Source organism: Rhodococcus sp. C26F, from assembly GCF_053345925.1.
In genome coordinates this window covers 1-87,650 of record NZ_JBKFBA010000021.1, presented here as the reverse complement: position 1 = coordinate 87,650, position 87,650 = coordinate 1, and the positions used below count along the sequence as shown (strand labels likewise).

The window sequence follows — 87,650 nt, the reverse complement described above, 5'->3', positions numbered from 1 at the left end:
CCCCGGTTCGGCGCGTTTCTCTACTTCTCGAAGACGATGTCCTCGATGAGCGTGTGCTGCTCGACCGCGGAAGGTGCCTGCATGCCCGGGGCCTGATCGTCCGAGTGCGACGCCTTGAACGAATCCGAACGCAGCCACGCGAGGAAGTCGTCCTTGGAGTCGAACTCCATGGTGGACACGTAGGGCAGGCCGTCGGCTGCGGGACGCATCAACGTCGTGCGGTTGAGGCCCGGCACTCCGTCGAGCGTCGAACGCATGCTCTCGACGAAGACCTTTTCGAATGCCTCGGTGGTATCGGCAGGAACGTCGATGCGGTTGGTGATGACGTACACGGTGACCCTTTCTGAGAAAGCGTGGCGGACCCGGGAGCCCTCAGGAATTATAACGACACCCTGTCGATAACCTGGTGTCCGTGCCCGCTCACGATGCGCGGATCGGTGAAGCCACCCCGATCGACATCTCCCAGAACTGCGCGTAGCGGCCGCCGCGACGAACCAGCTCATCATGGGTTCCCTGCTCGACGATCCGACCCCGGTCCAGGAACACGATCCGGTCGGCGTCGCGGACGGTGTGCAACCGGTGCGCGACCATGAGCACCGTCGGTCCCGCCGTGAGCCGCTCCAGGCCGGCGCGGACGACCGCCTCGTTCTCCGGGTCCAGAGCGGACGTCGTCTCGTCCAGCAGGACGATCGGCGCGTCCTTCAGCAGTGCTCGCGCGATCGACACCCGCTGTCGTTCCCCGCCGGACAACATCGCGCCGCCTTCACCGACCCGCGACGACCAGCCGTCGGATAGGCGTTCGATCGTTCATCGCCGGGTTGGAGGAACCGCGCAGCGCCGCAGGGGAGTGACGACGGTTCGGCTCATCCGGAGGGCAGGTTGCGTTCGCGTGCCTCGGCGGTCTCGCGTGGATCGGTGATGCTGCGCGTCGTGCCCTCGGGCACCTCCGTGTGCGATTCGACCGTGTAGAACCGCACCTCGTGACCGTCGGGATCGTGGAGCAGCGGAAGGATCCATCCGATCGACGCGAAGTGGACACCTCCGTGCTGCTCCCCGAGTTCGTCCAGATGCCGGGCAAGGTCCTCCATCGCTGCCTTGTCGGGAACCCCGATGGAGAAGTAGTCGAATCCTGCTGCAGCCTTGGCTTTCTCCGGGTCGAGCCGCAGGGCCGGCATCGGCCCGCCGTCGGGATGTCGAAGCCCGAGGCCGACGAGTTCATCGCTCTCACGGAACTCGACTATCGGCTCGTATCCCAATCTGACCTGGTACCACTCCGTCGATCTGGCCAGATCGGATACCGGGAGCTTCACGTGGTGCACCCCTGCGAGCCTCGGAATCATGACGCCCCCTCACCGGGATGGACGGCTGTCAGTCCATGGCACTCCCCGCGAGCGGGGACGCCAAGAGGCATGTGCAGTGGTGTGTCGGATGCCGAAGCGTCCCGCCGCTCGGTTCGCGCGCCGAACCGGGGTTCGCTACCGCAACACGCGGGGCGAGCCCCCGTTCACCGCGTCAGCTTCGTGACGCGACTGTCCTCAGCGCTGCACGACGTCGATCGTTCCCTTGCACACCGCATTCTGGGTATCGACGAACCACCGGTCTGCAGCGTGACGGTGGTCGAACGGCTCAGGCGCCCGGGCGACTCGCGACCACAACCTCCTCGGTTGTGGGATTGCTGATCGTCGGATCCGGGCTCCAGCCGAGGATCGGCGGCACGAAGACGCACTCCAGCGGCCCTGCCGAACCCGGATCGAGCGCGTCGAGGACGAACCATGCCGCGTTCGGATCATTGACGATGCCGGCATGTTCGACGAAGTCGTTCGCGCAGTGGTCCTGCAGCACGATGTTCGTCGCGTTGGGCGCCTCGCGGTAGCCACTGGTGTACGGGAGGACAATCTCCTCGTAGCGGGTCATGATGTTCGTGTACGTCACCTCGTCGGCGTAGACGCCGGCCTCCTGGATTGTGTGGATCCAGTCCGATCCGGCAAGAACCTGCGGGCACGCACCGCATCCGAGGAAGTGGACGAGATTTTCCACGTCCTGCCGCACACCGACGTGCTCGAACAGTTCGAACGACGCCGCGAGCAGGAAGGCGTGGCTGCCCTCGTAGACGGGTCCGAGCGAGACGTAGTCGTCGACCTTCTCGTTGCCGCCGAGGAACTTCACGTACCAGACGGGCATCAAGGTGCCCTGCGAATGTCCGACGAGGTCGACCTTCTCCGCGCCGGTCGCGGCGAGGACCTCGTCGACGAACTCCGAGAGTTGCTGTGCGCTGTCCTCCATCGGCAGCAGTCCACCGACGGAATTCAACGGCCAGGGGAGGTCGGCGTGGTTGCCGTAAGTGAGAGCGAAGACGCAGTAACCCTCGTTGGCGAGGAGAGGCCCGAGATACGACCAGTTGTTGTGCCGGTTGAGCACCGTGCCGTGGACGAGCACGACCGGATCCGGGTGTTCCTGCGACGGCACGCAGTCCCAGTCGTTCGTACCGAGCGCGTTACCGTTCGGGTCGCCGAACTCGTGGGCGAACCCGTCCAGGAACGTCTTTCCGACGGGTAGGGGAGGAGCGGGCTCCTCCGCGACTGCCGTTCCTGCCCCGACCACAGCGAAGGCGACCGCGAGTACCGCGGCGACCCATGAGCGTATGTGCATTCCCATCCCCCCGAAGTATGTGGATGGGCAAGGAAGTTAACAGAAATTCTTCCCCCAGGGGGAGTGCGGTTCCCGCAGGCGTCAGCCCTCGGTGTCTTCTGGGGAGCGCGCGGACTCCACTGCAGCAGTCATGGAGCCGAGGAACTCCCGCACGACCTCCAGTTGCGACTCGGAGAAGGGTTCGAGCGCGGCGGATGCCCGGGCGAAGAGCGGACCGAAGAAATCCCATCCGAGTTTCTCGGCCGCCGGGGTTACGCGCAGGATCACGCGCCGCCGGTCGTCGCTGTCGCGATCTCGCCGCACGTGACCGGCCCGTTCGAGCCTGTCGACGAGTGCGGTGATCGATGCGGTGTTGAGCCGCAGGTGCTCGGCGAGCCAGCTGGGTGTCGCGATCTCCCCGGCCCGTTCCCGGTCGAGAAGTCCGATCAGCGCTCGCAGATCGGTGGGATGCAGCGCGTGTTTCTGTGCGAATTCGGCGCCGAGCAGATCGAGTTGCACGGTGAGCGCGCGCAACCGGTGGATCATGTCGAGTCTGTCGTCGTCCGTCATGTCACCTCCGCCTCTCGACAGATTCTACTCGCCCACCTAATATCTCGATCATCTAGATATTAGACGGTGGAGGTTCCGATGCTCCGGTCACCACGCACATCGTTCGCAGAATCCGACGAGGGGCGCGCCTTCTACGCCGCGTACGACGCGCTCCTCGCGAAATGGCCACGCGGGACCGTGATCCACGATCTCGACTCCCGCTTCGGCACCACCCGCGTCGCCGAGTACGGACCACCCGACGCACCGCCGGTCCTGCTGCTCCCGGGTGCCGGCGCCACGTCGATGGTCTGGTTCGCCACCGCCGCGGCGCTGGGGGAGACCCACCGCGTGCTGGCCGTCGACATCATCGGCGACGTCGGACGCAGCGTCGCCGGTGGTGATCCTGTACGCAGCGTCGACGATCTGCTCGAATGGCTCGGCTCCGTCGCCGATGCTCTCGGGGTGACGCGGTGCGCACTCGTCGGTCACTCGTACGGCGCGATGACCGCACTCGCGGCAGCCGTGCGGACTCCCGAACGGGTCGGCCGGCTCGTGCTGCTCGACCCCAACTCGTGCTTTGCCGGGATGCGGCCCGCATATCTCCTGCGGGCACTTCCTGTTCTCGTCCGGCCCACCGCCGCCCGCGAACGGGCATTCCTCGAGTGGGAAACCCGAGGGGCACACCTCGATCCCGACTGGGTCACCCTGATGGCGCTCGGCGCGGCACACTTCCCGACCGCGAAGACGATCGTGCCCCGGCGTCCGTCGTTCGAAGAGTTGGGACGGTGCACAGCCGACACCACGGTGGTGCTCGCGCCGGTCGGGCGAGTCCACGACCCCGACAAGGTGGCCCGCGCAGCGCGGAAGGCGCTGCCGTCCTGTCGAGTCGTCACTCTCACCACCGGTACCCACCACACTCTGCCGATGTACCCGAGCGACGAGGTCGACGCAGTGCTGCGGGATGCACTGGGTGCCGGTGCGCCCGTCGAACTGGATTGTGACCCAGATCACCCGTGAATGTTCGATTGTTCGTTTCCGCAGGTCACCGCGCAGTAACGAGGTGTTCGCCGCAGGTTCGGGGTCTCGATGTGATCCAGAAGCCATGGAGTCGTAGAAACACACTCGCTACCGTTGATGGCGATCGAGTGCCCGAAACGGGCGAATGGAAGTGAGAGATCATGGGCAGTTCTCCAGCCCCTGAGCGAATAGCCGAATATCCCAGACCTTCGCACACCCTCCTTCATCTCACCGATACACACCTCGTCGGTGGAGACGAACTCCTCTACGGCACCGTCGACGCCGACACCCGCCTCGGGCTGATTCTCGAGGACATCCGTGCGTCGCAGGTCCGTCCCGATGCCCTGGTGTTCACCGGCGACCTCGCCGACCGCGGCCAGCCCGACGCCTACCGCAAGCTCCGCGGTCTCGTCGAACCGCTGGCAGCAGCGCTCGGTGCCGACATCGTCTGGGCCATGGGTAATCACGACGACCGCGCGACCTTCCGTGAGGAACTCCTCGACGAAGATCCCGTGGGTGCACCCATCGACGAAGTCCACATGGTCGGCGGACTGCGGATCATCACGCTCGACACCTCGGTTCCGGGCCATCACCACGGCGAGGTCTCCGCCGAGCAGCTCGCCTGGCTGGCCGACGAACTCTCGACACCCGTCCCGTTCGGTACCGTTCTCGCACTGCATCATCCACCCGTGCCGAGCGTGTTCGACATGGCCGTCCTCGTCGAACTGCGCGACCAAGCGGGCCTCGCCGAAGTACTGCGTGGCACCGATGTGCGCGCCATCCTCGGCGGTCACCTGCACTACTCGACCTCGGCCACGTTCGCCGGCATCCCGGTCTCGGTCGCCTCGTCGACCTGCTACACCCAGGACCTGAACGTCCCGGTCGGCTCGCAGCGCGGACACGACGGCGCGCAGGGCTTCAACCTCGTGCACGTCTATCCCGACACGATCGTGCACTCCGTGGTGCCCAGCGGAAGCTACGCCACCGCCGGGCAACCCCACACGGCCGACGACGCGGCGCGGCGCCTGGCCGAAGCCGGCATTCGCATCCCCGAGAACCCCGACCTCACCGTTCGCGTCTAGCCGACGTCCGGTCCGCCCGGGTAGTCGGTCTCCCAGGGCGCAGGAATCGGGTAGTACCGCTCCAGGAACTGCGTGACCTTCGCGGTGCGCAGCTCCAGGTCTACCTCGGGCGTGCTGCCGTCGTTCAGGCAGAACAGGTCGAGATTGCGGCGCGCCAGGATCGTGTCCAGATGTCGCAGACCGGACTTCACGGTGGTGTCGACGTACTCCACCTTCGCCGTGGTCTGCTGCACCGCGCGGCCGGTCAGCAGCGTGTAGTAGTGGTAGAAGGAGTTCGTCACCGAGATGTTGTCGGCCGCCCGGAACGGGCTCGCCGCCGTCGCAGCGAACTCGTCCGCGAACTCGCGCTCCATCTCCGCCATGATCGACCTGCGCAACGGGACCGGTGTGTGCTCGAGGTGCCGAGTGATGGTGACCCCGAAGCGATCCTGCAGGAGCTTGCGGTTCATTCGGGCGGAGTTCTCGAATCCGCTGCGTGACGCGTTGTTTCGTCCGAGGCCGATCCGCACGTCACACTCGATGAACTTGCCGACGCCCCCGCCGGAGAAGAACAGGCTCGGGCTCACCCGGCGACCGAAGAACATGTCGTCGTTCGAGTACAGGAAGTGCTCGGACAGTCCCGGGATGTGATGCAGCTGCGACTCGACCGCCATCGAGTTGTAGGTGGGCAGCGCCGACGGATCGGTGAAGAACTCCTCGCTCCGCACGAAGGTCACGCGCGGATCGTCGGCGAGCCACGCCGGTCGCGGCGAGTCGGTGGCGACGAAGATCCGCCGCACCCACGGCGCGTACATGTGGACCGAACGCAGGGCGTACTTCAGTTCGTTGATCTGCCGATAGCGCGCCGGCGAGTCGTCACCTTCGCCGACGACATAGTTCTGCATCAGCTTCGCGCGCTTGGCCTGGAACGACTTCGACGACCCGTCGACCCACGAGAACACGAGGTCGATCTCGAACGGGATGTCGCCGGGATGGCGGTCGAACATGCCTTCGATCGTGGGCCACAACTGTCCGTACCGCTCGACCGTCGTCCGGCGCATCTCGTCGCGCAGGGCGATCGTGCGGGTGAGAGCGTTCGGACGAGGCATGATCACCTCGTCGTCGGTGTAGGTCCACAGCTCGATGTCCACACCGTTCGAGGCGCCGTACCGCAACCCGCTGGTCAGCTCGACCCGCGGGCGGAACAGCCGGAACACCCGGTCCTTCCTGTCGCGCGAGAGCCGACCGTCCGCCACCGGGACGGGACGCCGCTTCGAACCGACGGCCTTCGAGTAGAAGGGCTCGTCGGCACACCCCTCGACGAGAGCGGCGCGCAGCCGCTTCCGGTCGGCGCGGTCGATCGCGAGGATCGGACGGTCGCTGTCGTCGCGCACGAGCAGGTAGTCGATGTGCGCCCGGTCGAGCACGCGGCGCAGGAACAGCACGTCCTCGATCCGAGCCTCGTCGGGCGTGGTGGTGGTGATCGGGATGGCGTAGCGATCCTCGAACCACACCACTTCCTCGTGCCTCGCGGGGCCGCGGACGGTGGCGCGGCCGAGCGGCGGAGCGTCTCCGACCTGCTGGGAAACGGAGACGTAGGGAGCGTTGTGGGGGGCCGGCGTGTGCGTCGGAATCTCCTTTCACGAGTCGGGACAGGAATGGCCCATTTTAACGCCGATCTGAGCTAAGTTCCCGCGTCGGCGATGTGACGATCCGGTGAAGCCCGCCGCGGGCGGCTCTCGAAGCGGCGAAACCGCGCGGTGTAGCCTGTCCGCAGGACTCGACACGGGGTGCCGGAAACGGCTGAGAAAACACCCGTCGAACCTGATCTCGATAATGCGAGCGAAGGGATGCCGAGCCGGCGACAGGCCACAGGTCTGTCGCCCTCACGCACCCTTCCCCACACAGGGAAGGCACAGAAGATGTCATTGCAGAACCAGGTCGTCCTCGTCACCGGCGCCGGTCGCGGACTCGGCCACTCCATCGCACAGGCGTTCGCCGACGAAGGAGCCGCCGTCGTCCTCGACTACCGGCGCAGCGGCGAGAGCGCCCACGAACTGGCCGACAAGATCGGACCCGAACGAGCGGTCGCGCTTCAGGCCGACGTCACCGACCGCGCCGACGTCGAGTCGCTGTTCACCCGGGCCCGCGAGCACTTCGGACGACCCGTCACCACCGTCGTCAACAACGCCCTGCCCGACTTCTCGTTCAACGGCGACGCCCGGCCCAAGGCCGACGAGATCGGATACGACCGGTTCGGCGCCCAGTTCGACGGCGTCATCGGCGGCGCGGTCAACGTCATCCAGGCAGCGCTGCCGGGCATGCGGGAAGCCGGCGGCGGCAGCATCGTCAACATCGGTACCAACCTGTTCCAGCACCCCGTCGTCCCGTACCACGACTACACCGCCGCGAAGGCCGCGCTCCTGTCGCTGACCCGCACCTTCGCCGCCGACCTCGGCCCCGACGGGATCCGCGTCAACATGGTCTCCGGTGGTCTGCTGCGCACGACCGACGCCTCGTCGGCGACCCCCGAAGCGGTGTTCGATCTCATCGCGTCGTCGACGCCGCTGCGGAAGGTCACCACGCCCGAGGACTTCGCGGCCGCGGTGCTGTTCTTCGCCTCCGACTGGTCGCGGGCCGTCACCGGACAGAACCTGGTGGTCGACGGGGGACTGGTGATGAACTGATGGCCGGACCACGCACTCTCCACCTCAACGCCTTCCTCTACGGCGTCGGGCACCACTCGTCGGCGTGGCGGCATCCCGACTCCGCGGCCGAACGCATCGGCGACATCACGTATTTCGAGGAACTCGCCCGCACCGCCGAACGGGGTTGCCTCGACGCGGTGTTCTTCGCCGACGGTCACAGCGTCAACCCGAAGTACACGGCGGGCACCACGTGGTTCCTCGAACCGCTCACCGCGCTGTCGGCGATGGCGCGCGCGACCGAGCACATCGGTCTCGTCACCACCGTCTCCGCGAGTTTCTTCACGCCCTTCCACGCCGCGCGGATGCTCGCCTCGCTCGACCACATCAGCGGGGGACGGGCGGGTGCGAACATCGTCACCTCGATGTTCGACGAGGAAGCGCGGAACCACGGATTCGACTCCCTGCCGCCGCACGCCGAACGGTACGCGCGGGCCGAGGAATTCATCGAGGTGCTCTGTGCGCTGTGGGATTCCTGGGACGACGGCGGTGTCCTCGTCGACCGGTCGGGTGGCAGGTTCCTCGACTCCGACGCGATCCGTCCGATCCATCACCGAGGCAAGCACTTCCGCGTCGACGGTCCGTTGACCGTGCCCCGGTGCCCGCAGGGGCGTCCGGTGCTGTTCCAGGCGGGAGCGTCGGAGACCGGACGCAACCTGGCGGCCCGCCACGCCGAGGCCGTCTACTCCGTCGCGTGGGACATGACCGCCGCGCTCGAGTACGCCACCGACCTGCGCGCGCGGATCGCCGCGGCCGACAGGGATGCCGGTACGGTCGCCATCCTGCCCGGACTCGTCACCTACGTCGGCCGCACCGAGGAGGAGGCGTGGGCGAAGAAGGCGGAACTCGATGCGCTCCTCGACGTCGATGCCGCCATCACCCAGCTCGGCGTCTTCACCGGTCAGGACTACACCGGCCACGACCTCGACGCGCCGGTCGCCGACCTGCCACCCATCGAGGAGTTCAGCGGGCCGCAGGGTCGCTACGCGACGGTGCAGCGCATCATCGAGACCCGCCGTCCCACCCTGCGCGAACTGCTCGGCTACCTCGCCGCGGGTGGTGGTCACGCGACGATGATCGGTACTCCCGAGACCGTCGCCGACAGCATCGAGGAATGGTTCACCGCGGGCGCCTGCGACGGCTTCAACCTGATGTGTCCCGCCTATCCGGATTCGCTCGACGACTTCGTCGAGCTCGTCGTCCCGGAACTGCAGCGTCGTGGCCTGTTCCGGACCGAATATCCCGGCTCGACCCTGCGCGACTTGCTCGGTCTGAAGGCGCTGTAGCGGAGAAGAGCGCGAATCGGTCATCGGAGCGGGTTGTAGCGCGCGCCGATGACCGTTTCGCGCTCCTGAGCGGCCCGACGCGCCTGCCACCGGCGGGCCGGTACGATCAGCCTCCCGGCGCCGGCGCGGGAGTGCTTTCCTCCGCTCCGGGAGCGCGTGCCGGATCGCCCGGCGGTTGATAGCTCGAGCCGTAGAAGATCGGCAGGATGCCCTTGACGAGGGTCAGCGCCGAACCTTCACCCGACGGCACCGTCGACAGGTTCGTGGCGATGACGATCGTCAGGTCGGTCTTCGGGTCGTGTCCCATGAAGGTCATGAAGCCGGGAAGCTGACCGTCGTGCCCGAGCAGGGGACCGAACTGCGCCATGCCGAGTCCGTATCCGGCGGTTCCCCCGCCCACCGACTGCACGCTGTCGAGCCGGGTCTTCTGCATCTGCTCATCGAGCAGACCGCCGCCGACCAGTGCCTTCACATAGGTGGTCATGTCGTCGACGGTGGAGATCGCAGCGCCCGCGGTCCACGTCCACGACGGGTTGTCGTCTGTCACGTCGTTCGGCTTCAACGTTCCTGCGACCGCGGCGGCCTGCTCGTCCTCCGGCAGCGCGAAGGTGTCGATTGTGGAGACGTTGGTGCCGAACATGTAGCCCTGCGGATGCGGATCGGGAATGGAGGAATCATCGTTCGCCGGGAACGAGGTGTCCGCCAATCCGAGCGGGACGAAGATGCGCTCGTCGAACGCCTCCGCGATCCGCATGCCCGTCAGTTCTTCCACGACGAGCCCGAGCAGCACCGTATTCGTGTTGCTGTATTCGAACTGTTCCCCGGGCGGGAAGTTCACGGGCTGGGCGAACGCGATCGCGAGCAACTCCTCCGGCGTCCACGCCTTCTCGGGTTCGCGGTCCAGGGTCGCGTTGAACTCTGGGTCGAAGCTGTAGCTGTACAGGCCGCTCCGCATGTCGGCGAGCTGCGCAATGGTGATCGTGTCGCCGTTCGGGACACCCTCGACGTACTTCGATATCGGGTCGTCGAGCGACAGGCGACCTTCCTCGACCAACTGCAGGACGGCGGTGACCGTCATCGTCTTCGTGTTGCTGCCGATGCGGAAATGGTCGTCGGCGGAGATCGGGTCGTCGGCATCGATGGTGGAGGTGCCGAACGTGCCGGTCCAATCACCGCGGTCGGGGGAGCTGATCTGGACCACCGCGCCGGGAATGGCGTTGTCGCGCATCAACTGCTCGACGGTCGATTCCAGCTCGGCCACGTACTCGGGCTGAGCTTGATCGGAAGAGGTCGGCGACGGTGTGGATTCGGGCTCGGTGGTATCGGAACTGCACGCCGAAGCGGTCAGTACGGCCACCGTCAGGAGCGACGCTGCGAGTGTCTTCATCAATCGTCTGCTTTCGGGATCGGTGGTCCCCGAAAGAACAGGGGACTCTGTGATGGTGTCACGAATTCGGACATTTCCCGCTGTCGAGGTGAATTTTTCACCCCTTCCGAACGATTCCGATCGCAGTGTCCCCCGTGTCATCCTGGATCGGGGCCGATTTCGTGTTCGGAGGTCGAATCATGAAGGCACTGGTGTTCCACGGACCGGGGAAGCGATCGTGGGAGGACGTTCCCGACGCGACGATCCAGGACAGTACCGATGCCGTGGTGCGGGTCGACGCGGTCACCATCTGCGGCACCGACCTGCACATCCTCGGAGGTGACGTACCCGAGGTGACCGACGGACGGATCCTCGGTCACGAGGCCGTCGGAACGGTGGTCGAAGTGGGCGACGGAGTGCAGACACTCGCGCCCGGCGACCGCGTGCTCGTCTCGTGTGTCACCGCGTGCGGCACGTGCCGGTTCTGCCGCGAGAGCCGCTACGGGCAATGCCTCGGAGGAGGCGGCTGGATCCTCGGGCACCTGATCGACGGCACCCAGGCCGAACTGGTCCGAGTTCCGTACGCCGATAATTCGACCCATCGGATTCCCGACGGCGTGAGCGACGAACAGATGCTCATGCTCGCCGACATCCTGCCCACCTCCTACGAGGTCGGTGTTCTCAACGGCCGTCTCCGACCGGCGGACGTCGTCGTCATCATCGGAGCCGGTCCTATCGGGCTCGCCGCCATCCTCGCCGCACGACTGTTCAGTCCGAGCCGCATCGTCGCCGTCGACCTCGCCGACAGCCGCCTCGAAGCGGCGAAGGAATTCGGGGCGAACGTCGTGGTCAACAGCGGTCGCGACGACGTGGCGGAGGTCGTCCGCGATCTCACCGGAGGTCTCGGCGCCGACGTCACGATGGAGGCCGTCGGCTATCCGGAGACGTTCGAGCAGGCGGTCGCGCTCGCTCGCCCGTGCGGGCACGTCGCCAACATCGGTGTGCACGGCAAGCCCGCGACGCTGCACCTCGAGGACATCTGGATCAAGAACCTGACGATCACCACGGGCCTCGTCGACACCTATTCGACGCCCACCCTCATCGGTCTCGTGAGCAGCGGTCAGCTCGACACGTCACCGATGATCACGCACCGGTTCGCGCTCGACGAATTCGAACAGGCCTACGACGTGTTCTCCCGCGCCGGCGAAACCGGTGCGTTGAAGGTGCTCCTCACCGCCGGTTCGTGACCGGCCCTGCCCTCACTCCTGCTGGTTGACCACATCGAGAAGCTGCTGGATCTGCTCCGGCTCGACCCTCGGAGCGAATCCGGCGAGGCGACCGAGCGGCATCGACGCCGCCATCTTCAGGACGCTCTCGTCGATCCCGACGTCGCCACCCATCGAACCGAACGCCTGCAGGACGATCTCGGCCGCCTCGGGGTTCTGGAACAGTTCTCCGAGAGACGATTCCATCGTCAGCGGAATCCGCACCGCGTCGCCCTTCACGTCGACGGTGAGCGCCTGCCGGATGTCGCGACTCGATGCGCCGATCTCGATGCTGTACGTGCCGCCTTCGACCACCCAGGAATCGACTCGGGTGTCCCAGTACGCGAGGTCGTCGCGTCGCACATGCACGGCGACCCGCTGCGATTCGCCGGGATCCAGACGAACCTTGGTGAATCCCTTCAGCTCTCGCGGCGCCCGCGCGACCGAGGAGTCGGGCACACCGACGTAGACCTGCACGACCTCGGCACCCGCACGCTCGCCGGTGTTGGTGACGGTGACGTGCACCGTGAGATCGCCGTCGGATTCCACTGCGGCATCGGCGTATTCGAAGGTCGTGTACGACAGGCCGTGGCCGAACGGGAACGAGACATCGAGGCGACGCGCGTCGTACGAGCGGTATCCGACGAACAGTCCTTCGCCGTACCGTACGTGGCCGTGCTCGCCCGGGAAGTTCGTGTGTGCCGGGGTGTCCTCGAGACGGATCGGGACGGTCTCCGCGAGGCGCCCACTCGGATTCACCTGCCCGTAGAGGACGTCGGCGACGGCACCGCCACCGGCCTGCCCGAGCAACCACCCTTCGACGATCGCAGGAACACGATGGGCGAAGCCGCTCAACCGCACGACACCACCGTTCGACAACACGACGACGACGTTCGGATTCGCCAGCAGTACCGCGTCGAGCAGCGCGATCTGACTGTGCGGGAGTTCGAGATCGTCGCGGTCGAAGCCCTCGGATTCGAGTTCGGCGGGCACACCCAGGAAGACGACCGCGATCTCCGCCTTTCCGGCGAGCGCGACCGCTTCCTCGACGGGTTCGGCCGAGTCCGATCCGTCGAGTGCATATCCGGCAGCGAAGGGCACGTCGCGACCGGACAGTGAGCGCATCTCGTCGAGCGCGTTGTCGAGGCGCGTCGGTTCGATGCGGGACGAACCGGCGCCCTGGTAGCGCGGAGTGCGGGCGAGTTCGCCGATCACCGCGACATTCGCATCGGCGGCGAGGGGGAGCAGGTCGTTCTCGTTGCGGAGCAGGACGATGCTCTGGTCGGCCACCTCGCGGGCGAGGGCGTGGTGGGCATCGGCGTCGAAGGTCGCCTCGGGATCGGCCGCAGCGACGGCCTTCTGCACCAGTTCGATCACTCGTGAAGCCGCCTGGTCGAGCACCGACTCGTCGACCGTGCCCGCCCGGACGGCCGCGACGATCTCGGCATCCGTACGACCTCCCGTCGACGGCATCTCGAGATCCAGACCGGCGACGAGGGACGCCACACGGTCGTCGACGGCACCCCAATCGCTCACGACCAGACCCTCGAAACCCCACTCGTCGCGCAGGACGTCGGTGAGCAGCCACGGGTTCCGGGAGGAGAACACGCCGTTGATGCGGTTGTACGAGCACATCACCGTCCACGGCTGCGCGTCGCGCACGACCCGCTCGAAGGCGCGCAGGTAGATCTCCCGCAACGGCCGCGGGTCGATATCGGCGGAGACCCGCATCCGGTCGGTCTCCTGATTGTTCGCCGCGAAGTGCTTGAGCGACGCACCGACGCCCTGCGACTGCAGGCCGCGCACGAGCGCGGCGCCCAGGACACCGGAGATCAGCGGGTCCTCCGACAGGTACTCGAAGTTCCGCCCGCACAGCGGGGAGCGCTTGATGTTGATGCCGGGCCCGAGCAGTACGGCGACCTGCAGCGCCTTGGCTTCCGCGCCCAGTGCTGCGCCGACCCGTTCGACCAGCTCCGGATCGAAGGAGCACCCCAGCGCGACGGCGGGCGGGAAGCAGGTCGCGGGGGTGGACGAGTTCAAGCCGAGATGATCGCCCGCCGCGGTCTGCTTGCGTACGCCGTGTGGCCCGTCGGTGAGCATGATCGAGGGAATGTCCGCGCGCGGAACGGATTCGGTGTGCCAGAAGTCGAGGCCGCTCATGAGCGACGCCTTCTCCTCGACGGTCAGTTGCGCCACGGTCTCGAAGGGTGCGCGGGGGGCCGGTTCGGTCATGAGGTTCCTATTCCGAGTGCGGTCGGGTCCACCGTGGTCGAGCCTCGGCGATGTCCGATCTTGCCACCGAAGGAGCGTGCAAGTTCCTCCATCACGTGTGGCCACGGGATCCGCTCCTGCTCGAGGCGGAGTCCTTCCTCGCGCAGCCGCGTGAAGACCTCGGCTTCCGACGGCGTCAGTCGTGCCGGTACGTGCGAGCTGGGGGACGGTTCGGGTACCGCGAGAGCGGTCCAGGCTTCCAGGGTGTGGAGATCCATGAGGAAACTGCGCACGTCAGGTAGGTGCGCGCGGAAGCGGTCGAGAATCGCGAAGCCGTGCGTGTCGAGATCACCCCAGTAGACGACATCCGAGTCGGCGAGCCAGGGTATTGCGGTCAGTTCGTGCACTGCGTAGCCGCTGCCGTGTACGGCAACTGTGCCCGGCAGATCCGGCAGCGCATGGAGACCCTCCTTGTTCTCGAGAACCAGTATGCGTTCAGTGCGGAGCGGCAACGCGGCGAGCTCGTCCAGCGGCGCCGCGAAATGCTTCGGCATCGAGGGGAGCACTGTGCGATCGCATACAGCAACGTGGCACAGCCGCGGCACCGAACGAACACCGAGGTCGCGGCGTCCGATGGCGCCTTCCAGAAGCAACTCGACCAGTCCGCGATGTCGCGAAATCCACTTGGTATCGACACCGGGTACCGGCAGCTGCCGAATGAACAGCCCCGAAGCCGGGTGGTCTGCCAGCCATCGGACCACGCTGACGAGTCGTGTGAAGTCCGCTTCGTCGAACTGGAGCCACCGTGAAAGGCTCGACGCGATCGCGCTGGGAAGCGCGGCAGTGCCAGGTGACAGGGCCTCGACCAACTGCATCCGCCTCGCGGTGAGAGTGTGCCACTCGGACGTGTGGCCTGCTGCGGCAGCAATCTCACCGGGGCCTGTGAACACGATCCGCACAGGCACATCCTGCGTTCCGAAACTGGGCCAACGACGCGACTCCCAGTGCACCCGACCGATCCCACGCCGCGTCTGCCAGACGCGAACCCATGCGATTACGGCGTCGGGGTCTTCGGCGACCTGTCGTTCAGTGGGAGGGTGCAACGCGATCGACAATGAATCCCACTCGGCCGCAACAGGGTCGGCCACCCATTTACTGCGACGACTACGGTAGGCCGTTGCTGCCCTGGTAGCCACAGTGGACGGTGGCACGCACACCGTGCTCATCCGCGGGAATCCTTCTCGTTACTGCGGATCGGAAGCAAGGCCAAGTGCGAGTACTTCTTGTCCGTGATACTGACGGCTGCGACGCCGTCGATGTAATCATCGAGAGTCTGCAACAACTTCAGTGGCGTGGCGAGCACCATATGGAAACCGAATCGGGTGAACACGTCGAGTGCTCGTCGCGTGTACGCGGGATCTGCGCGGTCGAACGCCTCGTCTAGAATGACGGTGCCGTAGCGGGGCAGATCCTCACCGGAAGCCGCGAGCTGATAACGCAGGGCCGCGGCAAGGCAGAAGAACACCAGCTTCTGGGCTTGTCCCCCGGACAAGCCGGAACTCGAATCGTGGAAGTTCACGTCGGCGCCCTCCGAATCGACCTCCACTCCGACGAAACCGACGTGCATCCGGGTGTCGAGCATCAACTGCCGCCAGCGTCGATCGGCAGGCTCGCCGGAATCGAGACGTTCGAGTATCGCTTCCATCTGCCCGAATCGCTGCTCGGCTGCCGTTCGATCTTCTTCTGAGAACGAACCACTGACGATCCGTTGCAAGTCCGCCAGAAAGTCGGAAGTGGCAGGAGAACGTCGATCCTTCACATCGATTCGCAGAACTCGATCGGTGTCGAAAGGGGACCGCCGGAGCGACTCGTTCACCGGTTCGATGCGCGAACGGATCTCCCCCGGTGCTCTGCGGATCGCACGGGCGAGCTCGCCGATATTTCGGGTCGACTGCTCGTTGAGCAGTCGGAAGAACTCGTCCTCATGAGCCGGCAGGTTGTCGTTGCGTAACTGAGCGAGAACGGTGAGAGCATCGTCGACGTACTCGGCATCGGAGCGCATCTCGGCGCGGCGTGACTCCCATTCCGCGAGATAGGCGGTGAGGATCGCGGTGATGCGCCGTTCCGCATCCGTGATTCGGGTGAGTACCTCGCGGAGCTCGTTCGTGATCGAGCGGCCGACGGTGTGCAGGAGGCGGTCGATGTTCTCGACCGTGAGGCGGCGTGCAGCAGCATCGAATCGGGCGCGGATGCGCGCGCCGGCCTCTTCGGGAACAGAGAAATCGGCGTGTTCCTCCGCCTCCACGAGTCGTGTCTGCATCTGCAACAGGTCGTCTCGGTGGCGTTCGAGCCCGGCCGTGGCGGCCGCATGTGCTGTACGAGCGGCCTTCTCCTCGCTCTCCGCGCGAGCAAGCTCCGTGGTCAGCGAAGCGTACTCGGTATTGCGCTGCATCCACCCCTCGATCCGCTCGGCGATGGAGTCCACCATCGCCTCGGCCGCGATGACATCGATCTCTGCCCACGTGGTTTCACGGATGGTTTCCGCCGCACGGCGACGATGCTGGATCGTAGCCTCTGCCTGCTCGAGCAGCTCCTGACGGTGCTGCAGGCCGGCGATCTCGGATTCGACCCGGGTGATACGGCGTCGCAGATCGGAGAGCTTGGCTTCGTTGTCGAAACCGAGCACCCACCGACTGCGGTCGCCGATGCGGTGTCGGTCGTCCTTCTCGTATCGGTCGCCGCCGTGTCGGACTTGACCGGCGAGAGTCACACCGCGTGGCACACTGCGCAATTCGTCGTAGGTTGCTACGCATGCGTAGTCGAACCGCTCGGCGAGATGGTGCCGGAGCCATTCCACGAGCGGCCCCGGACGCACCTCGAGCTTTCGGACCAGCGAATCCTCGCGGGTGGCCGGCGTGGCGGGTCGGCCGGACAGGGTACGTACCCGCCGGTACACCAGCCGTGCACCGAGATGTTCTTCGTCCACCGCTGCTGCGACACGCGAATAATGCTCGTCGGGAACCAACAGGGTGCGGGCGAACCCGCCGAGAACGCGCTCGATGGGGCCCGTCCAGTCGGAGTACTCGGATCGCACCTCGATGAGTTCGCCGGCGAAGTGCAGTACATCCTCGCTGAGGCCGGTCGCGGCGCACACCAGTTCGCGTACCCGTAGCAGGGCGGGATCGAGGTTGGAGCGCCTGGCGGCGAGCATCTCCCGATCGGCAAGGAGTTGCCTGTGGTCCGAGCGTAGTGAGCCGAGTGTCCGCACCACCCCGTACACGTCGTCCCTGCGTGTACCCGCTGTCGCGTCGAGCTCTCTCAGTTCGGTTTCGATCTGTGCCTGGAGATGCACGAAATCTTCGGCGGAAGCCGGTGTCTGCGCGTCCCATGATTCGAGTAGCGTATCGAATTTGCTCCGTGACTGGATGATTCGATTCAGGTCGGCTTCTGTTGCGTCGCGCTGCAGCCGCAGAGTGGACAACCGGCCACCATCTGCGGTTTCGAGTCGCACTCGGAGATCGAGGGTACGTTCGGCGGCGCGGTCGGCTTCGGCAGCGGTCTTGTCGACAGCGGTCTGCAACAGGCCGGTCTGTGCTCGGGCTTCGTCGACCTTATCCCGCAGCAGATCGATCGTGATCTTCGCGTGAACCGCGTCGAGGTGGTCGTTCTCCTCCTGCAGTTCGCACTGTTGCCGCAGACCCCGGCACCGAGCGTCGGCGAGTCCGACGAGTGGGTCGAGGGTCTCGACCTGTCGCCGCGCGTCGACAACGATGCGATGCGCCTCGCGTAGATCGCGGAACTGTGTGGTGGCGCGATCGGCCATCGCGAATGTATCGGGCTCGTCGAGCATGTAGTCGCGGAGCAACTGATCGAGACTGCTCAGACTCTTTGCCGACAGTGTGCGATGCAACAGCCGTTGTGCTCCTTCCGACGAGATCCCGAGCTTTGCGCGGAATGCGCGAGCGAACGGTGCGTAGCCGGGATTGACGGTGGCATCGGGCCAGCGCTTGCGGATACCGCGAGTGTCGATCCCACGAGCGGCGAACGGTTCGAGATCGGTCAGATCGAGATCGGAATCGAGGATCAGGTGCAGATGGGAGACGTCGCTGTTGGCGTTGGCCGCACGCCTCAGATGCATGAGTTTGACGAGCGTGACGGGCGCGGCACCATCACCTATGCCATAGGTCAATGCGACCCCGCTCCACGTGGCGCCGGTGCGCAGATAGGAAGCAGTCAACGAGTCGGTGTCGGCATCGGCCTCACGCCGCCACGCTCCACGGATATAGCTCACGAAATTGCGGCCGGATCCACTGACGGATTCCTGAGCGGCCGCATTGAACCGGACGCTGCCGCCCGGCATGAGCACCGTGGAGATCGCATCGATGAGAGTGGACTTTCCGGACCCCGACGCGCCTGTGATCAGGAATCCCTTGCGCGCAATCGGAATGTCGTGGTGACCGTGGAAGGTTCCCCAATGACCACCTGCACGCGGGCGAGTCGGAACTGGGACGGGTGGACCGGGGCGACCGTCACGGCTGATCCTCGGCGACGATGCGGCGGAACTCCGCTTCTACCGCCGCGACCTGATCGGCGTCGAACAATTGCCGCAACACCGGCGAGACCTCCATCCGCCCCTCCGTGGACGTCGGCGCAAGTAGGCTGTACTTCTTCATCTTCTCCCACGAAGAATTCACTCTGCGCCGGAAACCGGCCGGATCCGTGCTGGTGGCCGCTCGGTACATCTCCAACTGCCCGATCACCTCGTCGAAATCGACGATCACTCGCTCACCAGGTTGAGCTCGAAGAAGCAGTTGTCGCAACGACAACAGCATCACAGTGTCCATGAACGTCAGCCGTTCGGTGCGCAACACTGCAGGTGTCCGGTGCTCTCCGGTCTCCGCGGGACGCGTGAACGCCAATTGTTCGTCTTCATCGACGACGAGATCGAGGAAGACGTCGGCCAAACGCGAACGCAACACCCGTTCGTCGCGGATCACCGTCCGCCACACCTCCGGGTGCTTGCTCGCGGTGATGAGCGGCCCCTTGAGAAGCTGGACCAGTGCGCGGCGGGTGTCGAGTTCGAGCTCGCCGGTGTCGCCGGAATACAGCCCGGCCGTCGAATCGGTCATCACGTGTCCCGTCGTCGGTCGGCGAATGCCGGATCGGTGGGGTCGAACAGGTGACGACGTACCGTAGCCACCCGTTCGGAGCCGGAAGGGGAGCTCCAGCGGATCTCCTCCGTACCCGGCATGCGGCTTCCGTGCTCGACGGCGAGAACCAGCAAACCGACGGCGGTCGCCAAACCTTGTGTGGCCGGATACTCACGCAGCACGTCCCCGATCGTCGCGCTGCCGTGTGTGCGGAGGGTGGCCGCGACATTGTCGAACAGCTCGTCCATGTCGATCTCCGATTCCCGGACGATACGCCGCAGATCGGCGAGATCCAGCGCACCTGCCGGCTGTGAGACCACCGGTTCGGCCACCAGATCGTCGGCAGGATTGTGCAACTGCAGGGCTGCGACGGAATCGATGCTCATGCCGATCCGCACGAGCTCGAGATCGAGAAGGTCGTAGGGCTTACGGTGTGATGCCGCCTGCACAGCGTGCTGCTGCGCCGACCGTAGCAACCGCTGGAGCCGCCGGTGTTCTTCGTAGTGCCGGGACTGCACGAAATGCCGCAGCGACCGTGACAGTGACGTCATGGTCGCATGGACTTCACTACCGGCTTCCTCCATCTCGGTGAGTAACGAGCGGAACCGGTGACGCTGCTCGGGTGACAGGCTCTGGGCGAACGGGCGGCTCAATACCGCCTCGATCCACTCGTCGAGCTGAGACGACCGCTCCGGATCGATGATCATGTCGTAAAAGCCGGTGAAGCTGCGCCCTGCATCCGAACTGCCGATGAGATCGACACCTCGGAAGACCTCGCCCAGGGTGTCGCCGCGGTTGCCGTCGTCGTCGAGGATCCGTGCCCGCAACTCGCGATTGAGTCCTTCGAGTTCGGCCCGTACGCGTGCAAAATCTCCTGGGACCTCCTCGGCCAACGCCAGGATCTCGGCCGAACGTTCCACAGCTCGAACTCCGTCGAGGACAGGGAAGTCGCCGGATTCCACAGCCTCGATCTGTCGATCGAGCGTGTCGCGCTCCGCCCTCAGCGCCGCCAGACGGGTTTGCGTCCGCGGATCCGAATCGCGCGCCAGGGCCTGTAGCTGACTCGACAGCGTAGTCAAACGCGATTCGGTCACGGAACTGGTGCCGGTCGTCAGTCCTGCGACGAAATTCAGTGCGGCGAAGGTGGCCTCGGTCGGCTCCAACGTCTCTTCGCGCGAACCTGAATCGGCACGTCGCAGCAGAAATCCGGCGCGGACCCAATCGGCGCAATAGGCCTGACCGGTGCGTGGAAGATCGAATCCCTGGTCACGGAGTCCCTGCAGATCTACGTCGAGGCGCGCGAACAATTCGGGCGCAGGAAGTCGCCGGGTTCCCCGATCGAAATGCCGCTCCAGCATCCCGAGGACAGCCGGGGCGTTGTCGGCCCGCAACAAGGTCCACGCGGCATGCTGGTCGCGTAGGCGTGTCAGGCGGTACAGGTCGGCAGTGGACACGGCTTCTCTCTCACTTCGATCGCGCCCATGGTGGCATATGCGTACGACAGTCGTCCTCTGTGGGATCGGTTGGACATCGGGGTGATGGCGACGCTGTCGGCGACACGGGTCACAATGTTCGATCGTGGTGGTTCTCGTCGGGGGACGAAGCGATCGGAGGAGTACGTGATCGAAGTGCACGCACCCGCGGAGGGGGCCGTGATGTTGCCCCACGACCATCGGTGGGTGGTGGTCGACGTCGAGACCTCGGGCGTGCGTCCCAACGCCCACCGGGTCCTGAGCGTCGCCGCCCTCGTATTGCGCGAGGACGGGTCCGTGGAGCGGGAGTTCTCGACCCTCGTCGACCCCGGCTGCGATCCGGGACCGGTGCACATCCACAACCTCACCCGGGAGCGCCTCGCCGGGTCGCCGCGATTCGAGGACATCGCCGGTGAACTGAGCGGGATCCTCCACGGCGCCACGATCGTCGCCCACAACGCGTCGTTCGACTACGGATTCCTCGACGCCGAGTTCCGCCGGGCCGGCACCTCGCTCCCGGCCGAGCATCGCCTGTGCACGCTCGCGTTGTCGCGCCGACTCGAACTCGACGTCCCCAACTACCGGCTTGCCACCCTCGCGCAGCACTGGCAGGTCCAGCAGCTGCAGGAGCACGACGCCTACGACGACGCGCGGGTCCTGTCGGAGATCTTCCTGCGCAGCGCCGCGATGGCCGACAACCTGCAGTTGCCGCTGCCCGTCGTCAACTGCCGCAGCCGCAAGTCGGTGTATCCCGCCTCCGTCCCGCGGGTCGCGTGCCAGTGGAAAAACCCGGGTCGTCTCGGCGACGACGGCCTCGTCCAGGGCATGAAGGTCGTGATCAGCGGTTCCACCGTCACCCCGCGGGTCGTGCTCGCGAACCGGTTGACCGACGCCGGGCTCGACGTGATGAACAACGCGAGCAAGCAGACCAGCGTCGTGGTGTGCAACGACCCGACGGTGCAGACCGCCAAGGTCCGCAAGGCGATGGCCGAGGGCATTCCCGTGATCAGCGAGCAGCAGCTCGAGGACCTGCTGACGCGGGTGCGGCCGGGTGAACCGAAGGTCGCGACAGTCGTCGACATCATTCCGCCGCCGGAACCGCAGGTCGCGGTGGCGCCTCCGGCCCGGCCGCCGACCGGACAGAAGCCCAAGCTGTGGACCGGACGCAAGGTGCTGCTGCTCGGCGGCACGCACCTGCAGGCCGTCATGATGCGCTCGCGCCTCACCCAGCTCGGTGCCCGCCCGGCCCTCAACTTCACGGCCGCCGTCACCGACGTGCTGGTCCTCGAAGGAGGAGAGGCCGACAAGCGGATGGCGCGGGTCGCGGCGCGTGAGCTGCCCGTCCTCCGACCCGACGATGTCGATGCCGCAGTGGAGAAGGGAGTCGTGCCCCCGCACATGCGCGTGGAGTCGTGGCTGACGGCGCCGGTGCTGTCCCGCGGCGAGGTGATCGACCTGCCGTCCGACAGTCACCGCTGGGCCGTGAACGTCGCGTGGAAGGCCGAGACGGCCGGCGACGAGTTCGACCTCGACGTCGTCGCCTTCCTGCTCGGAGCCGACGAAAAGGTCGACACCGACGACGATTTCGTCTTCTACAACAACCCGCTCTACGACGACGGCGTCGTCGAACTGACCATCGACGGCTCGAGTGAGCATTGCATCCGCATCGACCTCGCGGAGCTTCCCGCCGAATGCGAACGCATCGCCGTCGCCGCGGCCATCGACGGCAACCGCACCTTCGGCGAACTCGGCGCAGTGTCGGTCGGAGTCGACAGCGACAGCGGCACCGCCGCGACGTTCGTGCTCGACGCCGGCACCACCGAACGCACCATGGTCCTCGCCGAGATCTACCGCCGCGCCGGCAAATGGCGGCTGCGCGCGGTGGGGCAGGGGTACGACGACGACCTCGCGGCCCTCGCACGCCGGTACGGGGTGGATGTCGATGACTGACGCATCGGGGGATCTGTCGTGAGAATCCGGATCCCGGAACAGCCCCGGTTCGCGCACGCGACCGAAGAGGTCGTATGGCGCGCGCTCGTCGACCAGCTCGGACCGAACGATCTCGTCGTTGCCAACCAGCGCGTCACCGATCACGACAAGGATCACGAGATCGACTTCGTCGTCGCGCTTGAGGGGTACGGCGTGATCTGCCTCGAGGTCAAGGGTGGCGAGGTCTGGTGCGAAGACGGCAATTGGTACCAGCACCACCGGTCCGGCCCCGCGATCATCGAGCCCGTCGAGCAGGTACGGGGCGCGATGTACGCGCTGCGTAGGTTCGTCGACAAGGATCCGCGCTGGACGTCGGGGCATGTGCGATGGGATCACGTCGTCGTTTTCCCCAACAGTGCGTTCTCTGCCGAGTTCGCTCTGCCCGACTGTCCGCGCTGGAAGGTCGTCGACCGCGATGATGTCGAGAAGATCGCGTCGATCCTCATGCGTGTGCTGGTCGACCAGCAGGTCGCGAAGACGGGCATCGATGCCGACGGAACCGCCGAACTCGCAGAGGTGCTGTCCGGTCGCGGTATGCCGCAACGAGACATCGTCGCGCGGGCGCTCGAGAACGAGGACACGTGCGACGTCCTCACCGCGCAACAAGCGACGATCCTCGACGCCACTCGCCTGCTCCCACGCGTCGAGGTGCGTGGTGGCGCCGGCAGTGGCAAGACCTTCCTCGCTCTGGAGAAGGCGCGACGCCTCACCCGGCAGGGCAAACGCGTTGCGCTGATCTGCTATTCGCACGGCCTCGCGTCCTATCTCGAACGCATCACCGCGACGTGGCCGCGCAAGCACCGTCCTGCTTACGTCGGGGAGTTCCACGAACTCGGCAGGAAGTGGGGAGCACCCGAAGGACCTCCCGAGAGTCTGCGTACCGAGCAGACCGTGCAGTTCTGGGAGCACGACCTTCCGGCGCGCATGGCCGAACTCGCTGCGGAGTTGCCCGACAAGCAGCGATTCGACGCGGTGGTCGTCGACGAAGCGCAGGACTTCGCCGACGACTGGTGGCGTCCCGTGCTCGCCGCACTGCGCGATGAGGACGAGGGGGAGATCTACGTCTTCAGCGACGAAGGACAACGCGTCTTCGACCGTGAAGGCGTGCCACCGGTCGACCTGGTTCCGCTCGTTCTCGACCAAAACATGCGCAACACCAAGCAGATTGCCGACTCGTTCGTACCGCTGGTCGGGCAGCGGATGCGCCTCCTCGGCGGCGACGGGCCCGATGTCCGCTTCGTACCGTGTTCTTCGGATGATGCCCTCGATAGAGCGGACGACGCGATCGACGAGCTTCTCGACGAGGGTTGGCGTCCCGAGGATGTTGCTCTTCTCGCGACGGGCAGTCGTCATCCCGAGCAGGTCGAACGCCAGGAGGCGGGGCCGAAGGCGTACTGGGAGAGCTTCTGGGATACCGACCAGGTCTTCTACGGTCACGTTCTGGGCTTCAAGGGGCTCGAACGGCGAGCGGTCGTCCTTGCCCTGAACGAGAAGAGACCGCAGGATCGCTCGCGTGAGCGTCTCTACGTCGGCTTGTCGCGGGCACGCGACCAGCTGATCGTCTGCGGCGACCCGGACTTCATCCGCGAGGTGGGTGGGGAGGACCTGCTGGAGCGCTTCGGCGGGGCTTGACCCACCCGTGTGATTGCTCGGGCAGGATGCTCCGAAGCGCGAAATGGTCGTCGGTGTGCGTTATTGCGCGCTCTGATGGCCATTTCCCGCTCCGCTGTCGGGTTCAGTGTCGGTGCTTGGGCACCTTCTCACTGCATCCGCTCGCGAAATTGCTATCTGCACCTGCCGTAACCGTAGCGAATGACGAACCGGCGAGCGGATGGAAGTCGTATCAGCTGTTCCCCTTGCCTATTCGACCCCGATCGATTGTCGGCCGGACACCAGCACAACTGCTCGAGCGCGCGAAGTGATCAAGGTGCGTGCTATTGCGCGCTCTGATGACCGTTTCCCGTTCCGCTGTCGGGGTCGGTGGCTGCAAGTTGGCGGGCCCAGTCGGATTCGGTGTCGAGGAAGGCTTCTCCGCCGGTTGCGAAGGCGTCGCGGAGTCGGAGGAGGGCGAGAGTGAACTGCTCGATGCGTTCGACTGCAGATTCCGGTGTGCCGGACGCTTTGCGCTTGTAACCGGCCGCGAGCTGTTGCGCTGACGCGAAGTCCCCGAAACCCTCGACATTGAGGAGCCTACGCGCTGTCTCTTGTGACTCGTCGAATTCATCGAGCATGACCTTGCATATCCTGAGAATCTCGTCCACGACATGTGGCTCGAGTCGGGTGAAATCGGGTGGCACAGCACTCCTCGTAGGTCAGCTGAGAAAGGGTTCGATCGACGCGACGAGTTCCTCGAACCCGTCGCACCACGCCTCGATGGGCGGACGAGTTACGGAGTCCGAATGGTAGAGCCTGTCGAAAATGACGATTCCGAAGCTCGTTTCCAGGACGTACGTGCAGGCGAGTGACGCCGAGGGGTCGACTCGTAGGAGTGCAGCCCGGCCATTGATCGATGTCGGTTCGGAAATGTGCCCGCTCTTCTGAGCTTCCTCTTCGAGGGTGACGTTCCCCGACAGGATGTTGAGCCCGAATCCACGCCTGACGCCAGGGATGTAGTCGTCGTTCTTGTAAAGACACCCCAGAAAGGTGTACGTCCCCATCGGCATGTCCGCGAGCTCCTTCTTCCCCGCGTCGTACCCCGCCGCGTTCATGACGTCGTCGGGGATGTCGTAGCAGGGGTCGAAGGTGACCGGTGGTCTGCCGGAGTCGTCGGTGATGCGTGGGGTGCTGGTGGTCGTTGGCGCCGCCTCGTCGCCCGAAGCCGGCTCCGCCGAACCCGGACTGCACGCCGTCACCATTGCAGCCAGTGCTGCGAGCGCGACTGTTCCCCATCTACCCATGCGACCCCCCGATCGATTTGTCGGCAGACGCTAACACAACGGATCGGTCGAGCACTCCGGCGCGCGAAGTGGTCACAAGAGCGCGTTTTTGCGCGTTCCGATGACTGTTTCCCGCTCCGCGCGCCGACAAAGCAACGGTGCCCTGCTTCACAAGATCAGTTTGATTGTGACCGTAATCGCAGCTACTGTCTGCATCGTTCCGAATAGTAGAACGACGTTCCGAACTGCGAGGCTTCTATGACCCACTCCGCCGCTGTCGTCACCGACGAGAACCGTCGATCCGTGCTGGGGCGCGCATTCGACATCCTCGAGTGCTTCACCGACGCCGAGCCGGAGCAGACGATCGGGTCGCTGTGCGCGGCGACCGGCCTCCCGCCGGCGACCGTCCATCGGATGCTGGCCAGCCTCGTGGAGTGGGGAGCCGTCGAGCGCGCAGCGCGCGGCAAGTACCGCCTGGGTATGCGGCTGTGGCGTCTCGGCTGGGGTGTCCCCGGCGCTCGAACCCTCAAGGACGTCGCACGCCCGCACCTGGTCGACCTGCACACCAGCACGCGGGAAGCCGTTGCCCTGGCCTCCCGCGACGGGGACAGCGTGGTGCTGGCCGACGTCATCGCCGGTAGCTCCACTCGCACGGGCCGGATCCTTCCTCGGCGCCTGGACCTCGTGAACTCGGCGCCCGGATCGGTCTTCATGGCCTACATGTCCCCGGACGAGGTGTCGGAGCTGACTGCCCGCACACAGCACGACCACAACGACGCCTTCCGTCTGCGTCAGGAGCTGTGCGAAATCCGGCGCACCGGAGCAGCCGTCGTCCAGAGCGCCGACGGTATGTACTGGATCGCGTCGCCGGTGTTCGCGAAGCCTCGGGAAGTGCGGTCGGTCGTGTGCATCGCGGTGCATCGCCCTCGGTTCAACATCGGTGCGCTGGTCCATGCCGTGGTCGACACGGCGCGCGCCGTCAGCGACGGTCTGCCTCCTTCTCTCCGTTCGGTGGGCTGAGGTGTCCGTTCTCGACAAGGCCGTGCAGCTCGTCGACACCCTCGGTCGCGCTCCCGGGCCGATGCGTCTCGGGGCGCTCGCCGAGGGGATCTCCATTCCCAAGTCGTCGGCGCACCGGCTCCTCGTCGAACTCGCACGTCTCGGCCTGGTTCGCAGATGCGGCGACGGCGAGTACACGATGGGGTACCGGCTGGTCGAATGGGGGAGACTCGCCGACAGGTCCATCGGAATCCGCGACATCGCTGCACCCGTGATGGCGACCTTGCGCGACCAGGTCCGCGAGAGCGTGCACCTCTACGTCCGCGACGGCGACTCGCGTGTCTGCGTCCATGCCGTGGAGGGCCCACACGCACTGCGCCCGGTGGCAGTCCTGGGCAGGACGTTGCCCCTGGGCTACGGGGCGGCGGGGAAGTTGCTCCTCGCCTATGCCGACGACGCGACCGTCCGCAGGGTGTCCCAACAGCTCCCGGTGCACCGCAACAGAACTCTGCCCACGCCCGACGATCTCGCGACGATCCGGGCAGGAGGGTGGTCCGTCTCCGTCGACGAGATGGAGGACGGGCTCACCTCTCTCGCCGCGCCGATCTCCACACCGGGCGGGGGAGTCCCCGCAGCGCTGGCCATCGCCGGCGCCACCACCAGGATCGCGCCGGAGAGATACGACGAGGTCCGCGACCTCGTCGTCGATGCCTGCCGCGAAATAGCTTCGCGCAGCTCCTGAAACGAAGCCACCGGACCGGATTTCGGCAATCTCGCGAAGTGTGCCGCATATCGGAACGATCCGATGGAAGGGCTTCGGCAAGGATGTGACGCTCGTTACCAAGAGCCGCGCACCTCTTCTTGCGGCACACAAGCTGAGACGAAAGGGGCAGTCATGCCAGCCCACCTCTCGGAGGCCGAAACCAGCCGGTACATCGACACTCCCCACGGAAAGATCCACCTGCACCAGGCAGGGACGGGACATCCGATCGTGATGCTGCACGGCAGCGGCCCGGGGGCCACCGGTTGGAGCAACTTCAACCCCAACATGGCGCAGCTCGCCGAGGACTTCCAGGTCATCGCGCCCGACATGCCGGGCTGGGGCAAGTCCGATTCCGTCACCTACGAGGATCGTGACCACGTCACCTCCGCGATCCACCTGCTCGACGCGCTCGGAATCGAGAAGGCCGCCTTCGTCGGCAACTCGATGGGCGGCGCCACCTCGCTGAAGGTTGCTGCGCGCCATCCCGATCGCGTGTCGCACGTCGTCTCGATGGGTGCCGGCGCCCCCGGCCCGCGCATCTTCAGCCCGGGCAACGGCCCCTCGGAGGGCCTCAAGGTTCTGCACCGCGGCTACCGCGATCCGTCGCCGGAGACGATGCGCGCGCTGGTCGACATCATGACCTTCGACAAGGAGTTCGCGACCGAGGAACTGGTGCTGCAGCGCTCGGAGAACGCCCGCGCACGCCAGGACCACCTCGACAACTTCGCTGCCGGCCTGGGTCGTCCCCGCCGCGGTGAGGCGTCGATGGACGAGATTGCGTCGATCAAGGCTCCCACGCTGGTCATCCACGGTCGCGACGACCGCGTGGTGCACTTCGAAGCCGGCCTCCGCCTGGTGTCGATGATCTCCGACTCGCGTCTGCTGCTCCTCAACCGGTGCGGCCACTGGGCGCAGCTCGAGCACGCCGACGAATTCAACCGCGTCGTGCGCGATTTCGTCCTCAACACCGTCCCGAACGCCTGAGACCGGAGAGACAACGATGAGCGAACTGGTGCAGCGGGTCGAGGAACTCGCAGACTTCTTCGAATCCCAGGCCGAGGAGTCCGACAAGATCGGTCACCTCACCGAGCCCACTCACAAGACCCTCCGTGAGGTCGGCATCGTCCGCGCCTTGCAGCCCAAGGACTTCGGCGGATCGGAACTCCACCCGCGCGAGTTCTTCGAGGCCGTACTCGCGGTGGGGAGCCGCTACGCGTCGGCCGGATGGGTCTCGTCGGTCGTGGGCGTCCACTCCTTCGAACTGGCGCAGGGAACGCGTCAGGTCCAGGAAGAGATCTGGGGCGAGGATCCCGACACCTGGGTGGCCTCGCCGTACGCTCCGATCGGGCGGGCACGTCGCACCGAGGGTGGCTGGATCTTCTCGGGCCGCTGGCCGTTCTCGTCGGGCACCGACCTGTGCGACTGGGTCGTCCTCGGCGGCATGCTCACCGACGACGACGGCAATGTCCGTCCGGACGGTCTGCGTCACTTCATCATTCCCCGCAAGGACTACACGATCCTCCACGACTCGTGGGACGTCGTCGGCCTCAAGGGCACGGGCAGTAAGGACGTCGTGATCGACGGGGCCTTCGTGCCCGACCACCGGCTCATCGACCCCGAGGATCTCGGTTCCGGAGCAGCCGCACGCCAGGCAGGCCGCGGCGACGTGGCGCTGTACCGGATGCCGTTCCACTCGATGTTCAGCGGGGCCATCACCGCCGGCACTCTTGCTGCCGCCGAAGGTGCTCTCGCACACTGGATCAACTACACCCGTACCCGTGTGTCGGCCCGCGGCGTCACCGCTGCGACCGACCCGCGTCAGCTGCACGCTCTCGGGGAGGCGGCATCGGACCTGCAGGCCAGCCGCATACAGTTCCTCGCCGACATCGACCGCCTGTACGAGGTGGCGCAGTCGGGCAAGCCGATCGACATCGCTCTGCGGGCCGAGGTGCGACGCAACCAGGCGCGTGTGTCCCGACGCGCGGGTGCTGCCGTGGACAAGCTCGTCTCCCATGCCGGCGGCTCCGCGATGCGGATGGACAACCCGATCCAGCGGTTCTGGCGCGACATGCACATCGCCCTCGGGCACGGCGCGAACGTCGCCGAGCCGATCTACGAGGCCGCGGGCACCGTCACCTTCGGCGGCGAACCCCCGAAGAACGTCCGGATGTGACGAAGCGGGGGACGGTGCGCGCCGTCCCCCGCCTCGAGGAAACACTCAGATCTGCGATCTCATGTTCCGACCGCGAGCAGCCGAGATATCCGCTGCCGCACGACGAACGAGCATCTCGGTCCGGTCCCACCGGACGCCTGCGGTCGGTCCGGACACCGACACGGCCGCTTCGATCGTCCCGTGAACGACGATCGGGGCAGCGACGCAGACGAGTTCGCGCGAGAGCTCTTGACGGTTGTAGGCGACGCCCGATTCCCGGATCCGTTTCAGCTCGGACATGAAACGACGAGGGTCGGTGATCGAGTGTGGAGTGAAACGAGGCAGACCGGCGTCGAGTGCGGTACGGACGTCCTCGGAACTGCCGAAAGCGAGAAGCGTCTTGCCGAGTGCCGTGCAGGATGCGGGATGACGTTGGCCCGGCATCGTGAGAACCACAGGGTTGTTCGGGCCCTGGACCTTCTCGACATGCAGGATCTCGGGACCATCGAGGACAGCGAGATGAGCCGTGAGACCGGTAGCCGTGTGGAGGTGACTGACGAAATGACTTGCCGTGTCGCGCAGACCGTTCGGACGGCACATGCTGTAACGTGCGCCGAGTTCGAAGCAGGACAGCCCCAGTCGGTACTTCGTACCGTTGCGGGCGACGAAACCGGACTGTTCGAGCTCGGCGAGCAGGCGGAAGGCCGTCGACTTCGGCACATCGGCGCGACGCGCGAGTTCGCTCAGACTCATGTCGGCGCGAGCCTTGCGGAATGCGTCGAGCAACTGCAGGGCCTTCGCCACCGACGTCATCTGGCGGCCGGCCCGCTCCTCGCGGGCCCCGTTCGGGGTGTCGTCGAGAACGGTCAACGGTTCCTCCACTCAGCGATGGACACGATCGAATCGCTTGCCATGCGGTCCACGTTAGGGGGCGGTCCACCCGGATTTCGTGGTTGCAATCACCCAATGGAATTTCGGTTCCCCCGCCGCCCCGGCCCTGGCAGATTCAGCAGCATTCGTTGCGGTGCTGCCGGTGCCGACCGGACCTGATGTCGACGAACGGACGCGCAGTCCCGCCCCTCGACGCCCGTTCCCCACCTGTACAGCGACTTCTTCCCAAGGAGCCCCATGAACATCACGAACTTCCCGCGCCCGATCAAGGTGCTGGCCCTCGGCGCACTGGCCTCGCTCGCGCTGACCGCGTGCGGCGGATCCAGCGACGCCGACACCGCCGGCGACGGCACCGTGCGCGTCGCCGTGTTCCCGAGCTTCAACGCCCTCGGACCGCGCACTGCCGACCTCGAAGGAGTCTTCGACAAGCACGGCCTCGACGTCGAACTCGTCACCGTCGCGACGCCGGGCGAGGCCACCCCGCAGCTGCTCGGCGGGAAGATCGACTTCGCTCTCATGGATATGGTCAGCCCGATCATCGCCAAGACCGAAGGCGTCGACCTCGTGATGGCCGCTCCGGGAGCCGTGGGAGCCGCCGCGAAGGACGACGGATTGACCAGCGGCCGCTTCTGGGTCCGGGCGGACAGCCCCATCCAGAGCGTCGCTGACCTCGAGAACGCCACCTTCGGCATCCCGCAGACCAAGGGCCAGCTGTGGCTCGACGTGCGTGAGGCCATCGACAACGCCGGTGGTGATTCCTCGAAGACCGAGTTCGTCGAGGTCCCCAACACCCTCGCCGCGCTCCGCTCCGGCAGCGTCGACGTCGTCACCACCGCCGAACCCTCGGGCACCGCCACTCTCAACGATCCGGACCTGCGCGTCCTCGACCATTTCGTCAACGCCGGCGGCGACCTGTCGTACGCCTACGTGACCACCCCGCGCTACGCCGCGGAGAACGCCGAGAACGTCGAGAAGTTCCGCGACGCGGTCGTCGAGGCCAACACCATGCTCGCCGAGCAGGACGGTCTCGCCGCCGAGGTCGCCGCGACCTACATCGAGGTCGATCCCGCGATCCTGTCGCAGGCCATCTACCCGAAGTTCCCGACCACCCCGATCACCGAGGACAACATCGACTCCACCCTCGACCGGATGGTCCGTTACGGCCTGGTCCAGGAGGCGGACGCGCCCGCTCCCGGCGACATGATCGTGGGTGGCTGACATGAGCCCTACCGCCACCGCGAATGCGCCCGGGGCAGCTCGGGAGGTGACCCCACCGCGCCCCGCCGGTTCGATCGGACGCGCCGCAGCACGCAAGCGCAAGACGATGTCCGCGCGGCTCACCTCCGCTGCCGGCAAACTCGTCGCCCTCGCGATCGTCGTCGTCGCCTGGCACGTGTTCGTCACCGGACCGGGCAAGGCCTCGGGCATCCCGACGCCGCTCCAGCTGATCGAGACCGGCGCCGACCTCGTCGTCACCGGCCAGTACTGGGACGCTGTCGGCAACACTCTGCTGACCGCCCTGATCGGTTTCGGGCTCTCCGTGCTGATCGGCGTTCCGCTCGGTCTGGTCAACGGCACATACCGCAAGGTCGAGCAGAGCACCTCGTTCGTCGTCGACTTCGGACGCACGATCCCCGGTGTCGCGATCCTGCCGCTGGTGCTGCTGTTGTTCGGCGGCACCCGCACCATGGCCGTCGTCCTGGTGATGTTCAGCGCCGTCTGGCCGATCCTCGTCCAGTCGACCTACGCAGCACAGCAGCTGTCGTCGCAGATGAAGCAGGTGGCCCGGGCGTTCCGCCTGTCGCCGACGAGCCGCATCCGGGACATCTACCTCCCGTCGTCGATGCCGTTCCTCATGACGGGCCTGCGTATCGCCGCGACCATCAGCCTTCTGATCACGATCTCCGCGGAGTTCCTCGGTGGTGCGGACGGCATCGGTCAGCGCCTCTACCAAGCACTGACCGTCGACGACACCCAGCGGATGTTCGTCTACGTGTTCACTGCCGGTGTACTCGGTATCTGCCTGAACCGTCTTCTCGTTCTCGCGCAGAGCCGCGTGCTGTGGTGGCACCCGTCCGAAAGGGTGAACAAGCCGTGACCGTCGTACGCCGCCTCGCATGGGAGCTGTGGCTCCCCGTCCTGCTCATCGCACTGTGGGCGATCTTCAGCGCCACCAGCACCGACCCCTACTTCCCGCCGCTGTCGGAGATCCTCGACAAGTTCGCCGACGTGTGGTTCTTCGAAGGCATCCGCACCGAGATCTGGCCGAGCCTGCAGCGACTGTTCGTCGGCTTCGTACTCGCCTGCGTCACCGGTGTCGGCCTCGGACTGGCGCTCGGCGTCATGACCCGCGTCGACAACGCGGTGCGACCCATCGTCGAATTCCTCCGTGCCACACCGGGCGTCGCGATCCTTCCCGTGATGATCCTGCTGCTCGGCCTCGGCGACTCGATGAAGATCGCCATCATCGCCCTCGTCGCGACCTGGCCGATCCTGCTCAACACCATCGACGGTGTCCGCTCCGTCGAACCCGTCCTGCACCAGGTCACCGCCAGCTACCGCATCACGCTCGCGGACCGGATCCGCTTCGTGATCCTGCCCGCCGCGTCGCCGCAGATCTTCGCGGGTGCACGCACCGCACTGGCGATCTCCATCGTCGCGATGGTCGTCGCCGAGATGGTCGGTACCCCCGGCGGCATCGGCTACTACATCCTCGACGCACAACGTGGATTCAAGATCACCTCGATGTGGGCAGGCATCATCGCGCTGGGGATCCTCGGCTACCTGCTCAACAAGCTCTTCGCGCTCGTCGAACGTCGTGTGCTGGCCTGGCATGCGGGCATGACCGCGCACAACCGTGGAGGCAAATGATGACCACTACCGAAGCGACCAAGCCCGAGACCCGCACGGGTACGGTGCTCGAAGTACGCGGTCTCGGACACAGCTACGGCGGACCGCAGATCTTCGAAGGCCTCGACTTCACCGTCGGCAAGGGTGAATTCGTGTGCATCGTCGGTCCGTCCGGCGTCGGCAAGAGCACGCTCCTGCAGTGCCTGACGGGACTCCTGCGGCCCAGCCAGGGTGACATCCTCTTCGAGGGCAAGCGGGTCACCGAGCCGCCGGAGGGCCTCGCGATCGTCTTCCAGGACTACAGCCGGTCGCTGATGCCGTGGCTGTCGGTCATCGACAACGTCGCACTGCCGCTGCGCTCGGCCGGCGTCAAGAAGGCCGAACGCCTCGCGCAAGCCCGTCAGGCGCTCGTCGAGGTCGGTCTGAGCGACGTCGCCCAGGCGTACCCGTGGCAGCTGTCCGGCGGTATGCAGCAGCGCGTCGCCATCGCCCGCGCCCTCGCGTCGAACCCGCGCGCGATCATCATGGACGAGCCGTTCGCCTCCGTCGACGCGCAGACCCGCGCCGACCTCGAAGATCTCGTGCTCCGCGTGCGTGACCATCTCGGACTGACGGTCATGCTGGTCACCCACGACATCGACGAGGCCGTCTACCTCGCCGACACGGTGCTCGCACTGTCCGGTCGTCCCGCGCGCGTCACCGCGATGCTCCCGATCGACCTGCCGCAGCCCCGCGACCAGCTGTCGACGAAGGCACTGCCGGAATTCGCCGACCTGCGCGCCGAGGTCTACACCCTCATCCGCAACCCGGCGACCGCGTAGGGGAGAGGTCATGCAGATCCACGGCACGATCGACCCCGCGCGCTTCCGCCAGACCCTCGGGCACTACCCGACCGGCGTCGCGGTCATCACCGCGATCGACGCCGACGGGCAGCCCGTGGGCATGGTGGTCGGTTCGTTCACCTCGGTGTCGCTGGACCCACCGATCGTGGCGTACCTGCCCACACGCGAGTCGCGCACCTACGCGCGGCTCCGCACGAGCAGCCACTTCTGCGTCAACGTCCTTGCCGCCGACCAGCGTGAACTCTGCGGACGGTTCGCCGCCCGCGGCGACGACAAGTTCGCGGGTGTCGAGTGGACGCCGGCGCCGTCGGGATCCCCCATCCTCGACGGAGCCGTCACCTGGATCGACTGCGAGGTCGCCGACGAGCTCGAAGGCGGCGATCACTTCATCGTCATGGGTCGCGTGCAGGATCTCGACGTGGCCCGTTCGACGCTGCCGCTGCTGTTCTTCCAGGGCGGATACGGAAGGTTCTCCCTTCCGACCTCCGTCGCACCCGCCGACCCGGAACTCATCCGGGGCGTGCGCATGGCCGAGGCGGCCCGCGAAGGACTCGAAGCGCTCGCCGCCGGCGTCGGCGCGGATTGCGGTGTGCTCGCCCGCGTCGGCGACGAAGCGGTCTTCGTGATGACCGAGAACCACTCCGGTGATCCCGATGCCGTCGAGATCGGACAGCGGATCCCGCTGATCCCGCCGCTCGGCACCGTCTTCCACAGCCAGGCCTCCGACGACGAAGTGCAGCAGTGGCTCGGCCGTGCCGGAAGGAACGACGACACAGCAGCTTTCGTCTCGAACCTCGACAAGGTTCGTGAACGCGGCTACTCGATGTCGCTCATGCCCGAGACCGAACTCGCTCGCGTGTCGGTGATGAACGACTACTCGGGATGCGACGTCCTGCCCGAGCACGACCGCCGGATGAAGCAGATGATCTCCGGCACCGCGTCGCTGTACGAACCCGACATCGACCCCGACGGCACGTACGACCTGCACTCGGTCGTCGTCCCCGTCCCCGACCCCGAGGGACGCACCCGCATCGCACTGCGACTGTCCCGGCTTCCGCGCGCCGCGTCCGGTGAGCAGGTGCTGCGCTGGATCGACGATCTGCGATCCGTCGCCGCCGACACCGCCGAGGCCCTCGCCGCGCGCACCCCATCGACCAAGGAGAAATGATGAACGCTCGAGTCAGGGCACTGGGATACGCGGTCGTCCGCGCGAAGGACCTCGACGAGTGGGTCGCCTTCGGCTCCGACCTCCTCGGCCTGCAGGTTGCCTACCGCGACGACGACCGGATGCTGCTGCGGATGGACGAGTACGCCTACCGTCTCGACGTGCGACGCTCCGACGACCCGGGCGTCACCGCACTCGGTTGGGACGTCGGCGGACCGGAAGCTCTCGAGGAACTGTCGAAGCGCCTCGTCGACGCCGGCTACCAGGTCGAGTCGGTGGATTCGTCGGTGATCGAGGAGCGGCAGGTCATGGACCTCGTCCGTTTCCGCGACCCTGAGGACGTCATCAACCACGAGCTGTTCTGGGGTCTGCGCAACGCCCTCGACAAGTTCGTCTCACCCACGGGCGCGAACTTCGTCGCGAGCGATCTCGGTTTCGGACACGCCTTCCAGGCGCTGCACGGTGATGCGAAGGTCTACGACCGTCTGTTCCGCGAGATTCTCGGTTTCCGGCTCAGCGACCACATCGACATGCCGGGCTCGGTGGGCACCTTCCTGCACTGCAACCCGCGTCACCACTCGTTCGCGTACGCCCATGCGCCGCACCGGAACAAGGGCATCGGGCACCTGATGTTCGAGATCGACGACCTCGATCTGCTGGGCCGCCAGTGGGACAAGGTGGAGGACAGCGACATCCCGGTCCTCTCCACCCTCGGCAAGCACACGAACGACAAGATGATCTCGTTCTACGTCCGCAGCCCTTCGGGTTTCGGCATCGAGTACGGCGTCGGCGGCATTCTCATCGACGACGAGAACTGGCTCCCCACCCGCTACGGCTCCGCCCACTACTGGGGTCACCGCCGCCCGCAGGGGTAGGTGTGCAGTCATAGGAGCGCGGAATGGTCATCGGTGCGCGTAATTGCGCGCGCTGGTGACCATTTCGCGCTCCGATGCCAGGGTCGGTGGTGGCGCAGGGGTGACTTCTCACTGCATCCGCTCGCGAAATTACCAATTGCACGCGCAACCGTAGCGAATGACCAACCGGCGAGCGGATCGAAGTCGCATCGGCCGTTCCCTTCGCCAGCCCTGCCGCGATCACTTGTCGGCGGGACGCCAACGCTACTGCTCGAGCACGCGAAATTGTCAGCGGTGCGCGTTATTGCGCGCGCTGATGACCATTTCCCGGTCCGCTGTCAGGGTCGGCGGCGGCGAGTTGGCGTGCCCAATCGGATTCGGTGTCGAGGAAGGCTTCTCCGCCGGTTGCGAAGGCGTCGCGGAGTTGGGTGAGGGCGAGAGTGAATTGTTCAATACGTTCGACTGCGGATTCAGGGGTGCCGGAGGCTTTGCGTCTATAGCCGGCGGCGAGTTGTTGGGCGGACGCGAAGTCGCCGAAGCCGCGAACGTCAGGGAGCTTTGCTGCTGTTGTTTGGGCGTCCTCGAACTCCCGAAGCATCACCTCGCAGATGCGGACAATCTCATCGACGACATGTGGTTCGAGCCTGGCGAAATCACTCATCGAAGACCCTTCGAGTAGTTGACGGTCACGCAGAGATGAAAGGCTCGATCGAGGTAACAAGCTCCTCCAAGCCTGTGCACCATTCCTCGATCGGAGCAGATCCTGGGTAATCCGTGTGATAGATCCGGGTGAGCATGACGAGGCCGAATCCAGTCTCTACGACGTACTTACAGGTGTCGTCACGATCTGGATCGACCTCGAGGAGAGCACGCCTGCCATTGATGGAAACTGCTGTGGCGATGTGCGCGTTGTTGCTGAGTTCTTCATCGAGGGTCACGTTTCCAGCAAGGATGTTGAGGCCATACCCACGTCTGATGCCAGGAACTTTGTTGTCATCGCGATATGTGCATCCGAGGAAGGTGTACGTCCCCATCGGCATGTCCGCGAGCTCTTTCTTCACCGCATCGTATCCGGCTGCGTTCATGACGTCGTCGGGGATGTCGTAGCAGGGATCGAAGGTGACTGGCGGTCGGCCGGAGTCGTCGGTGATGCGCGGGGCGCGGGTCGTCGACGTCGTTGTCTCGTTTGCAGCGGCGTCGTCCGCGGCGCTCGGACTGCACGCCGTCACCGCTGCCGCGGCTGCTGCGAGCGCGACGATTCCCCACCTGCCCATGGGACCCCCCGACCGATTGTCCGGCAGACGCTAACACAACAGCCCAAGGCAGTGCTCCGGAGCGCGAAATGGTCATCAGAGCGCGCAACAACGCGCACTGATGACCAATTCGCGCGCCGCTGCTGGCGCCGTAGCGTCGAGTCGGTCCTGCTCCCGTCCTGTGCCGAAACTCAACCGCAGCATCAGCGAGTCGCCCGGTCCGAACGACCACCTGAACTCACCCCGTGATTGCCGGGCAGCGGAACGGGCTACCCATTCGGGTAACCACCGGAAACATCGCAGTCGGGAGGCACGTTCATGAGTGACGACAGTTTCGGCGCACGCGACACCCTGAAGGTCGACGACACCGACTATCGGATCTATCGCATCGACAAGGTCCCGGGCTCGGAGCGGCTGCCCTACAGTCTCAAGGTCCTGCTGGAGAACCTGCTGCGCACCGAGGACGGGCGGCTCGTCACCCGGGAGCAGATCGAGGCCGTCGCGGGTTGGGATCCGAAGTCGACGCACAATCCGGAGATCCAGTTCTCCCCGGCACGCGTCCTCATGCAGGACTTCACCGGCGTGCCGTGTGTCGTGGATCTCGTCGCGATGCGCGACGCCATGACCCAGCAGGGCGGCGACCCCAAGCGCATCAACCCGCTGATCCCCACCGAGTTGGTCATCGACCACTCGGTGATCGCCGACGTCTTCGGCACCGAGGACGCGTTCCGGATCAATACCGATCTCGAGTTCCAGCGCAATCGCGAACGCTACGAGTTGCTGCGCTGGGCGCAGGGTGCGTTCGACGACTTCAAGGTGGTCCCGCCCGGCACCGGCATCTGCCACCAGGTGAACCTCGAGTACCTGGCCCGCGTCGTCTTCACGCGGGAGGACGAGGACGGCGGGCTCGTCGCCTATCCCGACTCGCTCGTCGGCACCGACTCGCACACCCCCATGATCAACGGCCTCGGCGTCGTCGGCTGGGGTGTCGGCGGCATCGAAGCCGAAGCGGCGATGCTCGGCCAGCCGGCGTCGATGCTGATCCCGCAGGTCGTCGGCTTCAAGCTCACCGGTGAACTGCAGGAAGGCACTACGGCGACCGACCTTGTGCTCACTGTCGCCGAGATGCTCCGCAAGACAGGCGTGGTCGGCAAGTTCGTCGAGTTCTTCGGCCCCGGTGTCGCCAACGTGCCGCTCGCCAACCGCGCGACCATCGGCAACATGAGCCCCGAGTACGGCTCGACGATCTCGATCTTCCCGATCGACGACGCCACCCTCGACTACCTGCGCCTCACCGGTCGCGACGACCAGCAGATCCGCCTCGTCGAGGCGTATGCGAAGGAGCAGGGCCTGTGGCACGACCCCGATCGCGAACCCGAGTACAGCGAGGTCGTCGAACTGGATCTGTCGAAGGTCCGGCCGTCCGTCGCCGGCCCGAAGCGACCGCAGGACCGCATCCCCGTCGCCCTCGCACCCAAAGCCGTGACCTCGCTGCTCAACGGTGAGGAGGTGCCCGACGTCGTCTCCCGCATCCAGGACTCGGGTGTCGACGAGGGCGTGCTCGAATCGTTCCCGGCCAGCGACCCGGTGTCGGTGCGCAGCGAGGACTCCCGCGACGAGCCGCGCGACCCGGTGCCCGACGAGGCCGACACCTCGGCGCCGCCGTCGAAGAAGGTCCCGGTGCGTGTCGGGGACGGCGACGAGTTCGAACTCGACAACGGGCACGTGGTGATCGCGGCGATCACATCGTGCACGAACACGTCGAACCCGTCGGTGATGATCGGCGCGGCGCTGCTCGCCAAGAACGCCGTCGAGAAGGGGCTGCGGAGCAAGCCGTGGGTGAAGACCTCGCTGGCTCCGGGGTCGCGGATCGTCACCGACTACTACGAACGCTCGGGTCTGACGCCGTATCTCGACAAGCTCGGGTTCAACCTCGTCGGTTACGGCTGCACGACCTGCATCGGCAACTCCGGTCCGCTTCCCGACGAGATCGCGGCCGCGATCGACGAGCACGACATCAACGTCTCGGCCGTCCTGTCGGGCAACCGCAACTTCGAGGGGCGCATCCATCCGCAGACGAAGATGAACTTCCTTGCGTCACCGCCGTTGGTGATCGCGTACGCGCTGGCGGGTTCGATGCTCGTCGACCTCTTCAATGACCCGCTCGGCACCGACTCCGAGGGCAACGACGTCTACCTGCGCGACATCTGGCCCACAACGCAGGAGATCCAGGAGGTCATCGACGACGCGGTGCGCGCGGAGATGTTCGAGACCGGCTACCAGGACGTCTACACGGGCGACGAGACGTGGCGGAACCTCGATGTGCCCGACAGTGAAGTGTTCGAGTGGAAGGACGAGTCGACGTACGTGCGGCGTCCTCCCTACTTCGAGGACATGTCGTCGGAGCCCGAGCCGCTGAGCGACATCGAGGGCGCGCGGGTGCTCGCGCTGCTAGGCGACTCGGTGACCACCGACCACATCTCGCCGGCCGGTGCGATCCGACGAGATAGCCCCGCGGGTCACTACCTGCAGGAGCACGGCGTCGAGCAAGCCGACTTCAACTCCTACGGGTCGCGGCGCGGCAACCACGAGGTGATGATCCGCGGCACCTTCGCCAACATCCGGCTGCGCAACCAGTTGGTGCCGGACGTCGAGGGCGGCGTCACCCGCTACCTGCCGACCGACGAACAGATGAGCATCTACGACGCCGCACAGAAGTACGCGGAGGACCGCACCCCGCTGGTCGTGCTCGCGGGCGCGGAGTACGGATCGGGCTCGTCGCGTGACTGGGCCGCCAAGGGCACGCTGCTGCTGGGCGTGCGCGCGGTGATCGCGCAGTCGTACGAGCGCATCCACCGCTCCAACCTCATCGGCATGGGCGTGCTGCCGCTGCAGTTCCCGGAGGGCGAGTCGGCGCAGAGCCTCGGCCTGACCGGGGAGGAGGAGTTCACCATCACCGGACTGGCGGACAGCGCCGAGATCCCCGAGACCGTGCACGTGAAGGCGGGAGATACGGAGTTCGACGCGACGGTGCGCATCGACACCCCGGCCGAAGCCGAGTACTTCCAGCACGGCGGAATTCTGAAGTACGTGCTGCGTAAGCAGCTCGCGCAGTAGAGAACGACAGGGCGGGGGCCCGTGGCTACTGCGCCGCGAGCCCCCGTTCTGCTGCGGCGGTGCGCACCGCGTCGATCACGAGGCGCAGCGGGGGTCGTTCCGACGCGATCCCGCGATGCGCGATGGAGATCGTGCGGAAGAGCGGCTCGGTCAACGCCACCACCTCGACTCCGGGTGGGCTCAACGTCAGCCCGAGATCGGAGACGAGCGTGACGCCGAGCCCAGCGGCGACCATCGACAGCGCTGTCGCCTGCTCCCCGACTTCGTGGTTGATTCTGGGCTCGAACCCCGCACGCTGACAGGCGAGTCTCACCGCGCGTCCGAAATGGGAATTGGGACCGGCGAGGACCCACGGGTGTTCGGCGAGGTCGGCGAGCGCGATTGTGCCCGCCGGCACCGTTCCGGGCGGCACCGCGGCGTGCAGCCGCTCGACCGCGATCACCACCTTGGTCAGCTCCGGATCCCACGGCATCGGGTAGCCGGAATATTCGATGACGAACGAGAAGTCCAGGGAACCGTCGCGCACGGCGCCGGCGGTCTCCTCGGGGGCGAGCTCTCTGGTGCGGACCTCGATACCGGGGTACTCGGCGGCCAACAACGCCAGCGCACTGGGGATCAGGGTGGACGCGACGGAGGCCCACACGCCGGCGGTCAGGCGCGCGGTGACCCCGTCGCGGGTCTGTTCGAGCGCGGTCGTCGCCCGCTCCACCGACTGCAGGATCTCCTCGGCATGTTCGGCGAGCAGCACGCCCGCCTCCGTCAACTGGACCCGACGTCCCCGACGCTCGAAAAGCTTTGCGCCGACGTCCCGTTCGAGCTGGGTGAGCTGTTGCGAGACCGCCGAGGTGGTGTAGTGCAGGGCGAGCGCGGCGGCCGTGACGGTACCTCGGCGATGCAGTTCTCGAAGCATCCGTAACCGGCGCAGGGACAACTCCATGCCGTCAGCGTAGGGCGCGTCCGGGGACCTGCAACCGCTGTGAGCTCGCGTTGTGTAGAAATCGTGAACTCTCACCTTCGAGTTTCGTAACTGGACGCCCCGCGCCACCCCCATGCACGCTGGCGTCACCGGCCGAATCGACGTAACGACGGCTCTGACGAACGGGGGACCGCATATGACCACCATGGCAACACGCGTCGACGCGGTGGACACCCGCAGGGACGAACCCTTCATGCGTCTCACCTGGACGGACCCGGTGACAGGTGCGCACGGTTATCTCGTCGTCCACACCCTGGTGGGCGATCTGACGACCGGCGGCACCCGCATGCGGGCCGGGTGCACGATGTCGGAGGTCGAGGACCTGGCGCGCGGCATGGCCGCGAAGACCGCGGTGTTCGACCTGCCGGTGGGCGGTGCGAAGGGCGGGATCGACTTCGACCCGAAGGACCCCCGTGCCGTCGACGTGCTGCAGCGCTTCTGCCAGGCGATGCGTCCCTGGTTGAACGCGCACTGGGTCACCGCCGAGGACCTGGGCGTTCCCCAGCACCTCCTCGACGAGGTCTTCGAACGCCTGGGCCTGCACCAGTCCTTCCACGCCGCGATCAGCCGCGCGGCGGACCCGGCGATCACCCTGGACCGGGTACGCACCTCCCTGAACGCGCCGGTCGACGGCGGTTTCCTGCTGGGCGACGTGATCGGCGGTTACGGCGTCGCGCAGGCCTGCATCGCCACCGCGAACGCATACCGCTGGGCGCCGGCCGAGACCACCGTCGCGATCCAGGGAATCGGCACGATGGGTGGTGGTGCCGCCTGGTACCTGCACGAAGCGAGCATGCGCGTGACCGCCGTCGCCGACGCCGCCGGCACACTGTATTGCGCTGACGGACTGGACATCCCGGCACTGCTCGACCTTCGCGACGAGTACGGGGAGATCGACCGCTCCCGCGTCCCGTCGCACGTCGAACAACTGCCGCGCGACGCGGTGATCGGCATTCCCGCCGACATTCTCGTCCCCGCCGCCATCTCCTACGCCATCACGGCGGAGGACGTCGCCCGGGTCGCCGGGCGGGTCGTCATCGAGGCCGCGAACTCCGCGACGACGCCGGACGCCGAAGCCGTGCTCACCCGCCGCGGTATCCCGGTGATCCCGGATTTCGTCGCCAATGCCGGCGCGGTCGCGTGGGCATGGTGGGTTCTCCTCGGGTGGGTGGGGACCGATCCGGACGATTCGTTCCAGCGCCTGCGCACCGAGATGCTCACCAAGATCACGCTGCTGGTCGAGCGGTGGGCGCTCGATCGGGTGCCGCCACGGCAGACGGCACGGGAACTCGGCGCGACCAACCACGCTCCGAGCGCCTCGCGCACGATCACCATCCCTTGATACTTTCACCTCACTTATTTCTGCAGGTCAGCGCCTTTTCGACGAGGATCGGCGGAAATGCCGGCGCGCGTCGTCCGGGTCCGGAAACGCGCATGTCGACCAAGACTTCTAAGGTGGACATGCCCGTCTCCGTGGACGGGTGGAAGGACGTCCGCAAGGGTGAGTGGAGTGCAAGTGGAGTCAGGCGAGAGCGAACCCGAATTGAGGGATCGCGTGCAGCGCCTGCTTGCCTTCCTGGCCGAGCTCGTCAAGGCCCGCAGTGCGCCCGTCCGCGTCGTCGACAAACACCGCGCCGTGATGTCCCTCGAGGAGGGAAACATCAGGGCCGGCCTGCGGGCCCATGCCGCGTCGGGCGACATCGTCCTGCGTGCGCGTCGCGCCCAGCTCGAAGAGCCCCCGCGCCCGCCCGCCGAGATCGCAAAGTACGTGCACGGCGACATCGCGGACTCCGCCGTCGAGCCCGAACTCGACCCCCAGGCCATCGGCATCGACGGTCTCGATACTTGGCTGACGGACTGGCGGACGTGGGCGGTCGTCGACCGCGAGCGGCAGGCCGCCTCGCATCTGTATTCGTTCCTGCAGCGAGCCATGCTCGATCTCGAGGACCAGCCCGAATCGCTGGAGCTCGTCGTCGCGTCGGGTCTGCTGCATCTGTCCGAGGGTGTGGCGGGCGCGCGGGTCCACACGCACCTGATCACCCAAGCCGCGCTCATCGAGCGACAGGGCGACTCCGGCGATCTGGTGGTCCGGCTCAGTCCCAGCGCCGGGCCGTCGCTCGAGGACGTCCAGCTCCTCACCGGTCTGGAGGTCTTCGACCCGACGAGTGTCCGCGAACTGCACGACGCCCTCGTCACCCAGGTCGCGTCGCCCCTCGACCCCGCGGCCCGCGCGTTCCTGAAGAGCTGGGCCGAGCGTGCGCTCACCGTGCCGGTCGACGTCGTCGATCGTGCGGACGAAGCGTCGTCGTCGGATGCGTTCGTGACGCCGTCGCCCGTGCTCGTGCTGCGCAAGCGCGGCGCCCACGCACTCATCGAGTACTACAGCCGCATGACCGAGGCGGCCGCCGACGAGTCGAATCCGGTGCCGCTCGGACTGGCGCAGCTCGTCGAAGCGATCGAACCGGCCGACCGCGTCGCATGGCTCGACCGCATCGGCACGCCGTCGACCGAGTTCACCGGCGAGCAGCTGATGCCGCTGCCCGCCAACGAAGAGCAGCGCGACATCATCGACCGGCTCGCCGGCGACAGCGGTGTCGTGGTCGAAGGGCCACCGGGCACGGGTAAGACCCACACCATCGCCAACATCGTGGCGGCGCTGCTCGCGCGTGGCCAGCGCGTGCTGGTCACCAGTGAGAAGGCGCAAGCGCTGCGTGTGCTCCGGGACAAGCTCCCGTCCGAACTGCAGGAGCTGTGCGTGGCCGTGACCGACCCGGTGCACGGCGGCACGGTGGAACTCACCCGCAGCGTCAGCGAAATCGCCATCCGTAAGGCGCAATTCAACGTGCGACGCGCCCAGGAACGCATCGACGAGCTCACCACGCAACGTAACGACGCGCTCGACCGTCGCGCGACGTTGATGGAGCAGATCCGGCAGGCGCGCGCGGAGGAGACCGAGGTCCACGCCGATGTTGCCGCCGGCTACGAAGGGACCGCTGCGTCGATCGTCCGGCGGGTCCGAGCGTACGAGGCCAAGTACGCATGGTTGCCCGCGCCTCTGCTCACCGACACCCCGCCGCTGACGGTCGACGAACTCGTCACCCTCCACTCGCTGCATCAGCGGTCGAGCGTCGAGCGTGCGCGACGTCGCCAGCAGCGCTTCCCCGAACTGTCCCTACCCACTCAGAGGGAACTGCAGTACGCGTGCGCCGCCGTCTCCCAGGCATCGAGTGGCACGACCAACGGTGAGACGCAGGGACTGCTGCGGATCCTCGAGGGCGCGTCGCTCGAAGCACTCGGCCGCATCCGCGAGCTGTGCGAGCAGCTGCAGGGTGCCCTCGAGGACGCGGATCGACTCGACGCCCGGATCCAGCGCATCGCCGACGACGTCCTGTCGGGCCGGGCCCAGCATCTGTGGGGGAAGACCGCCGAGCTCGCCAGGCTCGTGCAGGCCGCGCAGGAGGCCGACCGGATCGTCGGCGCCAGCTCTGTGGACATCTCGGTGACGGGACGACAGGCATTCGAGGCGTACGACGCGCTCGCCCGCAAGCTCGAGGCGGGCGACACGTGGCGCAGCGGATTCAGCCGGTTCCGGCGCAGCGACGAGCAGTCCGCCGTCGAGGCGCTCGGTGAGATCGCGACCGTCGAGGGCGTCGCCGCGACCACCGCCCAGACGGCGCGCGTCGTCGCCGAACACCTTCGTGCGCTCGAGGCGATCCGGGTCGCGCGGGTCGTCCTCCGTGACCTCGGTATCGACATCGAGCTCGACGAGTCGCGCAGCCGCGCCGTCGGCACCCTCGCGTTCCTCGACCGGGACCGTGCCATCGTCGACAATCTCGTGGCGCGGGTGCACGACGTCGAATCGGCACTGCGCGACGTCCATCCGGGGGCGCCGCGGATCACGAGCATCGAGCAGGCGCGGTCCACCGCCGAGTCGGCACGGACCATCGCCGCCGCGGGCACCGCGGAAGCGAGCAAGAACTGGCTCGAATCCATCGGCATGTACGTGCGGAGTCAGATCTCCGGGGGAGCGTCGCCCGAAGGACGCGCGCTGGCCCGCGCCTTCCACGACGCCGACTTCGACGCCATCAACGCGGCCCTGGACGCGTGGGATCGGGCGGCGGGGGAGCAGCGTGAGGAGCTGGAACTCGTCTCCCTCCACGCGCGCCTGACCTCCGCGGCACCCGCCCTCGCGCAGGCCCTCGCGGAGAATCCGCTGAGCTTGGCCTGGCCGGTTCGTCTCGCCGACATCGACGAGGCGTGGGCGTGGCGACGCGCGGACGAGTGGGTGCGACGCTTCCACGAGCGCACCGACGACGGGCAATTCGAACGCGACCTCGACGCACTCGAGAAGGACATCGCGCGACTGACGACCGAGCTCGTCGAGGAGAAGGCGTGGAGCGCGTGTCTCGACCGCACCACGGCCGAGCAGGTGCAGGCGCTCCATTCGTACCGCGATCACATCGCGAGCATCGGTAAGGGCACCGGCCGCTATGCGGAGCGCTATCGGGCGGCGGCACGCGAGGCCATGCAGGTCGCGCAGGGTGCGGTGCCCGCCTGGGTGATGCCGTTGCAGCAGGTGCTGGCTTCGATTCCGCCCGAACAGAATTCGTTCGACGTCGTCATCGTCGACGAAGCGAGCCAGACCGACATCAGCAGCCTGTTTTTGCTGTGGTTGGCGCCGCGGGTGATCGTCGTCGGCGACGACAAGCAGTGTGCGCCGAGCGCGGTGTCGCTGGGTGCGCTCGACGGGGTGTTCAGCCGTCTCGATTCGTACCTGCCCGACATTCCGAACTACCTGCGCGACAGCTTCACTCCGCGATCGAGTCTGTTCTCGTTGCTGCGGTCGCGGTTCGGCAGCATCGTCCGGTTGCGCGAGCACTTCCGGTCGATGCCGGAGATCATCGCGTGGTCGAGCGACCAGTTCTACGCCGACGACCCGCTGGTCCCCATGCGGCAGTACGGCTCCGATCGTCTGCAGCCGCTGCGCACCACCCTCGTCGAGGACGGCGCCGTCACCGGGCAGAACTCGACGCTGACGAACTATGCCGAGGCACATGCCCTCGTCGACACGCTCGTGAAGTGCGTCGAGGACCCCGCCTACGACGGCAAGACCTTCGGCGTCGTGGTGCTGCAGGGGCAGCTGCAGGTCGACATCATCCAGAACGAACTGTTGGACCGGCTCACCCCGGAACAGTGGGAGGAACGCAGGCTCCGCGTCGGCACGCCCCCGGACTTCCAGGGCGACGAACGGAACGTGGTGTTCCTGTCGATGGTCGTGGCGCCCGAACAGAACATCGCGGCGTTGACGCGGACCGAGTATCAGCGACGGTTCAACGTGGCGGCCTCGCGTGCCCAGGACCAACTGTGGTTGTTCCACTCGAGGACCATCGACACGTTGCGTCGCACCGACCTGCGGTACTCGTTGCTCACCCACATGCGGACGACGTCCCCGCGACCGGCCGAGCCGATGCCCGACGGCGTGACGCGCGACGAGCGGCACGAGGCGTTCGACAGCCTCTTCCAGCAGGACGTCTTCCTCGACATCGCCGCTCGCGGCTATCACGTGAATCCGCGGGTCGAGGTGAACGGTCACTTCATCGATCTGGTCGTCACGGGGGCGGCAGGCAAGCTAGCCGTCGTCTGCGACGACGAGCAGTGGCATACAAGTCCCGACCGGCAGAACGCCGATCTGGAGCGGGAGCGCGAACTGCACCGCAGCGGCTGGAAGTTCTGGCGGGTCCGAGAATCGGAGTACTACCTCGACCCGGTCGCCGCCCTGTCAGGACTGTGGGAGGAGCTTGAACGTCGCGGAATCACGCCCGGTCGAGTGGATACTCCTGCGCCAGAACTGTCCCGGCCGTCGATCGAGTTCCGCACCGACGGGCAGCCGCACGAGTTCGTCGAATCAGTCGGTCGGACGGATGCAACGGTCGTCGGTGAGATTGTCGATCCGGGTACGCGAATGATTGCGGGGACGGACGACTACTGAATCGACTCGGTCACATCGTTTCTCGATTGGGAACGTTACAGTGCGTCTTTTCACGCGCTTTCTTCAGCGAAGTACACGGGTTCCTGATATTTATTGATGCGCAGCGAGTCTCGTTGCGCGTAATTCCCCCTGTGACAGGAGTCCCCCATGGAAGAACTTCAGACCCTCATCGAGCTGGCGAAGCTGCTCGGCCCGTTCATGGAGCTCATCGGCAGCATCAGCAGCCTCAGCGGCCAGTAGTCCGCGAGCGACGAAGAATCCCCGAAGATATTGTCTTCGGGGATCTTTCGTGTATGCGGTGTTGGGTTCGGTGCGCTCACCGGCGCGCTGTCGGGATCGTCGAAGTCTGCCCAGGCGATGCCAGGACGCATGGTAGATCCAACACGCAACGCGTGATGGGGAATTCGTCTACCGATTGTCGGACCGACTGCGAAGCAACGGGTTTGCCGGTCCCGCTCGGATTGACCGATCCACACTCATGTGCACATGTGCGCAACCTCTCCGCGGCAGTCCGCGTCGACGAATTTCCGGTACCCGTGAATCGACGTACTCCGGTTCGCATTCCTGTGTCGATTCACAAGCAGTACCGACGTTCTATCACGGGTGGTGTGAGAAACGCGGAAGAAACTCGGTTGGGTCGGATTAAGTAGAAGGGTGAATTTGCGGCGTCATCCGCCGGACGAGAATGCGTCGAAGACCGCTTTCACGCGCACCTCGTCCTCGATTCCCAGAATGTCGGCCCAGAAGAACGCCGCCTCGGTCGTGTAGGCGTGGCCGTGGCCACCGGGCACTTCGGCGGCAAACACCATGTCAAGCGTGACCTGCCAGAACGTCACGAACGGAATCCACGACATCCCCTTGTCGATGTCGGCGCCGCGCTCCTCGCGCAGCCAATCCGGGCGGTGCCGGACCAGCTGGGAGGACCACCACACAATCGGATCGCTGGGATGCTGCCAGTACACGATGCGGGGAGATTCCCAGTCGCGCAGTCCGTCGAGATCGGTGAGGTCGTCGGGAGTCGCAGCGAATCGCACGTTCTGGCCGCCGTAGATCACCGGAAGAATTTCGCGGCTGCCGGGATCGCGCGAATCGGTGATGCGTCGCCACTGTTCCGTGAAATTCGGTGTGCCCACCCACAGTGCGCCGTCGGTTCGGGTGATCATGTCCTGCACGCCGGCGAAGGCCGATTGCCCTCCGTACGACCCCAGCGATTCGCCGAACACGAGCAGCTTCGGCCGGGTTTCCGGATCGAGAACACTCCACCTCGCGTATACCGCTTCGAACAACGCGCGACCGGCATTGCGCGGCGAGACTCGATCGGCGAGGAAAGCCAGGGGACTGGCGAGGAACGAATACTGCATGGCCGCGATGGCAGAGTTGCCGTCGGAGAGGTATTCCAGTGCGGCGGCGACGTCCTGGTTGACCCAGCCACGACCGGTCGTCGTGGCCACGGCGAGGTACTCGCGGTCGAAGGCACCGGTGCGGTCGAGTTCGGCAACGACATGCGAGGCGAGCACCTCCATCTCGTCGTAGTCCGTGTAACCGTCGAGACTGTCCAGGGAGCGGTAACCCGCGTAGACCCGGATCGGCATCATCGCGGGCTCACCCGTCACCGCGGTGATCTCCTTCGGAGACGGACCGCCTGCGACGAACGTGCGGCCCTCATGTCCCAGCGAATCCCACGGTTCGAGAGATGCGTCCGACCCGGATCGTTCCGGTGCCTGCGGCTGCTCGACTCCGTCGGCGGTGCCCTCGTCCACTGCCATCGCCGATCCGTTGGCGATACGCGCGATCTCCACCGACAGCAGACCTTCCACCGCCCAGAACACGATCAACCCGACCAGCACGACACTCACGATGCGCGCCAGGGGAGCCGGCAACACGCGGACGACGAGTCCGGTGACCCATTGCGCCACGCGCCGCAGACCACGGCCGATGACGAGCAGGAGCAGCGCCACCACCACGGCGACCAGCAGCACACCCGGATAGTCCCAGCTGCTGCCGGGTTCCATCCCGACGAGTTCGCGGCTGATGTCCTGCCACCACGAACCGAGGACGAGGAAGGTCGGCACCACCACGACGGCGACCGCCGCGAGCAGGTACCAGCCGACCTTCTTGACGGTCGCTGACCAGTTCGTCTCGAAGCCGCACTTGCGGACGATCCACGCGAGGAGCACGCCGATGCCGTAGCCCGTGATGACGCTGATGCCGGTCGCGACGCCCTGCAGGTACCAGGGGCGGGGAAGCAGGGACGGCGACAGCGACCAGCAGTAGAACAGCAGCGCAACGGCCAGGCCGACCGGATGGAACCCTCCCAACCATCGCAGGATCCCGTCCTTCAGCCGAGCCGAGAACGAAGGGGAGGGCTCAGGAGGTGCGGGCGGTGTATCGAGGGTCGTGGTCATCGGCGGTCGCTTCCGTCGGTACCAGGGCGCAGGAAGGCATGGCGAAGAGACGGAATGCGAAGCCGTAGGGGAGAAGCTAGCAGAGCCTCGGGCAGCGTGCCGTGTTCGACTACTCGTCTGCGGTGTTCAACTGCTCGACGGCCTCGGCGATCCGCTGGGTGTCGGTGAGCGTCCACCCCTCTGGCGACGTCACGGCGGCCCAGCCGTAGGGGATGAGGTCCTCGTAGTTGTGGCCGTGACCGACGGGTGGCGACGTGCCGACCATGATGTCGGCCGCGACCTGAGCGAAGGTGACGATCGGATACCACCGCATCGACGGTGAGCGATCCGCACCCGGAGGTTCGGCGAGCCAGTCGGGTCGCTCGAACAGCAGGCCCGGTCCCCACCACACCACCGGATCGGACGCGTGCTGCAGGTACAGGACTCGCGGATCGTTCCACGGTCCCTGCTGGTCCTCGAGCGTCTGCAGGTCGGAGGCGAACCGCACCGCGACGCCGTCCTCGTAGACGGGCAGGACCTCGGGGCTGCCGGGATCCCGATGGTCGACGATGCTGCGCCACAGTTGGTTCGAATTCGGCGGTCCGACGAAGAGAGCACCGTCGATCTCGCTGCGCATGTCGGAGAGGTCGTCGAAGGCTGCCTCGGCCGACTGCGAACCGAGGCTCTCGCCGTAGACCACGAGCTTCGGGCGCTGGTCCTCCGGCAGTTGCGACCAGCGTTCGTGGACCCCGTTGATCAGCGCATTGCCGGCAGCCTTGGCTGCGGAGCCGTCGACGAGGAAAGAGATCCAGCTCGGCAGGAAGGAATACTGGATCGCGGCGATCGCCGAGTTGCCGTTGTAGATCATCTCGATCGAGTCGGAGGCGAACGGATTCACCCACCCGGTCCCGGTGGTGCCGGCGACCACGAGGATCTCGCGCTCCCACGCCTTCGTGCGGTCGAGTTCGTCGAGGATCAGCTGCACCTGTTCGTCGGTGGTGCCGTCGGCTTCAAGTCCCGCGTACACCCGTATGGGTTCGAGCGCGGGAGCGACGTTCAGTTCGGTCAGCTGCTCGGCGTCCATCCCACCGGCGACAAACGTGCGTCCCTGACGACCGAGGCTCTCCCACGACGACGGCGACGCCGGGCTGCCCGACCGCTCGGGAACCTGAGGCTGCTCCACGCCGGGGTCCGTGCTGTTGTTGTCGTCGGCGAACACGATTCGTGCCGCCATTGAACTGCTCGCGAGCAGAACCTGGTCGACGAACACGACCACCGCAAGCACGAGGATGACCGGCGCGAGGACGCCGGCCGCGGCGACCGGAACACGCAGGCGGGTCGCGAGAAATTCCGCGAAGCGTCGTCCGACCCAGCGCAATCCGCGCGCGATGTAAAGGAGGGTGGCGAAGATCGCAACGCTCACCAGGCCCGTCCGCAGATACGCGAAGCCCGTCGTGGTCTCGATGCCCATGAGGGCGCGGACCTCGTTCTGCCATTCCGCCGCGGCGAGCAGGCTCCCCAGAAGTGTCCCTACCGCGATGAGGGCGACCAGCACTTCGGCGATGCGGCGGACTGTGTGGCGCCGTCGCCACCATGTGAGACGCGGAGCGATCCATCGCCGAGCGGGAAAGGCGATGAGCACACCGATGCCGTAGCCGATGATGCCCGTCACCCCACTGATCAGCCCCTGGAAATACCACTCACGGGGGATGAGGGAGGGACTCAGGCTCCACGCGAAGAAGAACAGGGCGACGACGAGACCGACGAAGTCGAGGCCGAAGACGGAGAGGTGGCGTCGGGTGTTCTTACTCGACTCATCGGTTTCGGGAGGCGTGGCAGGAGCGGTCACGATGCGACAGTAGCCGGAATCGTCCCTCACGTAATTTCGGAGGATTCCACTCGGGGAGAGTCAGGTAGCTACCCCGACTGACGTGTCAGGGGACTCGCGCTGTTCGGGGGCACGAGTCAACATGGGACACACGACTGGTTGGCAATGCCCACTGGCCAAGCGTGAAAGACGGTAGGTCGACGGGTAAGAGCGGAGTTTCGTGAGCGAGTTCGGATCCTCTGACCTTCGATCTCCATGCTGAGCGGGGCGACTGTAACGGACGTCCTGGAACCGTCGATGACTGCTTGAGCAGACCGAATCTTGCCCGAACGAGGTCGTCGGTCTCGACGTAGCCGTACATCGATGAAGGAACCGTCGTTGAGCGATGAGAGTGAAATCCCAGAGATCGACACCTGGGAAGAGATGATCGCATGGTTGGTTACCTCGTTCACCGATCAGCCGGTGGGTCTGATCATCGATCTCGGACCGAGTGACTACATCAGTTACGTCGACGACGAGGACTTCGAGGACAAAGACGTCGAGCGGGTCGTGTGTGCACAAGTGCATGTGCTCTCCGATGGAGTGTTGATGGTTCGGCGTTCGCGAACCGTTCTCGAGCGTCTTCGTCTCGACGATCACGCCATCGAGGGGCTGGAACTGGACCGCTGGTTCTTCGATGATCATTTCGACGATTGCACGGACGGATACGTCTTCACTCGTGACATCGAACTGGCAGCCGATGCGTGTGCAGCGTGGTTTCGCGACATGCCAGGAGCACCCACACTCGAGCAGATCGGATGTGACTACGAGTATCCCGTCTCGCTTCCCCGTCACGATCGAGTTCGGTGAACTGTTCCCGCGTATGCCGGCGTACCCCACTGGCGAAGGCAGTGACCTGTCGGGCGGGCAAATCGTGAAGTGGCGAGACCGAATGCTCGGTTTGTCGGTTCGATGATCTATCGTTCCAGCGTCGTGTTCGAGTAAGGGCGGAGAGAATACTTTGGGCGCAGTGCATTTCACGTCGGGTGAGGACGGCACGTTGACCTGCGAGGTCCGATCGCTCGGTGGTCGAGTGCTCCGGCTGACCGGAAACCTCGCAACGGTTGAACCCCTGGCATCCGGGGACGCGCAGATGGTCGCCAACAAGGCTCTCGCCCACAATGCCTGGGCGTATGTCAAACACGAGACGGAGTATCAGGCCGCGACCGAGGACGATCAGCGGAAGAGCCACCGGAAGCAGGCCGACGAACATGTTGCGGTCGCCGAAGGAATTGCGAATCTCATCGACGATCTGACCGATGACTTCACTACAGCGTGGTGTTCTGGCTGCTTCATGCGTACCGAACATCGGAAGGTCCACGGTAAGCGTTCGGGTGTCCGTGCCCACCTGTGCTCATCCTGTGGGGTGGCTACGGTGGGATGCGCCGCTCCGCAGTGCGTCCACATGGCCACCCGCGGTCTGGGTTCGTTCCGCATTCCGCGCTACTGCGCTGAGCACCGGCACGATATCCCCAGTTTCGAACGGGCTACGGACACTGTCGAGGGCCCGGAAGACTACGGGAAGCTTCTCAAGTACGACAAGCCGAATCTGAACAGAGCGACCAAGCTTGCCGCTGCGGGAGTACTTGCCGCCGGCGTGGCAGTGCCAGGAGGTATCGCAGCGGCACCTGCTGTGGGCGGAGCAATCGGTGCCTTGATGGGCTACAGCGGAGCCGTGGCAGCGAACGTGGGCCTGGCGTTTCTCGGCGGTGGTGCGGTCGCCGCCGGTGGTCTCGGAATCGCAGGAGGAACCTACGTAGTGGCGGCGGTCGGAGCTGCTCTCGGGGGAGCGCTCGGCGCGAGTGTCACCAACGCATACGTCAACGAAGACAAGTCGTTCGAGATCGAGAAGTTCCGTGAGGGCGACGGCATTCCGGTCATCGTCACGCGCGGCTTCCTGAACGAATCGAGTGGGGACTGGCGCGCTGCGATCGCATTCGTGGAGCGTCGTTACCCCGACGCGCCGATCTACAAGCTTCATTGGGGTAGCAAGGAACTGGCAGCTCTGGGAATCCCTGCGGCCCGAGGAGCTGGGGCGAGATACGCGATGGGAGCCGCGGCGCGGGTCGCAGCAAGAGCGGGTAAAGCCGCTGCTGGAAGGCTCAACCCGGTCGCGCCTGTGATGATGGCTGCCGACCTGGCCAAGAACCCGTGGCACACGGCGCGGGTGCGCGCAGATCGCACCGGTGTTGCGTTGGCTGGCATCCTCGCAAGGACCGAGATACCCAGCTACCACTTGGTCGGTCACAGCCTGGGTGCTCGGGTCATGATCACAGCTGCGGAAACGCTTTCTACGCAACAGGGCGGGCCCCGCATCGACACGATCCACGTCGTCGGTGCAGCGATCGGACGTAAGGGCGATTGGCGGAAGCTGAACGACGCAGTGTCGAACAAAGTCCACAACTACTTCTCATCGAACGACAAGGTCTTGCGTTACGCGTATGCGGCTGCGCAGGGTGGCAGCGTTGCCGCGGGTTACGCGGGATTCGGTACGTCGTACCCGAACATCGTCGATCACGACGTATCGAGTTGCGTTGACGGACATTCGGAGTACTTCGGCAAGGTCACGCCCGTGTAGGTCCGTGCAGTCATTGTCCGGCCCATCCGGCGAGTACGGGTAAGTGGGGATGCCGCGGCCGTATAGGTGTTGAGAGCTTCGAGTCAGCTTCGGCGGCGGCGCCACTGCTCAGGGCTCGGCGGTAGTCTCCGCCTGGGAATGACCGCGCGGAGGTGTATCGGTTCCTCATGAGGCGTGCTATTCGATTGCGACCATTGATCAATCGTGCCCTGCGGCTGCTTCTCGAGACTCACGCGTGGTGGATTCGCCTGGAAGAGCATCATTTGGTAACGCCACTCGTGCGGGCTCGAAGGCAGAGCGCGAAGGCTGGTCGAGCGAGACGTGCTGTGCCGTCTTACGGCAAGCGGTCTCGGGCTCCCGCTTCCTGCTGACGTTTGCCACTGGTATGGCTTACTGCGCGCGACCGGACGGGGTTGGGCAGTCTCGTTCGCGATCGTCACAGCCGATTGGGAAGACGCAGTGCTTTCTCGAGTCTCAGTGAGTCCGATAGAGCGGACATGCCCATGTGTCCTCGTCGAGTCGGCCTGCACGTGAGGACCGTGCTGAGCGTATGAATCCCGAGCAGGCAATCTTGGTAATTGCCGAACTTCGTTCCAACGTGCCCTCACGTACCGGTAGAGCGCACGGAACGGGTCGTCCTGCTGCGGGCTATCGGACCCTCGGGGGATCAGATCCGAGAACATTGCGATCAGCGTCGCGAGAGTGGCCAGCGTGAGGAGCAACAAGAGGATTGCCAACCAGTACTTGGTAATCGCTAGCCCCACCACCACCCCGATGCCGAACAGGACGAGTGCCGCTTTCCCGTTGGGGAAGATGTCTTTCACGCATGTCTTTCTTGCTCATGACATCCGCCCGCAATCAGATGTCGATGATCGAACCGTCAAGATGCCGCTGTCGTCTGCTCGGGGAAGCGGGTATCTCTGAACGTGGAACTACTTGCTCCCCGGCGTCCAGCGCATTCCCCACTTGTACGCCTTGTCGAGATGGGACTGGTCGCCCTTGATGTAACGGACTTCGCGATTGATGTCGATCTGTCCGTTCTTGCTCTCCAGCAAGGCAATCGCGCACATGGGTGCACGGTTATCACCGGAGTCCAGGCGAACCTCGATCTCGGATCCTGAGGTTCGGTAGAGCGTGACCACACCGTCCGCGGCCGCCCAGTTCGGTACGCCCTCGTAGATGTACGCGAAGATCAGGATTCGCTTGAAAGCCCGCGGATTGGACAGGTCGATGTAGAGGTTCTCACCACCGGCCACGGTGCCAGTCCGGTCGTCCCCGTCGAGTTCGATGTACGGGTAGCTGTATCGGGAGCCGAACGCTCCACCGAGCGCCTGGATGACGCCCTTGCTCCCGTCGGCCATTTCGTACAGGCAACCGAGATCGAGGTCGATGCCGTTCCCACCGGTAAGGCGACCCAGGAACCCTTTGCCGGAGCCCCTGGTGGTCCAGTTCAGGTTCACTCGCATGACGCCCTGCTCCTCGCCGGCTTTCACGAGGCTCACCGAAGGAGTGTTCTTGTCGAGGGTGATCTTGGACAGAGTGACCGGCGGTGCTGCCGGCGTCTGCACGCGTGGCCGTGACGGCGGAACCCCGCGACGCTCTGTCGCCGGGTTGGGCGTCGGCGTCGGCGTGGGCGGAGGAGTAGGTGTAGGGACAGGAGTAGGTGTAGGGACAGGAGTAGGCGTAGGCGCGGGGGGAGGAGTGGGGATTGGCGCCGGCGGTGCTGGCTGACTGACATCCACACCGTAGTTCGTGGCGAGGGCCGTCAGTCCGGTGCTCCATCCCTGTGAGACGTTGCGAACCTTCCACGTCCCGTTGCGGCGATAGACCTCCATGAGGATGGCCGCACGTTCGGTACGCAATCCACTGGCGGGTGCTTGAACGACCAGCCCGGTCGGCTGTTCGAGGGTGACGCCGAGGCCGGGGACCGTTGCCAGGCTTCCGGTCACGCTCTCGTCGAGAGCGACCGCGATGGAGAGGGTGTGGATGTGCGATGGGATGAGCGACAGATCCAACGAGATTCGATCTGCGCCGATCAGCCGAACCGCGCCTTCGGGGGACTTGGGCTGGTTGAAGAAGATGAAGTCGTCGTCGTTCCGGACACGCTGGTCGACTGTCAGCTGGAAGGCCATCAGGTCGACTGTGCCCTGACGTGCGCCGGTCACCGACAAGGTCGCGGTGCCGTCGTGGATGACTGTGTTCGCTCCGGGGGGAAGTGCAGGCATGGCGTGTCCGGCTCTACGGCCGGCTCCTTTCGGCGGAGATGCGTGTGGGCAGCCGGACGGGCCGGCTGCCCACACGTGGAACTGATCAGGCGTTGACGGTGACCGTCTCGGGCTGCGGATCTTCATCCGAGTCCGTGGTCGCCTCGTCATCGGGGTTGTTCATGTTCCGGATGATGCTGGTGATCAGAGCCGCGAGGATCAGGAACACGCCGGTCAGGCCGGTGACGATCTCGCTGACGTGGTGACCGATCGAGTACAGCAGGATGAGCGCCAGCGCACCGATCGCCCAGTGTGCCCCGTGCTCGAGGAAGACGTATTCGGAGAGCGTGCCCTTGCGGACCAGGTAGACGGTGATCGAGCGGACGAACATCGCGCCGATGAAGCCGAGGCCGAGCGCGATAATGATCGGGTCGGAGGTGACCGCGAATGCGCCGATCACGCCGTCGAAGGAGAAGGACGCATCCAGCACCTCGAGGTAGAGGAACAGGAAGAAGCCGGCCTTACCGGTTGCCTTCGCGAGATCGCTGGGACCACCGGACGATTCTTCGCCCTCCTCGTCGACGTTGAAGAGTTCGCCGAGGCCGTTGACGAGGATGTAGGTGATCATGCCGAGCGTGCCGGCGATCATCACCGTCGACGACTTGCCCTCGGGAGCGAGGAACACGGCGGTGAGGACGAGGAGCCCGGAAGCGACGACCACCGAGAGCTGGTCGAGCTTGCCGATCCGCTCCAGCGGACGCTCGAGCCAGGACAGCCAGGTGATCTCCTTCTCCTCGAAGACGAAGCCCAGGAAGAGCATCAGCAGGAACATGCCACCGAAGGAGGCGATCTGCGGGTGCGCGTCGGTGATGAGCGTTTCGTAGCTTGCGCTGCCGTCGGGGAAGTAGGCCGCGCCATCGGCCGGCGGGTTGAGCGCCAGGTCCAACGCCGCGACCGGTCCGAGTCCGGATGCAGCCCAGACGATGATGAGCGGGAACACGAGGCGCATGCCGAAGACGGCGATCAGGATGCCGATCGTGAGGAAGATCTTCTGCCAGAACTCGCTCATCCTCTGCAGCACAGTCGCGTTGATGACCGCGTTGTCGAAGGAGAGGGAGACCTCGAGGACACCGAGGATGGCGGCGAGCAGCAGGGCCTGAGGACCGCCGTAGAGGAAGGCGACGACCAGGGCGACAACAGTAACGGCGAAAGATGCGCCGAATATGCGCATAACCACGAACGTGGCCTTTCTCTATGGGTGCGACAACGTCGGGATGCTCTCGTTTCGAACATCCCGATCGTTCCCGCGGACGGAACCGAGGAAATCAGGCGACGTTGACGCCGTAGTCGAGGGCGATGCCACGGAGGCCGGACGCGTAGCCCTGGCCGACCGCGCGGAACTTCCACTCCGCGTTGTGGCGGTAGACCTCGCCGAAGATCATCGCGGTCTCGGTGGACGCGTCTTCGGTCAGGTCGTAACGGGCCAGCTCGACGCCCGTGACGCGGTCGACGATACGGATGTAGGCGTTGCGCACGTGTCCGAAGGACTGGCCGCGAACGTCCGCGTCGTAGATCGAGACGGCGAAGAAGATGTTGGTGACCGTGGGGGGAAGCGCAGCGAGGTCGACGTGGATCGACTCGTCGTCGCCGTCTCCGTCGCCGGTCAGGTTGTCGCCGGTGTGCTCGACCAGGCCGTCGGGCGACGAGAGATTGCCGTAGAAGACGAAGTGTTTGTCCGAAAGGACCTTGTAGTTCGGGCCGGTGATCAGCGCCGACGCATCGAGGTCGTAGGGCGCACCGGTGGTGGTGCGCTCGTCCCAACCGAGACCGACAGTGATGGTCGTGAGATTGTCGGTTGCCTTGGACAGGGAGACGTTGCCGCCCTTGGCAAGAGAGACGCTCATGTGGATCCTTTCGAATTTTTGCGTAGGCGTGATTTCGACCGGGATGCGGATCGCAGTGCGAAACTGCCCACCACGGGGAAAGTTGAACTAATCGCCGGGGAAGTGCCGCCGAATCTGGAACGAGCACCCGCCGAGGGGATCCTCGGTACCGGTGCGAGTGCTGATGGTCCACGTCGTGTGGCTGAACTCCTTCTGCGGGTGCAACTTCTGGGATCAAGACGAGCACGGCAGAACAATGCCGCACCACCTACTCCAGCCCCCGACAGACTGTTGGGCGACAACATAGCAGGTTCAACTAAATGTCCGGAAGTGCCGATCGGCCCGATTCGGACGGAGCCGCTTTCTGCTACCGGAAGTATTGGTGCGGCCTGCTGTTGCGCTGGTGAGCGGGTGTAACAATCTCGGTGTCGAGGACAGATGTACTCGGCAATGGAGTCGGAACGATCGGGGGAGGCACATGCGCAGAAGTGCTGGAAGGGCTTATCGACTGTAATCGTCGTAGCCGTTGTCTATGTTCGTCTGTCTATGTTCGTCGGCGTTCCCTCCGTACTCGTACGGAGTAACTTCATCGCGCAGTGGGGTGGTTGTGGATACGAGGGAGAGCGATCCTGAGCTGAAGGATCGTGTCCAACGTTTGCTCGCCTTCTTGTCGGAGCTCGTCAAGGCGCGAAGCGCCCCGGTTCGAGTTGTCGACAAGCACCGCGCTGTGATGGCGCTGGACGAAGGCAACCTCGATGTAGCTCTCGGTACCGATGCGTCCGCCGGCGACGTCGTGCTCCGGGCACGTCGCGTGCACTTGGAAGACCCACCCCGACCACCTGCTGCAGTCGTTCCCTGGATCCGCGGTTCGATCGCGGATTCGACCACCGAACCCACACTCGATCCCAGCGCTCCCGACACGAACAAGTTCGAGCCCTGGCTGACGAAGTGGCGTGCATGGGCGGAAGTCGATTGTGAGCGGCGACCGGCGTGGCACCTCTACGCGTTTCTCCAGCGTGCGATGCTCGACCTCGAGGCGCAACCAGAGTCCCTGGAACTCGTGATTGCGTCGGGGCTGCTCCAACTCTCGGCGGATGTAGCAGGCGAACAGGTGCGAACACACCTCATCACGCAGTCGACGTTGGTGGAACGCGACTCGGCCTCGGGCGACCTCCTGGTGCGGTTGGACCCCGAATCCGCTCCTGCACTCGAAGACACTCAATTGTTGACCGGGCTCGAGGTCTTCGATTCGTCGGGTACTCGGAGCCTGCACGAATCGCTGGCTGCACGGGTGAGCTCCCCCGTGGATCCTGCCGCACGGATCTTCCTCAAGGATTGGTCCGATCGTGCCCTGGCCACCCGCGTCGAGATCGTCGACCGACCCGACGAAGCAGCTTCGCAAGATCGTCTCCTCACACCGTCGCCTTCGCTGGTTCTGCGCAAGCGGGGTGCTTATGCCCTGATCGAGTACTACGACCGCATGACGGCAGCGGCGGCCGACGAAGCAACGGCAGTCCCTCTCGGTCTGGCACAGCTCGTCGAGGCGATCGAACCCGCCGATCGGGTCGCCTGGCTCGACAGGGCCGGTACGTCGTCCTCACTGCTCGCCGACGATCCGTTGTTCCCGCTTCCTGCCAACCAGGAGCAACGCGACATCATCGATCGGCTCGCAGGGGACAGCGGTGTCGTCGTGGAGGGCCCGCCCGGAACCGGGAAGACTCACACGATCGCCAACCTGGTTTCGGCGTTGTTGGCTCGTGGTCAGCGTGTCCTGGTCACCAGTGAGAAGGCTCAGGCGCTGCGGGTCCTTCGCGACAAGCTGCCTCCGGAACTGCAGGAACTCTGTGTTTCGGTCACGGACGCCGGCCGCGGTGGGTCGGCCGAGCTGAACCGCAGTGTCAGTGAGATCGCGACCCGCAAGGCCCAGTTCGATCCGCGCCGCACCGCGGCCCGTATCGACGAGGTGGCGCAACGACGCGACACTGCACTGAGTCGCCGTGCGATGCTGACGGAACGCATCCGTCAGGCTCGTGCGTCCGAGACGCTGGCTCACGCCGATGTCGCGCCCGGCTATTCGGGAACTCCGGCCGAGATCGTCCGGACGGTCACGGCGCAGACCGCCAACCACGACTGGCTACGTGGCACCCTCGCCACGGATACTCCGCCGCTCACTCCGGAGGAGTTCCAGACGCTGCTCGCCCTGTCCGAAAGGTCTCGGCCAGGTCGAGTTGAGCGCCGACGGCAGTATTTCCCCGAACTGGGGTTGCCGAGCCTCTCCGATCTCGAACTCGCCTGCGAAGCTGTTCGCAACAGCCCGGCTTCGGGTGGCGCCCCCACTTCGGGACTGCTTCGGATGCTGGAGGGTGCTGCTCCCGATCTTCTCGAACGGATCCGCGAGCAGTGCGACCATCTGCAGCGTGCGCTGCTCGATGTCGACGGTCTGGAGCCTGCATTCCGGAACCTCGCCGACGCAGTACTGTCCGGACAGATCGACTATCTGTGGGACAAGACCGCGCACATCCGCGAGCTGGTCACCGTCGCCTACAACGCCGACGTCTTCCTCGGTACGACTACTGTTGTCGACACTCCAGTGGTCGGACGAAATGCGTTGCATGCCTACGACGCGCTCGCCAGGGCGCTCGAGGGCGGCGAGGTGTGGCGAAGCGGAATCGCCCGTTTCCGCAGGAGCGATGAGCAGACCGCGGTGGAGGCGCTGGGCAGGGTCGCCACCGTCGACGGCGTCGAGGCCACGACTGCGCCACTAGCTCGTGCGGTGGCCGAGCATCTTCGTGCGCTCGATGCCATCCAGTCCGTCGCCCTCATCCTTCGGGATCTCGGCATCGAGATCGACCTCTCGGGCTCTCGCAGTCAGATGATCGGTGCGGCAGCGAGGGCTGCCCGGTCTCGCGATCTGGTGGACGTTCTCGCAGTGCGCGCCAAGGACGTGGCGCGTGTGCTGCAGCAGGCGAGTCCAGGGGCGCCGCCGCGTATTGCGAGCCTGGATCAGGCCCGGTCCGTCGCGACTGCGGCACAAGCGATCGCTGCAGCAGGCTATGCAGAGGCGAATCGCTCCTGGCTCAGGGATGTAGCTTCTCATGTCCGGGCCGGAATGACGCACGGGATGCCGCCGGAAGGACACGTGCTCGTCCGGGCCATCGAATCCGCGGAGTTCGGCAGGATCCGCACAGCGATCGAGTCCTGGCACGCTGCGGTCCGTGAGTATCAGGAAGAACGTCACCTCGAATCGCTGCAGACTCGGCTGACCGATGCGGCGCCCGCGTTGGCGCACGCCATCGCCGAGAACCCTTCGTCTGCGGAGTGGTCGGTTCGCCTCGACTACATCGAGCAGGCATGGGCGTGGCGTCGGGCATACGACTGGGTGCAGCAGCACTCCCACGCTGTCGACGACCAGCACCTCCAGCACGAGCTCGACGCCACCGAGAAGGACATCGCGCAGCTCACCGCACAGCTGGCCGCGGAACGAGCATGGAGTACATGCCTGGAGCGGACGACGGCTGCGCAGGTCCAAGCGTTGCAGACCTACCGTGATCACGTGGCCAGCATCGGAAAGGGAACCGGCAAGTACGCGGAACGGTTCCGTGCAGGCGCGCGCGAAGCGATGCAGGTAGCGCAGCAAGCGGTCCCGGCATGGGTCATGCCTCTGCAACAGGTACTGGCGTCCATTCCCGCCGAACAGAACTCGTTCGACGTCGTCATCGTCGACGAGGCGAGTCAGGCGGACATCAGCAGCTTGTTCCTGTTGTGGCTCGCTCCCCGGGTGATCGTGGTGGGTGACGACAAGCAGTGTGCCCCCAGTGATGTGTCATCGGGTGCGCTCGAAGGTGTCTTCACTCGACTCGACTCGTATCTGCCCGACATCCCGAAATACCTGCGCGACAGTTTCACCCCTCGATCCAGCGTTTTCTCGTTGCTCCGTTCGAGGTTCGGCAGTGTGATCCGGCTGCGCGAGCACTTCCGGTGCATGCCCGAGATCATCAACTGGTCCAGTGGACAGTTCTACTCCGATGCACCGTTGGTTCCGGTGCGTCAGTTCGGTGCCGACCGTCTGCCGCCGCTGCGCACCACCTATGTCGAGGGCGGGGTGGTCACCGGTCGGAACGCGACGCTCTCCAACAGGGTCGAAGCACGCGCCATCGCCGACGCGATCAAGCAGTGTCTGTCGGACGAGGCGTACGACGGCAAGACCTTCGGCGTCGTCGTTCTGCAGGGACAAGCGCAGGTCGACGTCATCACGAACGAGCTGCTCGACCGGTTGACGCCCGAGCAGTGGGAAGAGCGCCGACTACGTGTCGGAACACCGCCCGACTTCCAGGGCGACGAGCGTCACGTGGTGTTCCTCTCGATGGTCGTCGCGCCGGAACAGAACATCATGGCGATGACGAAGACCGAGTACCAACGACGGTTCAATGTCGCCGCGTCCCGCGCGCAGGACCAGATGTGGCTGTTCCATTCGCGCACCCTCGAATCGCTGCGCTCGACCGACCTGCGGCATTCGTTGCTCACCTACATGCAGTCGACGTCGCCCGCGCCGGCAGAGCCGATGCCCGAAGGCGTGACGCGCGACGATCGGCACCACGCGTTCGACAGCCTCTTCGAGCAGCGCGTGTTCCTCGACATCGTGGCTCGCGGTTACCACGTGAATCCGCAGGTGGAGGCGAACAGCCGGCGGATCGATCTCGTGGTCACCGGTGCAGCAGGGAGGCTCGCCGTCGAGTGCGACGGCGATCATTGGCATACGAGTCCCGAACAGCAGCGTGCCGACCTCGAACGCGAACGAGAGCTGCAACGCTGTGGGTGGCAGTTCTGGCGCATCCGCGAGTCGGAGTACTACCTCGATCCCGTGGGATCGATGAGAGGTCTCTGGGAGGAGCTCGATCGGCGCGGTATCAGGCCGCACGTCGTCGGAGTGAACGACGTCGTCACTGCCGTGCAGGCGACCTGGACTCCGGTAGAACTCGTGGAGGACGACTCGCCGGTCGACGACGTCGTCGACGTCCTCGACCAGCCGATCTTTCCTCCGGAACCGGTCGTGAAGACCACGGAGCCGCAACCGGTTCACGTTGAGATGCCCCCACCTGCAACTGCACCTTCCGTTCACACCGATCCTGAGATCGTCGCGGGACCGGCTCCTGTTGTGCCGGAAGTGGAACCGCCGACAGGGCCGCAGGAACAGATCGCGCTTGCTACTGCAATTGCGTCAGCGCTGGCTTCGGGCCCCTTACCCGTCAGCAAGATCGCGGCTCGGTTGGGGGAGGACTGGAAAGTGGTCCTTGCCGATCTCGACAGGCTGATTGCCGCCGGTCTGGTCGGTGAAGTTGCAGTTTTCGGAAAGCTGACGCAATACCACCTCCTGGATGTGTCTCCGGAAGAAGTAGAGGACACCCCGGCTCCCACGCTGGAAGAAAGCCCTCCGGACGTTGCGGTCCTCGAACCTGCCGCGGAGCAGACGATCACAACAGGCAAGTCGCCAGATCTCGCGACGTCGATAGTGGAGGTCCTCGCTTCCGGACCCTTGCCAGTCGGAAAGATCGCCGAACAGGTAGGGGAGCACTGGAGGACTGTCCACGCCGGACTGGACCAACTCCTTCTCGAGGGGCGAATCGAAGAGGTCACGGCGTTCGGGAAACTGACCGAGTATCACCTCGTGGACGCGGCGTCACGGACCGAGAGCAGCGAGTCGCCGCTCCCGCCTGCCGCGGGCTCGCAGACCGACTCGCCGGCTTCGGTGTTACCGCCTGTGCAGACACCGGTCGTTCCCGGCTGGGAGACCATGCCGGCATCGGCGATCGAGTCGCTCCCACCGAGTCTCGGGTCGCGGATCGTGGAGCAGCTCTCGTCTGGGCCGGTGTCTCTCGCGGATCTCGAGTTCCGGCTGAACGAGCCGCGGGACCGCATCGAAGCCGTCGTGGACGAGCTGATCGCTCGGGGGCGTGCGGTATGGATGCCGGAACGCGGCCCGCGCGTATACGCCCTTGCGCCACCGGCAGATCGGACAGTGGCGGGTGACGAGAGTGCTCCTACACCTCAGCCGGCCGTGATACCCCGAGCTGTCTCGGTGGCCGACCTGCCACCGGCACGTCTCGATTCGGTCGCGGAAATACTCATCACCGCTGCAGCAATCGCGGACCTGTCAGTGGAGCGCGCAAAGAAGCTGAGCAGACTCGATCACGAGAGTGTCATGCAGATCATCTCGAATCTGGAAGCAGACGGGAAACTGGTGCGTCGAGACGATGTTTCGGGACCCGTGTGGGGACGGGGTGACCGGTGACGGCACCCACTTTGGCCGGACCACCTTTACGTGCCTGGCAACGCGAAGCTTTCGATGCCTGGACGAGGGCAGACCGTAGCGCCGTCGTCGAGGCTGTCACCGGAACAGGGAAAACGACACTCGGGATCGCAGCAGTTGCCGACGGCGTCGCTCGTGGCATGGACGTCTTGGTCGTCGTGCCCGGAATCGAACTGCTCGAGCAATGGCATCGCGCGATCCGTCGAACGCTCCCCGATGTCCCCGTCGGTCGGCGGGGCGGCGGTCACTCGGACAATTTTGAGGGCAAGCGAATTCTGGTCAGCACCGTGCACTCGGCGATCAGCACCTCCGCGCCGCAGCCGTCGGGCCCCGCGCTGCTGGTTGCGGATGAGGTGCACCGGTACGGTGCCGTCACGTTCTCGAAGCTGCTGACGGATCGATTTCCCGAAAGGATCGGTCTCACAGCAACTTTCGAACGGTCCGATGACGGTGTGGAGAGGTTCCTCCTGCCGTACTTCCGGACCGTCGTAGAAGGTTGTAGCTACGAACGCGGGCACGCCGACGGCATTCTCGCCCCGGTGAACGTCATGCTCGTTGCGGTCCCGTTCGATCCGACCGAGGCTGTCGAATACCAGGAGTACGACGAGCAGGCCCGCAAGCTCCGGGGTGATCTGATCGAGAAGTTCGGATGCGCCGGCCAGCCGTTCGGCGAGTTCATGCGCGACGTCCAATTGCTCGGTGGCGGCGACGGTGCGGATCGATCGACATGGGTGGCACGAAAGTACCTGCACGCGTTCTCGAAAAGTCGATCCTTGCTCGCGGAATGTCGTGGTAAGAGGGAAGTGCTGCGCGGCCTTGGCGTGATGCTCAAAGAAACCGGTCGGGCTCTCGCATTCTCGGAGACACGCGAGTCGTCGCGAGCTGCCGCGGAGGTACTGCTGGAGGAAGGCGTGCTGGCAGCACCTTTCACGAGCGACCTCAGCAGATCGGACCGAACGCGACTGCTGAACGAGTTCAAGAGCGGCACGCTGACCGCCCTGGTGGCACCGAAGGTGCTGGACGAGGGCGTGGACGTCCCGGAAGCCGATGTCGGAATCATCCTGGCCAGCAGTAAGAGCAGGCGGCAGATGATTCAGCGGATGGGTCGGATCATCAGGCCGAAGTCCGACGGGCGGCCGGCGTCGTTCCTGGTGATGTACGCGGAGAACAGCTCGGAGGATCCTGCGAACGGGGCGCACGGAACGTTCCTCGAGCAGCTCACCGGCATCGCCTCTCAGGTGGTGACGGTCTCTGCGGAGGACGCTCCCAACCTTCTTCGGGAGTGGATGAATTCTGCCCGGAGCGACGACAAGGTCGAACCGGCGGCGTTCGGTGCACCGGTGGTCGAACAACCTGCCCAGAGTTCGACTTCGGTCGAAGAGGTCGCTGCGATCGCGCAGCGCCTGATCGAGGAGGAAGTCCCTGAGGAAGCGGTTGTCGCCGGTACCGAGAACGCGGAGATCTCCGAGATCCTGCTGAACGTGGGAGTCAAGGGCTCGGTCGACGACTTCGACACCGTACTTTCGTGCCTGTCGATACTCGAACCCCGTCAGGTATCGGTGCTGGTCATGCGCTATGGGCTTGGTGGGCAGCAACCCAAGAGACAAGCAGAGATCGGTGCGCGGCTGGGGCTGTCGTCGAGCCAGGTCGGCCGAATCGAGCGGAGCGCGATCGCGCATCTGGGCGACACGGTGGCCGGTCAGCTGTTGTCGGACGTCATGGCGCGGATGGAGAGCGTGTAGTGGCTCAGTGGTTCGAGGGGTTCGACGGTCAGATCGTTCTCGACGACGACTACGTGTGGATCCTGCGTGAAGACATTCCGGCCGACCTGACACACGGCACGGTGCTGCCGACCCTACGGGCGCATCGTAGGGCGGTGATCGGGACGGAGTTCCGGCCTGCCACCGCGAACGGCCTCGGCACGCTGAGGATCAAGGTCTCCAGCGGTCGCACTGCGCCTCGTGATCGTCATCCTGCGGGGTTCGATACGGTCCGGTTCTTGTTGACGAGCAACGACCGGTTCTCCACGGTCCATTTGCTCTTGGCCGCAACTGCGGCGGACGCGATGGAAGCAGTGGCGCCGGACGACCAGTTGCGTGCAGCGTTGGACGAACTCGACGGCATTGCCACGCAGGCCGAGTTGGCCGGCGTCCTGGGCGAGAGTCCCGATGTCATGCAGGTCGTGCACGGCGTGACATGGAACTCCGTCGGAAAATTGTGGGTGGCAGCGGGAGGCACGTCGACGGTGCCCGCCGACACTCGACTCGAGTGGATCCGTGCACTTCGAGAGCTGACACGGCGGGTGCCCGCGAACGCGGGAATCAAGACATTGCAGACCGCAGTGGGAGCGACTGCACTGCGCCACCTGGACAGTCAGCGCATCGGAGCCTTGTGGGAGTCCGTGCTGCCCGAGGTGCTGCCCCCGCGCGTGGAGACGTCATCGAAGGATGGGGGAGATGAAGTGGTGCCGGGCAAGCCTGTGCCGGCACGACGGAGTCCGACGGCGGAGCCGCAGGTGCGCTCGCGGACGAGAGTATGGACGAAATGGGACTCCGCCACCAGCCATGATCAAGAAACACGCGCAGCTCTCGCACGTCCCGCGAATTCGACCGATGCTGCCGCCGAGTCGCCGGAGGGGGGCGGTGGAACCCGAGGAGACAAGGCACTCCGGGATCGAAAGACCGCGTTCAGCGGAAGACGAATTCGCGTCCATCTCGATTGCGATGGGCACCGCGTGAAGGCGATCTTCGATCCGGAAACAGGAGCAACGGAGATCACCTCGGCTCCGGTTCGAGCCTTGCTCGGCTCGGTGCATGCCGATCCCGATGCAGCCGCCGGTGCGGTCACTACCACGTTTCGACTGGGAGACGAAGGACCGTTCGACGGTTGGCAGTTGTGGCGGATCGACGACAACTCCGGCCGGCCGCTCGCCGAGGTTCCCGAAGCGAGACCGGTCGTCTGACGATCGTCATCGCCCTTTACCGATGCAATGCCCACCCTTCGGGATGGCTTTGTAACGCCGGTCCGCGCCCGCGGTATCAACAGGGCAAGCAGGGTGTTCATCAAGTTCGGAAAGTGATCGGTACCGGTAGAGAATGACTACGTCTGAGTCCTGTGTAAAGGGTCTGCGCGAGCTCGCCGCCGACGAGCGCTGCAAGCCTCGAGCGGACGACCTGGAATTGCTGGCGAAGGACATCGAGTCGGGTGACTCCGACAAGTGGGTAGGCATCGACCTGCTGGCGGCATTTCCCGCGTCCACCACGGCGAGTGTCCGGAAGTTCGGCATTGTGGAGAGCCTCCTCGGTGCCCTCGCTGCCATAGCAGTCTTCGCGCCGGTGGCATGGACGTGGTTCAGCCTGCGTGCTGCATCGCAGGCCTACTCGAACATGACCGCAGACGGCATCAGGCCCGACGACACCTTCCTGGGGCTGTGGATCTCGGGCTTCGATGGCTACCTGACAGGGTGGCATCGACTTTCGTGGGTCGCGCTGGTCTCGATTCTCGTCATCGTTGTGGCAGTCCTTCTCGTCATCGCGCAGCGGGTCGTCAGTAGTGCGGCAGACAAGAAAGAGGACGAGGAAGCAGTCGCATTCGAAGCGCGCCGTATCAGCGTCCTTTGTGCTGCTCAACGTGAGATCGGTGGTCAGCATACGGCCGACCCGAGCGCCATCGAAGCGATCGTACGAAGCTCGATCAAGAAGCTTTCCAAAGCTCACGACGCGACGAAGGAAGGGATCGATCGCCTCAACGCGACGTCCGCCTCGCTCGAGACGACAGCCGCGACGATGACCGCAGCTGCCGATGCCACGCAATCCTCGCTCCAGGGTGTCGAGTACGCCGCGAAGGTCTTGGAGACGACCGCCGACGAGAGCCAACGGCGAATGGCGAAGACCCTCGATCACTTTGCCGACCAACTTCAGGATCAGCTCACGAAGGCGCAGTCGGAGACCGGCCGTGTCGTCGCACAGTCTTCCGATGCGATCAGATCGACGATCGACGACCTTGTTGCAGGTGTTGCGTTGATGGAGAGATCGCAGAGTGCCATCGCAGGCAGCGTCGACACGATGGACAAGCGCAGCGTGGACACCGGCCGCGAGCTGCAGGCAACTGTTTTCGAACTCCGATCTGCCGTGGAGGGGATCGATCGCTCTCTTCTCCGGCACGAAAGTGCGTTGCAGGCGCAGGCGTCGGATCTCACCGCCGCGCGCGATGCTGTCGAGATGATGCTGCGTCGACTCGAGCTCATGGGACACGAACAGAGCGGCGACCATGTCGAGACGGTCTGAGCGTCGCGGGCGGGGATTGCTCCGGCCGGAAGCGCTTGCCGGGTGGATCTTCGCCGATCTGTTGATCGTGCTGTTCATCGTGGGGCTGGGTTCCGCCACAGCACCGGAGATACCCGATCCCGCGGCCGTCGAGGAACCGTTGCCGAAGATCGTCGGCATGCGCCAGGATCCGGAGATCCTCACGATCGATTACGACGCCGGGGCGCTGATCGGATCCGGTGCGGGATCCGAGGACGAAGGGCGGTTGGTGTGTGAGCGTCTGAACGAAGTGACCGGTGCGCTGCAGGGCGAACGAGCCGCGCTCGCTCTGATATTCGGCGGTGGCAAAGATATCGGAGTGGCGCTCGAATCCGCGGTCCGGATCGCCGAACAGTTGCCCTGTGCAGCGCCTACCTTGTTCGATGGGACGACCACCCGCGACTTCTGGGACGGCTCCCTCCCGCGCGGAACCGCCCGCCTCGAAGTCTTCCTTTTCACGACCGATTGATTCGACCGAAGAGAGCTGAAAATGGGCCAGAACATTCTGCCGTTCTATCTGGTGTGCGACGAGTCCGCTTCCATGTCGGGCGACGCGATCGACGCCATGAACAAGGCGTTGCCGGAGTTGCATGCCGAGATCGGCATGAACCCGGTCGTGTCCGACAAGACGCAGTTCGCGATCATCGGATTCAGTAACGAGGCGGAAGTCCTTCTCGAGTTGTCGGACCTGAGCCAGATCGCGGGCCTCCCGGTACTGACGGCAAAGGGCGGCACGAACTTCGCTGCGGCGATGCGGTGCTTGAAGTCCCAGATCGAGCTCGATCTGGATCGCCTCAAGTCCCAAGGACACAAGGTGTTCCGCCCGGTGGTGTTCTTCCTTACCGATGGACAGCCGACATCCGATTGGGAGGTCGAGTACAACGAGCTCACGTCGCCGAGCTTCCGGTACCGTCCGAACATCGTCTCGTTCGGCATCGGCGATGCCGATCGCGACGTCATTTCGGCTATCGCGAACTTCCGTGCGTTCATCCAGGAGGACACCTCGATGTCCCCGGCGGTAGCGCTGCAGGAGTTCGCTACCGCACTGACGAAGTCGATCGTGAAGTCCGGGGTCAGCATGACCAAGGAAGGCGGACTCCAGTTGCAGACCCCGACGCAGGTGGACGGTTTCACCGCCCTCGACGTCGACACGGTATAACGCGATGAGTAACTTCCCCGAGCACAGCAACAACGATGCGCTTGAGTCCGCCCTGATAAACCCTGCGTCCTTCGAAGAGGGAGAGCCCCTTGTCCGGGAAGACTCCTACGCGTCCGAATACTCGCAGCGTCCTGTGGGTACCGAGTCTTTCGCGTTCCCGCCGCGTCCGACACAGCCTCCGCCACCGCCCGAGCCGGCGCGCCCACAGGGAGTGCCTGCTTCCGCCGAACCACAGTGGGAACATCCCGCGGAGGCGCCGCGTGCCGTGGTAACTCCGGATGTTGCCGTTCCTGCCCAAGCGGCCACTCCGGTTGTCGAACACGCGTACCGCACGTTCGGAGCGCCTGCGCGACTCAAGCCCATGCCGAGCAAGGTTGTCGAGCAGCCTTTGCGCAGTTTCGAAACCGTGCGGGATACCGTCATGGACTGGCTCGAGGACCAGCTCGGTGACTTGCGCGCAGTTTCGGCCCGAGGGCATATCCACCGCTATCTCGCAGAGGTGCGCCAGGACAATTTCGCCTTCTCGCGGGGCACCAACTATCTCGCGCTGGCCGTCTCGGACGGAGTGGGCAATGCGAAGTCGTCGCATCTCGGGTCGGCCTTGGCCTCGAGGACCATCGTCGAAAACGAGACGCTTCTCGGGGAAATAGTTTCCGCGCGCACGCCTGCGGAAGTGTCTATCCGGGACATCGCTACTTTGCTGCGTTCGGTGGCGACTGATGCAGAAGTGGATGCCGCCGAGGTATCCACAACTCTGACAGCAGCAATTGTGCTGGACAATCCGTCCCAGGTGGGGGAGAACACCGTGGTTCTCGCCCAGATCGGAGATTCGCCGGCATTCAAGTTGTCGCGTGGCGAGTGGATCGAACTGACATGCCCGGCTCTCCAGTCCGGGCCCGGTGACCTCATCGACAACTCGGTGAATCCGCTCCCGGGCCACCACATGGCGTCGGTATGGGTGGAAACCTTCAGACCGGGGGAGACCCTCGTCCTTGCTACCGACGGGGTGGGTGATCCGGTCAAGTCCAACGGTGAGTATGCCGATGCGTTGGCACAGCTCTGGCGTTCGTCAGCACCGTCGCCGGCCGATTTGCTCAAGGTCCTCGATGCGACTGTGAAGTCGTTCGACGACGACCGAACGATCGTGGGCTTCCGATTCGGCGAACCGCAGCGATGAACGCCACGAACCTTGCGACGCTGAAACTGGGACCGAAGCTCGGGGACGGTGGTCAAGGCGCTGTCTACGAGTTGGCAGACGATCCGGCCCGGGTGTTCAAGAGGTACCACAGTCCGTCGGGTCCTGGTTTCTCTGCCTCGACGCTCGACGCACTGATCGGCATGCGAGGCAACCTGTCCAATGGCGGGCGTCCGGTCGACGAGTGGGCTGCGTGGCCGAGCTCGGTCGTACGTGACGCTCAGAACGTGGTCGGGTTTCTCATGCCTCGAGTGCCGACCGAGTTCACCTTTCAAGCGCACGGAAAGCGGCGCTTGTCCGAGCTCGGTGTACTGCTGGCCAAGAAGTCCAGTCCATTGTTCGCAGGCGTCACGCTTCCCACTCTGGAGGAGCGAATCGCGATCCTTCGCAACCTGGCGAGGGCGGTGGGTGTGCTGCACGAGCATCGGATCGTCATCGGTGACCTGTCCTTCGCGAACATCTTCTGGTCGCTGTCTCCGGAACCGCGTGTGATGCTGATCGATTGCGATGGCATGCGACCCGACGGCTTACCTCCTGTTCTTCCCCAAGCCGAAACGCCGGACTGGGACGATCCCTTCGCTGCGCCGCGCACCGCGCCGACGTTCGACCGCGACTGCTACAAGCTCGCACTCGCCGTGATGAGGGTCCTCGGCGGGGAAATCGACTGCCGTCCGACAGAACTCGACAGTGTCGCGTTCGATGGCGTCGAAAAGGCTATGGACCACCGATTGCGAGAGCTTCTTCGTCAAGCAGCTGGCCCCGAGGGGACACGACCATCTGCGAGGGTGTGGGAAGCGGCGTTGAGTGACCGCGTCACCGTTCCTGTACAGCCGACGATGCGCCGGACCGTCGCAGCCCCGAAACCGAAACCCGAACTACTGGGCACCGGTGAACGCAAGTTCCGGCCCGTGACTCCTCCGAAGAGGTAAGCGCTAGATGGTATTCGTCGTCGCGATCGTCGCTGCCGTGGTCGTGCTTCTGGCTCTTGTAGGCACATTGGTGCGCCGGCGCAGCCGTTGGCGAAACAAGGGGATGGTCCTTGCGCAGGAGTTCCAGCCTCGTGACCACACTCCTGCGAGTCAGGTGGAACCAGGTTATGCGGAGATGTCGCACGACGATTGGTGGGAGAGTGACTTCTTCTCCGAGCGGAGCCTCGAACCGCCCTGTTCGGAGCCTGCGCAAGTTCCGGAGCATCCCACTCGCAGCTGGGAAGCGACGCCGTCGGAACGATCCGAGCCGGTCGATCTTACAAAATCGGCTGCGAAGGAGATTGCGCGTCAGCGTCGTCAGCGAGCTGAGGAACGGCGACGAAAGCTGCTTCTGCGAGGGGGCATTCAGTACGAGGACGACGCGAGTCTGGAGCGTGAGCAACAACTCGGCGCCGGCGGTCAGGGCGCTGTGTACGGACTGGTCGACAACACCGGTCAAGTTGCCAAGTACTGGGATTTGCCACTGACCCGAGGAACCCGTGAATTCGAAGAACTCGTCCACAGAAGAACGGACGTAGAGGCAGCGGTTTCCGGGCATCCCATCCACCTGTGCTGGCCCGAGAGCCCCGTCCGAAGAGGCGGAGAACTGATCGGTTACACGATGCCGAGGATCGGCGGGCAGTTCTACTTCGAGATGACGTTCGGCTCGGTGACCAAGAAACATGCGCGTGAACTGCAGCATGCGATCCCACGCAAACAGGGTGCTGTGCCTTTTCCCTTCGAGGTCGACGATCGACAACGCCTCGAACTCGTCTATCTGGTGGCCGTATTTCTCGACGGAATGCACAGAAGCGATCTCGTCTACGGAGACTTCTCGTGGATGAACTTCACGTTCTCGCTCGACCCCGTGGAGTTGTGCGTGCTCGACTTCGACTCGTCACGCGTCCAGGGCAGTCTCCCGTTCACGAGGAGTCTCCCTCTCGATAGTCCCAACTGGGAAGATCCTCAATGGCATGGGTCGACCGTTGTGCGAATGGATTCCGACCGCTACAAGTTCGCGCTCTTCGCCTACCGGATGCTGGTGGCGAAGAGCTTGGATGCAGAGATCGATCCGGATCGAGCAGCGGAGTGGGGACGCGAAACCGGTTCCACAATGCTCGGTGGCTTGTGGTCTCGAGCGACGGGGGTGGCAGGTACGAGGCCTCCTTTATCGCAGTGGGTGGCAGCCTTGGAGCAGATTCGTCACGAGACTCCGGACCTGCAACCGTTCTGATCTCGCTCGCGGCGAGGTGCGTGACAGGGATTCGAAGCACCGGCAAGCTCCTCCGGCGTCATCGCGATGAAGGCGTGCAGGAAATGGCGCCGAGAAAGCCTGTGGAGTGGAGGATTTCGTCAAAACATTTCTAATCTACACGCTTGCCCCGAAGATAGCTCGAAGTTGATAGTTGTTGTCCGGCGGACTTGGGTGCGGATTGCATCTCGATCAGGAGGTATGGAGCGTGGTGAATCGCCGGGGCATGCACAGCCTCAGTGACTTTCGGGAGCCGTCGGACGAAGTGCTCCGCGTGGAATGGCGCTCGGTTCTGGCATCGGACCGTGATTTTCGTGTCTCTTTGACACGGTGCGTCAATCATTCGTAGGTGCGGTCTCTCGAAGCGGGCCGTGGGTTAGTCGGACGATCCGGCCTTTCCGAACGTCGTCTGAGGCCTCTGCATCTGGCGGGCACCCCTTACTCGTTCTCGGTGCCAAGAATGAGTCGACGACGTTCCTTTGGTGCGTCGCTGAGGGCAAGAGAAGCCAATTCCTGAAGTCCCTCTTCGATCTGGACGTCTGGAACGATGAGGCGAACTGAGTCCCAGCGAGCGAGCGGATTGTGATCAAGGGGTGCGGTTGCCTTTATGAACGAGTTACTCACGACGCCGATATTGATGATTTTCAGTTCCTCGTCAAGGCGAACCGAGACGAGTCGCCACCGCGGATCTCGTCGCATCACTTCGTATTCGTTTCGTGAAAGAAAAAACTGTGTTCTTCCTCGTCGATTCGTGCTTTTGACTTCGAGGTGGAGTTCATATTCGGGCGCAGTTGCTGAGATGTCGTATCCGTGAGCATCCGACCAAGCCGCGACGTGCTCGATTCTCGCCGAGGTAGTGCTTCGCAAAAGTTCGAGCAACGCCGCTTCCCCGGCTGACCCGATGCGGGCACGCTCTTCCGTATCTACTTTCCTCCATATTGAGGAAATCCGTGAGAATGCCTCCTCTGCATCGATATTCAGCGTTCTTGCGGCCTGTGTTGCGTCCTCTGGAAGGTCGTCTGGGCTTCCGATCAGATCGTCCGCGTCCCGTAGCCAAAATGGTTGACCATGCAGAACAGCGGCATCGAATATGCGATGTGCAGCCGGACTCGCAGGATCTCCCTTTCCTAGTAAGCCGACTTCGCGAAGCCACTCGTAACCCTGGTCGTACTGCATTGGCGCTATGTCGCTGAAATCGGAATGAGAGACGAACATGAGGCGGCTGCGAGTAACCCCGATTGCAGGAATGTACTCGAGCCACCTCAGTGCCGCTCGCAGGATCGGACTAGGGGGAATCGCCACGCAGATGACCGATCAGTGCTTTCAGGTCGTTTCTGTCCATCTCCGAACCGACTGCGGGCTCCTCTTCGAGATCGGCAAGCTGTTGCACGGACGGATCGTCCAGGATTTTTCCCATGAACAAGAGCTTGTCTGCAAGACGCTTCTCGACGACGTCGTCGATAGTCTTTTCGGCCGACAGAACTGTGATACGTGTTTCAGTTCCTTCTGCGAGTCCGAGCCGGTGAATCCGGTCGAGGCTCTGAAGAAACCGCCCGGCCGCAAAATCACGGTCGACGTACACGGCGTCGTGGCAGTGATGATGCAGGCTGATTCCCTCGCCTAGAGTGGCGGGATTCGAGATCAGAACCATGCAATCGGGATCGTGGCGAAAGCGTGCAATTTCGGCGTCGCGGTCCTTCGTTCCCCCATGAACGACGGCCGGCGAAAACGCGGACAGCATGTGTTCGAGGGTGTTGATGCTGCGGATGAATGTCGACCACACCAATGTCTTGCGTCCGAGGGCGGCGTTCTGGGCGACAATCGACAGGACTTCCTGATACTTCGGGGACATCTCGTAAGCCGGAAGATCTTGCATCAGCTGAAACAATGGTGCATCGGTGGGCACTTGAAGCGACGGCACTCGGGCTTCCACCGGCTCGTGAGGCGAAGCTCCGACAGCTAGCAGTGCCGGCGTGGTAGCAGCCATCATCAGATAGATCAGAACACGCCCGAGCGCTTCGAAGTCGGACTCGTACCCCGTGGCCCGCGCTGAAAAGTGCCCGATGAGAGCGTCATAGATTTCTCGATGCAGTCCGGTCAATGTTATCGGCCGGATAGCCAGGTTGACCGGGGGAAGGCCCAGTTCATGCTTGGTCGTGCGGGTGAAGAGCGGTCGCAGTGCCTGACTTGCATGTGCCAGGTCGCCGCCGGCTACTGCCTGAGTGACTTTACGACGGCCATGACCCGGCCAGACGAAGCCGAATAGATTCTCGAGGTCTTTGGCGCCGTTAGGTGCTGGCGTACCGGTCAGGATCAACCGATGACGTGCGCGTGGGCCAAGCGCGAGACAAGCTGAACCGTAAACGCCGTCGGCTCCGAGTTTCATGCGGTGAGCCTCATCGAGAATGATCATCGAGGGGCGCGCTGTCAGCCAGCCGCTGAGATCGTTGACAGCCGATCCCAACCGCTCATAATTGATGATCAGCGCGTCGGCCGCAGGGTCGATCCGCTGTGAGTACACCTTCATATTCATCGGCGCAGCGAGACACTCGCGATTCTCGTTCTGCCACGACTCGTAGCAGGATTTCGGCCCGACGATGAGCAGACGCTCAATCCCGTTCGTGTTGCGTAGGGCCTGAAAAACGGCTAGCCCGACGCGGGTCTTTCCGGCGCCCGGCACAGAAAAGTTTGCACCATGTCGAAGAAGCAGCAACTTCTGGATATCGCGTCGCTGGAATTCGGTGAGGTTGGCGATCCATCCCTCTCCTAATGCGGCGTCCAGATCAATCTGTTCTGGCGGAAGCCCGCTGTCGAGACGAGCCTTGACGGCTTGAGAATCAGCCACCGAGTCGGAGGCCAAGCTCGCAAGTTGCGGATCCCAATGCACGCTGGAGGCTTCGGGCCAGCCGGCAAGTGCATCGAGGTTCGTCAGTAACTCGTCAATTTCTACTTCCAGTAGAGACGGAGTCTTCTGCACTGCGGAGCTGAACCTCAGCGAGAGCTTCCGGAGGTACGGTTCGAAACCTGCCCCGGCACGCAGGTGGGCCTGAGTTGCAGTGTCACCGAACAGGAGCTGGAGACTGTGTACAGAAGTCGAGGTCATCGCGTCTGCGTGGAGGTCAGGAGCCAATTCACACCGTCTCCAGGTGACTCGAAGGTCCGGCCCGCTTGGAGGGCAAGACGAGCAAGGCTATCGCGCAACGTGAGCAAGGCATCGTCGAATGCATCTTCGTCGAGAGCATTCTTCGATTTCGCGTCCGCAAATTCGCGGACGCATTGCTGGATGTGCTCGGTTGCGTCAGAGATTCGCTCCGGCACAGCGATCTGACGCTTCTGAAGCTGAGCGGACTGGCCCGCCAGCTTTGCGGCGGTACTGAACGTGTCCTTGGCGTTCTCGATCAGGTTCGCGGCCGTTTTCACCTCGGATGCCGTGGTTGACGGCCCGGATGACTCGAGGATTGCCTTCGCACGAAGGAGCTTGTCGGTGAGAGCGCGCACCTTTTTGACGTCGCTCTCGGCATCTGCGACGGTAACGCCGGTCAGACCCGGGATTACTACGGCAGTCGGCTCTGCCACCTCGGGCACCAACTCGCCTTTGAGGCGACCTTCCAGATAGCGCTCGTGGAAGTCGGCCTCCGCCAACCGTAGGGTCGTTTTCGGTAGGTTGAGAAGCACCATCTGCAGCCGGGATTCCTTCAGGCGCTCCGCTCCGTCAGGATCAGTCTTCGACAGTTTCTCGTAGTCGCGTTGAAGCTCTCGAAGCTTCTCCTGGTGATCTTCGAAGTCGATGAGGCGAAGGGCGGTCGCACCATCTTCCGAACGGCTTCTCTCGATAGCATCGTTGATGAGCTGAAAGACCCAACGGTCCTTCTTCAGAGTCGAGACCTTGATATTGAAGGTTCTGGCGATATCATCCTGCGCGTGACCGTCTGCGAGTTGGTCCTCAATCGCTATGAGACGGTTGATGTACGAGTAGTCACGGCGCTTATCTCGGCGCAGCTGGAGCGCTAGTTCGACCGCGTTGACGTCGGCTCGCGAGGTATCTTCCGGCAGGACGGCCACGCGGATGTTCGTCACGCTGAGATCGCGAAGAGCTGCGCATCGGGTGTTTCCGTCGACAAGGATGCCGTCGGGAGTGATGATTCCGGGTTCCTTCTGCCCGAACTCATCGAGCTCTTCGCGAAGAGTGATGAAGTCGGGGTCGAGCTGCGTCGGATCGGCGGGCTTAGCGCTCAGAAGCCTGTGGAGATAGTGCTGGGCGTCCTCACTCCAAGGGCTCTCGTCGAGGATCCTGTTGAGGTCTGCATCGAGTGTTCTCTGTGCCCGGATCCGGTGAGTGTCGGGATTGAAGTAGAGCATTCCGACGGGCATGGTGATCACGTTGAGGTGCTTCTGCTGACCACGCCAGTCAACCGTGACTTTGGCTCCGTCTTCCTGTCTGGCCACAGCGAGCCGCTCGGTGACGAGCGAGCGGATCTTGTCGCCTTCCGGAGGAACGCCGAACTTCGATGCCATGGGGACCCTTCCAGAACGCTGAAGTTATCTTTAGGGAGACATCATTGCAGGCCCCGCGGACGAGCTCGCTGGGGCATATGGGACTGAAGGGGGTCGCATGGCGATTCCGAGGTGGGATGATCCGTCCAACAACCACGGGACGATGGTGCTAGGTGCGCTTTGGCTTGTTCAAGAGGTCGGTGAAGGCAACATTTTCACCAAGGACCAGCTTCGCAAGGCGTTTCCGGGCGTCGCTCAGGTGGATCGTCGAATCCGCGATCTACGGGCATACGGATGGAAGATCCTCACCTATACCCAGGACGCAAGTCTGACAGCAGAGGATCAGCGGTTCGTCGCTGCCGGCGTGCCTGTGTGGGACAAAGCCGCCCGGGCTGCTGCGACGAAGAAGGCGATCCCCGCCAAAGAACGGCAGGCGATCCTTGAGCGGGACGGCTTCCAGTGCACAACGTGCGGAATCGCTGGTGGTGAAGGATTCGCAGATGCTCCTGGTCAGGTAGCGGTGTTGTCAGTGACAAAGAGATCGACGCTGACCCTCTCGGGGGAAAGCGACGAGATGCTTGTCACGGTGTGCAATCGTTGTGCGTCGGGTCGAAGCGGGGAAGTCTCGAGCGTCGATGAAGTGATCGTGGAGTATCGCGATTTGGACCCCGTCGACCAGGCGCGTTTCAGGCGCTGGGTGGCGCGTGGGCGACGAGGCCAAACTCCGTTGGAACGAGCGTGGACCGCGTACCGAAGGCTCCCGGCTGATGCGCGCGCGGAGGTGCATTCGGTAGTCGTACCAGAGGAGAACCGGCCGGTTTGAGCGTGCACCAGGGAGTCCTGTCCTAGATGCCCTCTAGACTCGCCGCTAGCGAGTTGAGCCGGGTGGCCCAAGGGTTCCGCTCCAGTAGCTGGAGAGACGGCGCGGTGTCGAATTTCTGCTGCTGGGGTGGCGGCTCGTCCCGTATCCAGCACCTGGAAGGAGTATGCATGTCGGGGTCGGTTCGGGATGGAGAGCTTGAGGTCATCGAGATCTGCGCTGGTGCCGGTGGGCAGTCGCTCGGTCTGGAACGGGCAGGGTTCTCACATCGTCTAGCGGTCGAACTGGACCCTCATGCTGCAGCTACTCTCACTCACAACCTGGGAAAGTTTGTTTCCGACCCCGGCAAGATCGTGAAGGTCGGCGACGCGGCAGACCCGTCCGTGCTCGATCCGGCTGAGCACCTAGGGGTCGATCTGTTCGCAGGGGGAGTGCCTTGCCCACCCTTCAGCATCGCGGGAAAACAGCTCGGTGCGAACGATGAGCGCGACCTTTTTGCATGGGCTGTCGAGATGTGCGGACGGATGAAGCCCAAGGCCCTCTTGCTGGAGAATGTTCGTGGGCTGAGTGGAAACCGGTTTTCGGCCTATCGGCAACACGTTCTCGACCAGCTGCGAGAGTACGGCTATATCGGTGAATGGAGGTTGCTGCACGCGTCCGACTTCGGCGTAGCGCAGCTTCGACCGCGATTTGTGCTGATAGCCCTTCAACCGGAGTACGCGGAATATTTTTCCTGGCCGGAGCCCATCGAAGGCCCTGCGCCCACGGTCGGCGAAGTACTGCGCGACCTCATGGGAGCGAACGGTTGGGATAACGCCCACGTAGACGCATGGGTGCGTAAGGCCAACACAATCGCTCCGACGATCGTAGGTGGGTCGAAGAAGCACGGTGGTGCAGATCTCGGACCGACTCGCGCAAAGCGCGCCTGGGCGGAACTGGGCGTAGATGCAATGGGTGTGGCTGACGCGGCGCCGAGCGAAGGATGGATGGTTCCGGAAGGGAAACCGGGCCCGAAGCTGACGAATGAAATGGTAGCCCGAATCCAGGGATGGTACGGAGAATTCGCTGGATGGGAATTCCTGGGTAAGAAGACGTCGGTCTACCGTCAGATCGGGAACGCCTTTCCTCCGCCGGTGGCCAAAGCGCTCGGCGTATCGATAAGAGACGCCCTTCTCAAGGCTGGAACACGTCGCAAACTCATCGAGGACGTGGATGTTGTCCACGATCCGATCTATAAGCTCTTGCGCAGTTCTGTACAGCCGTTGACTGTCGATCAAATTTGCGCGCGGCTCTCGAAGAGTGAAATTTTTATCGCCGCTCCGGAAGTGGAACGTCGAATTGCCAATCTTTCAAGGGACTTCGAAATCGCGACGATTGAACGATCGACCGGCACGCTCGCATTCAAATTGGGCGAATTTCTTGGGTTTGTCGGGCAAGAATCTCACATGAGACACGAGCTTTTCGCCTTGAATCGTTCCAAGATCAGTTAATCGGTGTAAGCTCGTTGGAGATGGGTCGAAATGGAGCGAACACGCCCCCTGGCAAGGCTGGGGGGCGTGGAGCCTACCCCCGCGCGAGCGACGCTGGCAGGTCGCGGAATATGCGGGCTATTCGCAGGTCCAATACGAAACCGGAAGTGCGGTTGCGGAGTGCCTTGCATCGCAAGGGCTACCGTTTCCGAAAGGATTACCGGCTCGACTTGGGAGCATCTCGAGTCCGGCCGGACATCGTATTCACTGCCCGCAAGATTGCGATCTTCGTCGACGGATGCTTCTGGCACGTGTGTCCTATCCATGGAAGGCAGCCCACTGTGAACGAATGGTACTGGTCTCCAAAACTATTGAGAAACGTCGAACGTGACAGGCAGGCCGATGAGCTCCTCGCTGCTGCAGGGTGGACTGTAGTTCGGGTATGGGAGCATGAATCTCTCGATCACGCAATGGAGTTGGTTGAGCAGGCGCTGCAGCGCTCGAGCGGCGCGGCGAGATGAACGACAAGCCTTAAGGGAAATCAGCGAGCAATGTCAGGGCAGCTCCGCGAAACTAAAGGTGGTAGGAGCGCTGAGGTTCTGGATTTGAACCGGTAGGATACTGCGGTCCGATGGTCCGGATGGTAGTGGGACTCGATGGTGGACGTTATCCGCGGAGATTGCGATCCTCCGGGTTCTGACGGTCGGGAGGAAGGTAGCCGCATGCGCCACATCGAAGCCCTCGCCTCGGGGGACGCGGGGTTGTCCGAGGGGCGTCGATGGGCAGTCGCGCATGTGGAGACATCGGGCACACGTCTCACTTCGGATCGAGTGATTGGTCTTTGCATCCTTGTACTCGGCGGCGACGGGATAGTCGAAGATGAGTACGTCACCGCTATCGATCCGGGACCCGACCTTGGCCTCGCTTCGTTGCACCACCGTTTACGCGATCGACTCGTGGGAGCTCCACACTTCGAGGATGTAATGGATCGTGTGATCGATCTGCTCGATGGGCGGACGCTCGTCGCGTATGACGCAAGCACCCACTACGGCTTTCTGGATGGAGAATTCCGTCGAGCCGACATTGCCAACCCCATCGTGTCGCGTCTATGTGTGCGTACGCTGTCGCGGCGCCTTGAATTGGACGTACCGAATCTCCGGCTGATGTCCCTGGCCGAACACTGGGGAATCGAACCGCGCCCGATGGGGGACAAGATGCGCGGCGAAGCTGATCTTGTAGCACGAGTGTTTCTCTCGACCGTAGGGCTGGCCGACTCCCTTGCGCTCCCACTGCCGGTCGTCGACTGCGTGACGAATAAAGCTGGCGCACCGAGGCTGTCCCGCCGGGTACCGTGCCCGTGGGTCAATCCTGGAAGATTCGACCCCGAGGTCGGCTTGGTGCAGGGAACGAAAATTGCCATCATCGGCGCCACGGAGGCCCCACGTGATGCCCTCGAGCGAAGGCTGGCTTTGGCCGGGCTCGATGTAATGAGCACTGCCGGAAGTCATGTAGGTCTGGTCATTTGCAATGATAGAACCTCCGGCTCTGCAGAAGTCTCCAGATTGCTGGACGATGGAATCAGTGTCATTCCGGAAAAGACATTAGAGCGCTTATTGGAAAGTATTCTCCCGGGAATTCCGCGAGCGAAACCGGAGCAGGATGGATGGACTGCGTTGTCCGCGATCGATGAAGCGAGTTCAGAGGGTGCGGATTCTGGCCAGCTCATAGAGACAGCGGGAATTGATCCCATCGACGTCGGCGCCTCAGCGGACCCAGTCCCCACGTCCCCTGCAGAACAGCCGACTGTACCGAGCCTCGTGGATAATTCATGGCAGAACCGCCACATTTTGGTGATCGGTGGAACCCATGAAGACGCGGCAGCAATGCGTTCGGAAATTGCGCGAGTGGGGGGCATCCCCGCGATCAACCTCTCGGCTGCGGTAACAGATCTGCTTGTCCTCGATGGCGACGGAAGGCATCGCAAGACGGTCGCGATCGGAAGCCGTGAGCTACCCGTCCTGACACCAGAGGACCTGAAGGAGGCCTCCGAGAATAAAACTGTGCACTCGGACATCGTGCAGCGCAGGCCAGGTGTTCGGTCGCTTGCCGCAGGCGAGGTTGTCGATCTCCACATGGACGATACGCAGGTGAGCATCCATGCGTCCTGGCGTGCAGATTCGACGCGTGAGGGAATTATCGTAGATATCGTCGGATTCATGCTGACCGAGGAAGATTCGGTGACTTGTGACGAGGATTTCGTCTTCTACAACTTCTCGAGTAGGGACGACGGGGCAATGGCTCTCACCGTCGATGGAAATTGTGAGCAAAGTATCCATATAGATCTCGACGCGTTGCCGGACAGCTGTGTCAAGGTTGCAATTGCCGCAGCCATTGAGGGAACAGCGACCTTCGGCCAGCTGGGTCCGGTAGCCGTGAAGGTGGAGGCATCCGAGCAGCCGGAGGCCGAATTCGTTCTTGACGCAGGTACAACGGAACGAACAATGGTGTTGTGCGAGGTATATCGCCGGGCGAACAGGTGGCGCCTGCGTGCCTTCGGCCAGGGCTACGACAGTGGCTTGGATGCTCTGGCAACGCGGTATGGGGTGGATGTCAAGTGAATAGGAGTGACGCAAGGCAAGGCAGGGATCCATCCATTAGTTTGCTGGACCTTGTCGATGCACGGGTACGCGACGGGGTACTTTTGCGTCAGCTCTGAATTCTCCGGCGGGCTCGCAACGGTTTCCGATTGCCGCACCGCACTCGGGTTCGTCATCGATCACGGCGGTAAGCACGCTCGCGGCGGCCTCTCATGAGATCTCGAGACCATCCAGGTGTCCGAAATGGGTGGTCGAAGTCCTGCGAGACGTTCGTCGTGCAGCTCTGTTCGATTGAACGTGCCGATACGTATACCGGGCTCGTACCGTTCCCCAACGTGTGGAAGGAGCTGGCGGACTGTTGGCCCCATTTGCCGTAGCTCGGTCTGCGCCGAACCCGCCGACGCGTGGGTTGCGCTTCAGAGAATCAGTTGGTGGACGCTGGAAGTCTCCTACGGAGTCGGCCAAGCCGTAGCAGGGCATCAGGTCCTGAGCTCGCTGGCCGTGCGGGAAGACTTACGCGCCGGCCTCTCGGAATCTGTCAGGTACAGACTCCGAGAGGCCGAATGGCGTCAGGAAGCTACCGAAGTACTTGAGCGGCGAATCGCGGAGCTGTCCAGTCCTACACGCGCTTATGACCTCGTCAAGAAACTTCGCAAGGGAGGACCTTCTGGTGTCTTCCAGGCCGCCCCGCCTGCTCGCCTACAGCCATTCGTCCACGCCACCATAGCCCGAGCAAGTGCCGCGTCGATTCTGGCTGAACGAGTACGTGCCATCAGCGCATCGGGCGGATGCTCCGGCAGGAGCTGTGGGCGCCTGGACGGGGCCGGGAATGCAGTTGCCGTTCACATTGACGTAGCTGTTCGCTCCGCAACCGCCGCTGTAACCACTGTCGGGAGCGGGAGCGGGAGCGGGAGCGGGAGCAGGTGCAGGTGCAGGAGCAGGCGCTGGTGCCGGTTCGATCTCGACCGGCGGGGGAGGAGCGACGAACGCAGCCGCCGGCGGCGGTGTGTACTGCTCTGTGGTCGGCGCGGGCTCGGGAGTCGTGGGCGTGGTCGTCGGGGCAATGCCGCCACACGAAAGCGATTCACGTTCGAGCGCTTGGTGTTCCGTGATCGTGGTCCACAGCTGGTAAGCGGCTTTCACCTCGACCTGCCGTGCTGCATACGTGCAGCGGTATCCCTCGTTCGGTGGAAGCCATGCAGAAGCGTCCCTCTCGTCCTTTTCCGTGCTGACGCTCTGTGCGACCGCCTGAAGATTACGAGGATCGTTTGCCAGGTTCCGGAGGGTCTCGGCACCGAGTTCGTACGCACCCTTCTGCCATGCATCGCCCAACGGGACGACGTGGTCGATGACGACATCGTCGAAGGCAACCGAATCACCTGTGTAGACGTCTTCGAGCGTTCCGGTACGGACTGTGCACGCAGACTGCGGATCGAGTGATACGGCCGTCAGGTCGCGGCGGAGGATGTCGTTACGCGTGTCGCAGCCATTATGGCCACCGTCGACTGCCACGTCGTCGGACCATTCTTCGCCGAAACGAGAGAGATCGAACTGCGTGGAAGGTGCTTCATCGCGGACGCTGATCGTTGCAAGAGTCTTCAGCGCTTGCGTTGCGCCATCGCTGTCGACCAACTCGAAACTGGCCGGTGCCGGTAGCGGTTCCGGTGGAGGCGTCGTCGTAGTCGATGTGGAGGAGGAGATCGGTGCTGCAGTAGCAGAAGTCTGCTCGGCAGTAGGCGTTTCCGGCTCAGGTTCGGGATCTGGGGCAGTAGCGCCTGCGAGTATGAAGCCGGGGATGAGGGCCCATGCCGCCCATTTGTAGCGCGCAGGCCGGGTGCGATCCTCGCGCAGGTACATGACGCCCGCAGCGATCGCAAGGAGTCCGAAGACTGCCATGCCCCACGCTCCCGTGAAACCGGTCAATGCAAATATCGCGCCGAGCACGATCGCGATTACAGCGATGAGCTTTCCCAGGCGAGTGCGTGCTCCCCGATCACGTTGGGACGTTCGGGAGGGATTCGTCGACATAGTTACACCTGCCCGACGCGGAAGCAGGTATGGATGACCGCGGCCAGAATGGCATGCGCGGGGGTGGAGTAGAGCATGTGTATACCAATTCATAGGGGCCGGCAATGGACGCCGAACCGGTGCACTTGCTTGTTTCGGCGGCAGCGTGAAATCCGTTACGGCATGTCCGAAAAGACTGAAATTCTGCTTCTCAGAGGTGGTCCAACGGATGTAAGCCTGCTTACGCGACGCGAGCGACGCGGCACCGGCACTTCACCGCACGCCCATACTCGTCGTCCGGTAACCATCCGTACTCGTCGCAGTCGTCGCACTTCTCCGGGACGCTGCGCGGGACGGTCAATTCTTGCCACATCCGCACCCACGCTTGTGCGTACTTCATGGGGTTCTCCGGACGATGGACTGCCCTGGCTGCTGCGACCAGCTTCGCGGTGCCGTGGGTTTCGATCAGGATCTCGATTGCAGCTGCCGCGTCGGGCTTGAGATACGCGAATGTTGCCATCAATCCCGCTTGCTTGCAGGCCGCTGCCAGGCCTGCCACGGCCGGAGTGAGCGGAGCATTGGACGCCGGCCGGGTGCGGTTGGTTTTCGTTCTTGGTTCATCGGTACTGATAAGAGCGCCTGACATACCGTTGTCCGCGCGACCGCGCGTCGGCTTTTCAGGCTCCGGGCCGGTGCGCGGCTCCTCGTAGATCGTCTGGATGGTGATCCACTGTCCGCGCTCGTTCTGGATCTTCTCGCGGATCAGGTAGCCAAGCTCTGCCAGCTCTCGGAGGGCGGAGCGGATGGCGTCGCGACCCTCCTTCGGTGACTGGCCGGCGATCGCGTCGGACCGGGTGCGCCAGTCGTCCGGCTTCGATAGCAACCAGATGAGCACGCCACGGGCTCGGAAGGACAAGCGCTCGTCGTTGATGACGGCATTGCTGAGGATGGTGAAGTTGCTGGCGAGGCGCGGTCCACGACGCACGCCGCCAGCCAGGGTATTCTGGCCCACGTTCGACTCCCAGTTAGACGATATGGAGTGACACACCGCTTGTTCGTGGGGGTTTCGCTCCTCTTGGTGAGCCGGTACGTCCCTCGGTCGATGAGGGCGCGCTCAGCGCAGGGGTCGATGTCAACGTCGTTCATGCTCGCTGCGCTGCGCGTGCTCCACGTTGACATCACGGCCTGCGTTGAGCGGATACGCGATGATCGAGGGACGCCCCGATGACTGTGGCCCCACCTCGGCCAGGCCGAGGCCTCACGCACAAGATTCGTGGGTTACCGAGCAGACAAAGCCCGTCTGTCCGGCCTATCCGACAATTGTGGGAGGCCCCGGTGTTTACCGAGCGTACGAGCGTTGGACTGGACGTGCACGCACGTTCGGTCGCGGCAGCGGCCATCGACAACGTCACCGGCGAAGTGTTCCAAACCAAACTGACGCCGTCCTACGACCACATCCGGTCCTGGATCGCGGATCTTCCGAGTCCTGCAGCAGTGACCTACGAGGCCGGCCCGACCGGCTTCGGACTGTATCGAGCGTTGACGGACGCGCAGGTGCGGTGTGAAGTGGCCGCCCCGTCCAAACTGCAGAAACCGGCTGGAGACCGAGTCAAGACCGATACCCGAGATGCGCTACACCTGGCCCGGTTGCTGCGACTCGACGAGATCTGCACGGTGTCGATCCCCACCGTGGATCAGGAAGCGGCCCGCGATCTCGTGCGGGCCCGAGAGGATTGCCGCGGCGATCTGATGCGGGCCCGTCACCGCCTGTCGAAACTGCTCTTGCGGCATGGCATCGTCTACTACGGCGGAGCGGCGTGGACCGGAGTGCACGATCGATGGCTGCGCACCGAGGCAGCACCACAGCTGACCGCGGCGGCGACCAGGATGGCGTTCGACGCCGACTACGAGCATGTCCTCACGATGCAGGCCCGGCGTCGGCGTCTCGATACGGCGATCGAAGAGATGGCTGCCGCAAGTGAATTCACCCCGGTGGTGCGCCGGATGTGCTGTTTGCGTGGGGTGGGTACCTTGACCGGGTTCGGTTTGGCGGTGGAGATCGGCGACTGGAACCGGTTCACCGGCAATACCATCGGTTCGTTCGTCGGATTGGTGCCGTCGGAGTACTCGTCCGGTTCGTCACGGGTGCAGGGGTCGATTACGAAGACCGGCAACACCCATGCGCGTCGCCTGCTCGTGGAAGCTGCCTGGCATCACCGACCTCGATATTCCGTCGGGGCGGTGATGCGGTCGCGGTGGGATCAGGCCCCGGCAGCGGCCCGTGTCCGTGGTGACGAGGGTAATCGTCGCCTGCACGGCCGGTGGGTAGGGTTCCTCGAGCGCCGGAAACGGCCGGTGATTGCGAACGTGGCGATCGCGCGTGAGCTGGCGGGCTGGTGCTGGTCGTTGGCGGTGATGGACTGCTGATCGTCCCCTGAACTGCTTCGCCGGCGAGCTCGGTGATGACAAGCGCGTGGATCGACCCGCGATCCGACTATGAGCAGGTCTCTCGGGGCCGACGCTCGATTTTAGACACGCGGATGCGATCCTGCCGAACACCGTCCTGCGGTAGCCAATCCGCGTATATCAGTCTGACCGCGCGTCGTTTTATCGACACGCTCACCATAGGGCTTGGTGGCGAAGCGTAGAGGCGTCCCCGGGGCCGCTCCCCGGTGGCGCCTCACTCTGCTCTCTTGACAAACTTCTCGACATATCAGTCGGACATCCGGCCCGTCG

Annotated in this window: 62 protein-coding genes, 4 pseudogenes and 1 riboswitch; of the genes and pseudogenes, 37 read left to right on the top strand and 29 right to left on the bottom strand. The window is 64.5% G+C overall.

What is annotated here, in order from left to right:
- Positions 1 to 20: 20 nt before the first annotated feature.
- From ACLBYD_RS19630 to ACLBYD_RS19610, 5 genes and pseudogenes are all read right to left on the bottom strand, one after another.
- The gene (locus tag ACLBYD_RS19630) at positions 21 to 332 is read right to left on the bottom strand and encodes an antibiotic biosynthesis monooxygenase family protein (RefSeq protein ID WP_059382891.1); all 312 of its coding nucleotides are present in this window, start codon (positions 330 to 332) and stop codon (positions 21 to 23) included.
- An 88-nt stretch (positions 333 to 420) separates the two neighbouring features.
- Positions 421 to 804: pseudogene (locus ACLBYD_RS19625) on the bottom strand (ATP-binding cassette domain-containing protein); the annotation flags it as partial.
- Between the two features lie 59 nt (positions 805 to 863).
- Entirely contained in the window at positions 864 to 1,310 is a 447-nt protein-coding gene (locus tag ACLBYD_RS19620; RefSeq protein WP_447817737.1) for a VOC family protein, read from the bottom strand.
- 316 nt (positions 1,311 to 1,626) lie between these two features.
- Positions 1,627 to 2,655 (bottom strand): esterase/lipase family protein, encoded by a 1,029-nt coding sequence (locus ACLBYD_RS19615; protein WP_447817736.1) that lies wholly within the window; start codon positions 2,653 to 2,655, stop codon positions 1,627 to 1,629.
- A 75-nt stretch (positions 2,656 to 2,730) separates the two neighbouring features.
- Positions 2,731 to 3,198, bottom strand: coding sequence for a MarR family winged helix-turn-helix transcriptional regulator (locus ACLBYD_RS19610; protein ID WP_447817735.1), 468 nt, complete (start codon positions 3,196 to 3,198; stop codon positions 2,731 to 2,733).
- 78 nt (positions 3,199 to 3,276) lie between these two features.
- On the opposite strand from ACLBYD_RS19610, the gene ACLBYD_RS19605 reads away from it, so the two are divergent.
- Positions 3,277 to 4,194, top strand: a complete 918-nt coding sequence (locus ACLBYD_RS19605) for an alpha/beta hydrolase (RefSeq protein WP_447817734.1) — start codon at positions 3,277 to 3,279, stop codon at positions 4,192 to 4,194.
- A gap of 161 nt (positions 4,195 to 4,355) precedes the next feature.
- The gene (locus tag ACLBYD_RS19600) at positions 4,356 to 5,276 is read left to right on the top strand and encodes a phosphodiesterase (RefSeq protein ID WP_277371290.1); all 921 of its coding nucleotides are present in this window, start codon (positions 4,356 to 4,358) and stop codon (positions 5,274 to 5,276) included.
- Here the strand turns inward: ACLBYD_RS19600 and ACLBYD_RS19595 are convergent.
- The gene (locus ACLBYD_RS19595; RefSeq protein ID WP_413767874.1) at positions 5,273 to 6,769 is read right to left on the bottom strand and encodes a stealth family protein; all 1,497 of its coding nucleotides are present in this window, start codon (positions 6,767 to 6,769) and stop codon (positions 5,273 to 5,275) included. The two genes, ACLBYD_RS19600 and ACLBYD_RS19595, sit on opposite strands and share 4 nt — an antisense overlap.
- A gap of 262 nt (positions 6,770 to 7,031) precedes the next feature.
- Positions 7,032 to 7,123, top strand: a riboswitch (TPP riboswitch).
- Between the two features lie 54 nt (positions 7,124 to 7,177).
- Here ACLBYD_RS19595 and ACLBYD_RS19590 point away from each other — a divergent pair.
- Both ACLBYD_RS19590 and ACLBYD_RS19585 read left to right on the top strand, forming a co-directional pair.
- Positions 7,178 to 7,942, top strand: a complete 765-nt coding sequence (locus ACLBYD_RS19590; protein WP_447817733.1) for a 3-oxoacyl-ACP reductase — start codon at positions 7,178 to 7,180, stop codon at positions 7,940 to 7,942.
- On the top strand, positions 7,942 to 9,246 hold the full coding sequence (locus tag ACLBYD_RS19585) for an LLM class flavin-dependent oxidoreductase (RefSeq protein ID WP_447817732.1): 1,305 nt from the start codon (positions 7,942 to 7,944) through the stop codon (positions 9,244 to 9,246). Before ACLBYD_RS19590 ends, ACLBYD_RS19585 begins: the two co-directional genes overlap by 1 nt.
- 106 nt (positions 9,247 to 9,352) lie before the next feature.
- Here the strand turns inward: ACLBYD_RS19585 and ACLBYD_RS19580 are convergent, their stop codons facing one another.
- Positions 9,353 to 10,633 (bottom strand): serine hydrolase domain-containing protein, encoded by a 1,281-nt coding sequence (locus tag ACLBYD_RS19580; RefSeq protein ID WP_447817731.1) that lies wholly within the window; start codon positions 10,631 to 10,633, stop codon positions 9,353 to 9,355.
- Positions 10,634 to 10,812: 179 nt separating this feature from the next.
- Here ACLBYD_RS19580 and ACLBYD_RS19575 point away from each other — a divergent pair, with 179 nt between their 5' ends.
- A complete protein-coding gene (locus tag ACLBYD_RS19575; RefSeq protein ID WP_447817730.1) occupies positions 10,813 to 11,859 on the top strand; it encodes a zinc-dependent alcohol dehydrogenase family protein in 1,047 nt (348 codons plus the stop codon).
- A gap of 12 nt (positions 11,860 to 11,871) precedes the next feature.
- Here the strand turns inward: ACLBYD_RS19575 and ACLBYD_RS19570 are convergent, their stop codons facing one another.
- The 5 genes from ACLBYD_RS19570 to ACLBYD_RS19550 form a co-directional block, all read right to left on the bottom strand.
- The gene (locus tag ACLBYD_RS19570) at positions 11,872 to 14,109 is read right to left on the bottom strand and encodes a glycoside hydrolase family 3 C-terminal domain-containing protein (protein ID WP_447817729.1); all 2,238 of its coding nucleotides are present in this window, start codon (positions 14,107 to 14,109) and stop codon (positions 11,872 to 11,874) included.
- The gene (locus ACLBYD_RS19565; RefSeq protein WP_447817728.1) at positions 14,106 to 15,314 is read right to left on the bottom strand and encodes a DUF3322 domain-containing protein; all 1,209 of its coding nucleotides are present in this window, start codon (positions 15,312 to 15,314) and stop codon (positions 14,106 to 14,108) included. Before ACLBYD_RS19565 ends, ACLBYD_RS19570 begins: the two co-directional genes overlap by 4 nt.
- A complete protein-coding gene (locus ACLBYD_RS19560) occupies positions 15,311 to 18,379 on the bottom strand; it encodes an ATP-binding protein (RefSeq protein ID WP_447817727.1) in 3,069 nt (1,022 codons plus the stop codon). The genes ACLBYD_RS19565 and ACLBYD_RS19560 overlap by 4 nt, the downstream gene beginning before the upstream one ends.
- Positions 18,380 to 18,617: 238 nt before the next feature.
- Positions 18,618 to 19,217, bottom strand: a complete 600-nt coding sequence (locus ACLBYD_RS19555) for a DUF4194 domain-containing protein (protein ID WP_447817726.1) — start codon at positions 19,215 to 19,217, stop codon at positions 18,618 to 18,620.
- Positions 19,217 to 20,692 (bottom strand): DUF3375 domain-containing protein, encoded by a 1,476-nt coding sequence (locus ACLBYD_RS19550; protein ID WP_447817725.1) that lies wholly within the window; start codon positions 20,690 to 20,692, stop codon positions 19,217 to 19,219. Before ACLBYD_RS19550 ends, ACLBYD_RS19555 begins: the two co-directional genes overlap by 1 nt.
- Positions 20,693 to 20,806: 114 nt before the next feature.
- On the opposite strand from ACLBYD_RS19550, the gene ACLBYD_RS19545 reads away from it, so the two are divergent.
- On the top strand, positions 20,807 to 22,660 hold the full coding sequence (locus tag ACLBYD_RS19545) for a TerD family protein (RefSeq protein WP_447817753.1): 1,854 nt from the start codon (positions 20,807 to 20,809) through the stop codon (positions 22,658 to 22,660).
- Positions 22,661 to 22,678: 18 nt separating this feature from the next.
- Complete coding sequence (locus ACLBYD_RS19540) at positions 22,679 to 24,331, top strand: NERD domain-containing protein (protein ID WP_447817724.1); 1,653 nt, start codon at positions 22,679 to 22,681, stop codon at positions 24,329 to 24,331.
- Positions 24,332 to 24,633: 302 nt separating this feature from the next.
- Here ACLBYD_RS19540 and ACLBYD_RS19535 read toward each other — a convergent pair whose 3' ends face one another.
- Together ACLBYD_RS19535 and ACLBYD_RS19530 are read right to left on the bottom strand one after the other, a co-directional pair.
- Positions 24,634 to 24,930, bottom strand: a complete 297-nt coding sequence (locus ACLBYD_RS19535; RefSeq protein ID WP_447817751.1) for a hypothetical protein — start codon at positions 24,928 to 24,930, stop codon at positions 24,634 to 24,636.
- Positions 24,931 to 25,011: 81 nt separating this feature from the next.
- On the bottom strand, positions 25,012 to 25,554 hold the full coding sequence (locus ACLBYD_RS19530; RefSeq protein ID WP_447817750.1) for a DUF3558 domain-containing protein: 543 nt from the start codon (positions 25,552 to 25,554) through the stop codon (positions 25,012 to 25,014).
- A 279-nt stretch (positions 25,555 to 25,833) separates the two neighbouring features.
- Here ACLBYD_RS19530 and ACLBYD_RS19525 point away from each other — a divergent pair, with 279 nt between their 5' ends.
- From ACLBYD_RS19525 to ACLBYD_RS19510, 4 genes are all read left to right on the top strand, one after another.
- Positions 25,834 to 26,595 carry an IclR family transcriptional regulator gene (locus ACLBYD_RS19525; protein ID WP_071934622.1) on the top strand — a complete coding sequence of 254 codons (762 nt, stop codon included), beginning with the start codon at positions 25,834 to 25,836 and terminating at the stop codon, positions 26,593 to 26,595.
- 1 nt (position 26,596) lies between these two features.
- Positions 26,597 to 27,316 (top strand): IclR family transcriptional regulator, encoded by a 720-nt coding sequence (locus ACLBYD_RS19520; protein WP_447817723.1) that lies wholly within the window; start codon positions 26,597 to 26,599, stop codon positions 27,314 to 27,316.
- 153 nt (positions 27,317 to 27,469) lie between these two features.
- Entirely contained in the window at positions 27,470 to 28,321 is an 852-nt protein-coding gene (locus ACLBYD_RS19515) for an alpha/beta fold hydrolase (RefSeq protein WP_447817722.1), read from the top strand.
- 16 nt (positions 28,322 to 28,337) lie between these two features.
- Positions 28,338 to 29,510 carry a hydroxylase gene (locus ACLBYD_RS19510; RefSeq protein WP_447817721.1) on the top strand — a complete coding sequence of 391 codons (1,173 nt, stop codon included), beginning with the start codon at positions 28,338 to 28,340 and terminating at the stop codon, positions 29,508 to 29,510.
- A 45-nt stretch (positions 29,511 to 29,555) separates the two neighbouring features.
- On the opposite strand, the gene ACLBYD_RS19505 is transcribed toward ACLBYD_RS19510, so the two are convergent.
- On the bottom strand, positions 29,556 to 30,359 hold the full coding sequence (locus ACLBYD_RS19505; protein WP_447817720.1) for an IclR family transcriptional regulator: 804 nt from the start codon (positions 30,357 to 30,359) through the stop codon (positions 29,556 to 29,558).
- A gap of 258 nt (positions 30,360 to 30,617) precedes the next feature.
- Here ACLBYD_RS19505 and ACLBYD_RS19500 point away from each other — a divergent pair, with 258 nt between their 5' ends.
- From ACLBYD_RS19500 to ACLBYD_RS19475, 6 genes are read left to right on the top strand one after another with little or no spacing between them, the layout of a single operon-like run.
- Complete coding sequence (locus ACLBYD_RS19500) at positions 30,618 to 31,598, top strand: ABC transporter substrate-binding protein (RefSeq protein ID WP_447817719.1); 981 nt, start codon at positions 30,618 to 30,620, stop codon at positions 31,596 to 31,598.
- A 1-nt stretch (position 31,599) separates the two neighbouring features.
- Positions 31,600 to 32,478, top strand: a complete 879-nt coding sequence (locus tag ACLBYD_RS19495; RefSeq protein WP_326602116.1) for an ABC transporter permease — start codon at positions 31,600 to 31,602, stop codon at positions 32,476 to 32,478.
- Positions 32,475 to 33,251 carry an ABC transporter permease gene (locus tag ACLBYD_RS19490; RefSeq protein ID WP_447817718.1) on the top strand — a complete coding sequence of 259 codons (777 nt, stop codon included), beginning with the start codon at positions 32,475 to 32,477 and terminating at the stop codon, positions 33,249 to 33,251. Before ACLBYD_RS19495 ends, ACLBYD_RS19490 begins: the two co-directional genes overlap by 4 nt.
- A complete protein-coding gene (locus ACLBYD_RS19485; protein ID WP_447817717.1) occupies positions 33,251 to 34,051 on the top strand; it encodes an ABC transporter ATP-binding protein in 801 nt (266 codons plus the stop codon). The genes ACLBYD_RS19490 and ACLBYD_RS19485 overlap by 1 nt, the downstream gene beginning before the upstream one ends.
- A 10-nt stretch (positions 34,052 to 34,061) precedes the next feature.
- Positions 34,062 to 35,240 carry a flavin reductase gene (locus ACLBYD_RS19480; protein ID WP_447817716.1) on the top strand — a complete coding sequence of 393 codons (1,179 nt, stop codon included), beginning with the start codon at positions 34,062 to 34,064 and terminating at the stop codon, positions 35,238 to 35,240.
- On the top strand, positions 35,240 to 36,112 hold the full coding sequence (locus ACLBYD_RS19475) for a VOC family protein (RefSeq protein ID WP_447817714.1): 873 nt from the start codon (positions 35,240 to 35,242) through the stop codon (positions 36,110 to 36,112). The genes ACLBYD_RS19480 and ACLBYD_RS19475 overlap by 1 nt, the downstream gene beginning before the upstream one ends.
- Positions 36,113 to 36,392: 280 nt before the next feature.
- On the opposite strand, the gene ACLBYD_RS19470 is transcribed toward ACLBYD_RS19475, so the two are convergent.
- Both ACLBYD_RS19470 and ACLBYD_RS19465 read right to left on the bottom strand, forming a co-directional pair.
- Positions 36,393 to 36,752 (bottom strand): hypothetical protein, encoded by a 360-nt coding sequence (locus ACLBYD_RS19470; RefSeq protein ID WP_447817712.1) that lies wholly within the window; start codon positions 36,750 to 36,752, stop codon positions 36,393 to 36,395.
- Positions 36,753 to 36,777: 25 nt separating this feature from the next.
- Positions 36,778 to 37,365, bottom strand: a complete 588-nt coding sequence (locus tag ACLBYD_RS19465) for a DUF3558 domain-containing protein (RefSeq protein WP_447817710.1) — start codon at positions 37,363 to 37,365, stop codon at positions 36,778 to 36,780.
- Between the two features lie 297 nt (positions 37,366 to 37,662).
- On the opposite strand from ACLBYD_RS19465, the gene acnA reads away from it, so the two are divergent.
- The gene (gene acnA / locus ACLBYD_RS19460) at positions 37,663 to 40,461 is read left to right on the top strand and encodes an aconitate hydratase AcnA (protein WP_447817708.1); all 2,799 of its coding nucleotides are present in this window, start codon (positions 37,663 to 37,665) and stop codon (positions 40,459 to 40,461) included.
- A gap of 25 nt (positions 40,462 to 40,486) precedes the next feature.
- On the opposite strand, the gene ACLBYD_RS19455 is transcribed toward acnA, so the two are convergent.
- On the bottom strand, positions 40,487 to 41,398 hold the full coding sequence (locus ACLBYD_RS19455; RefSeq protein ID WP_447817707.1) for a LysR substrate-binding domain-containing protein: 912 nt from the start codon (positions 41,396 to 41,398) through the stop codon (positions 40,487 to 40,489).
- Between the two features lie 175 nt (positions 41,399 to 41,573).
- Here ACLBYD_RS19455 and ACLBYD_RS19450 point away from each other — a divergent pair, with 175 nt between their 5' ends.
- Both ACLBYD_RS19450 and ACLBYD_RS19445 read left to right on the top strand, forming a co-directional pair.
- Positions 41,574 to 42,779 (top strand): Glu/Leu/Phe/Val dehydrogenase dimerization domain-containing protein, encoded by a 1,206-nt coding sequence (locus tag ACLBYD_RS19450; RefSeq protein WP_447817705.1) that lies wholly within the window; start codon positions 41,574 to 41,576, stop codon positions 42,777 to 42,779.
- A 168-nt stretch (positions 42,780 to 42,947) separates the two neighbouring features.
- Positions 42,948 to 47,426, top strand: a complete 4,479-nt coding sequence (locus tag ACLBYD_RS19445) for an AAA domain-containing protein (protein ID WP_447817704.1) — start codon at positions 42,948 to 42,950, stop codon at positions 47,424 to 47,426.
- A 668-nt stretch (positions 47,427 to 48,094) separates the two neighbouring features.
- On the opposite strand, the gene ACLBYD_RS19440 is transcribed toward ACLBYD_RS19445, so the two are convergent.
- Both ACLBYD_RS19440 and ACLBYD_RS19435 read right to left on the bottom strand, forming a co-directional pair.
- Complete coding sequence (locus ACLBYD_RS19440) at positions 48,095 to 49,831, bottom strand: alpha/beta hydrolase (protein WP_447817702.1); 1,737 nt, start codon at positions 49,829 to 49,831, stop codon at positions 48,095 to 48,097.
- Positions 49,832 to 49,940: 109 nt separating this feature from the next.
- The gene (locus ACLBYD_RS19435; protein ID WP_447817700.1) at positions 49,941 to 51,659 is read right to left on the bottom strand and encodes an alpha/beta hydrolase; all 1,719 of its coding nucleotides are present in this window, start codon (positions 51,657 to 51,659) and stop codon (positions 49,941 to 49,943) included.
- Positions 51,660 to 52,001: 342 nt separating this feature from the next.
- Between ACLBYD_RS19435 and ACLBYD_RS19430 the strand changes: the two genes are divergently transcribed.
- The 3 genes and pseudogenes from ACLBYD_RS19430 to ACLBYD_RS19420 all read left to right on the top strand — a co-directional run bounded on the left by ACLBYD_RS19430 (position 52,002) and on the right by ACLBYD_RS19420 (position 54,255).
- On the top strand, positions 52,002 to 52,487 hold the full coding sequence (locus ACLBYD_RS19430) for a hypothetical protein (protein WP_447817699.1): 486 nt from the start codon (positions 52,002 to 52,004) through the stop codon (positions 52,485 to 52,487).
- Between the two features lie 283 nt (positions 52,488 to 52,770).
- Positions 52,771 to 53,001 (top strand): annotated as a pseudogene (locus tag ACLBYD_RS19425) (DUF726 domain-containing protein); the annotation flags it as partial.
- An 81-nt stretch (positions 53,002 to 53,082) separates the two neighbouring features.
- Positions 53,083 to 54,255: a DUF726 domain-containing protein gene (locus ACLBYD_RS19420; RefSeq protein WP_447817749.1), complete on the top strand. Its 1,173-nt coding sequence runs from the start codon at positions 53,083 to 53,085 to the stop codon at positions 54,253 to 54,255.
- 932 nt (positions 54,256 to 55,187) lie between these two features.
- On the opposite strand, the gene ACLBYD_RS19415 is transcribed toward ACLBYD_RS19420, so the two are convergent.
- The 4 genes and pseudogenes from ACLBYD_RS19415 to ACLBYD_RS19400 form a co-directional block, all read right to left on the bottom strand.
- Complete coding sequence (locus ACLBYD_RS19415; protein ID WP_447817748.1) at positions 55,188 to 55,823, bottom strand: TerD family protein; 636 nt, start codon at positions 55,821 to 55,823, stop codon at positions 55,188 to 55,190.
- A gap of 189 nt (positions 55,824 to 56,012) precedes the next feature.
- Positions 56,013 to 56,480 (bottom strand): annotated as a pseudogene (locus tag ACLBYD_RS19410) (TerD family protein); the annotation flags it as partial.
- An 85-nt stretch (positions 56,481 to 56,565) separates the two neighbouring features.
- Positions 56,566 to 57,696 (bottom strand): DUF475 domain-containing protein, encoded by a 1,131-nt coding sequence (locus ACLBYD_RS19405; protein WP_447817698.1) that lies wholly within the window; start codon positions 57,694 to 57,696, stop codon positions 56,566 to 56,568.
- A gap of 88 nt (positions 57,697 to 57,784) precedes the next feature.
- Positions 57,785 to 58,363, bottom strand: coding sequence for a TerD family protein (locus tag ACLBYD_RS19400; RefSeq protein WP_271036221.1), 579 nt, complete (start codon positions 58,361 to 58,363; stop codon positions 57,785 to 57,787).
- A gap of 709 nt (positions 58,364 to 59,072) precedes the next feature.
- Here ACLBYD_RS19400 and ACLBYD_RS19395 point away from each other — a divergent pair.
- The 9 genes from ACLBYD_RS19395 to ACLBYD_RS19355 all read left to right on the top strand — a co-directional run bounded on the left by ACLBYD_RS19395 (position 59,073) and on the right by ACLBYD_RS19355 (position 73,509).
- Positions 59,073 to 64,631, top strand: coding sequence for an AAA domain-containing protein (locus tag ACLBYD_RS19395; protein WP_447817697.1), 5,559 nt, complete (start codon positions 59,073 to 59,075; stop codon positions 64,629 to 64,631).
- Positions 64,628 to 66,391: a DEAD/DEAH box helicase family protein gene (locus tag ACLBYD_RS19390; protein ID WP_447817696.1), complete on the top strand. Its 1,764-nt coding sequence runs from the start codon at positions 64,628 to 64,630 to the stop codon at positions 66,389 to 66,391. Before ACLBYD_RS19395 ends, ACLBYD_RS19390 begins: the two co-directional genes overlap by 4 nt.
- Positions 66,391 to 67,611, top strand: coding sequence for a hypothetical protein (locus ACLBYD_RS19385; RefSeq protein ID WP_447817695.1), 1,221 nt, complete (start codon positions 66,391 to 66,393; stop codon positions 67,609 to 67,611). The genes ACLBYD_RS19390 and ACLBYD_RS19385 overlap by 1 nt, the downstream gene beginning before the upstream one ends.
- 217 nt (positions 67,612 to 67,828) lie before the next feature.
- Positions 67,829 to 68,935: a hypothetical protein gene (locus ACLBYD_RS19380; protein WP_447817694.1), complete on the top strand. Its 1,107-nt coding sequence runs from the start codon at positions 67,829 to 67,831 to the stop codon at positions 68,933 to 68,935.
- Positions 68,919 to 69,422, top strand: coding sequence for a hypothetical protein (locus tag ACLBYD_RS19375; protein WP_447817693.1), 504 nt, complete (start codon positions 68,919 to 68,921; stop codon positions 69,420 to 69,422). The genes ACLBYD_RS19380 and ACLBYD_RS19375 overlap by 17 nt, the downstream gene beginning before the upstream one ends.
- A 21-nt stretch (positions 69,423 to 69,443) precedes the next feature.
- A complete protein-coding gene (locus ACLBYD_RS19370; RefSeq protein ID WP_145691614.1) occupies positions 69,444 to 70,112 on the top strand; it encodes a vWA domain-containing protein in 669 nt (222 codons plus the stop codon).
- Positions 70,113 to 70,116: 4 nt separating this feature from the next.
- Positions 70,117 to 71,289: a protein phosphatase 2C domain-containing protein gene (locus tag ACLBYD_RS19365; protein ID WP_447817691.1), complete on the top strand. Its 1,173-nt coding sequence runs from the start codon at positions 70,117 to 70,119 to the stop codon at positions 71,287 to 71,289.
- A complete protein-coding gene (locus ACLBYD_RS19360) occupies positions 71,286 to 72,236 on the top strand; it encodes a hypothetical protein (protein WP_447817690.1) in 951 nt (316 codons plus the stop codon). The genes ACLBYD_RS19365 and ACLBYD_RS19360 overlap by 4 nt, the downstream gene beginning before the upstream one ends.
- Positions 72,237 to 72,243: 7 nt before the next feature.
- Entirely contained in the window at positions 72,244 to 73,509 is a 1,266-nt protein-coding gene (locus ACLBYD_RS19355) for a hypothetical protein (protein ID WP_447817689.1), read from the top strand.
- A gap of 456 nt (positions 73,510 to 73,965) precedes the next feature.
- Here the strand turns inward: ACLBYD_RS19355 and ACLBYD_RS19350 are convergent, their stop codons facing one another.
- The 3 genes from ACLBYD_RS19350 to ACLBYD_RS19340 form a co-directional block, all read right to left on the bottom strand.
- A complete protein-coding gene (locus ACLBYD_RS19350; protein WP_447817688.1) occupies positions 73,966 to 74,703 on the bottom strand; it encodes a protein NO VEIN domain-containing protein in 738 nt (245 codons plus the stop codon).
- 109 nt (positions 74,704 to 74,812) lie between these two features.
- Complete coding sequence (locus ACLBYD_RS19345) at positions 74,813 to 76,504, bottom strand: DEAD/DEAH box helicase (RefSeq protein WP_447817686.1); 1,692 nt, start codon at positions 76,502 to 76,504, stop codon at positions 74,813 to 74,815.
- Positions 76,505 to 76,626: 122 nt separating this feature from the next.
- Positions 76,627 to 78,042, bottom strand: coding sequence for a hypothetical protein (locus tag ACLBYD_RS19340; RefSeq protein WP_447817685.1), 1,416 nt, complete (start codon positions 78,040 to 78,042; stop codon positions 76,627 to 76,629).
- Between the two features lie 97 nt (positions 78,043 to 78,139).
- Here ACLBYD_RS19340 and ACLBYD_RS19335 point away from each other — a divergent pair, with 97 nt between their 5' ends.
- The 4 genes and pseudogenes from ACLBYD_RS19335 (at position 78,140) to ACLBYD_RS19320 (ending at position 82,928) form a co-directional block, all read left to right on the top strand.
- Entirely contained in the window at positions 78,140 to 78,844 is a 705-nt protein-coding gene (locus ACLBYD_RS19335; RefSeq protein ID WP_447817683.1) for a hypothetical protein, read from the top strand.
- A gap of 167 nt (positions 78,845 to 79,011) precedes the next feature.
- The gene (locus ACLBYD_RS19330) at positions 79,012 to 80,331 is read left to right on the top strand and encodes a DNA cytosine methyltransferase (protein ID WP_447817682.1); all 1,320 of its coding nucleotides are present in this window, start codon (positions 79,012 to 79,014) and stop codon (positions 80,329 to 80,331) included.
- An 86-nt stretch (positions 80,332 to 80,417) separates the two neighbouring features.
- Positions 80,418 to 80,831: pseudogene (locus ACLBYD_RS19325) on the top strand (very short patch repair endonuclease); the annotation flags it as partial.
- Between the two features lie 201 nt (positions 80,832 to 81,032).
- Positions 81,033 to 82,928, top strand: coding sequence for a TerD family protein (locus ACLBYD_RS19320; protein ID WP_447817681.1), 1,896 nt, complete (start codon positions 81,033 to 81,035; stop codon positions 82,926 to 82,928).
- Between the two features lie 678 nt (positions 82,929 to 83,606).
- On the opposite strand, the gene ACLBYD_RS19315 is transcribed toward ACLBYD_RS19320, so the two are convergent.
- The gene (locus ACLBYD_RS19315; RefSeq protein ID WP_447817680.1) at positions 83,607 to 84,803 is read right to left on the bottom strand and encodes a DUF3761 domain-containing protein; all 1,197 of its coding nucleotides are present in this window, start codon (positions 84,801 to 84,803) and stop codon (positions 83,607 to 83,609) included.
- A gap of 352 nt (positions 84,804 to 85,155) precedes the next feature.
- Positions 85,156 to 85,926 carry a replication protein gene (locus ACLBYD_RS19310; RefSeq protein WP_447817678.1) on the bottom strand — a complete coding sequence of 257 codons (771 nt, stop codon included), beginning with the start codon at positions 85,924 to 85,926 and terminating at the stop codon, positions 85,156 to 85,158.
- Positions 85,927 to 86,249: 323 nt separating this feature from the next.
- Here ACLBYD_RS19310 and ACLBYD_RS19305 point away from each other — a divergent pair, with 323 nt between their 5' ends.
- Positions 86,250 to 87,341 carry an IS110 family transposase gene (locus tag ACLBYD_RS19305; RefSeq protein ID WP_447816405.1) on the top strand — a complete coding sequence of 364 codons (1,092 nt, stop codon included), beginning with the start codon at positions 86,250 to 86,252 and terminating at the stop codon, positions 87,339 to 87,341.
- Positions 87,342 to 87,650: the final 309 nt, after the last annotated feature.

Excerpts from the sequence above, each read along its gene's own strand:
- ACLBYD_RS19615 (WP_447817736.1), bottom strand. The coding sequence starts at position 2,655 with ATGGGAATGCACATACGCTCATGGGTCGCCGCGGTACTCGCGGTCGCC.
- ACLBYD_RS19610 (WP_447817735.1), bottom strand. The coding sequence starts at position 3,198 with ATGACGGACGACGACAGACTCGACATGATCCACCGGTTGCGCGCGCTC.
- ACLBYD_RS19605 (WP_447817734.1), top strand. The coding sequence starts at position 3,277 with ATGCTCCGGTCACCACGCACATCGTTCGCAGAATCCGACGAGGGGCGC.
- ACLBYD_RS19600 (WP_277371290.1), top strand. The coding sequence starts at position 4,356 with ATGGGCAGTTCTCCAGCCCCTGAGCGAATAGCCGAATATCCCAGACCT.
- ACLBYD_RS19590 (WP_447817733.1), top strand. The coding sequence starts at position 7,178 with ATGTCATTGCAGAACCAGGTCGTCCTCGTCACCGGCGCCGGTCGCGGA.
- ACLBYD_RS19585 (WP_447817732.1), top strand. The coding sequence starts at position 7,942 with ATGGCCGGACCACGCACTCTCCACCTCAACGCCTTCCTCTACGGCGTC.
- ACLBYD_RS19580 (WP_447817731.1), bottom strand. The coding sequence starts at position 10,633 with ATGAAGACACTCGCAGCGTCGCTCCTGACGGTGGCCGTACTGACCGCT.
- ACLBYD_RS19575 (WP_447817730.1), top strand. The coding sequence starts at position 10,813 with ATGAAGGCACTGGTGTTCCACGGACCGGGGAAGCGATCGTGGGAGGAC.
- ACLBYD_RS19570 (WP_447817729.1), bottom strand. The coding sequence starts at position 14,109 with ATGACCGAACCGGCCCCCCGCGCACCCTTCGAGACCGTGGCGCAACTG.
- ACLBYD_RS19565 (WP_447817728.1), bottom strand. The coding sequence starts at position 15,314 with ATGAGCACGGTGTGCGTGCCACCGTCCACTGTGGCTACCAGGGCAGCA.
- ACLBYD_RS19555 (WP_447817726.1), bottom strand. The coding sequence starts at position 19,217 with ATGACCGATTCGACGGCCGGGCTGTATTCCGGCGACACCGGCGAGCTC.
- ACLBYD_RS19545 (WP_447817753.1), top strand. The coding sequence starts at position 20,807 with ATGTTCGATCGTGGTGGTTCTCGTCGGGGGACGAAGCGATCGGAGGAG.
- ACLBYD_RS19535 (WP_447817751.1), bottom strand. The coding sequence starts at position 24,930 with ATGCTCGATGAATTCGACGAGTCACAAGAGACAGCGCGTAGGCTCCTC.
- ACLBYD_RS19530 (WP_447817750.1), bottom strand. The coding sequence starts at position 25,554 with ATGGTGACGGCGTGCAGTCCGGGTTCGGCGGAGCCGGCTTCGGGCGAC.
- ACLBYD_RS19525 (WP_071934622.1), top strand. The coding sequence starts at position 25,834 with ATGACCCACTCCGCCGCTGTCGTCACCGACGAGAACCGTCGATCCGTG.
- ACLBYD_RS19515 (WP_447817722.1), top strand. The coding sequence starts at position 27,470 with ATGCCAGCCCACCTCTCGGAGGCCGAAACCAGCCGGTACATCGACACT.
- ACLBYD_RS19510 (WP_447817721.1), top strand. The coding sequence starts at position 28,338 with ATGAGCGAACTGGTGCAGCGGGTCGAGGAACTCGCAGACTTCTTCGAA.
- ACLBYD_RS19500 (WP_447817719.1), top strand. The coding sequence starts at position 30,618 with ATGAACATCACGAACTTCCCGCGCCCGATCAAGGTGCTGGCCCTCGGC.
- ACLBYD_RS19495 (WP_326602116.1), top strand. The coding sequence starts at position 31,600 with ATGAGCCCTACCGCCACCGCGAATGCGCCCGGGGCAGCTCGGGAGGTG.
- ACLBYD_RS19485 (WP_447817717.1), top strand. The coding sequence starts at position 33,251 with ATGACCACTACCGAAGCGACCAAGCCCGAGACCCGCACGGGTACGGTG.
- ACLBYD_RS19480 (WP_447817716.1), top strand. The coding sequence starts at position 34,062 with ATGCAGATCCACGGCACGATCGACCCCGCGCGCTTCCGCCAGACCCTC.
- ACLBYD_RS19475 (WP_447817714.1), top strand. The coding sequence starts at position 35,240 with ATGAACGCTCGAGTCAGGGCACTGGGATACGCGGTCGTCCGCGCGAAG.
- ACLBYD_RS19470 (WP_447817712.1), bottom strand. The coding sequence starts at position 36,752 with ATGAGTGATTTCGCCAGGCTCGAACCACATGTCGTCGATGAGATTGTC.
- ACLBYD_RS19465 (WP_447817710.1), bottom strand. The coding sequence starts at position 37,365 with ATGGGCAGGTGGGGAATCGTCGCGCTCGCAGCAGCCGCGGCAGCGGTG.
- acnA (WP_447817708.1), top strand. The coding sequence starts at position 37,663 with ATGAGTGACGACAGTTTCGGCGCACGCGACACCCTGAAGGTCGACGAC.
- ACLBYD_RS19455 (WP_447817707.1), bottom strand. The coding sequence starts at position 41,398 with ATGGAGTTGTCCCTGCGCCGGTTACGGATGCTTCGAGAACTGCATCGC.
- ACLBYD_RS19450 (WP_447817705.1), top strand. The coding sequence starts at position 41,574 with ATGACCACCATGGCAACACGCGTCGACGCGGTGGACACCCGCAGGGAC.
- ACLBYD_RS19440 (WP_447817702.1), bottom strand. The coding sequence starts at position 49,831 with ATGACCACGACCCTCGATACACCGCCCGCACCTCCTGAGCCCTCCCCT.
- ACLBYD_RS19430 (WP_447817699.1), top strand. The coding sequence starts at position 52,002 with ATGAAGGAACCGTCGTTGAGCGATGAGAGTGAAATCCCAGAGATCGAC.
- ACLBYD_RS19420 (WP_447817749.1), top strand. The coding sequence starts at position 53,083 with ATGGCCACCCGCGGTCTGGGTTCGTTCCGCATTCCGCGCTACTGCGCT.
- ACLBYD_RS19400 (WP_271036221.1), bottom strand. The coding sequence starts at position 58,363 with ATGAGCGTCTCTCTTGCCAAGGGCGGCAACGTCTCCCTGTCCAAGGCA.
- ACLBYD_RS19395 (WP_447817697.1), top strand. The coding sequence starts at position 59,073 with ATGGCGCTGGACGAAGGCAACCTCGATGTAGCTCTCGGTACCGATGCG.
- ACLBYD_RS19375 (WP_447817693.1), top strand. The coding sequence starts at position 68,919 with ATGTCGAGACGGTCTGAGCGTCGCGGGCGGGGATTGCTCCGGCCGGAA.
- ACLBYD_RS19370 (WP_145691614.1), top strand. The coding sequence starts at position 69,444 with ATGGGCCAGAACATTCTGCCGTTCTATCTGGTGTGCGACGAGTCCGCT.
- ACLBYD_RS19365 (WP_447817691.1), top strand. The coding sequence starts at position 70,117 with ATGAGTAACTTCCCCGAGCACAGCAACAACGATGCGCTTGAGTCCGCC.
- ACLBYD_RS19360 (WP_447817690.1), top strand. The coding sequence starts at position 71,286 with ATGAACGCCACGAACCTTGCGACGCTGAAACTGGGACCGAAGCTCGGG.
- ACLBYD_RS19355 (WP_447817689.1), top strand. The coding sequence starts at position 72,244 with ATGGTATTCGTCGTCGCGATCGTCGCTGCCGTGGTCGTGCTTCTGGCT.
- ACLBYD_RS19350 (WP_447817688.1), bottom strand. The coding sequence starts at position 74,703 with ATGCAGTACGACCAGGGTTACGAGTGGCTTCGCGAAGTCGGCTTACTA.
- ACLBYD_RS19340 (WP_447817685.1), bottom strand. The coding sequence starts at position 78,042 with ATGGCATCGAAGTTCGGCGTTCCTCCGGAAGGCGACAAGATCCGCTCG.
- ACLBYD_RS19335 (WP_447817683.1), top strand. The coding sequence starts at position 78,140 with ATGGCGATTCCGAGGTGGGATGATCCGTCCAACAACCACGGGACGATG.
- ACLBYD_RS19330 (WP_447817682.1), top strand. The coding sequence starts at position 79,012 with ATGTCGGGGTCGGTTCGGGATGGAGAGCTTGAGGTCATCGAGATCTGC.
- ACLBYD_RS19320 (WP_447817681.1), top strand. The coding sequence starts at position 81,033 with ATGCGCCACATCGAAGCCCTCGCCTCGGGGGACGCGGGGTTGTCCGAG.
- ACLBYD_RS19315 (WP_447817680.1), bottom strand. The coding sequence starts at position 84,803 with ATGGCAGTCTTCGGACTCCTTGCGATCGCTGCGGGCGTCATGTACCTG.